This window comes from Pseudomonas sp. 2, from assembly GCF_056627435.1.
This window is the reverse complement of sequence record NZ_JBWXNG010000007.1, coordinates 225,996-341,102: the sequence shown is the minus strand read 5'-3', so window position 1 is coordinate 341,102 and position 115,107 is coordinate 225,996. Positions and strand designations below refer to the sequence as shown.

Here is a 115,107-nt window from a genome sequence, read left to right as displayed (position 1 = left end):
GCAGCGTCTTGAGCGCTTCCTCGGCCGAATGACAGACCCGCGCTTCGAAATCCCGGCGCTCCAGGTAGGTCTGGATATTACTGGCCAGGAGCTCGTCGTCTTCAACCACCAGTATGCTGTGTTCCATCGAGTCCCCCTCCTGCCGCAATTTTGAACGTCAGCTTCACGCGAGTGCCTTCCTGCTCCCGGCTGGTCAGCGAGACCTTGCCGGCGAAGCGCTCCATGATCCGCTTGACCAGTACCAATCCGACGCCAAGCCCACCCTGTTTGGTGGTGAAGAATGGCTTGAACACCATCGCCTCCTGCTGGCGCGACATGCCTTTGCCGTTGTCGGCAACGGTGAGGTAAACCCGCCCGCGAGCAGGCTCGGCCTCGATGTCGATCACCAATTTGCCGTCCTTGGTCATCGCCTCCAGGGCGTTGGCCATCAGGCTGTTGAGAATCTGCGCCAGCAAAATGCGCTGGCTGATCACCATCGGTACCGGCGGCGGCGCAAACTCGACTTCGATGTTGGCGCGACGTATCTGCGGCTCGTAGGACTGCAAGACATCCTGCATGCACGACACCACATCCACCGCCTCGGACTCGCCGCTGATGGGTCGCAACGACAGAAGCAATTCGCGTACCCACTTCGACATACGGTCGACCTGGTTGATGATGTCGTTGATGTTCTTCTGCGCCGCAGGATCGACCACTTCCAGGGCCAGTTCGGCGCTGGAGCGGATGGTCGCCAGGGGGTTGCGCAGGCTGTGGGCGACCGCCGACGACATCTCGCCCAGGGCTGCGAATTTCTCGCTGTTGATCAACTGGCGCTGCTGGAACTCCAGCAGCCTCGAAGCCCTGCGCACGATCCAGAACAGGCCCAGGTAAATGAGCATGCCGCCTATGCCGGTGGACACCCAGATCACCACGTAGCCGCGCTCGATACTGGCGATCAGGTCCTTGGGTTCCTTGTAGATTTCGACGATGGCCAGCACGTCTTTTTCTTCGGCGTCGAACAGCGGGATGTAGTTCTCTATAAAGAGGTAATCGGGCGGGTTGAGAAACTTCTGTTCGTTCTGCCGGCGCTGGGTTTCATGGTGGGCGGTGCCGGTGCGCTGACGCGAGTGGAACGCGGCTTCCAGGTCGTCGTTGCCCAGGATCGCCTTGCCGATCAGCGCCGGATTGGTCGACCAGATGATCACCCGGTCAGGAGCATAGACGTTGACCAGCAAGGCATCCGGCAAGGAAGAAATGTGGTCGAGAAACTCGTCCCGGGACTGACGTCGCACTTCCGGATCAACATCGGCCACGGGCAGATCGCGCCGGGTATCGAGCAACTCGCCCATCGTCCGACTGGTCGGAATTTGCGCATGTCGAATCTCCGCCGAGGCGATGGCGTGGACGAATTGCGAGGTCAACAGAGAATCGCGCTGCACCGCCTCGCTGACCACGAAACGGGTGGAAATCAGGCCCAGCCCGATGGCGACCGAAGCGATGACCAACAGACTGACTATGGAGAACCAACGCAACAGGTTGAAGGGAGGCCGAGGCTTTTTTTCGATTTCTTTGATGCTGGCTTGGGTCAGCATTTCACTGCGTCCTATCGATCCCATGACCACCGTCCCGCACACTCTTTTTTTGTCGGTATAGCGTAAGCGGCGACTTTGCGACAGCAGCAATTTCATTAGCTTGCGCAGCATTTGCCATCATAAAGCCACCACTGCACATGACCGTTCGGCGCTTAGTCCCTGATCGGCAAAGCAGTTTTCAGAAAAACATTGAACTTTGTTGAACGCTAACCGTCCGTCCGACTTTTTCCGCCTGCACCCATCATGGTCTTCCCCAGCCTTTCCCCAACTCTGGGGAGGGCGCCCCACTCAACCCTTGTCTCACCGGCGAAACGCCGCTCTTCACCCGCCTTTCTCGCATCAATAATCGTTACCAATCAACGAGTTAAGCGATGTTTACGGTTTCTGGTACAGAAGTTGCGCCACAGCTCTCAGCCTCCTGGAACCGACGCTCCGTCCGAACCATGCCAGAGGCTCGGTTCATTGCGAGAGGGAAGACAAATGCCCAGCAAACTGACCCACGCCGTAACGTTGCTGTCATTGATCGCAGCGATTCACGGTTCCGCCCAGGCCGCGTTGGTTAAAGTCGATCCAGGCCCTTACAGTCCGCAGATCGGCAATTTCGCGTCCTGGTATCAAGATACCCATGGCCGCACGCTGTCCCTGTGCCTGACCAAAGCCTTGAGTTCGCGTGTTCCTTCGACCCCTGGGGTTCCGTCTTACATGTGCACCCTGGCGGTCGCCGCAGGTGTGTTCGACGACACCCAACCGATGGTCTTCCCCACCAACTTCCCCGACGAGGCCTTCTGGTTCCTCGCCGATGCGGCCATTCCCAATCCGGGGGCAGGCCCCAATAACGGGATCGATCTGAGATACGTCGCCGCACTGGAAGCGGCTTTCAGCGGCGGCGATCCCAAGCAGGGAGACCAGATCAGCTTTGCGCGGATTCGCGTGCGTGTCGATGTGCCGGTAGCCGGTACCTACACCATCACGCACCCCTATGGCGTTGAGGTGTTTCAGGTCGACACCCCCGGCACTAAAGCCATCAATATGACCCGCGACATTGGCATCGGCGTGCCCATGACCTTCACCGATGCGCTCAATGGAGACGTCGGGCCGTTCCTGCGTAGCGTCAATGGACCGTATACCGAAACCGATCCGGCTACAGGTCAGAGTGATCAATATGTCGGTGATCCAAACCTCACCGAAGCGGTCACCGGCAGTCCGTTCAATACCAATTTCGTGCGCATCGAAGGCCCCAACGGTATCGACATCCGCACAAACGTCTTCAACGTTACCGGGAAACTGTCGACCGTCGTGCTGCCGACGCCGCAGATCATCCAGCGTGCGACCTACTCACGCAGCAACGGCGGCACGGGTACGACCGGTGTTCAGGCGCAGCAGGATGTGTTCTCCCTGGCGCCGCCGCCCCCTGGCACGTCGCAATTCGTCGACACCTCCACCGCTACCGTGCCCATGACCGAAGCCAATGGCACGGGCAGCTGGTACGGGCAATCCACGGCGAACCCGACGCTGCCTGCCACGCTGCAGGTCACCGCAGACAACCACGTGGCGATCCCCACCAGCACCCCGACGACCTTGCCACACGGGCTTACCGACCTGATCAGCATCAATACCGCCACCTATAGCCTGACGTCCGGACAGCTTTCGCTTTCGGCAACCTCCAGTGACGCCACCACGGCGATCACCATGACGGCCACCGGCAGCTCCGGCGGCGCCATCGGCACCCTGGGTGGCGACGGCGCAACCAAAGCTCTGACCACCACCATATCGCCCATCCCACCGGCGAAGGTCACGGTGACTTCATCCAATGGCGGCAGCGATACCGAAGAAGTGGTGATCATTCCCTGATCCTGACCACTCCTTGCACTCGAATCTGGAGGCAACATGAAAAGTTGGCCAAGTCTGATTTTCGGCGCCATGAGTCTGATCGCAGCGAGTGAGGCGGCATTTGCCGGGCTCGATGCCGTGGACCCTGGGCCTTATACCGTCGCCACAGGACGTTTCCCGCAGTGGTACAGAGATGCGCCGCTGCCCCCGCCAGGCTCACCGCCGTTGACGGGCGGGATCGAGCTTGAGCTGTGCCAGTCCCGCGCAGTGAGCTCGCGAGTCGCCGCCACTGTGCCACCGGCGTACATGTGTACCCTGGGCGCAGTCCCCGGCCTGTACGACGATGCGTTCCCGATGGTTTATCCAGATAATTTCCCGGATGAAATGTTCTGGTATCTGTTGCAGGCGCAATTGCGCACCAACACCAGCCCCATCGCCGGCTACGGCCTGGAAATCTACACAGCGGGTGTGGAAGCGGCCTTCGCGACAGATCCTCCCACCGACGGCTCGCAACAGAGCTTCGCGCGCATTCGCATGCGTATCGACATCCCTGCCGGCAGGCCCGGGCGCTACACCGTCACTCACCCCTATGGCGTAGACACGTTCGACGTGACCACCACCGGGCGGCGCGCGATCAACATGACCCGTGACATCGGTATCGGTGCGGCGGGTGATTTCAGTGGCGCGCTCACTGGCGACCTGGGTCCATGGGTCAAGGGCATCGGAGCTCCATACACCGAAACCGACCCGGAAACCGGCGTCAGCAACACCTACATTGGCGACCCGAACGTACCGGAGCCGGTAACAGGCAGCCCGTTCGGGACCAACTTCGTGAGAATCGAAGGACCGGCGGGCACCATCACCCAGAACCTTTTCACCGTCAGCGGCAAGGTGCGCGATCCGAGGGTACAAACCCCGGTTGAAGTCAGACGCGGAACGTACAGCCGCAATGGTTCGGGTACTCGCATCGAACTGTTCGCCTCATCCCCCAACAGCTCGGCGCTGTGCTATCGCGATACCCTTGCACTGGTACCGGGCACGCCGCCTTCGCCTTGCCAGTTCAACATGATCAGCGATAACAACGGCAGTTTCTTCGTGGCCCGCACGACCACAACCCTGCCACCGTTCCTGATCCTCACCGCAACCAATCCGACCGGCACCACCAAGCCGACGGCAGTCTCCAGCAAGCTGATCGACGTGGTGAAAATCCGCACCGCTCGCTACACCTGGGACAACCACACGCTGACGCTGGAAGCCGCCTCCAGTGACGAAACATCCATCCCGGATCTCGTCGCACAAGGGTTCGGACGGCTGTCCAAGACCGGCACACTGCAACAGTTGACCGTGCCTAATCTGAACCAGCCACCGGCGTTCGTCACCATCAAGTCCGCCCGTGGTGGCAGTGACACCGAGCCAGTGACCGTATTGGGCACCGCGCCGAACACCGGCCCCAACCAGCCACCGGTTCCCGTCAACGACACCGGCAGCACTGGCTTCGGCGTCCCTGTGACCCTGAGCGTGCTGACCAACGATGGCGACCCGGACGGCGACCTGCCGCTGACCATCAGCGACCTGACCCAACCGGCGACTGGCCAGGGCACCGTTGCGCTGAGCGGCACCACGTCGATCGTCTACACCCCGCCTGCCGTGGTCAACGCGCCGCTCACTGCGACCTTCACCTACAAGGCCGTGGACAGCAAAGGCCTGAAGTCGACAACCGCAGCCACTGTCAGCGTCACCGTGACGCCTAACCGTCCACCGGTTGCCGGTGCCGACACGGGCGCCACCCTGGCCGGCAGTCCACTGGTGGTCAACGTGCTGGCCAACGACACCGACCCTGAAGGCAACGTGCCGCTGAGCGTGACCAACCTGACCCAGCCTGCTGTCGGACGCGGAACCGTGACCACCAACGGCACCACCGTGACCTACACGCCACCGGCCACCATCACCGCGCCGTTCACCGCGACGTTCACCTACCAGGCCGCAGACTCCTTCGGCGCCCTGTCGACACCTGCCACGGTCAACATTTCGGTCACCGCGCCTCCGGCCGGCGCCGAGACGCTGACCATCACCTCGGCGGCAGTACAGGTCCGTGGCGGTGGCGCGCTGTTCAGCTGGGACATCTCGGGTACCAGTTCGGTGACCACGGGTAACACCATCGTGATCACCGTGACCACACCGACTGGCGTGCAGGAACTCGATCGCGTGACCGTACCGGTGACCGGTCGCTGGAGAAGCTCGGTGGTCAACACCATCGCGCCTCGGGCCACCAACCCGACCGCCACCGCCACCTCGTCCAAAGGCACGGTGCGGACACTGCCGATCACCGTTCGTTGATGCAGTACGGCTCGCCTGCGTGAAGACGCAGGCGGGCTGAACGTCGCCAGGCGCCACTGGCGCCCGGGGACAGGAGAACACCATGTCACTGATTCACGGTCGTTCGCTGTTCGGTCATCCCGCCATCCTGTGCTGCGTGCTGGCACTGGCGATGTTCTGTCTGTCGGCGCAGGCCGACGAGTTGACGGGCGGTGACGAACTGGGCGGCGGCTCCGAACTCGGTGCCCCGGTCAGCTTTCCGGGCGGGACATTCGTCGGCGGCCAGATCGCGTCGATCCTGCAACAGGGCAACGCCAACGTCGCCAACCTGTCGCAGAACGGCACCTCGCTGGTCGGCAACATCGTCCAGGTCGGCAGTGCGCAGGAGGCGTTCATCCTGCAACAAGGCAGCGACCTCACTGCGTACATCAATCAACAGGGTTCGGGTAACCAGGCGCGGATCACGCAATCCGGCTCGGACAACCAGGCAGCAATCACGCAACGCGGCGCCAACAACAGCGCCAGTATCGAACAGGCAGGCAGCGGGCTGCAGAGCAGCATCAGTCAGTCTGGAAATGGCCAGAGCGTAGAAGTTCGTCAAGTCCGTTGACGCGCTCGACACCTCGGCAACTTACCATCAGGAGGTCTACATCATGTTCAAACTCACCCCTGTCGCTGCTGCGGTTCTGGTCATGGTCACTGGCCATGCGATGGCTGCCAACAGCCTCTCGAGTCAGTACCAGCAAGGAAGCGGCAACATCGCCGATGTGCAACAGGTCAATGCCAGCTTCGCGTCGGTGCAGCAAGTGCAGATCGGCGACGGCAACGACACGGCCGCCTACCAGGAGCAGACCAACTCGAAGATCGATCAACTGCAGCAAGGCAACCAGAACGGTGCCTACGGCGAGCAGCTGTTCGAGACCGACAGCAAGATCACCCAGCGCCAGTACGACCAGCGCAACACCACCCACGCCAGCCAGTCGCTGGGTGTCGGCAACCAGATCACCACCCGACAGTCGGGTAACGACAACTTTGCCTTTGCCTATCAGGACAGCCAACTGGGCAGCATCATCAACATCGAACAGAGCGGCAGCGGCAACCAGGCGTGGTCAGAGCAATTCAATGGCGGCGCCGGCAACAATGCCCAGGTGTTCCAGGCGGGTGACCGCAACCAGGGAACCACCGAACAGGTCGAGCACTACAACGGGCAGATCCAGCTCAACCAGAACGGCAACGACAACTACGCTTACACCGATCAGCGCTACGGCAACGGCGGCTCGATCAATGTCGAGCAGAATGGCAATTTCAACAGCAGCCAGTCGTTCCAGGACACCCAGAACGACAGTCACTCCAGCCTGATCCAGACCGGTACCTTCAACGAAGGTGTGCTGGACCAGTACCAGGGCGCGCTGAACACCATCGCCATGGTGCAGTGGGGTAACCGCAACGCCGCCAGCGTGGCGCAGTACAACGTCACCAACAGCGTGAGCAACGTCTATCAGAACGGCAACGACAACCTGCACTACAGCTCGCAGAAAGGCACCGGGCATTCCTTCACTTCGTCGGCCACAGGTTCCGGCAACAAGATCCAGGCCAGCGAGTTTGAAGGCGCGCGGCTGGGTGGTCAGTTCGGGGTGGGTCAGACAGCGTTCCTCAATCAGAACGGCAACGGCAACGCCATCAACATGAAGCAGGACGGCGTGGCCAACCTGACCAATCTGAAGCAGGACGGCAACCGCAACGATGCCAAGACCACTCAGAACGATAACTACAACGAGCTGTACTTTGAACAGAACGGCAGCGACAACATCCTGATCGCCGATCAGCGCGGCGACTCCAACTATGCGCAGGGCACAAGCTTCGGTAACGGCAACAGCACCGATCTGACGCAATCGGGCAGTGACAACCAGTCGTATACCTCGCAGAACGGCAATGGCAACGAGATTGTGGTCAAGCAGGCTGACAGCTACAACGTGGCGTATGTGAGCCAGACCGGCAACCTGAACCAGGCCAATGTGAACCAGAGTGCGACCAACCAGGCGGCGAGCATTACCCAAGTGGGTAATTCGAACCAGGCGACGGTGCATCAGCAGTAGGGTTTTCGTTGTGTCTAGAGCCGCCGCAAGGCGGCTTTTTTATGGGCTTGCGGTGGATGTGGATTTGGGTTTGTTAACGTGAAAAGCAGACTTTTGTGGGTTCGCCGGGTTGTGGGCATATCCGTTTCTTCGGTCAAGGCGGCTTATGGTTCCGCCCTTACGGCGGGTCACTTTTGGCAAACGCCCCAAAAGTAACCAAAAAGTCTAGCTCCTGGTTTGGGTCCTCCTTCGTCGGACTACCTTCATTCCGGTCCCGCTCCGTGGGCCCGGCGCGAACGGGCCATCCATGGCCCCGCGCCTCGCGCGGCATCCTGCCGCTTGACCCACTCCGCGAGACCTCCATTCAGCCTGCACCCAAGTCGCGTTTTGTGGTGTCTGAACTTTTTGTGCACAAAGATCAAAAGCAACGGCAACGGCAACGGCAACGGCAACGGCAACGGCAACGGCAACGGCAACGGCAACGGCAACGGCTTGATGTTGTGCGATCTGCTCTAGATTCTGGCCGGAGGCCGTAGGAGCGCAGCTTGCTCGCGATCTGCCGCGCAGCGGCAGCAAACGCTGTGCACGCGGTCTTCCTGACACGGCCAAGGCGCCTGATTTTACTGCCGCTTCGCGCCAGATCGCGAGCAAGCTGCGCTCCTACGCCCTCCGGGCAGAAACCGATCGTGCAAACAACGCAATCCCGTAGCAGCACGGCTTGCCGGCGGTCTGGCGCGTAGCGGCAGTAAAATCGGGCGACCTGGCCGTGTCAGGTACACCGCGTGCACAGGGTTTGCTGCCGCTTCGGTCGGACGCGACCCCGGGCGACCGCCGGCAAGCCGGACTGCTACGGGGGCGGCGTTAGCCGGTCGCTTTTGATTTTGATCTTCGTGCGCGCAGGTTCAGACGACGCAAAACGCGACTTGGGTGCAGGCCGAACGGAGGTCCCGCGTAGTGGGTCAAGCGGCAGGATGCCGCGCGAGGCGCGGGGCCATGGATGGCCCATTCGCGCCGGGCCCAGGGAGCGGGACCGGAGAGAGGGTACCCGACGAAGTCGGGCCAAACCAGGAGCAGGACACCTTGGTTACTTGGGTGTCTTTTCCAAGTAACTCGACGAAGTCGAAACGCTTCTGCCGTTAGGCAGAACCCGCAATAGGCAGGTCATCACAGCAAATGGATGTACACCCCAACCCAGAAACCGACACATCAACCCCGCGGGCTACTGCCCGTCTTCGGCTGGCTTACTTTGGGTCAAATAACGCTCCAGCGTCTCATTCGGCGCGCTGTTGTCCCCCGCTGCCTGCCACATGTGCCGCTCGATCCCCTGCGCCACCAGATGCCCCACCGCCGCCTCGATCGCCGACAGCACACACAGCTGCGCCGGCTCGTTGGTGGTATACCCGGCCTCCAGCTCCAGCAGCTTCTTGAACTCGACGAACTTGAACACCCCGGCGTTGTAGCTGGTCGAGTAAATAGTCTTGCTGGTCATCACATTGGCCAGCACCTGCCCGGTGCGCACGTCCACCGCCCGCAGGTTGATGGTCACCTGATCGACCCGGTACTCCTGCGAGCCACCGATGCCCAGATACCGCGCGCCCTCCCCGCCACTTCTGACGTTGGTGTCATAGGCGACGATGCCGCCTTCGAGCATCAGGTTGGCCGACTGCAGCGGCGGTAGCTCATTGGCCGTCGGCGCACTCACCGGGGCGCCGTCGGGGCCCATCACGGCTGGCGGTTTCTTCTGCCCGGCGCGGATGATCTTGCGTTCGGTCAGCAGGTTCTGCAGCCCTTCACGCTCCAGCACCACGAACCAGCCGCTGGCCTGCATGGCGTCCATCAGCATGCTCGCCGCGCCCTGGGTGACGCTGGTGGAAAAGGAACTGGCCGGGGTGGGTTTGTACTGCCCGGTCTGATCGCGGAACCCGTACACCACCGCCACCAGACGCCCCTTGGGCCGGGGCATGTTCAACAGGTCATAGTAGGTCGACGCCCGCGGCGTCAGGGTGGGAACGTCCCTAGGCTGCTCGGCAGGCATCGGCTGGCGTACGCCACAGCCCTGCAGGGCGGCCATCAGCATCAGAATCGGGATGCACTTGTTCATAATCCTTCGCTCCTCTGGAACTTCAGCGATCGTCAGTTGACGGTGAGGCCGTTGACGTTCACTTCCGATACTTCGCCGGTGGCACGGTCGGTGATCTGAATGCTCAAGGCGCCCGAATCGTCGACGACGTTGATGATGAAGGCGTCGGTGGTCAGGCTGCCGGTGTTGCCGTTACGGATGTTGGTCAGCACTTGGGACAGCAGGCTCGATTGCAGTTGCTGGCTGAAGCGCTCCAGGGCCGTGGTGGCGGTGGTGGTCGAGCGTTTCAGGTCGGGGTCCTTGAAGTCGTTCTGGGCCTGGGCTTCGTTGAGCAGCGTCGGGCCGTTGAGCGGGTTGCCGCCGAAGTTCGGGTTGACCGGTGTGTAGACCAGCTCGGTGGCCTGGCTCGAAAAGCTGAAAATGCTCAGGCACAGGCAGGTCGAAACGGCGATGATTGTTGTTTTCATAATTCGTCCTTCCCCAGATCAGTGTTGTCCTGCAGTTGAACCTGCAGCTTGCGTTGAACGACCGCAGCGCGGACCTGGTCGGCGGCGTCTTCAGCCAGCTCGCGGGTCTCGGTGGCGTTGGGTGCGATGAAACGGCGGTACACGATGCGTTGGTCATACTCGACCCAGATCAGGCTGCCCCAGCGTGGGTCTGGCCGTTCGCGCACCACCAGGTTGAAATCCAGGCGGCTGGTGGCACGCAGGCGGTCGGTGAAGGCGTTGTAGAAGTTGTGGCCGACCAGCGAGATGCAATCGTCGACGATGAAACCCATCATTTCGTCTTCGTCGTCGGCCAGGCACGCGCCAGCGTGGATGCCGGCCAGCAGCATTGCCGCGCCCAGGCACACGGCCTTGAAGTTGGCGTTCAGGCTTTTCATTGGCTGGCGCCTCCCAGCGGTGAACCCAACGAAGTACCCAGCGCTGCACCCGGGCCTGTGGCCGCCGGCGCAGTCAGTGTGGCGGGAGTGCCCGGTGCGCCGGGGCGGTTGTTGGTCGACTCCTGGAACGCGTTCTCGGCGACGAAACGCCAGTCGGCGTAACTGGTCATGTTCTCGAACTCCTGCCATTGCGACGGGAAGTTCGCGACCTTGAGCGGGGCCTGGGTCGAGAGGCTGTAGACCCCGGTGATGCGATTGTCGATGGACCGGGTCAGGCCCCAGCTGGTGCTGCCGGTGATGGGGTCCGGGTACAGGCGCCGCAGGTGGCGCTGGATCGACGGAAAGCGATGATCTTCCAGCAACTCGTCCAGCGACTCGGGGTACTGGGCCACGCCGGTGCCGCTGCGGTAGTAGCTGCGCAGGGCCTGGGCGTACTGGGTGCCGACCCAGATCAGCTGCAGCTCACGCTCGCGCTTGCCCACGGTCGACCAGACCTGCCCCACCGCCGCCAGCGCAGTGCCCATCATCAGAATCAGCAACAGCGCGCTCATGTAAGTGAAGCCCTGCTGCTGGCCGGGCATAGCGCCTGCGCCGCTACCATTGACCGAAAAGACTGCCATCACGCGCCCTCCCGGTCGAACCGCTCTTGATATCCGCCACCGTGCCCTGCACGCCTTCGGGCGGCGGGACGATGACCCACATGTCGTTGCGCCCGGTAACCGGGTCTTCCGGCAGGCTGCGCAGGTAGCGCTGGGTGACCATGTCTTCCAGCGATTCGGGGTAATGGCCGGTGTCGCCGTAGTAGTGATCCAGCGCCTCGCGCATCACCGCCAGGCTCTGGCGCAGTGCGGTCTCGCGGGAGTTTTCCAGGCTGGAAAAGTAGCGCGGCACGGCGATGGTCATCAGGGTGGCGATGATCGCCATGACCACCAGCAATTCGATCAGCGTGAAGCCGTTCTGTCTGCGCATGATTCACCACTCCGAGTAGGCGATGCCGTTGAGGCCGCGACCCTTGGCCCTGGAATACACGTCGAACACGTCTTCGCCGTCCCGCGGGTTCTGCGCCGGGCTGTCGTAGGCGCGCAGGCCCCAGTCGTCAGCGGCGTCGCGCTTGCCCTTGCCGAAGCCGCTGGCAGACGCCGTGCTGACCGGCGCCAGCGGGTCGTGGGGAATGCGCCGCAGGAAAAAGATCTTCGCGCCCTTGGGGCTCTTCAGATCGCGCACGCCGTTGACCAGGACCTTGAGATTGGCCGGGTAGCCGTTGCTGCTCACCGACTTCTCGATGCGCCCCGAGTCGGCGGCACGTTTATAGGCGTCCAGCGCATCGCGGATCTGATACAGCGCGGTGCGCAGCTCCTGCTCCTTGCCCCGGCGGATGATGGTTTCGGTCAGGGGCGCGGCGATGCTCGCCAGCAGACCGACGATGGCCAGGGTCACGACCATCTCGATCAGGGTGAAGCCGCGCGTGGTCCGTTGGGCGTTCATGATCAAGGCTTCTCGACGGCAGGTGCGACGGCCAGTGGCTGCGACTTGCCGCCCACTTCCACGGTCACCGGCATGTCCGGATTGACCGAGTCGATGTGCATGCTGGTCTCGGTGCCGGTGCCGAATTCCATGTCGCTCGGCGCCTGATACGGCAGGTTGCGCACGATGCGTGGGGTGATCGACAGCACCAGCTCCGATTTGCCCACGGTGTCCTTGTTGCTGCCGAACAGCCGGCCCAGAGCAGGTATGTCGCCAAGTCCGGGGATCTTGTTGCCGGTGGACTGCGTGTCATTGCGCACCAGGCCGGCCAGGATCTGGGTTTCGCCGTCGTGCAGACGCAGGGTGGTCTGGGCGTTGCGGGTGTCGACCTGAACCGGGATGGTGCCGTTGCGCGTGGCTTCCAGGGGCGTGGCGTTACTCACTTCCAGGGCAATCTTGATCGCCACTTCATTATCGAGGTGAACGATCGGGGTCACCTCCAGTTTCAGACCGACGTCCAGGTAAGTGATGCTTTCAGTGATCACCGGCCCCTGAGTCGATGGCACCGAGGTGGCGCTGATGATCGGCACCCGCTGGCCGATGTGGATGCGCGCCTGTTCGCGGTTGCTGACGCGAATGGTCGGGCTGGCCAGGGTGTTGACGTCGTTGTCCTGAGCGTTGATTTTCAGCTGTGGCGAGGGCGAGATCGAGATCCGGCTGGAGTTGATGCCGCGCAGCTGGTTGAGCACGTTCACCGCGGTGCCGTCGCTGTTGATGATGCCAAAGGTGCTGGGCCATTGCAGGCCCAGGTCGAGGATGCGCTGGCGGGCCACTTCCATCACTTCCACTTCCAGCACCACTTCAGGGTTGGACTGATCCTGGGAGAAGAACAGCTTCTCGGCCATGCGGATCGCATCCGGGGTGTCGCGCATGGTCAGGGTGTTGAGGCGCTCGTCGATGAACACGTCGCGGGTCTTGAGCATGGTCTTGACCATATTCAGCGCGGTATTGGCATCGGTGTTGGTCAGGTAGAAGGTGCGCATCACCAGCTCCTGGTAATCCTTGAGCTTCTGCGGCGAGTCCGGGTAGATCAGCAGGGTGTTGTCGTTCACCACTTTCTGGTGCAGCTGGTTCTGTTGCAGCAGCAGCTGGATGGCGTCTTCGATGCGCACTTCGCGCACGAAGATGGTGGCCTTCAGGTCAGCGCGCATGTCCTTGTCGAAGATGAAGTTCAGGCCTGCGACTTGCGACAGCACCTCGAAGATCACCTTCAGGTTGGCGTCGCGAAACTCCAGGGTCACCGGTTTGTCCAGGCGGGTCTTGAGCTGCGGATAGGGTACGGCGCTGCGCGAACGCAGCAGGTCGACGTCTTTCTGCAGCTGCAGGGCGCCCTCATGCCGTGGGTCCAGGGCCAGCACGGCGCGGGCCTGTTGCTCGGCACCGGTGACATCGCCCCGGCGCAGGCTGGTCTGGCCCTGCACCAGCATGGCGTTGATGTTGCGCATCTGTTCCAGCAGGTACAGCGCATCGCGAGCCCGGCCGTTGTTCGGCTCGATGGCCACCACCCGCGAGTAATCGATGGCGGCGCTGTTGAAGTCGCGCTGAGAGCGCTCCGAATCGGCCTTGGTCAGCAAGGTCTTGACCGCCCGGGCCTTGGCCGAGGTCAGCTGAATGCGCAGGGTGGCATCGCGCGGCTTGGCATTGACCGCCTCCTGCAGTTTGGCGATGCCCTCCTCGTACTTGCCGTCCTCGATCAGGTCCTGGCCGATGGCCCGGTTGATGTCTGAAGCACAAGAGGACAGCAGGACCCCCAGCGAAAAGATGCAGCCCAGCAACAACGCGTTCGAAGACAACCGCAGCGGACTCATGGCGCACTCCCTACAGACAAGGTCTGAGCAAACTTCAAGGGCAGATAGACGAGGCTCATTTCAGTGGCCGAGATGCGATCGATCTTGTAGGTGTCGTCGATCACATCACCGGCCCTGACCACATAGAGCCGTTCTCCGTTTTGCAGGAACACCTGCAACTGCTGGCTGTCTTCCAGCTTGCCAATGAACTGGAACGGAAGAGGCGGTGCAGTGGGCACCGTGGGGACAACGGCGGCGCTGTCCAGCGCCGCCTGCTGTTCGGCCGTCACCACCGGGGCGACGTACCAGCTCTGGGCGGCGAACAGGTCGACCTGCGGCACCACCAGGCTTGCGGATTTTTCGCCGGCGCGAGCCACGTCGGCACGGGCCTTGGCCATGGCGGCCTGCTGCTTGACGGCGGCCGGCTGCACGTTGCTGGCAGCTTCCTGGGTCGGTTCGCCGAAGAATTGCTCCGGCATCCAGGCGATCAGCCCGCAGACGCCGAAAAACGCGATCCAGCCTGTTACGCGACGATTGTTCATCACGACCTCGACAGGTAAAGGGTCATGCGGATGCGCCCGGACAGCTCGGTATCGGCGATCCGTTTGCGTTGAAAATCCACGTCCTCGACCACCACCGCCGGCAGCTGGGTCAGCAGCGCGTGGAGGAAACGGCGCAGTTGCGGGTAGTTGCCGCGCACCGGCAGCAGGATCTGGTAGCGCGCCAGTTGGGTTTTCGGGTCGATGCCTAAGGCGTATTCGCCGCGGGCCAGGTTGATCTTTTCCTTGCTGGCCATGGCGTAGATGCGGTCGATGACCGTGGTCGCATCCAGCTGGGTCGGCAGGCCCTTGTGGAACTCGTCCAGTTGCTGGGACGGCACCACCAGCAAAGTCGCGGTGCCGTTGGCGACCTGTTCCAGAAAGGCGTTGGCCTTGTGGCTGTTCTGGCGCAGGGTGTCCAGCGACTGCCAGTCGGGCAGCAGGCCGAACACCCCATAGGCCAGCACCAGTGCCAACAGCGCTGCGCCCCCCAGGCCAGGCAGGCCTGCCCGTTGAACGTGTTCGCGCAGAATCAGGCTAGGGACGGACATCGCTCACCTCCCAGGTGGCCAGCAGGTTGAACAGGATCGGTTTCTGCGGCGAGTTGGCGACGATCTCGTGGTTGACCAGCGAGACGTCACGCAGCTCCGGGCTGTCCTGCAGTTGGCGGTGGAAGCTGAGCATCGCTTCCAGATCCCGCGCCTCGGCGGTGATCCGCACCTGGCCCTTACGTGCGTCGGGGGTCAGGCTGAGCAAGGCGATGTCCTGGCCGCGCAGGGTTTCCAGGGCGGCGAACAGCCGCTCCCAGGGCCGGCGCAACTGGGCCGACACCTGCTTCATCTCCATCAGGCGCAGTTCCTGTTCGCGCTGCTGCGCCGGGGTCAGGCTGCTGACGGCGCCACCGGTGTGGACCTGCAACTTGCGTTGCGCGTGGCCCAGCAGGTTCTGCTCGTCCTGGATGTCCTGGCCTACGATGTGCGCGCCGGTGGCGACCGTTGCACCGAGCAAGAGGCCCAGCACCAGCACGCTCCAGCCCAGTTTGCTGCCACTGCGTTGTGGCTGAAATTCCAGATTGAGGTCGCGCATGTCAGTTCACCGCCGCGGCCATGATGTGCAACGGGTCCTGGATGTCGCCCTCGCCTGCCGGCAACTCCAGGGTCTGTACGCCGAGAATCTGCGGGGCGTCGTGGTGGCGGGCCGGGGCATGCACGAACAGGTCGACCGGCTTGTCGCCATTGAGCCCGTGCAGTTCGCTCTCGCGGGCGATCATCGAGCCCAGCGCCGCATCACTGTCGGCGATGCGCAGCGAGCGCACCGCCGTCCAGCGACCGTCCCGGGCCAGCAGCAAGGTGCTGCGACCCGGTTCAGCCACTACAAACAGAAAGTCGCGGTGGCCGAAGCTTTTCTGGAAGCGGTTGAAGGCGCTCATCAGGTAGGGCTGCACCGACACCAGGCGCAGCCCCTGGGCCTTGACCACCGCGCGCAGCTGCTCGAGCAGGGCTTGCGGCAGGGCCACGGCGATGCGCGGCAGGCCGGCGCTTTCCGGCGACAGGCTCAGGGTCCAGGGCTCGGCGCATTTGCCGAAGGTGTCCTCGAACACGGCGCTGGCGTACACCTGCAACTCGTCCGGGGTGCTGATGTGTTCGCTCCAGGGAATCAGGCCGAAGCGGCTGTAGTGGCTGGACAGCAGCACCGTCAGGCGGGCGCGGCCCTTGACGTGTTCGGCCAGCACCCGTTGCAGGGTGTCCAGCGCCAGTGCTGGTGTGGCCTGACGGTCGGCGATGAACCCGGCGCTGCCCAGCCAGGTGCGGCCCAGGGCGTCGCAGCGGGAAAGACCGACGCCGTTGGCGCCGATCACGGCCACGTAGTGATCACGAAATGAAAGTGACACGATTGATCTCCTCCAGCGTGGTCCGGCCATCGCGCACCAGTTCCAGAGCCGAACCGCGCAACAGGCGCAGGCCACGGCTGCAGGCGTAATGCTTGATCTGGGAAATGGGGCTGCGCTCGACGATCATCTGGCGAATCTCGTCGTCCAGGTGCAGCAGTTCGGCGATCGCGGTGCGCCCGCGGTAACCGGTGCCACGGCAGCGGCCGCAACCGGCGCCATGGACGAAGTGGTAATGGGCGCTGTCCTCCGCGGTCAGCCCCGAGGCGCGCAGTTGCTCCTCGCTCGGGGTCACAGCCACAGCGCAGCCGTTGCACACCAGCCGGATCAGGCGCTGGGCGAGTACGGCGTTCAGTGCCGAAACGAAGCTGTAGGGGTCGACTTCCATCTGGGTGAAGCGGCCGATCACGTCGAACACGTTGTTGGCGTGGATGGTGGTGAACACCAGGTGGCCGGTGAGCGCCGACTGCACGGCAATCTGCGCGGTGTCGGGGTCGCGGATCTCGCCGACCATGATCTTGTCCGGGTCATGGCGCAGGATCGAGCGCAGGCCGCGGGCGAAGGTCAGGCCTTTCTTCTCGTTGACCGGGATCTGCAATACGCCGGGCAACTGATATTCCACCGGGTCTTCGATGGTGATGATCTTGTCCACGCCGTGGTTGATCTCGGTGATCATCGCGTACAGCGTGGTGGTCTTGCCGGAGCCTGTGGGGCCGGTGACCAGCACCATGCCGTAGGGTTCGGCGGCCAGGCGACGCAGGCTGAGCAAGGTGGCGTCTTCGAAGCCCAGGGCTTCCAGGCGCACGCCGCTGACCCGGTCGGCCAGGTCCTGTTTGTCCAGCACCCGCAGCACCGCGTCTTCGCCGAAGATGCTGGGCATGATGGAAATCCGGAAGTCGATCTGGCGGCCATTGATGCCGATCTTGAAGCGCCCGTCCTGGGGCACGCGCTTCTCGCCGATGTCCAGCTCGGCCATGACCTTGATCCGCGAGATCACCTGATCGGCGAACTCGGCGCCCTGCACCTTGCTGATGTTGTTGAGCACACCATCGATACGGTACTTGATCACCAGGCCGTTGCCGGTCACCCCCAGATGGATGTCGCTGGCGTGCATCTTCAGGGCATCGTAGAGCGTGGAGTTGACCAGCTTGACCACGGCACTGGCGTCTTCGCTGATGCTGGTCAGGGACAGGGTTTCCAGCGCGTCGTACTCGTGCTGCTCGTCGCCCTGGGTGTCGAGGGCGGCGACGGCGTGGAAGCCTTCTTCCTGGCGGGCCAGGTAGGCGGCCAGATCGGCAGCGTGGCACAGGTACAGCGCCGCGCCCTGCAGGCACTCGTCGATCCAGGCCAGGCGGCCGTCATCGAAAGGGTCGGCGAACACGCCCACCAGCGCGTCCTCATGGCGCAGCATGACGAACTCGCGTTTGAGCGCCTGCGCCAGGCTCACCTGGTCGAATTCGGGGGTGCACTTGAACAGGCTCGCCGCATCGAGCACCGGGTAGTGCAAGGTGGCGCCCAGGGCGCGGGTGAAAGCGGCGGGTTCAAGCTCTGAAAGGCTTTCGAGCGCCTCGATCGGACGTTCGTTGGCGCTGGCGGCGCGTTCCCGGGCGGCGGCCAGGAGGCTGCCGGGAAAACGGCTGGGTGTTACGACTGGCTGAGCCAGCGGCGGTCTCTCGACGACGAGCGTAAGACTTTCCATCGAATGCACTCCCGGACCCCAAAAAAGGAACCACACATTCGACGCGCCTGACCGTCCGTGGCCGGTTTGCCGTTTCCGGAGGGATTACGCCCTCCGGACCCGGCTAGAGTTTGCCCTCCCCGTTTACGCCCGCGTTGTCGCTGTCAGGCGACGGGGTCTGCTTGTTGCCACGACGGTCGGCATGAACCCAGGTACCGTCGTACAACTGCAACGGGAAACTCTCTGCCGGGCTGTGCCGCCGCTCGATGAACCCGGTCGCCTCGGGCGCCCTGTTCGCCGATCGCCGCTCAGTACCCAACAAGTCACAGACAGCTCGGGCGAGTTCCGCCAGCGGAAACGGCTTGAACAGAATGTGGCTGACACCCAGATCGGTGGCTCGACCGCAGACTTCGCTGGTCGGATGTCCCGTGATCAGAATGAAAAAGCAGTCCTTCTGTTTGCGTACCGCATCGAGTACCTGAAACCCTTCCATATCGGGTAAGCGAAAATCGAGGACAACCACGTCCGGCCCGAAACCTTCTGCAAGGTCGATGGCACCAGCGCCATCGTTCGCGACCCGGACATCCAGGCTCTTGGCCTCCAGATACGACTGAAGGTTCTGCGCCAGGATCTGCTCGTCCTCTACCACCATCACTTTGTTTAACAAGGGCGACTCCTGAATTCGGGACAGGTCCTGTGGCCCGGTCTGGGGAATGCCGCCTTGTAGTGGTACAAGAGCACTGTTCATGCCAGACCCTCCTTTCGAAAATGGATTGACCCATGCCATTGATTTTCTTCAATTAAAAATGAAGAGCACAGGTATAACCGCAACCCCACTACCGGGGGCATCAGCCATCGCTTACCGGATTTGCCCCCACTTTCGGGGAAAACCCGGGTCATCGCTCAGCCACCCGTTCTATCTTGCTCACCTGACGCAATCGCTGCAGCGCCGACCGCACCGCCTGGGCCTGTCGTTGCTGCTCCAGGGCATGGCGCGCCATGGCCAGGCCCTGGGTGTCGCTGGTGACGCTATCTGCGACTGTGTGCTCAACCTTGATCAAATGCCAGCCATAAATGGTCCGCACCGGTTCGCTGATCGCGCCCGCCTTGAGTGCGAACGCCGCATCGGCGAATTCCGTCACCATGCTTTCACGAGAAAAATAGCCCAGATCGCCGTCATCGGCTGCCCGGCTGTCCTCCGAATACTGACGGGCCAGCCCGGCGAAGTCTTCACCGGCGACGATCCGCGCGCGCAGCTGCATGGCCCGCAGGTACACGGCCTGGGCCTTTTCTTCATCGGCGTTGGGGTCTACGGTCAGCAAAATGTGCCGGGCGTGGATGCGCGGCGACGCCTGGCGATAGAAAGCCTGGACCTCGGCGTCAGGGGCCGGGGCGATCTGGCTGAGCTCGCCGAGCATGCGCTGGCTGGTCAGCTCGCGGCGCAGGTAATCCTTGAAGGTGACGCTGTTGAACCCGGCGTCTTCCAGACGGCGGTTGAAGATGTCCTCGGAGGTGAATTCGTTGCGCAGTGCCGTGTAGTTGTCCTGCACGCTCTGGTCGTCGACGTGAATGCCGCGTTTGCCGGCCTCTTGCCAGAGCAGTTCCTTGTCGATCAGGTCATCGAGCGCCGCGCTGCGCAGGCGGTTGTAGGCCACCGGGTTGCGGATGGACCCCACCATGCGGCCCTGGGCCTGCAAGTAATCGACGAAGTAATGCTCAAGCTGCATCTGCCCGATCTCCACGCCATTGACCCGCGCCACCGCGCTTTCCCCAAAAGTGGGGTCTGCCACCGCCTCGGTGCGCCCGACGCTGAGCAGCACACTGGGTAACACAAACGCCAACATCATTAACAACAACCTGAGTTTCATGGCGAACACTCACTTCAATTGGCAGCATTGACCCTGACGTAGGGACTGATCAGTTCAAAGCGCTGCTGCTGCAAATCAACGGTCACCACATGGGCACCCGACATGCCCAACCGTTGCCCCGGCCCGAACCCCAACAGTGGGGTCAGCCCGGTCTTCACATCGTGCAAACCTTCCAGGGCCTTGATCAGCGGCTCGCGGGCGGGATTACGACCGATCTGTCGCAATGCCTCGGCCACCAGCAACACCGAACACCAGGCGTCGACCTGCAACACCGCGTACTGACCGTTCAAGCCGCTGCGCTGGCGCACGTCGGCCAGTGCCGCACGGCCTTCGTCGGTCCAGTCGCTGGGCACGAACGGATAGGCCAGAAACAACTTGCGCGAAAACGCCACAGGCAGTTGCCAGACGTCGCCGGGCGCCTGCGCCGAGGCAGCGAACAGATACGGCGCCTGTCTGGCCTGTTGCAGCGCCTCGGCCATGGCCCGCAGGTCACTGGCGCGACCGAGGAAGAACACGCCCTTGGCGTTGTCCGCCGTGACGTCCCCGGCCAGCCCGCCACCGGCCACGTACTCGCGCAGATTGACGTCGCTCCAGCCCTGGGCATTGAGGTGCTGCTTGAGCAATTCGGCCTGGGCGCGTTCGAGTTCGCTGTCCTCATAGACCACCAGCACCTTCTGCTGCGCGAGGTTCAGGTGCGCGGCGGCGTAGTCGGCCAGCGCCTGCAGTTGCCCGCTCATGCCCGGCAGCGGCTCGAAGATCATCGGGCTGTCCTGTTGCAGCCCCAGCAGCGAGACCGAGCCGACCAGCGGCAAATGCGCCTGCTCCAAGAGCCCGGCCAGGCGGCTGTCCAGCGCCGGGGCCAGCGGCGAGATCAGGGCGAACACGCCTTTTTCCCCGGACAGCCGCTTGAGGGCAAGCTCGGCGCTGGCAGCGTCGGGGCCCGGGTCGGCGATTTCCAGCTCCAGACGACGGCCATGGATGCCGCCGGCGTCGTTGATCGCCGTCAGCGCACCGATCAACACCGCCGCCACCGTGTCGCCCAACGGCGCCAGCGCGCCTTCGGACGGCAGCAAGGTGCCCAGGCGCAGGGCCTTGGGTTGCACGCCGGGGTCGGCGTCGTCTTCCAGGCGCTTGAGGTAGGCCAGCAGATTGGCCTGATCCTGGCTGGACATGACGAAGCGCGGCATCGCCGGATCCAGCGCCTGGCCGCCCGAATCGATGCCTTCCACCACCGCGTGGGAGAACCCGCTTTCGCTGTACGGCGGTCGGCTGCGCCCTGCCCGGATCTGTTGCGCATAAGGCGTGCTGAGCCGCCGCCAGGTGATGTCCGGCGGGCGCACGCCGCCTTCCGGTCGCCCGCGCCCGTCGCCGCCATGGCAACCGGCGCACGGCACACTGGCCGCCGACACCGTGGTGCCCGACAGGCCGATGCGCGCAGACACCTGCGCCCCGCTCTCGGAAATGCCCTCGCGGTACAGGCGCTTTCCTGCGGCCTCGGCCGGGCTCAGCTCCAGGGCATGGGCTGTTCCGGTCAGGCAACACAGCAGGCTCAACAGCGCCAGCGAGGACTTCATGGTGGACTCCTCAACGCCCTGCCAGCGGCAGGGTCAGGAATTGCAAGCGTTGGGCGATGGCATCGACCGGCGCATCCGGGCGGATCTTCGCCCAGCGCTTGGTCGCCACATCGCCGACGATCAACTGCGTGGAATGCTGCTCGGGGCTGGGGATGATGTGGCCCAGCCGGCCGAGCACCAGGTCCATCTGCTCCTGGGTGCCGGTCAGGAACCGCCAGTTGGGGCCGTCGACCCCGTGCTTGGCCGCGAACGCCTTGAGCACCTCGGGCGTGTCGCGCTTGGGGTCACTGGTCAGGGTGATGAAATACACCTTGCTGGCCAGCGGCTCGCCCATCGCCTCGCGCACCTCCTTGAGCTTGCGGGTGATCAGCGGACAGGCCTCGTCGCAATGGGTGAACACCACGTTGAGCAGCACCAGCTTGTCCTTGAGCTCGTCGCTGTAGAAACGCACGGTGTTGCCGTCCTGATCGAGCAGCGGCGTGTCGGTGAAATACGTCAGTGCGTCATGGGTACCACTGGACGGCGGCGCCACCTGCACCGGTGCAGCCTTGGCCAGGGTGGGTTGTTCGTGGGCGTCGTGGGCGTGAACCCCGAATGCCATTACAGCGAACGCCAGCAACACAGCGGCGCGTTGAGCAAACACAAATCGGCTTTTGATTCTGGCCGAAGGCCGTAGGAGTCCAGCTTGCTGACGATCTGCCGGGAACCGGCAGTCAGGCCAGGCACCTCGGATGTACCTGAACCAATGAGTCAGCCGGGTTTGCTGCCGGTTCCCGGCAGATCGCGGGCAAGGTGGGACGCCACCCCGGCAGCTCCCACGCCCTCCGGGCAGAAGCAGAGAAAAGCTCTTCATGGCTGATCCCCCATCACATAGGTGCCGTGCTTGACCGGCTTGGCCACGCGATCGGCGCGCAGTTGCTCGACCCGTTCAACGAGCTGCGCCGGGTCGGCGAAACCGTAGTAGCGGGTCCAGTGGCTGCTGCGCCCGTCGCCGACCATGATCAGCGGTGGATGGTTGGCCGGGTCGGCGGTCCAGGTGCCCAGGCCCTTGAGGGTTTCGTTGATCGCCTGGGGCGTGCCAGTCAGCCAGGCCCAGCCCGGGCCGTTCTGGAAGCGGTTGGCATAGCTGAGCAGGCGCGCCGGAGTGTCACGCAGGGGATCGACAGTGATCGAGACGATCTGCACGTCATTGCCGACCTTGGCCCCCAGCTGTTTCTGCACCTTGGCCATGATCGCCGAGACCACCGGGCACACCGTGGTGCAAGTCGTATAGACAAACCCCATGACGACGATGCGGTCTTCGACCAGATCGCGCTTCAGGTTCACCGGCTGGCCGTTCTGGTTGGTCAGCGGCACATCGGCGAAACGCACCACGGCGTTTTCCTGGGTCACCTGTTTGTTGTGCTGCGCATGATCAGCGCCGCCATGGGCGAGCGCCAGCGAAGATCCCTGGGCAATCAGCAAGGCCAACAACGAAAAACCGAGCAGCGTTTTCATGGCGTGATCCTGTCGGAAACGGACGGGCTTTGGTTACTCAGGTGCACCGGCGACTGATCCACCGGCATGACCCTGAGACTGGCGTAGGACTGCTCGCTGGCCTTGATCCCCAGCGACTCGGAACGCACGTGCAGGTAGTAGGCGCCGGTTTCCGAGAGATCGGCCTTGGCCTCGTAGATGCCGTCGCCAATTTCGGTGGCCAGCACTTCGCGAGGCCGCGAGCTGGGCGCCAGGAAGTAGCGCAGATAGACGTCCTTGGCCCCGGTCATCGGCTGATCGCCGCGGCCATGCACCAGGCGGATGCGGATCGGCACCAGTTGCCCCACCGGCTCGAAGCGCCGTTCCAGCAGGAACGCCACCCGCGGCACGGCCAGGCGTTTTTCCAGCGCCGGATTGACCTCGACCTGGGCGGTGAAGCAGTGAATCAGCTGCGGCTGGTTGATCATGAACGCCACGTCGAAACTGCCGGCGCTGGGCAGGCGCACCCGCGAGCTGTAGACCCCCGGTTCCACCTCGCGCAGGCTGCGGTCGATCACCCGCACCGCGCGCGCGGCGCTGCCGCGGTTGAGGTAGCCGGACATCGGCGCGTTCATGCCTTCGGCGTAGAAATAGGTGGTGTTGTCCACCGGGTTGACCACGAACACCGCGTCGTTGTCCCGCGCCTGGGTCAGGCCGGTGGCCAGCGGCAGATCCCCCGCCAGCCGCGGTGCCGAAGGCCCGGCTTCGAAGGATTGCAGGATCGGCTGGCGGTCCTTGCCCAGGCTCGCCAGGTTGATCATGGTCACCCGCGGCGAAGCGAGGCCGCGGATGTAGGCGTACTTCTGGGTCAGGGTCAGCTGGAACGGCTCGGGGGAGACTTCCAGGTTATGAATGACCGAGTCGCTGGACGCATCGATCACCACCGCACGGTTGTTGAAGGTGTTGAGCACAAAGCCGAAGCGCCCGTCTTCACTGAAGTTCATCGGGCCCAGCCCCTGCTGCGCGGCGATCACCTTGCGCACCTCAAGGCTGTTCGCGTCGATCACGGTGATCGAGCCGTCCTGACCGTCGGCCACGTAGACCGCATCGGACAGTGGCGAATAGGCCACGGACAGCGGATGCAAGCCGGTTTTCAGGGTTTTCGCCAGGCTCAGGCTGGCGATGTCGATCACGCTGACCGTACCCGCGTCGCGGCTGCTGACGAAGGCGTAGCGCGAGTCCTTGCTGAAGGCGATTTCGTGGTGGCCCAGCCCGGTCGGCACGAAGCTCACGACTTTCTGGGTCTGGGTGTCGATCACCGTCACGCCGCTGGCCGATTCGTTGGGCGCGTTGTTGCCGACCCACAGATAACGCTCGTCCGGCTGCAGCGCCAGGCGCAGGGGCCGCGTGCCGGCCGGCAGGCTCAGCAGCACGTTGAATTTCTCGGCGTCGATGATCGCCACTTCGTCGGCGCTGGGCATCGACACGAACACGCGCTTGTCGTCCTGGGTCGATGTCCAGTCCCCGCCCGGCTGTTTCAAAGCGATGCGGCTCATGGTGCTGGTGATGCCGCCGACCGACACCGTCGGGTCGATCACCGTGGCGCTGGCGTCCTTGTTCAACACCATCAGGAAATAGCTGTTCAGGTCCAGCAACGGCCGGGCGCCGATGGTGCTTTTCAGGTACAGCCCCACGCGGGATTTGCACTGCTGGTCACGGTTGGTCGACTGATCGCTGGCCACGCTCGGGTCCAGCCAGGCCCCCGGCGCGATGCCGGGCAACGGTTGGCCAGTAGCCGTGTCGGTCACGCTGAAGCGCACGTCGGCAAACATGCCTTCGGTCAGCGGGCCGCTGTTCAACGGGCGCGCTTCGAATTTGACCGTCACGCCATTGCGGCTGACTTGCCGGTCATTGGCAATCACCGGGACAGCGGGTGGTGGCTCTCCGGTGCCCAGCGCCGGGTCGGCATCCCGGGGGGTATCGCCCGAGTGCCCCATCAGCGACAGCGTCACCGCCAACGCGCCGCCTGCAAAAGCGCCTCTGATCCATCCGTTCACGCTGCACCCCCTGGAGGAACCGCGCCGTCGCGCCGGTTCCGCTTGAGTTGTGGCTGGCAGGCCGGATGTTGTTGTAAGGGCCTGCCGCTTCGTCTGGTCATTTCAAACCCCTGCCCGGCCTATTGCGGCGTGGCAGGTTCTGGATCGTTGGTCACGCGCAGGATGCCCCACAGCCCCGAAAGGTTGCCGTAGCCTGCGTAGTCACGGAACAGGTAGTCGCCCGCCACCGCGTTGGCCCCGCCCGCGCTGGGCAGCATGAAGCTGAAGTGCGCGGCGGGCAGCACGCTTTCCTGGGCACCGACGTACATCGACATCGGGTTGTAGGCGAAGCGCACCGAGCCAATGCCCGAAGGGCCCATCGGATAACCGCCGGCATCGGACTTCTCGGCCTGGAACGGATGCGTCGGCCACACATGCCCGTCCAGCTGGAAGGTAGTACCGCGGCTGCCACCACCGGGCATGACCATGTGCATGCGCAGCGGCTGCCCGGGCTTGGCGTACAGCACCGGGGTCTGCGGATCGCCGCCCACCAGCGCGTTGCTGTAGGCCATGTGCGCGTTGGGCACATCGGCCAGGCCGTGGCCGTCGGCGTGGCCGAACGGCGCATCGGGGGCCATCGCGAAGCGGTACCACATAGGCTCGGTGCGGTAGTTGAGCGCCATCCCCGAGTTGTCCTTCGGATCGGATGGAATGCCGTGCCCTTCCGAGGCGATGTTGTGCACCGGCCGGCCGCTGGCCCAGCGCATGTTCAGCGACTTCTGCACCACCAGCATGAAATCCCGGTAGGCGGTCTGCCCGGTCACATTGACCGTGGCGTTGGCGCGCGAGCGGCTGTCTTCGGTCCAGGTCGAACCGAACGGCATGATCGCCATGGCCCCGCCCAGGCCTTTCTGTGGCTGCTTGATCAGGTCCGATGGCGTCAGGTTGAAGCCGCCGAACTCGATCGGGGTGGCGTTGATGTTGTCCACCGCACGGCCCAGTTGCGACACCGGCTTGCCTTCGCGTTCCAGATGGCCGGCGTAGTACTGGTAAGTCTTGCTCGGCCAGGGGCCGGAAGTGCCGGCGCGCGGGGCGACGGTCTGCACCGGGTTGATGCCGACGTTCACGCCGTCGGACTTGCTGATGTCGTAGGCCAGCAACTGGGCGTGGATGCCGACATGGCTGGACGGCCGCATCAGGTTGTTGTTGAAGGTGGTCGAGCCCTGTCCGCTATTGCGGTCGCGCTTGACCGTGCCGGCCATGACCGCCACGTTCGGCAGGTCAGGCATGGCCGCTGGCAGGCGGTTTTCCAGAGTGAGGTTGATGCAGTCCCCTGCCGCCGCGCGCAGCACCAGCGGCTCGATGGGCACGCCCGCCTTGAGCTTGCCGGTGATCGGGTCCAGATCGGCCTTGCGCACATACATGATCGCGGTCGGATCGTGCAGCGGCCCGGACTGCCCGCCGATGGTGAACGACAGGCCGTCTTCCGGATCGGTCACGGTCGCCTGGGGAATGGTCACCGCACGCTTGTTGAACACCAAGGTGCCGCCCGCCGGATTCAACGGCGCGCCGACGTGCTGGCCCTGCCCGGCGGCATCGCCGATGGTCAGACCCAGGGGGTTGGCGAGGATGTCGTTGGCCAGCGCCGCGACCACTTCGAAATTGCGCTGCACGGTCGGCCGGGTGCCGACGCCGCTGGCGTTGGCGGTGTAGCGCGGGCAGACGCCGTCGAAGGCCGTGGTGTTGCGCCCGATTACAGGTTTGGGGTTGTTGGGCAGCGCCATCAGGTCATTACGTTGCGCGCCGTAGTTGCGCATGATGCCCCACATGCCGTTCCAGTAGCCTTCCAGCGCCGCGTCCATGGCGTACAGGTAGTCGCCGGTGTCGCTGGCCGCGCTGGACATGGTGGCGATCGGCGCGTTGAAGCCCATCTGCTCGGAGATGCCCACCATCTGCGAGGATTTCCACCCCGAGTTGGAACTGTTGCCGAACCCGGTGCCGGACTGCAGCCACTTGACGCCGTGCAGGGTCACGTTGTGCTCCTCCTCATGGCCGCCGGCATGCACCCGCAGACGTACGTTATCGCCGGTGTAGGTGCGCAGCATCGGTGTGAATGGATCGCCCGGCAGGTCGCCGCCACGGTTGATGTGCGGTGGGAACTGGGTGACGCCGCCGGTGGGTCCGCTGGCCTGGGTGATCGCGCTGGGCGCCAGATTCAGCGCCGGGATCGCCCGGTCGGTGCGGGTCTGTAGAGCATAGGACAGATCGCCGGCCAGACCATTGGCCTGCATCCCCGGTTTGCCGTCAGGCGCCGTACGGTTGGGGTCATAGATGCGCAGCCCCAATGGCTCGTTGCGGTAGTTGACGACGAACATGCCCGGGTCTTCCACGGAGATCGCCTGCGGACACGGCCGTTGGGCGCAACCGGGCAGCACGCCGCCGGCCACTTCCAGCACCGATTCGAGCAGGTTCTCGGCGTCCTTGCGCCCCGGCGGGTTGATCGCGTAGCGGAAGCTGTTGGCGGTGGCCGGGAACGCCTGGGCGTTGGGCACGCCATTGGGCCCGGCGCCGACGTACACGCCCGCCTCATAGGCATGCACGAAGTCGCTGTATTCCAGGAAGAACTCGCGGTAGCTGTCGTTCTTGCCGTCGCCGTCCAGGTCACCGGTGTTGATCACCGCCTGCCAGGAGGTCGGGCCGCCGTCCTGCCGCGCGCCACTGGCCAGTTGCTCGCCAGTTTCGGAATGGAACCAGGTGGAACCGGCCGGTTCGGCCAGCACGGTGGCGTACAGGCCCAGTTGCTGGTGGGTCGATGGGCCAAGATGGTCGTGGGTAAAGATGGTGCCCAGGCCGCGGTCGATGCCACGGGTATTGATCACCGGATCCGCGAACCAGCGCTGCATGGCGGTACGTGCGCCCATCCAGTCGGCCCGGCCGAACTGGCCGAAATATGGATGAGATTTGGCCTTCGGACAGGCTTGAGTGCCATCCCGCGGATCGGCTTCGCTGCACTGGTTGAACAGGCGGATGGCGTGGATGCGCTCCACCACAGTGGCAGGCGAAAGCAGGCCGTCCTCGTAGTTCCAGCCGTTGGCCGAGCCGTCGGCAGCGGTCAGGTCCCACTTGGGCAGGTGGATGTGCTGGCCGATCACGTCGGTCGGCGTGCGCACTTGGTAGTCGTCCAGCTCGTAGATGTTGGGAATCAGGTTGGTCTGCTGGTACATCACGCAGTCAAAGGTGTTCATGCGCATGACCAGCGGCTCTGGTGGTCGCTGCTTGTTGACCACAGGCCAGACGTCTTCCCACAGCGCCAGGATGCGCGCCTGGGGGAAGTGATAGCCGACCTTGTTGTAGACCGCGTCGAACTGCAGGTTGGCGGCCTTGTAGACCCGCGGCTTGTCGGCGGTGTACTGCGACGAGCCGCTGAACGACATGCTGTTCAAGGTCTCGCCGCTGTTGAACATCCCGGCCCCGGCCAGGGTGGTCAGGCGTTTGCCCTGATCGTCCATGCATGGCTCATAGAACGGCGCACCGGCCACCGGCAAGGCGCCATTGGTGCGGAAGGCCTTGGCCACGAACTGTTTGCCCGGCAGCAGCGCGAAGCTTGGGTGATCGGCCTTGGCGTGGAAGCGCATGGCCGCCTGTTCGACGTCGGTGCCTTCTTCGGGCATGAACACGGCTTTGGCCTTGTGCACGACCTTGGACAGATCGGTCGCCGTGGTCACCACTTCGGCCTCACCGCCCGCCGAGACGCCGTCCAGCGCATGGCGCGGCAGGCCGCCGTCCCAGCCGCCCGATTGCAGCGGGTCGAGGTTGGCCCACAGGGAATTGCCGCTGTTGCGCAGGGCCGTGGCCTTGGCGGCATCGAGCATGTCCAGCGGCGGGGTTGGCGGACGCTGGCCGACAGTGCTTTCCATGCCGCCGATCCAGAACGGATAGCCGGGGTTTTTCAGCGAGCCGTCAGGGTTGCGGTTGGCTTCGCTGCGATCCACCAGCACCACGGAGCCTATGACCTTCTGCCCGCCTTCGCCTGGAGGGTCGTCATCGCCCTCTTCATCCTCGTCATTGGCCGCCACCAGCTCGCCCAGCTTGGGCACCACGGCGACCTTGCCCGGCATCGGCGCCATGGCCTTGCCCGGTAGCGGCACGATGGCCGGAATTGGTGTGCCCGCAACGATTTCACCGTCCGGCAAAGCGCGGGCACCCGCCGCCGGTTTACCGCTGCGCAAGGCGAACGGAGTGGTGTGGAACCCGTCGTTGCTCGCTTGAGACACCTCAAGCCGGGTCCCTTCTTCGAATACGTCGTGCACCCGCCACATGGTCCACATGCCCTGGGCGAAGTGCGGATAGAAGTGGCAGTGATAAATCGCGTCGCCCGACACCCGGTTGCGGTTGCCCGAACCACCGTTGGCGATTTCGTAGGTGTAGCCCACGCCCGGCCCGATGCCCTGGGCATCCATGTAGTCGGAGTTGTCGTCATTGGGGTTGTACAGCCACTGATGCCCATGCAGGTGGAAGATGTGCTGTTCCTTGCCGTTGTGGGTGTTGCGGATCTTGACCAGGTCACCGATGTAGCTGTGGTTGACGTTGGAAGGCTCCGACGGATACAGCGCCATGCTCGCCTTGATCCCGGTGGCCTCTCTGGGCGGCACCTGGCCCGGCAGGATCGACTCCAGGCCGACGTTGGCCGGCACGTCCACCAGCATGCCGATGTCGCCGACGGTGTGGGAGCTCAGGAAGAATTCTTCATAGGCGCACGACAGGCAGTCATGCATCGGCCCCACGCCCAAGCGGTTGGCGATCACTTCGGCACCAATACCGCCTGCGCCGTAGTTGATCATGAAGGTGTCGCGGGTCGGCTGCAGCATGTGGCCGAACACCGGGTCTTCGAAGTAACCGGGGAAGGCTTGCGTCACCGCCGTTTCATCGTTGAACACGGCGGCAAAGTCGCGGAACGGCTCCAGCCGGTTGGGTAAGGCCGGGTTGCGCTTGCCGATGCTTTCCAGCGGATAGGTCGACGGCGGGAAGCTGCCATCGGTGTTCGGCCCCATCACCAGCGCGTCGGTTTCGCTGTTGATGATCTCGTTACCGTTGATCATATTGACGATCGGTTTGCCGGCCTTGCCTTCGGTGATCCACGGCTGGCGCTGCGGGTAGCGTGCTTCGTAGTCGACGATGGGCTGCCCGGTGGGCGCGCGGCCGACACTGGCCAGGCGCATTTCTTCTTCATTGAGGGTATTGCGATAGGCGCGCCCGCCCTTGGGCAGCACCACTACCTGGGCGAACAGCCCGTTGGCCATGTTGCCGGAGGTGCCTTCGCTGCCGAAAGTCGCGGCCTGGCTGTTGGCGTTGAACGCCCCTTCGCGCTCGGCGTACAGGGTGTAGGAGCGGGTGCCGCCCGGCGCGACCAGGAAATTGCCGTTGCGCCCGACGTTGGACGACATGTCGGCAATGCTGTTGACCGCCTGCATGCCGTTGACCGAGAAGCCCACGAAGCGCTCGGCGACCTGATCGTTGACCACGAACTCCGGCGGCATGCCTCCACCGACATGGGGCGCTTCGTTTTCGTCCTCTTCACCCTCTTCGCCTTCCGGCTCTTCCGGGTCGAAGCCGCTGCTGTTCGGGTTGGCCTGGGGCGCCAGCAGGTTCTGCAGGCTGATGGTCAGGCAATCCCCCGCTGCCACGCGCAGCACCATGGGCCGCGGACGCTTGTCCGGGCGCAACGTCACCTTGCCCGGCACTGCGACACCGCCCTGGGTCAGCAGCACATTGTTTTCGTCGACCACGTCGCCACGCAGCGCATAGATCATGCCGTTGGCATTCTGCGCACCCAGGCGGTTGTACATCAGCGGTTGATCCAGGGCCACGATATTGGCCACCAGATTGCGCTCGCAGCGCACGGCGGCTTCGACGACGTCCTCGACGGCGAACAAGGCGCCGGCGGACAGAATGAAATTGAGCAGGCGAGATGACTTGAGCCGGTTCATCGTAACGGGTCCTCCGTAACGGATCGGGTACACAACTGCACATGCAGTGCGTTGAGCAACGTCCGTGCCAGTGGATCAGGTTCAATTAAATCAAGCACTTGACCATGGATTTCGTTCAGTTTCCGGGGAATGCCCAGGGTTTCGCCGCCCCATTCCCCGCAAGTGGGGGTAATCCCCAATCAGCTTTGCAGCCCTTTGCCGGGCTCGCACCGCCTATCGCTTCTATCTAAATAGTCACTTGCATAATGAAAGTCACAAGAATAGATTACGACCATAATTTCAAAGCCACCCAGCGCCGGAGATCATGGTCATGAAGAAGAAAAGCTTCGCCGACATGCCTTGTCCCATCGCCCTGAGCCTGGAGCACGTGGGCGACTGGTGGAACATCCTGATCCTGCGTGACCTGTCCTATGGCCTGAGCCGGTTCGACGAACTGGAGAAAAGCCTGGGCATCGCCACCAGCACCCTGGCCCGCCGGCTCAACGCCCTGATCGAATCCGGCCTGATCGAACGCCGCGCCTACAGCGAACACCCGCCGCGCTTCGACTACCTGCTCACCGAGCGCGGCCGCGATTTCCGCCCGGTGGTGCTGACCATGATGAAGTGGGGCAACAAGCACTTCGCCCCCAACGGCACCCGCGTCGAGCTGTTCGACGATCACAGCGGCCAGCCGGTCGACCTGACCCTGGCCGACGCCAACACCGGCAAGCGCATCAGCTTTCTCGACCACAGCCTGCGGTACCTGGGCCCTGCCAGCAGCCTTTCGGCCTGGCGCGTCGAGACCGGCCGCGCCCGCCGCGAGGCCTATCGCCAGACCCTCAAACCCACTCAACCCCTTTCGATCGACAGGTAATCCGCGATGAACCAGCCACAGACCATCACCGAGCCCGCAGCCGCGGCCACCGTGCAAACACCCGCTCGGGGAAAACGCTTGATCCTGTTGACCCTGGGGGCCGCCGCCGTGGTCGGTGGCGTCTGGTTCGCCAGCCACTGGTGGAGCGTCGGCCGTTTCATGGAGTCCACCGACGATGCCTATGTCGGCGGTGACGTCACTGTCATCGGGCCGAAGGTTGCGGGCTACATCACCGAGCTCAAGGTTGCGGACAACCAGTTCGTCCACGCCGGTGACCTGCTGGTGAAAATCGACGACCGCGACTACCTCGCCGCCCTGAAAAAGGCCGAAGGCGCGGTTGCCGCACAAGAGGCGCTGCTGGCCAATCTGGACGCCACCGAACAGCTGCAACACGCAGTGGTCAGCCAGGCCAAGGCTGGCATTGATGCGGCCAACGCCGAAACCGTGCGCTCCCGTGACGATCAGGTGCGTTACCAGACGTTGTCGGCGCGCTCAGCGGTGTCGGTGGAAAGCTTCCAGCGCGCCGACGCCACCTACAAGACCGCCCAGGCCAACGGCGCCAAGGCCCAGGCCTCGATGCTCGCCTCCCAGCGCCAGCTGGACGTGATCGCGACCCAGAAACTGCAAGCCCGCGCGGCGCTGGAACAGGCCCGAGCCGAACGCGACCTGGCCCGGCTCAACGTCGGCTACACCGAACTGCGCGCTCCGGTGGACGGCGTGATCGGCAATCGCCGCGCCCGCGTCGGCGCCTATGCCGCCGCTGGCACTCAGCTGGTGTCGGTGGTCCCGGCCAAAGGCCTGTGGGTCGACGCCAACTTCAAGGAAGACCAGCTGACTCACATGCACCCCGGCCAGGCCGTGACCATCGAAGCCGACGTGTTGCCCGGCCAGGTCTTCCACGGCCATCTGGACAGCCTGGCCCCGGCCACCGGCTCGCAGTTCAGCGTCCTGCCGCCGGAAAACGCCACCGGCAACTTCACCAAGATCGTCCAGCGGGTGCCGGTGCGGGTCTATCTGGACGGCGAAGACGGCACCCTCGGCAAGCTGCGTCCGGGCCTGTCGGTGATCGCCGAGGTCAATACCAAAGCCGACGCAAAGTCCACTGAAGTCGCCAGCACCGCTGGCGGGAAGACCGGGCAATGAGCACCGCCATCGCCGTATCCGCAGGCAAGCCAAAGGGCCCGGTAGATGCCGCGAGCATGGCGACTGCCGCCAAGGTCTTTGCCTTTGCCAGTATGTGCCTGGGCATGTTCATCGCCCTGCTGGACATCCAGATCGTGTCCGCCTCGCTGCGTGACATCGGCGGTGGCCTGTCCGCCGGTTCCGACGAAACCGCCTGGGTGCAGACCAGCTACCTGATCGCCGAAATCGTGGTGATTCCGTTGTCCGGCTGGCTGGCCCGGGTGTTCTCCACCCGCTGGCTGTTCTGCGCCTCGGCGGTGGGCTTCACCCTCACCAGCCTGCTCTGCGGCCTGGCCTGGAACATCCAGAGCATGATCGCCTTCCGCGCCCTGCAAGGTTTTCTCGGCGGCTCGATGATCCCGATGGTGTTCACCTCGGCGTTCATGTTCTTCAACGGCAAACAGCGGGTCATCGCCGCCTCCACCATCGGCGCCATCGCCTCACTGGCCCCGACCCTGGGCCCGGTGATCGGCGGCTGGATCACTGACGTGTCGTCCTGGCACTGGCTGTTCTACATCAACCTGGTGCCGGGGATTTTCGTCGCCATCGCCGTGCCGATCCTGGTCAACATTGACTCGATGGACCTCAAGCTGCTCAGGGGCGCGGACTACATCAGCATGGTGTTTCTGGCGCTGTTTCTCGGCTGCCTGGAATACACCCTGGAAGAAGGCCCGCGCTGGAACTGGTTCAGCGACCAGACCATCCTCACCACCGCCTGGGTGTCGGGCCTTGCGGGGCTTGCCTTCGTCGGCCGCACACTGATGGTGGGCAACCCGGTGGTCGACCTGCGCGCACTGAAGGACCGCAACTTCGCCCTGGGCTGTTTCTTCTCGTTCGTCACCGGCATCGGCCTGTTCGCCACCATTTACCTGACCCCGCTGTTCCTCGGCCGGGTACGCGGCTACAGCGCGCTGGACATCGGCGAGGCGATCTTCTCCACCGGCGTGTTTCAGCTGGCGGCGATTCCGGTCTACGGCTTTCTCGCCAACCGGGTCGACCTGCGCTGGATCATGATGTTCGGCCTGTCGCTCTTCGCCCTGTCGATGTGGGACTTCTCGCCGATCACCCACGACTGGGGCGGCCATGAACTGCTGCTGCCACAAGCCATTCGCGGCTTCGCCCAACAGATGGCGGTACCGCCCACCGTGACCCTGACCCTGGGCAGCCTGCACCCTTCGCGGCTCAAACAGGCCTCGGGGCTGTTCAACCTGATGCGCAACCTGGGCGGCGCCATCGGCATCGCGGCGTGTGCCACGATCCTCAACGACCGCACCAACCAGCATTTCACCCACTTGGCCGAGCACCTGAACTACAGCAACGAAGCCATGAACAACTGGCTGAGCACCGTTACCGGCAATTTCGCCGCCCTGGGTCAGAACGCCGCCGACGCCAGCAACTCGGCCCTGCACCAGCTGTGGCTGCTGACCTACCGCGAAGCCCAGACGCAAACCTACTCCGATGCGTTTCTGGCGATCATGGTCTGCTTCATCGTTGCCGTGATCATGGTCCCGTTGATGCGCAAGGTCACGCCACCGGCCGCACCTTCTGCGGACGCCCATTGATATGCACACCTCATCAACACCTGGTTTGGAGGACAGCCCCATGCCCCCCCTGGCGACCCGTTTCAAGCGCACCGGCCTGTTCGCCTTCAGCGCCCTGTTCATCGCCCTCGCGGGCTGTACCGTCGGCCCGGATTACCAGCAGCCCGCCAACACCCTGACTGCGAGCTTTCAGAACCAGCCGCTGTTGCAGCAGCGCGTCGGCGAGACACCCGCCCCGGCGCTGGACACCTGGTGGACCGGTTTCAACGACCCGGAGCTGACGCGTATCATCCAGCGCGTGCTGGACCAGAACCTCGATTTGGCCAAATCCTTCGCCCGGGTCGAACAGGCCCGCGCCGTGGCGCAACAGGCCGGGGCGATTCGCCTGCCCCAGGGCGCACTGGACGCCAAGGCCGTGCGCCAACGCCAGTCCACCGAAAGTTCTCAAGGCCAGATCGGCAGCGCCTTTCCCGGCTACGACCGCAACCAGACCCTGGAAACCCTCGGCGTCGGCGCCAGTTGGGAGGCCGACCTTGCGGGCGGCCTGAAGCGTGGCGAAGAAGCGGCCGTCGACGAAGCCCAGGCTGCCGAAGCCAGCCACGTTGGCGTGAGGATTTCCGTGGCCGCCGAAGCCGCCGACGCCTACTTCCGCATTCGCGGCGCGCAGCAGCGGCTGGTCGTGGCCGAGGATCAGGTGAAGACCCAGAACGATCTGCTCAACCTGATCAACGACCGCATGGGCAGCGGCCTCGCGACTAACCGCGAACAGGCCCAGGCCCAGGCGCTGGTGTTGCAGGCCCGGGCGACGATACCGCCGCTGCGCACGGAACTGGCGACCCAGTTGAACCGCCTGGACGTGCTGATGGGCGCGCAACCCGGCACCTACTCGAAAGAGCTGGTGAGCAGCCCGCAGCTGTACAGCGTACCCACCATCAGCGACTCCCAGAGCCCGGCCGACCTGCTGCGCCGCCGCCCCGACGTGATTGCCGCCGAACGCAAACTGGCGGCGTCCAACGCGCGGATCGGTACAGCGATTGCCGAGTACTACCCGAAGGTTTCGCTCTCCGGCCTGCTGGGCTTCGACACCGCCCACAGCGGCCAGCTGTTCAGTGCAGCGGCCTTTCAGCCGCAAGCGATCCTCGGCCTGCACTGGCGCCTGTTCGATTTCGGCCGGGTCGACGCCGAAGTGGCCCAGGCCAAGGGCGCCAACGCCGAAGCGCTGGCTGAATATCGCCAGGTGATGCTCAAGGCCACCGAAGACGTGGAGAACGCGATCGTCACGCTGGTTCAGCTGGAACAGCAGCGCAGCGAGGTGGACCAGGAAGTCACCGCCCACCAGACCGCCCGCGACGCCGCGCAGGATGCTTATAAAGGTGGTGCAGTGAGTTTGGTGGAAGTGCTGGATGAGGATCGGCAGTTGCTGGTTTCGCGGGACCAACTGGCGCAGTTGCATGCCAACGATGCGCGGGCGGCGGTGTCGACCTTTCGGGCGCTGGGAGGTGGGTGGCCGCAGACAACCGCCAAAGTCGCCCGACAATGAATCGTGAGGCCACACAATCCCGTAGCAGTCCGGCTTGCCGGCGGTCTGGCGCGAAGCGGCAGTAAAACCAGGCGACCTGGTTGTGTCAGGCATACCGCGTACGGAGGGAGATCAAGATCAAAAGCGTTCTTCCTAACGTCAGACCTGTTTCGACTTCGTCGAGTTACTTGGAAAAGACACCCAAGTAACCAAGGTGTCTTGCTCCTGGTTTGGCCTCGACTTCGTCGAGGTTCCCTCACTCCGGCGATGTTCCGTGGGCCCGGCGCGAATGGGCCATCCATGGCCCCGCGCCTCGCGCGGCATCCTGCCGCTTGGCCCACTCCACATCGCCTGCGTTCGGCCTGCACCCAAGTCGCGATCTGTGGCGTATGTGAGATTTGCGCATGAAGATCAAAAGCATCGCGAGCTTCGCTCCCTCCCACAATTGAGATAGGCGGCGCTCTCAAGAACTTCCACTGATTCCAGTATGGGAGGAGTGTTCTTAAGGACTTCCACCGATTCCAATGTGGGAGGGAGCGAAGCTCGCGATGCTGTTGCTGTTGCTGTTGCTGTTGCTGTTGCTGTTGCTGTTGCTGTTGCTTTTGATCTTCGAGCGCAAACCTCACAGGCGCCGCAAAACGCGACTTGGGTGCAGGCTGAATGGAGGTTTCGCGGAGTGGGTCGAGCGGCAGGATGCCGCGAGAGGCGTGTGGGCCATGGATGGCCCTTTCACGCCGGGCCCACGGAGCGGGACCGGAGTGAAGGGACCCGACGAAGTCGGGCCAAACCAGGAGCAGGACCCCTTGGTTACTTGGGGGTCTTTTCCAAGTAACTCGGCGAAGCCGAAATGGGTCTGGCGTTAGCCAGAGCGCTTTTGATCTCGGGGGCAGCCAGGTAACTCGACGAATCAGCCCTTGATAAACCCAAGCAGAATCTCATTGATCTCATCGGCCTGCACCGTGCACATGCCATGGGACCCGCCCTTGACCACCTTCAGCGTCGAGCCCTTGACCAGCTCGTGGCTCTTGTACCCGGACGCCACGATCGGCACGATCTGATCGTCATCGCCATGCAGAATCAGCGTCGGCACATCGATCTTCCTCAGGTCCTCGGTAAAGTCAGTCTCCGAAAACGCCTTGATGCAATCGAACTCGCCCTTGATGCTGCCCAGCATACCGATCGACCAGAACGAATCGATGGCGCCCTGAGACACCTTCACGCCCTCTCGGTTGAAGCCGAAAAACGGCACCGCCAGATCCTTGAAGAACTGCGAACGATCCGCCGTGAACCCCGCGCGAATACCATCGAACACCTCCATCGGCAGGCCCTCCGGGTTGGCCGCGGTCTTGAGCATGATCGGCGGCACCGCGCCAATCAGAACCGCCTTGGCCACCCGCGAAGAACCATGACGGCCGATGTAGCGCGCCACTTCGCCGCCACCGGTGGAGTGGCCGATCATGATCGCGTCCTTCAGGTCCAGCGCCTCGAACAATTGCGCCAGATCGTCGGCGTAGGTGTCCATGTCATTGCCATCCCAGGTCTGCCCCGAACGGCCATGACCACGACGGTCATGGGCGATCACCCGGTAGCCGTTCTGGCCCAGAAACAGCATCTGCGCATCCCAGGCATCGCCGTCCAGCGGCCAGCCGTGGGAGAACACGATGGGCTGGCCAGTGCCCCAGTCCTTGTAGAAAAATTCGGTACCGTCTTTGAGGGTCAAGATGGACATGGGACGCAATCCTCGGGAAATGTGCAGGGAAGATTGAGCGTAGTCCGGGGTTTGCCGGGTGCCTTGAAGAAATGTGCTTGTTTCCAACTCAATGCAAATCCCCTGTAGGAGCGAATTCATTCGCGAATGGCCGGGACAGGCAATGCATCTCCATCGCCTGACACATTTTTCGCGAATGAATTCGCTCCTACAGGGAAATCGAGTTCGACAGATCGACCGTGGGCGCTAAACGATCATCCCGTCCCGCGCAACGATCACATTCGCCGGCAACTCCCCCGAACGCTCGATCAACCACCCATCCAGCGTATGCCCGACATGGGTCAGCACCGCCTTCACCGGCTTGAGCCCATCGATGATCTGCAGCGCCAGGTTCAGGTCGTTGTGATTACGCGGCGCCTGAGGTTGTGGCGGCATGGAGCAGTCCAGCACCAGTACGTCCAGGTGTTGCTGCTTGAGCAGCGCGAACGTCGTATCCGGCAAGCCCACGGTGTCAGTGAGGTAGGCGATCCGCCGCCCACCGCCTTCCAGCAGATAACCCAGCGTCGGTTTGGAATGCACCAGTGGCAGCGCGGTGACCTGCAGTTCCCCGAACGCGCGGGTCTCGAATGCGGCGAACGGCTGGCTGAAATCCAGAATGCCGGGGTGCTTGTACAAGTCCGACAAGCCTTCCGGGTCTGCCGGGCCGTGCACGGGAATTACCAGGCCCTGCCCCCAGCGCAAGTGCAGCAGGCCTTGGGCGTGGTCGGCGTGGTAGTGGGTCTGCAGAATGCCGCTGAAACTGCGCGGCGGGAAACGCTCGCACAGGTCGGGCAGGCCGCTGTCGATCAGCCAGCGTTGATCGCCCAATTCGACCAGCGCCGAGCAGGGTCGGCGACGCAGGCGTGCATCGGCGTGGGCCGCCGTGCAGGCCTGACACTGGCAACCGTAGACCGGCACCTGCCGCGCATCCCCTGTACCGAGCAAGGTCAGGCGCATGCGTGCTCCCGATCGATGTGCTGCAACAGCTTTGCGACGGTCTGCTCCAACGCGCCGGAGTTGTCCAGCACCTGTATCGACGGATTGCCTTTGACCAGCTCGTCAGCGAACTGCGCGTTGCGCGCCAGGCGGGCCTCGATCTCGCCGGAGGTTTCGCGGTTGCGCGCCAGCAGGCGCCGACGCAACACCGCCTGATCGACACTCAGCAGCACCACCAACAGGTCCGGATAGCGCGCCCGGGCCTGCGCCAGGTGGCCGCGCGAACCGTTGATCAGCACGTCATGCCCGTCGGCCAGCCACTGATCGATCTCCAGCGGAATCCCGTAGTGCAGGCCATTGGCGAACCAGTTCAAGGCGAAGGCGCCCTGCTCTTTCATCTGCAGAAACTGCTCGACGCTGACGGCCTGGGCCGCTTCACCGCGAGCTTCGGCCGAGCGGGTGATGACCCGGCGCACGATCCGGCAGCCGCGCGCGGCCAGGGTTTCGCGCGCCGCGTCGAGCAGGCTGTCCTTGCCCGAACCGGACGGTCCGATGAGATAGATCAACCTGCCTGCCATCAGAAAACCCTCTTCGCTTGTCGCCAGACGTGCTGGATTACCGGCAGCGTGCCCACTGCGCGAGCGTGAAGCAGATCGGCGCGCAGGCCGACGCGGATTTCGCCGCGATCGTTCAGGCCCGCCGAACGCGCTGGCGCCAGGCTCACGGTGGTCACCGCCTTGGCCAGGCCAGCACCCGGCACTTGCGCATTATCGTCCAGTTGCACGCGCTTTTGTTCAAGCTGGTCGCCCAGGATGAACGCCGCCTGCAACAGGCTCGCCGGATAGTAGTCGCTGGACAGGATGTCCAGCAGCCCTTCCTCGGCCAGCTTCGCCGCCGCGATATTGCCCGAGTGCGAGCCGCCGCGCACGATGTTCGGTGCGCCCATCAGCACGCTCATGTCCAGCCGGCGACAGGCCTGTGCCGCCTCCAGGGTGGTCGGGAACTCGGCGATGGTCATGCCATAGCCCGCCGATTCCTCGACGTGCTCCACGGTCGCGTCATCGTGGCTGGCGACAGAAAGCCCTCGCGCCAGGCAGATATCGACGATGGCTTTGCGGTAGCGGTCACTGTAGATCTTCGAATTGGCCACCTGCTCGACGATGAACTCGTCCATCTGCTCGGTGCTCAGGTGGTACTTACCCATGTAGTACTCGCGGTACTTGGATTCCAGAGCGAACTGGCGCTGGCCCGGCGAGTGGTCCATGGTCGACACCAACTGCACCAGCGGCTGCTCCACCAGATCGCGGAACACGCTCAAGGTGTCCGGGTGGCAGACCTCGCAGCGCAGGTGCAGGCGGTGCTCGGCGCGGGTCATGTCGGCCGCGTTGGCGCGGGCGATGGCCTCGACCATGGCCGGCAGTTGCTGCATGCGCTTGCCCTTGGGGTTGACGTCGCCGATGGACAGCGCGTCGAACACCGTGGTGATGCCTGCGGCGATGATCTGCGCATCGTGGCTCATCACCGCCGAGGCCGAGGGCCAGTCCACGCCGGGGCGCGGGCTGAGGTGTTTTTCCAGGTTGTCGGTGTGCAGCTCGACGAGGCCCGGCAGCAGGTAATCGCCATTGAGATTCTGCGCCTGAGGCAACTGGCTGACGCCCGGCTGCACGTCCTGGATGAGGCCGTCACGCAACACCACGGTGCCGGTGAACACCTGATCGGCAGTGACTACTTTGGCGTTGGTCAGGATCTGTTCATTCAGCATTGCAGCAACTCCTTGGCGGTAAGGGCTTTGTCGTCAAGCGCTTGCGGGGTCATGTCCAGTACGCGGTCGGCGACCGCTTCACGGGCCAGGCGATCATGGAAGATGCCGATCAGCGCGGCACCGGCTTGCTTGGCCTCATTGATCAGTTCCAGCACCACCTGGCGATTGGTGTCATCCAGCGATGCCGTGGGTTCATCGAGCAGCATCACCGGCCAAGGCACCATGAAGCCGCGGGCGATGTTGACCCGCTGCTGCTCGCCGCCAGAGAAGGTGCCCGGCGCCAGTTGCCACAGGCGTTGCGGGATGTTCAGGCGGCTCAGCAAGTGTTCCGCCCTCGCCTGCGCTTCTTCGCGACTCCAGCCACGGGCCAGCGCCGGTTCCATGACCACGTCCAGCGTCGCCACGCGAGGGATCACCCGCAGAAACTGGCTGACATAGCCCAGCGTCTGTTGCCGCACGGCCAGCACATCGCGCGGGACCGCGCCGACCATTTCCAGCCATTGCCCCTCATGCAACACCCGGACACTGCCGCCCGCCGGCAGGTAGTTGCCGTACAGCGTGCGCAGCAAGGTGCTCTTGCCCGCGCCGGAGTGCCCGTGCAACACCAGGCATTCGCCGCCGCGCACCGAGAAGCTCAGGCCGCGCAGCACGTTGAGCACCACCCCGTTCTGCTGGTGCAAGGTGAAGGTTTTCGAGAGGTCCTGGACCTCGATCAGCGTGTTCATCAAGTGCACCTTAAATCAGGGTTGCAGGACGGAAGACACCAGCAACTGCGAATACGGATGTTGCGGATCGTCGAGGATCTGATCGGTCAGGCCGCTTTCCACCACACGGGAGCGGCGCATCACCATCAGGCGGTCAGCCAGCAAGCGCGCCACGGCCAGATCGTGAGTGACAATCACCACCGCCAGGTCCAGCTCGCGCACAAGACCGCGCATCAGGTCCAGCAAGCGCGCCTGCACCGACACGTCCAGGCCGCCGGTGGGCTCGTCCATGAACACCAGGCGCGGGCCCGACACCAGATTGCGGGCGATCTGCAGGCGCTGCTGCATGCCGCCTGAAAAGGTGCGCGGCAGGTCATTGATGCGCGCAGGATCAATCTCGACCTGGCTCAGCCAGTCCAGCCCCGCAGCGCGCAGTTGCGAATAGTTGCGCACGCCCTGGGCCATCAGCCGCTCGCCGATGTTGGCACCCGCCGAGACCGCCATGCGCAGGCCGTCCCGTGGGTTCTGCTCGACGAAGCCCCACTCGGTGCGCAGCAAGGTGCGCCGCTCGGCTTCGCTGGCGCTGTACAGGTCCAGCCACTGGCCGTCCTTGCCGCGATAGTCGATGACGCCGCTGTCTGGCGGGCAGCGGCCGCTGAGCAGCGACAACAGGGTCGACTTGCCCGAGCCGGACTCACCGACGATACCCAGCACTTCACCGGGGTACAGCTCGAAACTGACGTCCTGGCAGCCCTTCTCCGGGCCATACAGTTTGCTCAGGCTGCTGACCTTGAGCAGCGGCTGGCTGTTGTCGGCGATCACCTGCTCCTCTATTTTTCGAACCGCGATCATTTGCCCACCCTCCCTTCGTTGACCCGTTGCGCGCAGTAGTCGGTGTCCGAGCAGACGAAGCTCTGGGTGCCTTGATCATCGAGAATCAGCTCATCGAGGAACGACTCGCGGCTGCCGCAGATGGCACAGCTGTGCTCCCATTTCTGCACTTCGAAGGGGTGATCCTCGAAGTCCAGGCTGGTGACCCGGGTGTACGGCGGCACGGCATACAGGCGCTTCTCGCGACCGGCGCCGAACAGCATCAGCGCCGGGCTCATGTCCAGTTTCGGGTTGTCGAATTTCGGAATTGGAGACGGATCCATCACGTAGCGCTCGTCCACCGTCACCGGGTAGGCATAGGCCGTGGCGATGTGGCCGAAGGTGGCGATGTCTTCGTAGAGCTTGACGTGCATCACCCCGTAATCGTTGAGCGCGTGCATGGTCCGGGTTTCGGTTTCCGACGGCTCGATGAAGCGCAGCGGCTCGGGAATCGGCACCTGATAGACCATGATCTGATCCGCGTGCAGCGGCGTTTCCGGGATCCGGTGGCGGGTCTGGATGATGGTCGCCTCCGGGGTACGCTCGGTGGTCTGCACGCCGGCGGTGCGGGCGAAGAAGCGGCGGATGGAGACGGCGTTGGTGGTGTCGTCGGCGCCCTGGTCGATGACCTTGAGAACATCGTCGGCGCCCAGAATCGCGGCAGTCAGCTGCATGCCGCCGGTGCCCCAGCCGTAGGGCAAAGGCATCTCACGGCCGCCGAACGGCACCTGATAACCGGGAATCGCCACGGCCTTGAGCAGGCCGCGACGGATCATGCGTTTGGTCTGTTCGTCCAGATAGGCGAAGTTGTACGCCTCATCGCGCTCCGGACGCGGTTGCAGTGCGGCATTCATTGGGCCTGCTCCTTGGAAGGCTTGCGCAGTTTGCGGATCAGTTCCAGTTCGGCCTGGAAGTCGACGTAGTGCGGCAGTTTCAGGTGCGAGACGAAGCCCGAGGCCTCGACGTTGTCGCAATGCGCCAGGACGAACTCTTCCTGCTGCGCGGGGGAAATGATTTCTTCGGCGTACTCGCCCGCACGCAGCGAGCGGTCCACCAGCGCCATGCCCATGGCCTTGCGTTCGGCGTGGCCGAAGGTCAGGCCGTAGCCTCGCGTGAACTGAGGCAGCTCGGTGGCGGAGCCGACAAACTGGTTGACCATCTCGCATTCGGTGACTTCGATGGCGCCGATGTTGATCGCAAAGCCCAGCTCTTCCGGCTCGATCCAGACCTCGACTTCACCGACGCGGATTTCCCCGGCGAACGGGTGATTGCGGCCATAGCCGCGCTGGGTCGAATACCCCAGGGCCAGGAGAAACCCTTCATCGCCACGGGCCAGCGCCTGCAGGCGCTCGGCGCGGTTGGCTGGATACTCCAGTGGCTCGCGGGTGATGTCGGCGACTGGCGCACCGCTGTCGGCTTCCTCCTTGATCAAACCTTCCTTGGCCAGCAGGCCCAGCACTCGCGGGCAGGCCTCGACCTGCGCCTCGGCGCGGGTTTGCGGGCCGGGGAACTCGCCTTCGGCCAGCAGGGTGAAATCCAGCAGGCGATGGGTGTAGTCGAAGGTCGGGCCGAGCAACTGGCCGCCCGGAACGTCCTTGAAGGTCGCCGACAAGCGCCGGTTGAGTTGCATGGTCGAGGTGTTGATCGGCAGGCTGGCGTTGAAGCGCGGCAGCGTAGTGCGGTAGGCACGCAGCAGAAAGATCGCTTCGACCAAATCCCCTGCCGCCTGCTTGATCGCCAGCGCTGCGAGTTGCTCGTCATACAGCGAGCCCTCGGTCATGACCCGGGCCACGGCCAGTGGCAGTTGCTGCTGGATCTGCTCGACGGACAGTTCTGCCACCGAGGTATCGCCCCGGCGTTGTTTGGCCAGCAGCTTGTGAGCGTTGTCGATGGCCTGTTCGCCACCCTTGACGGCTACGTACATCACACGGCTCCTTTGAAAAGAACAGTGGTGCTGCGCGGCAGGCCCAGCAGTTCGCTGCCCGCGACGAAGAACACATCGATGCCACGAGGGAAGTCATTGCGCGACTCGCGCTCTGCCCAGAACGCTTCGTTGAGCGGCAGGCTGACGTGGTTCTTGATCTCGATACCGGGGCCCTGCCAGGCCAGCTGACGGCCGCCTTGCAGGCTGGGCAATTGCACCAGCAGCGTGCAGGACTGATCCGGGTAACGGTCGTTGCCCAGGTCGAAGCCGCTCAAGTCATGCAACTGGCTGTCGTCGAGCAAGGCGAAGCGCGCGTTCTGCCGGTCGCTGACAATCGGGCAGCCACAGTGGAACGTGAGGTTGGCGCGAATGGCCTGGGTGTCGAATTTCGGCGCCAGCCACAGCGGTGTGTCGATATCCAGCAAGGCCAGGCACAGCGCGTGGCTGGCCGAGGCCAGGCCTTCGAGGTGCGGCGGGGTCTGCGCGGCCAACAGGCTCTGGGCCACGCCGGGGCCGGCCAGCGCCTTGAGGGCGGCGCGGAAGCTGCGTTGCGAATCCAGTACCGGGTCGGCGAAGGCAGGCTGCAATAGAGTGGCGCTCATCAGTTTTCTCCTCGGACCAGGGTGAAGAAGTCCACTTTGGTCGCTGCGGTTTCGGCTTGTTGGCGGGCGCGGCGCAGGGCTTGTGCCTGGGCCAGTGGTTCGATCAGTTCACGCAGCCAGTGATCCTGCTGCGGGCCTTGCAGGTGGGCGTCGGCCAGGGCGGCGAGTTCGGCGTGGGCCTTGTCGCGCCCGGCCAGGTAGCTGTAGCCGGTGCGACCGTCGGCCAGGCGTACCACGCAACGGGTCACGGTCATTTCGCCGAGGTTGAACGGCGCGCCGCTGCCGCCCATGCGGCCACGGACCAGGGTCATGCCGATTTCCGGGGCGCGAATCATCTGGTACTCGGCGTCGCGCAAAGCGGCTTCATGGGCCGCCAGTTCGGCGCGCGGGGTACGGGCAAGCACGCCGATCCAGTGTTGGCGCAGGGGTTGCCCGGCATCGGGATTGGGAGCGGATGTGGCAGTCATCGAAGGCATCTCCATCAGGTGACGATCTGATACTGGAAGCGGTCGGAACGGCTGGTGGAATGAGCGATCTCCACCGGGTGTCCGTTCGCGTCGCGGGAAAGGGTGAGCACGGTCAGCGCCGGCAGATGACGCGGCATCAGCAGCACGCTGGCCTCTTCGCGGCTGGGCAGGCGCGCGCCGATCAGGCTGAAGGTGCGGGTCAGCGGCAGGTCGCGGGAGGCCAGGAACTGGCGCACCGAGCCGCTCTTGTACTCGGCCACCAGCCCGGCGCGGCTGGCGCAGTAGCGATGACGGATCAAGCTGACCGGCTGGCCGTCGAGACGCCGCAGGGTTTGCAGTTCGATCAGCGGCGCGTGTTCTTCAAGGCCCAGATGCTCGGCCTCTTCGCGGGTAGCGACACACTGGCGGCGCTGCAACAGCACCGCCTCGACGCCATGGCCCAGCGCCGACAGCGACTGGCTGTAGGCACTCTCGGCGGCGACTGGATAGACCAGCGGGCGGGCCAGCACCTGAGTGCCCTTGCCCTGGCGGCGCAACAGGCTGCCTTCGCGCACCAGCTCATCGATGGCGCGGCGCACGGTGTGGCGGTTGACCTCGAAGCGTGCGGCCAGTTGGGTTTCGGCAGGCAGGAATTCGCCGGCGGTGTAGCGGTTCAACTCGTTGCGTAAGGTGTCCGCCAGTTCGCGGTAGACCGGTTCGGATTGTCTAGACAACTGCATGGCTAAAAAAAGGGCTCGCACCCTCTCCTGTCGAATTCGTTAGATGAACTGCTTGCGCAGGCGCTGGGAGAAGATGTCGATGACGCTTACCACCACGATGATCACCATCAGCACCGAGCAGGTCTGGGTGAACTGGAAGGCGCGGATGTTTTCCCAGAGGATCACCCCGATGCCGCCCGCGCCGACCATGCCCACCACCGTCGCCGAGCGCACGTTGGACTCGAAGCGATACAGCGCGTAGGAAATCCACAGCGGCATGACTTGCGGGATGACACCGAAGATCACTTCCTGCAGGGCACTGGCACCGGTGGCGCGCACCCCTTCGACGGGGCCCGGATCGATGGCTTCCACCGCTTCGGCGAACAGCTTGGCGAGTACGCCAGTGGTGCTGATCCACAACGCCAGGACGCCAGCGAACGGGCCCAGGCCCACGGCCACCACGAACAGCATGGCGAAGACCATTTCGTTGATGGAGCGGAAGGCATCCATGACCCGACGCAGCGGCTGGTGAATCCACCACGGCGTGATGTTCTCGGCGCACAGCACGCCCAGCGGCACCGAGCAGACGATGGCCAGCAGCGTGCCCCACAGGGCGATGTGCACGGTGACGATCATTTCCTTGAGGTAGGCGCGCCACTCATGGAAATCCGGCGGGAAGAAGTCGGCGGCGAAGGTGGCCATGTTGCCGGAGTCGCGGTACAGCGCCAGCGGGTTCATCTCGGCGCCCTTCCAGGCCCAGGCCATCATCGCGAGGAAAATCCCCCAGCCCAGGTACTGCGGCCAGGTGCGCTTGCCGACGGCGTCAGCGTATACAGCGTGAGTGCTCATGACAGGGTTCCGGTATCGATTGCGTGAGAAACAGGCGCGGCGCCTTGACGTTGCCTTTCACACCGCGCCGTGTCGGTCAGCCCGCCTTGGCGGTGTTCTGCTGGTCCAGCTCGGTGATGCGCTCCTGCAGCTTGGAGAGGTTCGCGTCGATCTCTTTCAGGCGGCTGGCCTTCTCGTCCGCACTCAGGCTGGTGCTGGCGGTGGTTTCGGTCTTCTGCTTGAACAGCTCCAGTTGGCGGATGGTCAGCAACTGGTCATCGGAAGACTTGAGGAACTTGCCCATCTGCATGTTCTTGAGCACGGCCTTTTCTTCGTCGGTGTCGCCGTAGTTGGCGAAGAACTCACGGATCTTGGTCTTGGTCGCCTCGTCCATGCCCTTGCGCCAGACCATCGGGTCAGCCGGGATGATCGGTGACTTCCAGATCACCTTGAGCTTGGCGGCGCTTTCCGGCTGGGTGACTTCCAGGCGGTCCATGCTTTCGGTGTTGAAGGTGGCGACGTCCAGCTGGCCCTTGGCGACGCTCAAGGCGTTGACTTCATGGCTGGAGTTCAGCGTGCGCTTGAAGGCGGTGGCGGCGTCGACGTTGTTCTTGGCGAACACGTAGAAGCCCGGCACCAGGTAGCCGGACGTGGAATTCGGGTCACCGTTGCCGAAGGTCAGTTCCTTGGCGTGCTTGAACATGTCGTCGATGGAATTGATCGGGCTGTCCTTGCGCGCAATGATCAGGCTCCAGTAACCCGGTGCGCCGTTGGCGGCTGCGGTCTGGGCGAAGATTTCGCCGCCGGAGCGGTCGATGGCTTCCATGGCCGCCTTGTTGCCCAGCCAGGCGACATCGACCTTGTTGAAGCGCATGCCCTGGATCAGGCCGGCGTAGTCGGAGGCGAAGGTGGCGTTGACTTTCAGGCCGGTCTTTTTCGACATGTCGTCGAGGAACGGCTGCCAGACGCTTTTCAGGTTCTGCGAGGACTCGGTGGACATGATGCCGAAGTTGATGGCGCTGTCAGCGGCCTGCGCGGTGCCCATCAGGCAACCGGCGAGCACAGCGGCAGACGCGAACACGCGACCGAAACGGTTCAACATGGAGAGCTCCTGAAACGGATGTGTGGTGTTGGGTGTGTGGTTCGGATAGAGGTCAGGCCAGCGCCAGCTGCGGCGCACGCCCTTGATTGCGCGCCTGATCGGCGAACATCAGGGTGGCGTCGGCATCGGCGCCGTAGAGGTCGTTGAGGAACTGGCCGGAGAGGTCAGCGCCATTGCCATCGAAATGAATGCGCCCGCCTTTCAAGGCCACGGCACGGGGGCAATAACGCACGGCGTAATCCACTTGATGCAGGGTCACCACCACGGTCTTGCCGTCGCGGCGGTTGATGTCGGCTAGGATTTCCATGACCTTGCGCGCTGATTCCGGGTCCAGCGAGGCGATCGGCTCATCGGCGAGAATCACTTCGGCCTGCTGGGTCAATGCACGGGCAATGGCCACGCGTTGCTGCTGGCCGCCCGACAGGGTCGAGGCACGCTGATGGGCGAAATCGGCCAGGCCGACCCGCGCCAGATTGGCCAGCGCGCGTTGTTTTTCTTCGGCATTGAACAGGCCCAGGCTGCCACGCCAGCGGGGCATGCGGCCCAGGCAGCCGAGCAGGACGTTGTCCAGCACGCTCAGGCGGTTGACCAGGTTGAATTGCTGAAAGATATAACCGATGTCGGCGCGCAGACGTCGCACCCGGCCATTGAGGCGGCCTGCAGCCTGCACTTCACGGCCCAGCACCTTGACGCTGCCGCCATTGTTGCGGTCGCAGCAAGCAAGCCCGGCCAGATGACGCAACAGCGTGGATTTGCCCGATCCGGATGCGCCGATCAACGCCACCATCTCCCCGGGTTGTATAGACAAAGCAAGGTCAACCAGAGCGGTTTTGCGAGCGAATGTCTTGTTCAAACGGTCGACATGGATAGCTGCGTTCATGGGGGCATCTCTTGTCTTGAGGTTCCGGCGTCGTGCCTTGGGTGAATGTTCAACCGCACGACCGTCCCGGGTCGTTGGGTGCGAGTGACATTAGTCAGGCTTTGTGGCTTTTCGATGAACCGGACATGAACGGGCTGTAACATAAACTTGGCCATTTGATGGCACATGTTTCGCCGACGTTATCGACATCTTTGCGCAAGACGCCGTTTTAGAGGAGGTGCCGTATAGACAAGTGGGCGGGGTTGTTCAGAGGATCCGCGCGGTGCGGAAATATGAATAAATGAATATTTTCGGGCGAGGGACGAAAGGCACAGGTGATTGGGGTGATCGTTCCCACGCTCCGCGTGGGAATGCGCTACGTGACGCTCCGCGTCACTGGACGCGGAGCGTCCCCGGCGGCGTGCCCACGCAGAGCGTGGGCACGATCAGAGTTGAGAGCTTAAATCCGGAAGGTACCCACCAGATGCTGCAAGCGCGCGGTCTGGTGTTCTAGATGGCTGCAGGCATCGAGGGTGGACTTGAGGTTGTCGACGCCTTCCTGGTTGAGGGTGTTGATCTCGGTGATGTCGACGTTGATCGACTCCACCACCGCCGTCTGCTCCTCGGTCGCCGTGGCCACCGACTGGTTCATGCCGTCGATCTCGCCGATGCGGCGGGTCACGCTGTTCAGGCGCTCGCCGGCCTGGTTGGCGATGGTCACGCTGCTTTCGCTCTGGCGCTGGCTTTCGGTCATGTTGGCCACCGCATCGCGGGCCCCGACCTGCAGCTCTTCGATCATGCCCTGCACTTGCTGGGCCGAATCCTGGGTGCGGTGGGCCAGGTTGCGCACCTCGTCCGCCACCACCGCAAAACCGCGACCGGCTTCACCAGCACGGGCCGCTTCGATGGCCGCGTTGAGCGCCAGCAGGTTGGTCTGCTGGGAGATGCCGCTGATCACTTCCAGAATCTGGCCGATGTTGGCGGTCTTGGCGTTCAGGGTTTCGATGTTGACGCACGACTCACTGATCTTGTCCGACAGCTGGTTCATCGCCTTGATGGTCTGGGTGACCACGCCCTGCCCTTCGCTGGCCAGTTGCGAGGCTTCGCTGGAATGTTGCGAGGCCAGTGCGGCGTTCTGCGCGATCTCCTGGGCGGCGGCGCCCAGCTGGTTGATTGCTGCAGCCACGCTGCTGGTGCGGCTGGACTGCTGGTCGGAGTTGCCCATGGACGAGTTGGAAGCGCCTACCACGCGGGCCGCCACTTCACCCAACTGCCCTGCGGTGGAGGCCACTTCACGGATCGAGCCGTGGATACGCTCGACGAAGCGGTTGAATGACACAGCCAGCGCGCCAAACTCATCCTTGGAGGCCACCGACAGACGCTTGGTCAAATCGCCCTCGCCGTCGGCGATGTCCTGCATGGCACGGCCCATCTGGTGCAGCGGCTGCATCAGCACCCGAATCAGCAGGCCCAGCAACACGATAATGATCGCCACCACGATGACCATCGCAGTGATGGCCGAGGAGCGGAATTCGCTGAGCATCGAGTAGGCCGCGTCGCGGTCGAGCACCAGCGCCACATACCAGTTGGCCGAGGACAGGCCTTCGACCTTGGTAAAGGAAATGAACTGCGCCTTGCCGCCCGATTCGATTTCGTACACGCCCGGGGCGATTTTCGGCGCGCCGTTGGGGTAGGCCTCGCTGACGTTCTTGAGCAGCAGCTTGCTGTCCGGGTGAATCAAGATCTTGCCGTCGGCGCTGACGATGTACGCATAACCATGGCCGCCGAAGTTAAGCGAGTTGATGGTCTTGGTAATGAGATCCAGCGACATGTCGGCACCGGCAACGCCGATCATCTGGCCTTGCTGACGCACGGGCGTAGCCAGGGTGACCACGAGTTTGCCCGAAGACGCTGCGATGTAAGGCTCGGTGACAATGGTGCCCTGCGCGGCATCGGCGGCCTTGTACCAGCCACGGGCGCGCGGATCGTAGTCGGCCGCACGGTTACCGGCCGGCACCGAGAACATCAGGCCGTCCTTGCCACCGAAGTAACTGAGCTGGAAATTGTCGGCATACACCGGCAGACCGACTGCGCGCTGCAGGTTGGCGGTGGCCGGGCCATCGACCGCGATCTGCTGGGCCATGGAATAAAGCAGCTGGGTACGGCTGTCCAGCCAGGTCTGAATGTTTTGCGTGGTCAGACTGCCCAGTTGTTGCAGTTCGGCGTCGACGTTGTTTTTCAAGGTTTCACGCTGGCGGTAATCATTCACCAGAATGAAACAGGTAAAAGCAACAACAACTATCAGTGCAGCGGCCAGCAGGATCTTTCTGCTGAAACCCAGACTTTTGATCATACGATTGTGTCCATAACCAAGAATGACAGCGACGGGATGGCGTGCCGATCAGGCGCGCGCTGCGCTTTTTACGGGGTCGCCCATAGAAAGGGAAGACGCGGCTCGAAATATACTTCGGCGGCGCGAGTGCGGAGTTGAGTGCCGGTCGTCGTTCTTTTTTAGTTGGTCACAGAGTTATTGGACAGTTGTCTAAAAATAATTAAACGGGATCCAATATAAATAGTGTGTTGGACAAAATACCGTAGCAGCACGGCTTGCCGGCGGGGCGATGGATCAATCACCACCGTGTCGCCTGACCTACCCGCCGGCAAGACGTGCTGCTACGAATGTTCAACTCATTGGTTACTTGGCAAACAACTGCCCGATATCCTTGAACGCCTTGAACTCCAGCGCATTGCCGCACGGGTCGAACAGGAACATGGTCGCCTGCTCGCCCACCTGCCCCTTGAAGCGCACATAGGGCTCGATCACGAACTTCACGCCTTGAGTCTGCAAGCGGTCGGCCAACGCTTCCCATTCTTCCCAGCCCAGCACCACCCCGAAATGCGGCACCGGCACGTCATGGCCGTCCACCGCGTTGGTGCCAGCGTGAGCCTGGGAGTCGGTCTTCGGGTGTTCGTGAATCACCAGTTGATGGCCGAAGAAATCGAAATCCACCCAATGATCGCTGGAGCGGCCTTCCGGCAGGTTGAACACATGGGCGTAGAAATGCCGGGCGGCGTCCAGGTCGTAGACGGGAATGGCCAGGTGAAACGGCGAAAGCTTTTGCGTGGTGGCGGTCACGGTGGAGTCCTCTTGATGGGATGCGTCATCTTTACCCATTGAATCTTTGTTGCAAAGATCATAATTTTTTCGGCGAGCCACAATTATTTCGATCAGTGAACCCACATGATTCGCGAACTCAAAACCTTTCTCAGCGTTGAACGGCTGGGCACCTTCGTCGCGGCGGGCAATCAGGTCGGGCTGACCCAGTCGGCGGTCAGCGCGCAGATTCGCGCCTTGGAAAAAGCCCTCGGCACGCCGCTGTTCGACCGCAGCGGGCGCAGCGCCACCCTGAACGCGGCCGGCCAGCGAGCGCTGCCCATGGCCCGGGAAATCGTCGAGCTGTTCGAGCGCATGGCCGCGCCTTCGGCCGACAGCGGCTATTACGGCGAACTGCAGATCGGCGCCATCGCCACCGTGCAGACCGGCCTGCTGCCCGCGGCGCTGGTGGCGCTCAACCAGCAGGCGCCGACGGTCGAAGCCAAGGTGATTCCCGGCGTATCGCAAACCCTGCTCAACAGCGTGGACGCCGGGGAAATCGACCTGGCGATCCTGATTCGCCCGCCCTTCTCGCTGCCCAAGGAGCTGCACCTTGAGGTGATCGAGCGCGAGCCGTTCGTGCTGATCGCCCCTGCTTATATAGAAGGCGATGATCCATTGCGGCTGCTGCGGGAAAACCGCTTCGTGCGCTACGACCGGCATTCGTTCGGCGGGCGCCAGGTGACCCGCTTTCTGCGCGAACAGAAGATCGAGACGTTGCCGGGGCTGGAGCTCGATGAAGTGGATGCCATCGTGCGCATGGTCGAGGCCGGGCTCGGCGTCTCGCTGGTGCCGCGCGCCGGGCTGTGGCTGGAGCGCGCATCGAGCATTCGCATCGTCGAACTGGGCCCCCTGACTTTCTACCGCGAACTGGCGCTGGTGATGCGCCATGCCAATCGGCAACTGCCGTTGCAGCAGTTGTTTCGAAGGTGCCTGGAAACGCTGCCCCCTGTAGGAGCGAATTCATTCGCGAACGATTTATCAGGCGAAATTGATGCATTGCCTGTACCACCGATTCGCGAATAAATTCGCTCCTACAGGTTTATGTACGTCCGCGCGATTGGATGTTGCGTGAGGATCCGCGGTGCACTGCGTCAACGGAAATTAGTCTTGGCCAAATCCAGCACCTGATCGGCCTTGCCGTTCATCACCGCCTTCAACATGAACAGGCTGAAGCCCTTGGCCTGGGCCAGTTTGATCTTCGGCGGCAGGCCCAGCTCCTGTTTCGCGGTGACCACGTCGATCAACACCGGGCCAGGATGTTCGAACGCCTTTTTCAGCGCATTGGGCAGCTCGGAAGAATCCTCGACGCGAATCCCCAGAATCCCCGCGCCAATGGCGATATTGGCGAAATTGGTGCCATGCAGATCGGTGTCGTGGGGCACGTAACCGCTGGCCTGCATTTCCATGGCGACGAAGCCCAGGGAACTGTTGTTGAACACCACCATTTTGATCGGCAGGTTGAGCTGGCGAATGCTCAGCAGATCACCCATCAGCATCGACAGCCCGCCATCACCACACAGCGCCACCACCTGACGCTGAGGGAACGCAGCCTTGGCCCCCAGCGCCTGAGGCATGGCATTGGCCATGGAGCCGTGGTTGAACGAGCCGATCAGCCCGCGCTGGCCGTTCATGGTCAGGTAACGCGCGGCCCACAACGTCGGCGTGCCGACATCCACGGTGAAGATCGCGTCAGGGTCGGCGTAGGCATCGACCATCCGCGTCAGGTACTGCGGGTGAATCGGCTCGCCATGGGGCGAAGGCGTGGCCAGTTCGTCCAGCTCCTCGCGGGACTTGGCGTAGTGTGCCAGCGCCTTGTCGAGGAACTTGCGATCGGTGTGCGCCTTCAGACGCGGCAGCAGCGCGACGATGGTTTCGGCGATGCCGCCGGTCAGGCCTAGCGTCAGCGGCACCCGGCGTCCCAATGCGGCCGGGTCGATGTCGATCTGAATGACCTTGGCCTTCTCGGGGTAAAAATTGCGGTAGGGAAAACTGCTGCCCAGGATCAGCAGCGTGTCGCAGTTGAGCATGGCGTGATAGCCGGAGCTGAAGCCGATCAGCCCGGTCATGCCCACATCGAACGGATTGGCGTACTCGATGTACTGCTTGCCGCGCAGGGCGTGGACCACCGGGGCCGAGAGTTTTTCCGCCAGCGCCACCACCTGATCGTGGGCATCGGCACAGCCAGCGCCGGCGAGGATGGTGATGGATTTTGACTTGTCGAGCATCTCCACCAGTTTGAGCAGATCCGACTCAGCAGGGATCACCCGCGCAGCGGCAGGTTCGACCCAGCCTGGTTTGGCATCCGGGCCGGGGCTGAGCGCAACATCCCCCGGGATCACGATGACCGCTACGCCACGCTGACTGATCGCCGCCCGCATGGCCCGCTCCAGCACCCGCGGGAACTGCTCGGCGCTGCTGACCGCCTCGACGAAATGGCTGCATTCCTTGAACAGCTCGGTGGGGTGGGTTTCCTGAAAGTAATTCAGGCCGATCTCGGTGGATGGAATCTGCGCGGCAATGGCCAGCACAGGTACGCGGCTGCGGTGGCAGTCGTACAGGCCGTTGATCAGATGCAGGTTGCCCGGCCCGCAACTGCCGGCACACACGGCCAGCTTGCCAGTGGTTGCGGCCTCGGCACCGGCGGCGAAGGCAGCGACTTCTTCGTGACGGGTGTGCATCCACTTGATCTTGCCCAGGCGTTCGAGGCTGTCGGTCAGGCCGTTCAGGCTGTCGCCACTCACGCCCCAGATTTTCGAAACGCCAGCGGCGGCGAGGGTCTGGGCGAGGTAATCGGCGAGGGTCGTGCTGGACATGGGAGGGGTTTCCTTGTCGAGTCGAAAGATCGGCGCAAGGCGGGTGGGTGCGTTGCGCTTGGTTTCAAATCGACCCGTCTGATCCTGGACAGTTCAGTGGCGTTTGGCGATCTTCATTTCGCGTCGTGCCTGATGTGGCTTGGTTGTTTGAACTATCGCGGGCTCTTCCTAACGTCAGACGCGTTTCAAGATCAAGAGCGCTCTTCCTAACGTCAGATCTGTTTCGACTTCGTCGAGTTACTTGGAAAAGACCCCCAAGTAACCAAGGGGTCCTGCTCCTGGTTTGGGTCCTCCTTCGTCGGACTTCCCTCCACTCCGGCGATGCTCCGTGGGCCCGGCGCGAAAGGGCCATCCATGGCCCACGCGCCTCTCGCGACATCCTGCCGCTTGGCCCACTACACGAAACCTCCATTCAGCCTGCACCCAAGTCGCGTTTTGCGTCGTCTGCAGGTTTTGCGTACGAAGGTCAAAATCAAAAGCGGGTGTACACAGTCCCGTAGCAGCACGGCTTGCCGGCGGGAGCGATCTTGAGGGCCACCCGCGAGCAAGCTCGGCTGCTACGAAGGGCATCGCCCTCGTGCTCTTGATCTGGCTTTTGATCTTCATGCATCGCCAGCCCAGACGCCACAAAACGCGACTTGGGTGCAGGCCGAACGCAGGTCTCGCGGAGTGGGTCGAGCCGCATGGATGCGGCGAGAGGCGTGTGGGCCATGGATGGCCCTTTCACGCCGGGCCCACGGAGCGGGACCGGAGTGAGGGAACCTCGACGAAGTCGAGGCCAAACCAGGAGCAGGACCCCTTGGTTACTTGGGGGTCTTTTCCAAGTAACTCGACGAAGTCGAAACGCTTCTGCCGTTAGGCAGAATCCGCAATAGAACAAACAATCACGTAGTGTCAGACGGACCGCAGGCTGCCGCTTCGCGCCAGATCGCGAGCAAGCTACGCTCCTACAGGTTTTGCGGCGTACCGGACGCCAGACTTTCAAACCGACGGCTGCACCACCACCTTGGCCGGCGCCGCAATCTGCACCTTGGGATTGACCGGCGCACTCTCAGGCGTCGCATATTGCTGCTTCAAATGCCCATCCTGATCCAAGAGCCAGGCATCGAGAATCTGCCGCACCACCGGCCCCGCCACCCGGCCACCGGCCTCGCCGTTCTCGATCATCACCGCCACCGCGATCTTCGGATTGGCCGCCGGCGCAAAGCCCACGAACAAGGCGTTATCGCGATGCCGCTCCAGCGTCTTGTCGCGGTTGTAGCGCTCGCCCTGCTTGATCGCTACCACCTGCGCCGTACCGCTCTTGCCCGCGATGCGGTATTGCGCGCCTTGCGCGGCGGCCCGGGCGATGCCGCGCGGGTCGTGCATCACCGACTGCATGCCGCTGTTGACCTGATCCCACTCTCGCGGATCGCGCAACACGATATTGGGCATCGGATGCTCGTCCACCGGCGGCTCGCCGCCAATGTCCTTGGCCAGATGCGGGCGATGCCACACGCCCTTGTTGGCGATCAGCGCGGTGGCCTGGGCCAGTTGCAGCGGCGTGACCTGCATGTAGCCCTGGCCGATGCCCAGAATCACCGTTTCGCCCGGGAACCAGGCCTGACGCCGGGTGATGCGCTTCCACTCGCGGGACGGCATGAGCCCTGCGGACTCCTCGAACATGTCCAGCGAGACCTTCTGGCCGATGCCGAACATGGTCAGGTAATCATGCAGCCGGTCGATGCCCAGCTTGTGCGCCAGGTCGTAGAAATAGGTGTCGTTGGAACGCATGATCGCTGCGTTCAGGTCCACCCAGCCATCGCCGCTGTGGTTCCAGTTGCGGTACTTGTGGTCGAAGTCCGGCAATTGGAAATAACCCGGGTCGAACACCCGGGTCTGGGGCGTGATGATGCCGCTGTCGAGACCTGCGATCGCCACTTCCGGCTTGATCGTCGAACCCGGCGCGTACAGGCCGCGCAGCACGCGGTTGAACAGCGGCCGGTCGACCGAGTCGCGCAGCGCCGAGTATTCCTTGAAGCTGATGCCGGTGACGAACAGATTCGGGTCGAAGCTCGGTTTGCTGACCATCGCCAGCACTTCGCCGGTGGCCGGATCGATCGCCACCACCGAGCCACGGCGATCGCCCAGTGCCTCTTCGGCGGCTTCCTGCAGCTTGATGTCCAGGCTCAGGGTAATGCTCTTGCCTGCCACCGGGTCGTGATGGTTGAGCACCCGCAGCACGCGGCCCTGGGCGTTGGTTTCAACTTCTTCGTAACCGACGTGGCCGTGCAGTTCGTTCTCATAGAAGCGCTCGACGCCGGTCTTGCCGATGGACTGGGTGCCGCGGTATTCCACTTGATCCAGCTGGCTGGCTTCTTTCTCGTTGATCCGACCGACATAGCCGATGGAATGGGCGAAATGCTCGGCCAGCGGGTAATGGCGCACGAACTGCGCTTCCACGTCCAGCCCCGGCAGGCGGAACTGGTTCACCGCCAGCAGTGCAATCTGCTCTTCGGTCAGCTCGTACAGCAAGGTCACTGGCACGAAGCGATGGGGCGAGTTCTTCATGGCCTTGTCGAAGATGATGCGGTCTTCGTCCGGCAGGTTGAGGATCTGCATCAGCGTATCGATTACCGCGTGCCAGTCCCCTGCCCGTTCGCGGGTCATGGTCAGGTTAAAGCTGGGTCTATTATCGGCGAGGATCACCCCGTTTCGGTCGTAGATCAGCCCACGTTCCGGGGGAATCGGCAACACATGGACGCGGTTGTTCTCGGAGATGGTGGAGTGATAGGCGTATTCGACGACCTGCAGGATGTACAGACGGCAGACCAGCGCGATGCTCAGGGCAATGACGAACAAGGCACAGGCGATCAGGCGTCGGTTGACCAGTCGCGTCTCTTTTTCGTGGTCTTTTAACGGTATGGGATCAGGCATTTCTACAGCTACTCGGTGACGATATGAACGGTACAGACCGCGCCCCATGAACCCTGCCAGGACGCAAATGGCGTGCACGATACCAAGAAGCGCCCCTGCTCACCGGGCGAACTTCATGAAAATCCTGTCATGTTGACGAAAGGTGCCAAGGCTTTCGGGCCCATGACGCCGCCTCCCACCGCAGCACAACTGTTAAAAATTGAGACAGATTTGTTGCACCAAATCCACAAATCTTGTCGTACGACAGGGATCAGATCCGAGCGAAGATACCGGCTCAGTCAGGCGCCGCAGTTCCATCTGAAGATAGGCATCACAGAAAACCCATCTAAATCGGCGCTCCAAGAAGACCGAAACATCTGATCCGCTGACGCTGACATCCCGTCACAAACAGACAAAAAAGTCAGACTGTTACATTTTTAGCAACAGTCATTTACCGATTTAACAGGATGCAACAGTCGGTAACACATCTATGATTGCGCTTCGCGTGGAAAAGATGGCTACCAGCCTGGCTTCCCCCCGCCTAGCGTGCGCCTTTTGCCCGCAGGTTTGCCAGAGACTCAATGTCACACCCGCCGCTGCAACCTGAGCCCGACACTTCACGCTGTCGGACCCAACCGTGAGAAACACTTACAACGCCACCTGTTCGCGGACCTTGCCCTGGCATGGCCCCTTGGACAGTTGCGTTTGCAGGAGCCCTGAATGACAGAGAAATCCAAAGGCCTCACCCGCCGCCAGTTGCTGAAATCCTCAGCCACGACCCTGGCTGTCGGTGCTGCCGCAACGGCCAAGGCGGCCACCGTGGTCGGTGTCCCGCAGTGGATCCCCTTCGACCACAACGGCCCGATGCACTACGACACGCCCGGCTGGCAATTCTTCACTGCTGCCGAGGCGACAGCGGTCGAGGCCATCGTGGCGCGGCTGATTCCCGCCGACGAGCTGAGCGTCAGCGGCAAGGACGCCGGTTGCGCGGTGTTCATCGACCGCCAACTGGCCGGTGAGTACGGCACCTTCAGCCGTCTGTACATGCAGGGCCCTTTCCAGAAAGGCACGCCGATGCAGGGCGACCAGTCGGAACTGGTGCCGCGCGAACGTTACCGCCTGGGCCTGGCCGGCCTTGAGGCCTACTGCCAGAAAACCTTCCAGAAAAACTTCGAAGCCCTGGCGCCCGAGCAGCAAGACAAAGTGCTGACCGGCCTGGAAAAGGGCGAGATCGCGCTCGATGGCATCGACGCCAAGCTGTTCTTCCAGCAAGTGCTGGGCAACACCATGGAAGGCTTCTTCGCTGACCCGGTGTACGGCGGCAACCGCGACATGGTGTCGTGGAAAATGATCGGTTTCCCCGGTGCGCGCTACGACTATCGCGAGTACGTGGGCCTGCATAACCAGAAGCTGAACCTGATCCCGCTGTCCATTTCTGGAAGCTCCGCCTGGACCAAGAAGGGTTAATTCGACATGGCCAAAAAACTACCTGCCACGGACGTCGTGGTTGTCGGACTCGGCTGGGCCGGATCCATCATCGCCAATGAACTGGCCGACGAAGGCCTGAGCATCATCGGCTTCGAACGTGGCCCATGGCGCGACACCGCTGCCGACTTCAACGTTGCCTCCGCCGCTGACGAACTGCGTTACAACCGCCGCCAGGACCTGATGCTGAGGACGCGGCAAAACACCACGACGATTCGCAACAGCGTCAACGAGACAGCGCTACCCATGCGCAGTTGGGGCTCGTTTCACCCCGGCAACGGCACCGGCGGCGCGGGTAACCACTGGGCGGGCATCACGTTCCGCTTCCAGCCCAATGAATTCCGCCTGCACAGTCACCTGACCGAACGTTACGGCAAAGAGCTGTCGCCAGAACTGACCCTGCAGGACTGGGGCACCGACTGGGAAGAAATGGAGCCGTTCTACACCAAGTTCGACCGCCTGGCGGGCGTCTCGGGCAAGGCCGGCAACATCAAAGGCGTGATTCAGGAAGGCGGCAACACCTTCGAAGGCGCGCGCTCGGAGGAATACCCCAACCCGCCGACGCAGCAGACCTACGCGCCGACGCTGTTCGCAGAAGCTGCAAGAAACCTGGGTTACAAGCCGTTCCCGGTGCCATCGGCGTTGGTCTCCCAGCCTTACGTCAACTCCCTTGGCGTGGCGATGGGGCCGTGCACCTATTGCGGGTTCTGCACCAACTACGGCTGCGCCAACTATTCCAAGGCCAGCGCCATCACCACCGTTCTGCCGGTGCTGATCCGCAAGCCCAACTTCACCGCCATGACCAACTGCGAAGTGCTGCGCGTGACGATGGACAGCAGCGGCAAGAAAGCCACCGGCATCGTCTACATGGACGCCAACGGCCAGGAATGGGAGCAACCGGCGGAACTGGTAGTCGTCAGCGCGTTCATCTTCGAAAACGTACGCCTGATGCTGCTCTCCGGCATCGGCAAGCCGTACGATCCGGTGACCAACACCGGCACCACCGGCCGTAACTACGCCTACCAGACCGCCAACAACGTGCGGATGTACTTCGACGACAAGAACTTCAACCCCTTCATCGGTGGCGGCGCCATCGGCATGGGCATCGACGAGTTCAACAACGACAATTTCGACCACTCGGGACTGGGCTTCGTCGGCGGCGGCAGCACCCGCGTGACGCCGATTGGCGCAGCCCCCATCGACTCGCGTCCGCTGCCGCCTGGCACTCCAACCTGGGGTTCGGAGTGGAAGAAGGCCACAGTCAAGAACTACGCCAGCACCATGTCCATCGGTTGCGAGGCGAGCAGCTATTCGACACGCACCAACTACCTGTCGCTGGACCCGACCTACAAGGATCCGCTGGGTCGTCCGCTTCTGCGCATCACCTTCGACTTCCCGGAAAACGACCGCAAGATGGCGGCCTACGTCACCGGTAAGGTCGGTGAAATCGCAAAGAGCATGAACCCGCGCCAGATGGTCCCAAGCTCGCAACAAGGCCACTGGAACAGCGCGCCGTACCAGTCTTCGCACATCGTCGGCGGCTTCATCATGGGTGCCGATCCGAAGAACAGCTCGGTCAACAAGTACCTGCAAGTCTGGGGCGTGCCGAACCTGTTCGTGGTCGGTTCTTCGGCGTTCCCGCAAAACCCTGGCTACAACCCGACCGGCACCGTGGCGGCGCTGGCCTTCAAAGCGGCGGATGCCATCCGCACCCGCTACCTCAAGCGTCCAGGGGAGATGATCAGCGTATGAAGACTTTTCTGACCCTATGCGCAGGCGTTGTCGGGCTTTCGTTCAACCTGGCTCACGCTGCAACTGGCGCCGACTCCTACAACATCGTGGAAAAAGGCCGCTACCTGACCACCCTGGGTGACTGCACCGCGTGCCACACCATGCCCGGCAAGCCGCTATTTTCCGGTGGCGTGATTCTGGATACGCCGTTCGGCAAGCTGGCCGGCGCCAATATCACCCCGGACCCGGTCAACGGCATCGGCCGCTGGAGTTTCGAAGACTTCCAGAACGCCATGTCCAAGGGCCACGGCCTGGACGGCAAACGCCTGTACGGCGCCATGCCGTTCACCGCGTACACCAAGGTGACCCGTGAGGACAACCAGGCGATCTGGGCGTATCTGCGCACGGTCGACGCCTCGGACAACCACGTCGAAACCAACCAGCTGCCCTTCCCGTTCAACGTGCGTACCAGCCTGATCGGCTGGAACCTGATCAACTTCAAGGAAGGCGAGTTCAAGGCCAATCCGCAGAAGTCCGAGCAGTGGAACCGCGGTGCGTATCTGGTCGAAGGCCTGGGCCACTGTGGCACCTGCCACACGCCGAAAAACCTGATCGGCGGCGACAAGAACGATCATTTCCTCACAGGCGCCAACCTGCAGAACTGGGTGGCACCGAACATCACCTCCACAGGGCACGACGGCATCGGCGCGTGGAGCGAGGCGGACATCGTCAAGTACCTGAAGACCGGCGCCAACCGCTTCGACATCGCGTCAGGCCCGATGGCCGAGGAAGTCGAGCACTCGTCGCAGCACTGGACCGATCAGGACCTGATGGCCGTTGCGGTCTACCTGAAGGACGGCGCCAAGCCGGTGGAAGCTGCCAAACCTGTGGCCGCCACTGACCCGGCGATGGTCGCGGGCAAGGCGATCTACGCCGACCGCTGCTCGGCGTGCCACACGCCCAACGGTGAAGGCGCGGCCAACCTGTTCCCGAAACTGGCCATGGCCCCGCTGATCAACAGCAACGATCCCTCGTCGCTGATTCGCGTGGTACTGGCAGGCAGTCGCGCAGGTGCCACCGATGCCGCGCCAACGGCTCCGGCGATGCCGGCGTTCGGCTGGAACCTGTCGGATGAAAACGTCGCTGACGTACTGACCTACGTGCGCAACACCTGGGGCAACGCCGCGCCGGCGGTGTCCAGCGCGAGCGTGAAGGATGTGCGTGAGGCATTGCTGCCCAAGTAACGCTTGCATCTTTGTTGTCATCCCCCCGTAGCAGCACGGCTTGCCGGCGGGTTGCGGTGTGTCAGTCGACAGATATGTTGCTGACCCACCGCGCCCGCCGGCAAGCCGTGCTGCTACAGGGACCGTATAACGGTTGGACGATACGTTTAACTTGTACGATGTCCTATCACAAGGTATTACTAGCGCGCCCGTAAAAAAACAATTCAACGGAGAACGCTACATGGACTCGACGCTTTCTGACGTGCCTGGCGGCAACACTCGCCGCAGTTTCCTGAAAAACTCCCTCGCCGTTTCGGCCGCTCTGGCCGCCAGCGGCACACTCACCCTCCCTCGCCTGGCCAGTGCCGCTGACCCCTTGAGCCAGCGCTACCCGGATCCGCTCATTCATATCCTGGACGACAGCTTTCTCGACTTGCGCATTTTCAACGCCAGCGTCGAACGGCTCGCCACGGGATTGCGCTGGGCCGAAGGACCGGTGTGGGTCGGCGATGGCCGCTACCTGCTGGTCAGCGACATTCCCAACAATCGCATCATGCGCTGGGATGAAATCACCGACACCTTCAGCGTCTACCGCGAGCACTCCAATTTCTCCAACGGCATGTGCCGCGATCGTCAGGGCCGGCTGATCGTCTGCGAAGGCTCGACCACCACCAACGAAGGCCGGCGTATCACCCGCACCGAACCCAACGGGCGGATCACCGTGCTGGCGGACAATTTCGAAGGCAAGCCTTTCAACTCGCCCAACGACATCGTCTGCAAGAGCGACGGTTCGATCTGGTTCAGCGACCCGCCGTTCCAGACCGGCAACAACTACGAAGGCCACAAGATCACACCCGCCCTGCCCCATGCGGTCTATCGCATCGACGGCCAGAGCGGCAAGGTCACCCGGGTGATCGACGACCTCAACGGGCCCAACGGCCTGTGCTTCTCGCCGGATGAAAAGATCCTCTATGTGGTCGAAGGCCGGGCCAAACCGAACCGGCTGATCTGGGCCATCGAGGTCAAGGAAGACGGCACCCTCGGCACCCGGCGCAAGCACATCGAAGGCCTGGACTACGCGGCCATCGACGGCATGAAATGCGACGAGGCCGGCAACCTGTGGTGCGGATGGGGTGGCAATGGCGACCCGAAAGCCGACCTGGAAAAGCTCGACGGCGTGCGCGTGTTCAACCCGCAAGGCAAGGCCATCGGGCATATCTCGCTGCCGGAGCGCTGCCCGAACCTGTGCTTCGGCGGGCGTGAAGGCAACCGCCTGTTCATGGCGGGCAGCCATTCGATCTACTCGCTGTTCGTCAATACACGCGGCGCGGACTTCTGATCACACGCCTCCATCCGCTCCCGCCGGCAAGCCGTGCTGCTACGTTTCCTCGATCGCCTGCGCCCGCTCTTCGCGAGCGGCCATGATTCGCGGCAGATTTCGCTCGATCCAGGTGGTCAGGCCATCGACCTGCAACGCCACTTCCCTGCCCATCGGCGTGAGCGTGTACTCCACGTGAGGCGGCACCACCGGTAGCGCCTTGCGGTCGACGAAGCCGTCCTGTTCGAGGCTTTGCAGGGTCTGCGAGAGCATTTTCTCGCTGACCCCGCCGATCTTGCGGCGCAGCTCGCTGAAGCGGTGCATACCGTCGAGCAGCACCACCAGCACCAGCACGCCCCAGCGGCTGCACACGTGATTGAGAATTTCCCGGGACGGGCAGTCCCGGGCTAGCACTTCACCCATGCGGATGCGCTCGAGCAATGAAACGTTTTCGCTGGAGGGACTGGAAATATCGATCATGACACTTACCTTTTTGTGCGTACTTACGAAAGGTTAGCATGATGTTTATGCTGGCTGCACATTCAACGTCACCCAAGGAAACCATCATGATCGTCATCACCGGTGCTTCTGGCCAACTGGGCCGCCTGGTCATCGAACAACTGCTGCAGAAGGTTCCCGCCGCGCAGATCGTCGCCGCCGTGCGCAGCCCGGAAAAGGCCAGCGACCTCGCCGCCAAGGGCGTGCAGGTACGCAAGGCCGATTACGCGCAATCCGGCACGCTGGAAAGCGCGTTCGCCGGGGCCGAAAAAGTCCTGCTGATTTCGTCCAGTGAAGTGGGCCAGCGCGTCGCCCAACACCAGACCGTGATCGCTGCCGCGAAAAAGGCCGGGGTCAAGCTGCTGGGCTACACCAGCGTGCTGCGGGCCGACAGCTCGCTGCTGGGACTGGCCGAAGAACATCGCCAGACCGAGCGCGCGCTGGCCGAATCCGGCGTACCCCATGTGGTGCTGCGCAACGGCTGGTATCACGAGAACTACACCGCCGCGATCCCGGGCGACCTGGCCCACGGCGCGCACTTTGGTTGTGCCGCTGACGGCCGGATCAGCTCGGCGTCCCGCGCCGATTACGCGGCGGCCGCCGTGGCGGTGCTGACGGCCTCTGACGACCAGGCGGGCAAGGTCTATGAGCTGGCGGGCGATACGTCCTACACCCTGAGCGAGTTCGCTGCCGAAGTGACGCGCCAGTCGGGTAAGTCCGTGGTCTACACCGACCTGCAACAGGCCGATTTCAAAGCAGCATTGCTCGGTGCCGGGCTGCCTGAGTTCGTGGCAGAGTTGCTGGCTGATTCCGACGCGGCGGCGGCCAAGGGGGCGTTGTTCGAGGATGGCAAGCAGTTGAGCCGCTTGATTGGCCGGGCGACGACGCCATTGTCGGCAAGCGTCACCGAAGCCCTGAAGGGTTGACTCAGTCCCGTAGCAGCACGGCTTGCCGGCGGGTGCGGTGTGTCAGTCGACAGATACGTTGCAGCCCCACCGCACCCGCCGGCAAGCCGTGCTGCTACAGATGGGGTGTCGCATGAAAATCCGGCGATGACGGACAAGAAAGGTTGCACGCTAACGATCTCCAACCGTAACCTTTGCCGTTTGTTTCAAAGCCACTTTCAGCGAGCCAAGGCCCGGATCCGATGTCCTCCGTTTTAAATGTGCTGTTGCCGATTTTCGCCCTGATCCTGGTCGGCTACCTGTGTCGCAGAACCCATCGCCTCGGCGCTACTGCCGCGTCCGAAATCAACCGCATGGTGGTCTGGCTGTGCTTGCCGGCGCTGCTGTTCAACGCCACGGCCACCGCCACCTGGGAGCAGATCTGGCACCCTGGGTTCGTGCTGGTGTTCACCCTCTCGACCATGGCGATGTTCGTCGTCACCCTGCTGCTGCGGCGCAAAAAAGCCGGGCACTTCGCCGACGCCAGCATCGATGCCCTGAGCGCCTCCTACGCCAACACCGGCTACATCGGCATCCCGCTGTGCGTGATGGTGCTCGGTGAAAGCGGCCTGGAACCGGCGCTGATCGCCTCGCTGCTGGTGGTGTGTGTGCTGTTCGGCATCGCGCTGGTCTGCATCGAGGTCGGCCTGCAGAGCGAGGCCTATGTGCATCGCATTGTGTTCAAGGTGTTGCTGGCGCTGGCCAAGAACCCATTGGTGGTGTCGCCGATTCTTGGCGCCTGCTGGGCGGCCACCGGTGCGGCGCTGCCCGGCCCGCTGACCAAATTCCTCAGTCTGCTGGGCGCTGCGACCACGCCGTGCGCGCTGATTTCCCTGGGCCTGTTCCTGGCCCAGAAACAACAAGGCCCGCGCCATGGCACGAGCCTTCTGGTGTTGATCAAGCTGATCGCTCATCCGCTGCTGACCTGGTTCCTGGCCTTTCGCGTGTTCCACCTGCCGCCGCTGTGGGCCAACTCGGCCCTGCTGCTCAGCGCCCTGCCCACCGGCACCGGGCCATTTATGCTGGCCGAATACTACAAGCGCGAGGCGTCGGTGGTGTCGAGCACCATTCTGATTTCGACACTGGGATCGCTGGTGACCTTGTCGCTGTGTATCTACTACATCAACGGCTAAAGCCGTCGCATACATGACCGAGCCGTTGCCCCTTGCGACCCATGTGTAAGCTGGGGTAACGGCGCGACACTCAAACTTCCACCCCGTATCCCTGCGCAACGCCTGCAACGCCTGCGCTTGAGGCTTTTCCCGCTGAATCGCCTCCTGAACGTCGACACAAATTGGCACGGCTGCGCAGTCGTGCCTTCTCCAGTCAGCCGCTAGTGTTCGGACCAGTCTTGGGGCATGCCTTCATGCCCCAGGACTCCATCCGATTATCAAGACTGGAGTACCTCTGATGAACAACCTGAAATTCACCGCTGTCGCTGTCGCTTTAGCCGCCCTGGCCACAGGCGCTCACGCTGCCGAAGGCGACAAGGGCCAGGCCATGGAAAAATGCTACGGCGTCTCGATGGCAGGCAAGAACGATTGCAAGGCAGGTGCTGGCACCACCTGCGCCGGTAGCGCCAAGACAGACTACCAGGGAGATGCGTGGAAGCACGTTCCCGCCGGCACCTGCACCTCCATCCAGACCCCGAAAGGCAACGGCTCGCTGAGCCCCAAATAACAGCAGCCTCTCGCTGACCACCATCATCCACACCGCGTAAAGGCTGACATCGATCATGTACATATCCTCTGGGCTGGACGCCGGTCTTGGCCTGAAAGCCGACCATTACCAGGCAGCACTGGAATGCAACGATCCGGGTCTATGGTTCGAAGTCCATCCGGAGAACTACATGGTCGATGGCGGCCCGCGCGTGGCGTGGCTTGAAGCGATCGGTGAACGCCATCCCCTTTCCCTGCACGGCGTGTCGTTGTCTTTGGCAGCCGACTGTGAACCGGACCTCAACCATCTGCGTCAGCTCAAGTCACTGATCGAGCGGGTTGAACCCGCACTGGTTTCCGAACACCTGGCCTGGTCCTCCTGGAGGGGACATCACCACCCTGACCTGTTGCCCTTCCCCCGAACACTCGAATCGCTGCGGCGAATCACCGACAACATTCAGCGCGCCCAAGACGTTCTGCAGCGCACGATCGCCATCGAAAACCCGAGCCACTACCTGCACCTCGAGGGGCACACCTTGAGCGAAATCGACTTTCTGAAAGAACTGGTCCAGCGCACTGGCTGCAGCCTGCTGCTGGACATCAACAACGTGTTTCTCAGCGCCCGCAATACGGGCTTCTCCGCCTGCGACTACATCGACGCCTTTCCCGGTCAGGCAATCAGCGAAATTCATCTGGCCGGGCATACCACCGACCCAGGCGGCACAGGGCTGTTGATCGACTCCCACGACACCCCGGTCGCCGAGCCCGTCTGGGACCTCTACCAGCGCCTGATCGAACGTGTCGGCCCGCGCCCTACTTTGATTGAGCGCGACGAACAGATTCCCCCGTTCCCCGATTTGCTTCTGGAGCGCCGACGCGCTCAGACACTCCTTTTGCAGGCCGCACAATGAGCCAGGCGCTGGGCGAGTTTCAGGATGTCTTCATCCAGGCGCTGTACGCTCACGATTCCGAGGGTCTGACGGCATTGACTTCGCAGCCCGGCTTCAAGGTTTACCGAAATACGGTGCATAAAGGCGTGGTGGATGCCCTGCTGGCGAACTTCCCGACGGTGGAGCGCCTGGTGGGCAATGAGTGGTTCATGGCGGCCGCTGCACGCCATGCTCGGCAAAGCCCTCCCGTCGATGGTCGGCTCATTTACCACGGTGAAAATTTCCCTGACTTTCTCGATCACTTCGAACATGCGAGGCAGTTGCCTTATCTGGGCAACATCGCGCGGCTGGACCTGCTCTGGACCCAATGCCATACCGCGGCTGATCAATCAGGGCTGGACGTGCGCGCGTTGGGCCGTCTGCCTGCTGATCGCCTGAACTCACTGCAACTCCAGCCCCGCGCGGCCTCTCGCTGGGCATGGTTTGCCGAACAACCGGTGTTCACGATCTGGCAGCACAACCGCGAACGTCGCGATCTGCCCGAGGCCCTTCAGTGGCAAGACGAAGGCGCGCTGCTCGTGCGCAGCGCGGGCGTAGTCGCTTGGCATCGCATCGACGCTGGCGAGTGCACCTTCCTGAACGCCTGTGCAGCCGGCGCAACATTCGAGCAGGCAGCATGCCAGGCCATTGAAGCCCAGCCATCGCTGGACATCATCACTTCACTCATACGACTGGTCAGCGCGGATGTCTTCGCGGCGACCGACCTTTCATGATTCCCTGGAGAATGCCATGCCCTCTTCTGATCACCCGACTTCACCGCACTTTTGCCCTCGCGCCAGCTGGCAACGCCTCACTGAGCACCTCAATCGATGGGTGAGTGACTCACTGCTCTCATTCATCGCTCGGATCGCCATCGCCGGGGTGTTTTTGATGTCAGGCCGGACCAAGGTCGACGGCTGGCTGAGCGTGTCCGACAGTACGATCTCGCTGTTTCGCACCGAATACGACCTGCCCCTGATTTCCCCGGTTATCGCAGCCCATCTGGCAACCTACGCCGAGCATCTGTTTCCGCTGCTGCTGGTGGCGGGCCTGTTCTCCCGGGTGTCGGCACTGGCGTTGCTGGTTATGACCGCAGTGATTCAAGTATTCGTCTACCCGGATGCCTGGGCCATCCACCTCACCTGGGCCGGGCTGCTGCTGATCATCATCGCCAAGGGAGCGGGCAAGCTGTCTCTGGATAATCGGCTTGGTATCAGGTGAGCTCATCACCTTGTTTCACATCCCGGAACACACCTTCGCGAACCGCTGCAGCCGGTTCGCGAAGGTGTTTCTCCTGCGGTCAGATCGCGTTGCTCTTCAACGCATCGGCGATGAAATCTGCCTGCCGGATCGCCAGCGTGACAATGGTCAAGGTCGGGTTTTCCCCTGCGCTGGTGGTGAACTGGCTGCCGTCGGAAATGAACAGGTTAGGGATTTCATGACTCTGCCCATGCTTGTTGCACACCCCGTCCTGGGCCTTTTCGCTCATGCGGCAGGTACCCAGATTGTGCGTCGACGGGTACGGCGGCACGCGGAAGGTCTGCACCGCGCCCACCGATGAATACAACGCCTCGCCCTGTTTGAACGCGTACTCGCGCATCGCCACGTCGTTGGGGTGGTCATCGTAGTGGACGTTGGCCACGGGAATGCCGAACCGGTCCTTGACCCCGTCGTTGAGGGTGATGCGGTTGCTCTCCTGAGGCATATCCTCGCCGACGATCCACATCGCCGCCAACTTGGTGTACTGCTCCATGACGTTGGTGAAATCCCGTCCCCAGGCGCCCGGGTCGAAGAACGCCGCCAGAAACGACGGGCCGAGTGACACGGTTTCCATCTCATAGCCTCCGACGAACCCGCGCTCGGGCTTGTGAATGATCTCGTCGCTGATGATCCCGGCCATGATGGTGCCGCGATAGAAATGCACGTCTTCCTTGAACGAGGCGAACACGCTGCCGGTGGTATGGCGCATGTAGTGCTTGCCGACCATCCCCGCGCCATTGCCCAGGCCATGGGGAAACTGGCTGCTGGACGAGTTGAGCAGCAGGCGCGGGGTTTCGATGGAGTTACCGGCCACCGCGACCACCCGCGCTTTTTGCCGCTGCTCTTTGCCCTGGGCGTCGAAATACACCACGGCGTTGACCCGGCCCTTGTCGTCGTGCTCGATCTTCGCCACGTGGCATTGGGGGCGCAGCTCCAGCTTGCCGGTGGCTTCGGCAGCGGGGATTTCGGTGTACAGCGTCGACCACTTCGCGCCCATCTTGCAGCCCTGGAAGCAGAAACCCAGTTGCTGGCAACCGGCGCGGTCCTTGCGCGGCTGGCTGTTGATCGCCATGTGCCCGGTCGAGCACTCCTTGTAGCCCATCTTCTGCGCGCCGTTGTACAGCACCTTGAAGTTGTTGTTGCCCGGCAGGCCCGGAATATTGTTGGTGCGGGTCACACCCATCTTGTCTTCGGCACGGGCGTAATAGGGTTCGAGCTCAGCCAGAGTCACCGGCCAGTCCAGCAGGTTGGCGCCTTGTACCGGCCCATAGGTCTGCAACGCCTTGAACTCGTGCTCCTGGAACCTGAGGCTGGCGCCGGCCCAGTGGGTGGTGGTGCCGCCCACCGTCTTGCAGATCCAGGCCGGCAGGTTGGGAAAGTCCTTGGCCACTCGCCAGGACCCGGAAGTGGTGCGAATGTCGCCCCAGGACAGCTGCGAAAACGACGGCCATTCATCATTGATGAAGGTGCCCGGGGACTGCCGCGCGCCCGCTTCAAGCAACACCACCGGCACGCCCTTCTGGCACAGCTCGTTGGCCAGCGTCCCGCCGCCCGCGCCGGAGCCGATGATCACCACCACTGAATCGTCGTCGAAATTGTAAGTCGTCATGATGACTCTCCTTAGGCAGGTACGATCGGGCTGGCATCGGCAGGCGGGTTCGGCAACCATTTCAGGTCGTTGAAGCCGCGATGGATGTAACCGCCTTTGGGGAATGACGCGCCTTCATAACCGAAGTGCTTGTAGGCCAGTTCGTTGCTGTACAGGCTGTTGACCGCCGTGCCGCGCACCAGCGCGAAGAATGGCTCGCCCTGCACCGCCTTGAGCATGCCGGTCTGCTTGTCTTCGTCGAGCTTGCTCCAGTCGCCACCGGAGCGCTGGTCGAGATCGGCCAGCCCTTTTTTCAGCAAATCGGCGACGCCCGGATCCTGGGCGGCCTTTTCATCCAGGGCCTTGACGGAAAATGCATAAACCGCATCTTCCATGGTGTCGTGAGGGAATATTCGGCGGATCACCAGCAACAGCTTGCTACCGGTGGCACTGTCCAGCGAGGCCATCTCCAGCGCCCAGGTCCTGCTCGGCGCCAGCATGGCAATGGGTCCGGAGGTGAACAACAGGGTTCCCAACAGCAATCCGCCACTGCCTTGAAGGAAGCGGCGACGATCAAGCATCAGGTCTCTCATGGCTTTTGTCCTTGTTATTTTTGTTGTCGGTGCGATAGAGCTGATTTGATAGTAGTAGCGCGACATGGGGGGAGGTAATAACGAGCTACTACGTCACGATGTGCCTTGTTGGGTCGAAGAACACGGAACGTAGCAGCACGGCTTGCCGGCGGGAGCGGTGTGTCAGCACCACACTCGTTAACTGACACATCGCTTCCGCCGGCAAGCCGTGCTGCTACGGGGCGGCGGCGCTCGTAGTAGTCCGGTATTACCCCTGCAACCGCTGGGATTTCTAAACTGAGGCCTTTCCCATTTTCGAGCATCCCTGCCATGTCCTTCCTCAGCGAAACCCAACCCGGCGTGTGCACCTCGCCCGATGCCGTCACCCAGGATTACGTGTTCAACCACACCATGTTGCGGGTGAAGGACCCCGAGCGTTCGCTGGATTTCTACACCCGCGTGCTGGGCATGCGTCTGCTGCGCAAGGTGGATTTTCCGGAGGCGAAGTTTTCGCTGTTTTTCCTGGCGATGACCAAGGGCAGTGATGTGCCGGAGGATGTCGCGGGGCGCATGAGTTACACCTTCAGCCGCGAGTCGGTGCTGGAGCTGACCCACAACTGGGGCAGCGAGAGCGACGATTCGCAGTACCACAACGGCAACAAGGACCCGCGCGGTTTCGGCCACATCTGTTTCTCGGTGCCGGACATCGAGGCGGCCTGCACGCGCTTCGAGTCGCTGGGCGTGCCGTTCGTCAAACGTCTGGATAAAGGCATGAAACACGTGGCTTTCATCAGCGATCCGGACGAGTACTGGGTAGAGATCGTCCAGGCCGATCTGTTGGGCAAGCTGGGGCAGTGAGGCTGCACCACAGCCGCCCTGCCCCGGGCGGCTATGGTTTGTACATCAATCGAGCGCCGCAACCACCGCATCGAAAAACGCCACCGGCGACACCAGCGTCCGTCGCAGTGGTTTGGGCTGGGCGCCGAAGGTGACGATCACCACTTTCTGCGCCGGATTGACGTAGATGTTCTGGCCCTGCATGCCGATGGCCGAATAGGCACCATCCTTGATCGACTGCTCGGTCTGCGCCGGCCACCACATATAGCCGTAGGCGAGCGGCTTGCCATTCTTGAGGGTGGTTGGCGAGGTGGCCTGTTTGACCCAGCCGTCGGGCAGAATCGACTGGCCGCCGATCTTCCCTTCGTTCATGAAAAACATGCCAAAACGCCCGAAATCCCGCAGCGTGGCGCTGATACCACTGCCGCCGATTTCGATGCCACCGGGGGAATCCAGCCACCATTTGGCGTCGTGCTCCATGCCCAGCGGCTGCCAGATTTTCTGCGTGAAGTAATCGGCCAGCGGCATTTTCACTGCATTGCGTACCACCTCGGCCAGTACCTGCGCCTCGCCGGTGTTGTAGTTGTTGACTGTCCCCGGTTCCGCGGCCCGTGGTCGACTGGCCATGAGCGCCAGCGCAGCCCCCGGTGTCTGTGCCATCTGCGCCTTGAGCAGGGCCCGACGGTCCGAGTCAGGGTCGGTGAAGGCTTCATTCCACTTCACCCCGGACGCCATCATCAGCACGTTGCGGATGGTCACGCCGTCGTAAGCGGTGCCCTTCAGGCGTGGCACGTAGTCCGTCACCTGTTCATCGACGCTCTTGATCAAGCCGTCGCGAATCGCCGCCCCCGTCAGGGTCGAGGTAATGGATTTCGCCTCCGACATCGACATCCAGCGGGTTTTTTCGGTGTTACCGAACTGATAGATCTCGTAGGCGATCTTGCCGTCCTTGAGCACCAGCATCGCGGTCACGCTGTCCAGGGCCACATAGTCGAACAGGTCGTACTTCTTGCCCTGCCAGGTGAACTGCACGTTTTCCAGTTGCTTGTGGTACTGCGGCAATGCGTAGGGATGACCGCCTGCCGCAATAGTACGAGTGGGAAACAGCCGGTCGATGTTGCGGTAGGTGCTGACCGCCAGATCCGGCAGCATCGTGCCTTCGTAGATTTGTTCGACGGTGCCGATTGGCTCGTGGGCATGCGGGTATTCGTAGGCATCGGCCCCTGCATTGAGCGTGATGCTCGAAGCGAGGAGGCTCAGGGAAAGGGTCAGCGGGCGGACGCACTGCAACGGACGGCAAACAACGCGTGCAATCATGAGACTTCCTTGTGCGGTTTTCTCGTGGGAACGAAGTAGCACGATACAGTTACAGAATTTCTGAACTTTGGTTTTGTAATTCTGGATGTGACAAAACTTTGCAAGCCATCACACTGAATGTTCGTTTTTTCGCACAGAACAATTCAAATGATCGAACACCCGTCTCTCCTCGCACCCAAGCCCTCAACCCGCCTGTTCAGCCTGTTTTGCCTGGCCAGCTACCTGCTGTCGATGGCCTATGGCTCGACGTTCCTGCTGTCGTTGTTGATGAGCGCACACGGCGGCAACGAAAAGAACGCAGGCACGGTGATCTCGGCGGCAATGGTCAGTACCTTCATTTCGGTGATTTTTTCAGGCCACTTGAGCGACCGCCTGGGTGCTGCCCGCTCGGTGGCGTTGTGCGGGATGGCCCTGGTGGTCGCCAACCTGGGCTTCGCGTCGAGTGCCAGCCAGTTGCCGCTGATGATGCTGTTCGGTTTCGTGCTGGGGATCGGCTGGGGCGTGTTCTACACCCTGGGGCCGATCATGGTGGCGATGATGGTCGAACCGGCCTTGCGCGCCCGCTATTTCGCGCTGCTCTCGGGCAGCATGATGAGCGGAATCGGCTCGGCGCCGTTGCTCGGCCGGCTGGCGAGCCAGGCCGGGTTGCCGGTGACCTGGGCGTTCATCGCGGCGGCACTGGCCAGCGTGATCGGGGTTGTGCTGTTCTGGCGCCTGGCCGGGGCGCTACAACGTCTGCCCGACCGCTCCGGCGCGGTGGCCTCGAAACTGTCACTGTCAGGCGCGGTGCGTGTGCTGCGCTCCAAAGCGGTATTTGCGATCCTCATGGTTGGCCTGGGCGGTGCCATCTTCGGCGGGCTGTCCAGTTTCCAGACCAGCTACGCTCAGGCGCGTTCGCTGGATTATTCGCTGTTCTTCGCAGGCTTCATGAGCGCGGCCATCGCCGGACGGATGCTGGTGGCGGGGTTTGTGGTCAGGCGCGATCCATATGTCATGTCGTGCCTGTTGTCGGGGTTGATCGTGGTGTCGGTGCTGATGTTTCTCTTTCAGGTGAACACTGGCGCGGGTTATCTGCTGGCCGCCATCGTGCTGGGCATCGGTTATGGCCTGACCTATTCGGTGATCAATGGCCTGGCCGCCAACGAAGCGCCGGCAGGCACCACAACCCAATCGCTGCTGTTGTTCAGCCTGGCGTATTTCATCGGGGTGTTCGGGTTTCCGTGGTTGGCGGGCAAGGTGATCGTCGAGCATGGACTGGCGACGATGCTGGGGATTTTGCTGGGGGTGGCGGTGTTGAACTGGTCGATCACGGTGGCGCGGTTGGCATGGCGAATGCGGACAGACTTTTCCCCCGCTTGAAACAAAACCACCGCCCTTGAGGCGGTGGTTTTTTATTATGTCTACCTGGCGTCAGGCTCAGACCTTGACGACCCAACCTGCCGGGCCTTCGATCTCGCCGAACTGGATGCCGGTCAGTTCCTTGTACAGGCGCTGGGTCACCGAGCCGACTTCGGTCTCGCTGTGGAACACGTGGAGCTTGTCCTGGTAGCTGATGCCGCCGATCGGTGTGATCACTGCAGCGGTACCGCAGGCGCCGGCTTCCTTGAACTGGTCCAGCTTGTCGATGAAGACTTCGCCTTCGGTGACTTTCAGGCCCAGACGGGTTTCGGCCAGCTCGATCAGGGACAGGCGGGTGATGCCTGGCAGGACCGAGGGCGAACGCGGGGTGATGAACTGGTCATCGTGGGTGATGCCGAAGAAGTTGGCCGAACCGACTTCCTCGATCTTCGAGTGGGTCAGCGGGTCCAGGTAGATCGCGTCGGCAAAGCCGTTCTTCTTGGCTTCGCTGCCCGGCATCATGCTGGCCGCGTAGTTGCCACCGACCTTGGCCGCGCCAGTGCCCTGAGGCGCGGCGCGGTCGAAGCTGGAGATCACGAAGTTGTGCGGCTTCATGCCGCCCTTGAAGTACGGGCCGACCGGGATGCAGAACACCGAGAAGATGAACTCCGGTGCGGTGCGCACGCCGATGTTGTCACCGACGCCGATCACGAATGGACGCAGGTACAGCGCGCCGCCGCTGCCGTAAGGCGGAATGAAACGCTCGTTGGCGCGGACGACTTCCTTGCACGCTTCGATGAACATGTCGGTCGGCACGTGCGGCATCAGCAGGCGCGAGCAGCTGCGCTGCATGCGCGCGGCGTTCTGATCCGGGCGGAACAGGTTGATCGAGCCATCTTTGGCGCGGTAGGCCTTCAGGCCCTCGAAGCACTGCTGGCCGTAGTGCAGCGCGGTGGAGCCTTCGCTGATGTGCAGCACGTTGTCTTCGGTCAGGGTGCCCTTGTCCCACTGGCCATCACGCCACACGGAGAGGAAACGCTTGTCGGTCTTGATGTAGTCGAAACCCAGCTTGTCCCAGTTAATGCTTTCGTTACCCATGACACCCTCTATTTCCTGGCCAGCGCGCCTCTCGTGCGAAGGGGGCTGGCGTTTGTTCAATTGGGTCGCGCAGGCCGCGGTACAAGACGCGGCCGCTGCGATGTTGCGCCATATTACTGATTTTTTGTCCGGCAAACCGCCCTCTTGCCACTTAATCTGATGAATCCTGCGCGATCGGTCGAAATCATCTGCGGTGACGGGCTTTGCTGTTGTCAACGCGGGTGGGCAGAATGGCCCTTTATCACGTCAGGGAGCGTCATGATGTCAGCCGATTTGCCGAAACATGGCGCTGTCTTGTTTGCCAAGGATTTGCCGAGGGTGGCCGGTTTTTATCGTGAGTTGCTGGGGATGGTGCAGACGGTGACCGAGCCTCGGTTGATTGTGCTGGAATCGGATGTGTATCAGTTGGTGATTCACGGGATTCCCAAGGCGGTGGCTAATCGTATCGAGATTACTTCGCCGCCCGAGCGTCGGGAGAATACGGCGATCAAGCTGGTGTTTCCGGTACGCAGCCTGGCCTGGGCGCGGGCTGAGGCGATCGCGTTGGGTGGGCAGGTGGATGATGCTTCCGGGGAGTTTCGGGCGCGGGGGTTTGTGGCGTGTGACGGGTTTGATCCGGAGGGGAATGTGGTGCAATTCCGGGAATTGGCGGTTTAGGTTTTTCGTGTACATCTGTTGGGTTTCGGGTGTGTTTGCGTTTTTTGTTCTGGCTAACGCCAGACCAGGATCAAGAGCGCTCTTCCTAACGTCAGACCTGTTTCGACTTCGTCGAGTTACTTGGAAAAGACACCCAAGTAACCAAGGTGTCCTGCTCCTGGTTTGGCCCGACTTCGTCGGGTTCCCTCCCTCCGGCGATGCTCCGTGGGCCCGGCGCGAATGGGCCATCCATGGCCCCGCGCCTCGCGCGGCATCCTGCCGCTTGGCCCACTCCACATCACCTGCGCTCGGCCTGCACCCAAGTCGCGATTTGTGTCGTCTGGACTGTTGCGCACTAAGAACAAAAGCCAAATCAAAAGCGTGCGGTGGACTCAGTCCCGTAGCAGCCGAGCTTGCTCGCGGGTCGTTCTCAAGATCGCCCCGCCGGCAAGCCGTGCTGCTACGGGACGGTGTACATCCGCTTTTGATTTTGATCTTGGTGCGCGATCGTCCAAACACCACAAAACGCGACTTGGGTGCAGGCTGAATGGAGGTCTCGCGGAGTGGGTCGAGCCGCATGGATGCGGCAAGAGGCGTGTGGGCCATGGATGGCCCTTTCACGCCGGGCCCACGGAGCGAGACCGGAGTGAAGGGACCCGACGAAGTCGGGCCAAACCAGGAGCAAGACCCCTTGGTTACTTGGGGGTCTTTTCCAAGTAACTCGGCGAAGCCGAAACAGGTCTGGCGTTAGCCAGACCCCATCAGCGTCAACAGAGCAATCAGACCCCACCACGACACCTGCACCACCCCGAAACCCGCACAACCAGTGACTTTGTAGTCACGAAAAGCCTTTCCGGTATCAAAACTACAAAAAATGTAGTTAATGAAATATTTCACTACAAAACTGTTGACGAAGGTTTTCCGCACCTGCATAGTGAAGCCGTCTCCCCGATCGGGAGAGCTGGCAAAAGTATTCCGGGACCTTTCGACGTAGCCGTCGAACAACCTCTGGATGTGTGCTGCCCACAAGGCAGATTGATGAAGCTGAACCGGCAGGATCGACTCGACTGGGCCGAGCGCTGGCGAAACATCCTCATGACACTTGTGGTCGACCACGCATCGTCGCCAGTGTCTCTGGACGTCCGCTGTTTCTCCCCCGCCTTGCTCCGCTCCTGCTGTAGCAGCCCCTCATCGACACTACATCCACGCCGCCCGGCACCGGCTCTGTGTATCGACGGACCTTATATGTCAGCAACGAAGGACTGCGAACCGATGGATGATTCGCCATAACGCATGAACTAACCAGATAGATTAATCGTGAGCAAACAGGGGTATCCAATCATGAACTTGAACAATCAACCTACCATCGACCAATTGGCTCGACTGTTCGCTGCACAGAAGGACTCCCTCGACAGCCACATTCTCTGGGTCTGCAAGGAAGGCAACGTGCACATGGAAGGCCTGGGCGCCTGTACCGAGGAACAGGAGTTCGACGATCAGCACCCGCACATGCGTGCGCGCCTGAAGATGTACCGCAAGGGCCAGGGCTACGTCGGCAAGAAGGCCGCGGCCGACAAGCAGTTCCTCGGCCGGGTGCTCGATACCCTGAGCAGTGAGTGGGGTCAGGCACGCCACGAAGCGGGCGTGCGGGTCATCGACAAACTCTGCTGATTGACGTAACCGCCGTACGAAAACGCCGCTGATCCCTCCACGACGGGGATCAGCGGCGTTTTGTCATTTGGCGTGGATCAGAACGCCAGTTTATAACCGATAGCAATCAGCATGATTGCCAGAAACGGGCGCAGAACGCCGTCGGGAATCCGCCCGGTCAGGTGGCTGCCCATATAGATGCCTGGCAGCGAGCCCATCAGCAGAAAACCCAGCATCGGCCAGTTCATGTTGCCCATGGTCGCGTGACCCAGCCCCGCCACCAATGTCAGCGGGACCGCGTGGGCGATCTCGGTGCCGACCAGCCGGCGGGTGTCGAGGAACGGATAGAGAATGAACAACGCCACCGTGCCCAACGCGCCTGCGCCGATGGAGGTCAGCGCCACCATCACCCCGAGCAGCACGCCGGTCAGCACAGTGAGGATGCTCAGGCTGCGGTCGCTCAGGCGATAGTGGTCACCGGCATGGCGATGGGCGAAGGCCAAAAGGCGTTTTTTGAAGAAGATCGCCAGCGCGGTCAGCAGCAGGACGAAGCCCAGCGCCTGTTTGATCACCGCGTTCATCGACTCGGGCGCGGTGTGCAGGCTGTGCAGGAACAACAAGGTGGCCCCGGCGGCCGGCACGCTGCCCAGGGTCAGCCAGCCGGTGATGCGCCAGTCGATGTTGTCGTTCTTCTTGTGTACCAGCACCCCGCCGCTCTTGGTGATGGCGGCGTACAACAGGTCGGTGCCCACGGCGGTCGCCGGGTTGATGCCGAACCACAGCAGGATCGGGGTCATGAGCGAGCCACCGCCCACGCCGGTCATGCCTACGATAAAGCCGACCACGAGGCCCGCGACGACGAAACCTATATTCCCGAAATCCATGATTGCCTGACCAAAATGCATAAGCTGAAAATCCGGCGGGCAGGATAACGGGTTTCTTATAAACAACGTAGATCGAAAGGATCTATCGTTATAACCGTTTGTAATCCTCTAACGGACATCACGCCCCGTAGCAGCACGGCTTGCCAGCGGGGCGATCTTGAGGACGACCCGCGGGCAAGCCCGGCTGCTAAGGACGATGTTGATGCTGGGGCTGCGGCTCAACCGCACCACGTCGACGCATCCATGCCCCCACCACCAGCACGATCACCGCGCCGATGGCGCTGGCCAGGTAGTGCACCCAGCCTGCGTCAATGAGCCACACTTCCAGCGCACGGTCGCCGGGCACCATGCCGCCGGCGATCCAGCCGATCAGCGCGCCGCCCAGTTGCACGACGATCGGAAACCGCTCCATCGCCGCCAGCACCAGGCGGCTGCCCAGCACGATCACCGGGATGCTGATCAGCACGCCCGCCGCCACCAGGTAGATGTTGCCGTCCCCCGCTGCGGCCACGGCCAGCACGTTGTCCAGCGACATCACCACGTCGGCAACGATGATGGTCTTGATCGCCGTCCACAGCCGCGTGCCGCCGTCGATCTCTTCGTCGCCGTCGTCCTGATGCGCCACCAGCTTGATCCCGACCCACAACAGCAGCATCGCGCCCACCAGCTTCAGGTACGGCAGCGCCAGCAATTGCATGGCGAAGAACAGCATGACGATACGCAACAAGATCGCCCCGGCCATGCCACCATAGATGGCCTTGCCCTGCAGATCGCGGGGCAGCTTGCGGCACGCCATGGCGATGACCACGGCGTTGTCCCCGCCCAGCAGCAGGTCGATGGCGATGATCTGGGCCAGGGCGGTCCAGATGGCGGGGTCGGTGAACCAGGACATGTACAAACCTTATCGAACGAACAGTGGAAAGATGCCGGTCGCAAGCGACACCAGCAGCAGGATCAGGCTGTTGATGACCGACCACTTGAGGGTGAAGCGCTGGTTCTCGGCGTAGTCGAGTTTCAGCATGCTCACCACCAGGTAGGTCGAGGCCACCAGCGGGCTGAGAATGTGTACCGGCTGCCCGACCAACGAAGCACGGGCCATTTCGATGGCGCTGATCCCGTGATGCTGGGCAGTTTCGGCAAGGATCGGAAGGATACCGAAATAGAACACATCATTGGAGACCAGCCAGGTGACCGGAATGCTCAATAAAGCGGTAATCAATGCCATGAACGGTCCGAAACTCTCAGGAATCACCTTGAGCAACCCGCTCGCCAGGGCGTTGGCCATGCCAGTGCCGCTGAGCACACCGGTGAAAACGCCCGCCGCGAAGATCAGGCTCGACACCGCAAGAATCGGCGGCGCGTGCAGGGCCAGTTGCTCCTGTTGCTCCTTGAGACCAGGGAAGTTCACCACCAGCGCCAGGCACGCGGCGATCATGAACAGGTAGCTGAGCGGGAACAGCTCCAGGCACAGGCCGAGCATCAGCGCAGCGGTCAGCGCCCAGTTGAAATAGAAGCGCCAGCCACCGCCGCGATGCTCGCCCAGTTCGGAGAAGTCGCCATTGACGTCGATCGAACCACCCAGCCGCGCCCGCTCGCGGCGGCCGAACAGCCAGGCCAGCACGAAGGTCCAGACCATGCACGCGGCCATCGCCGGCAGCATCGGCACGAACATCTCGCCCACATCCACATGCATCGCGGTCGCTGCCCGCGCCGTCGGCCCGCCCCACGGCACCATGTTGCCCAGCCCGGAGACCTGCAACAGCAGGCAGCAGACCATCGGCAACGACAACCCCAGGCGCTTGTAGATCGGCAGGAATGCCGAAAGCACGATCATGTAGATGGTTGCACCGTCGCCATCCAGCGCAACGACGAAGGCCAGCAGCACGGTGCCGATGAAGATCTTCACCGGGTCGCCCTTCACCGCGCCGACGATGCGCGCCACCAGCGGGTCGAACATTCCGGCTTCGGTCATGGTCAGGAAGTACAGCATTGCGAAGATCATCAGCACGCCGTTGGGCGCGACCATCTTCAGGCCGTCGATCACGTACTTGCCCAGCTCGGCGTGAAAGCCGCCGATCACTGCAAATACCGTGGGAATCAGGATCAGAGCGGTCAACGCCGACAGGCGCTTGCTCATCAGAAAGTAAATAAAGGACAGCAACATCAGGGAGCTGAGCGTCATCAGCAGCATGGTCGTTTCCTGTTTCTTATAGTTGTACAGGTCGATGGCGCCTGACTTCTGCGGTCAGGCGCGCTTGGCGAGGCGCCGGGTCAGACGGGCAAGCCTTTGCCGCGCAACAGCGAGTCGAATCGCTCAGGGTCGGCGGTGCCCAGGCGATTGGTCTCGCGAATCGCCGCTTCACGGTCCAGGTGCGCCAGGGTCTTTGGCAACAGTGCGGCGGCGTCCTGGGCGGGAATCGAGATCACCCCGTCGGCATCGCCCAGCACCAGGTCGCCCGGCAGCACGCACAGGCCAGCGCAGGCGATCGGCACGTTGATTTCCCCCGGACCGTCCTTGCTCGGGCCGCGATGGGTGTGGCCAGCAGCGAACACCGGAATCACGCCTTCGGCCAGTTCTTCAAGATCGCGCACCGCGCCGTCGATGACGATGCCGCCGAGCTTGACTCGCAGCGCCGTGGTCCGCACCAGCCCGCCGATCACCGCCTGGCTGACATCACCGCCGCCGTCGATCACCAGCACGTCGCCGGGCTGCACCATCATCAGCGCCTTGTGCACCATCAGGTTGTCGCCGGGGCGCACCCGCAGGGTGAAAGCCGGGCCGCAGAGTTTCAGCGACAGATCGCCGTGGTAGATCGACAGGCCACGGGCGCCGATGCAGCGGCCCATGCAGTCCCCGGCGACCGCTACGGGAATTTTGCGAAAGGCTTCGATCAGCTCGGCGCTCAGGCTCTCGACCCGAGGGTTGATGCGATAACCGGCAGGCCATTGTTGTTCGGTAGTGGAAGACATGAGGCGCTCCGGATCAGTGGTTTGAGGGGGCAGTGTTGAACACGCCGGGATTGACGCAGGCCGACGGTGCCACCGGCGTGCCATTGAGGTAACCGAGCACGTTCTGCGCAGCGCCCGTGGCCATGGCCGCCAGCGCCGCCGGGGTCGAGCCGCCGACATGGGGCGTGAGCACGACGTTGTCGAGGGTCAGCAAGGGGCTGTCGGCTGGCAGCGGCTCGACGGCCATGGTGTCCAGACCCGCCGCGTACAGGCGCCCTGCTTTCAAGGCCTCGATCAGCGCGGGCTCGTCGACCACTTCGCCACGGGCGGTGTTGATCAGCAGCGCGTCCCTGGGCAGCAACGCCAACTGCTCGGCGCCGATGAAGCCGCGAGTCTGCGCGGTCAGCGGCACATGCAGGCTCAAGACGTGACTCAACGGCAGCAGGTCGTGTAGCGTTGCCACGCGCTCGGCGCCGTCGAGGTCTGCGCTGTCGGCCAGCAACGGGTCATACACCACCACCGACATGCCGATGGCCTGGCAGGCGCGGGCGACCCGGCGCGCCACCTGGCCAAAACCCACCAACCCCAGGGTGCGACCACTCAACTGCAAGCCGTCCTGGGCCCGCGACCAGCGCCCATCGCGCAGTTCGCGGTCCATCCAGTTGACCCGGCGCGCAGCGGCGAACATCAGGGCCAAGGTCATTTCGGTGACCGACTGCGCGTTGGCGCCCGGCGTCACGTACACCGGAATACCTCGGGCCGTGGCGGCCTCCACCGCGATGTTGCTGACACCGACGCCATGCTTGGAAATCACCTTGAGGGTCGGGCAGCCGGCGATGGCGCGCTCGGTCAGATCCAGGGTGCGGGAGATTACCGCATCCACGGGCTCGTTCAGGAGAATGTGTTCGATGTCGGCAGCGCCCTGCCCTTGCGCCACGAACAACACGCGGCAGCCTTGGGCGTTGAGCAGGTCCAGGCCTGCCTGCGCCAGCTTCGGCGCAGTGACCAGAATGGTATGAGGCATAAGCGTGATATCTCCGGCTTATTGTTTTTTTCGCCCGTGCGTCGGGCATGCCGTGAGTATCCCTGCCACAAACCTTGCTATCTATTGGTGAAAATTCAAGAACTCATTCCTAACAGGAAACAATTAAAGCTCGATGTTTTCCTCGCGCAGGATCTCGATAAAGCGCCGCGTTGCCGGGGACAGATAGGCGTCGGCTCGATGCAGTACGCCAAAACGACGGGACATGGTGGTGACGGGATTGCTTAGCTCGAGCAGACCATTGCCCAACCTGCCAGCCTTCAAACTTTGCCGCGAAATAAAAGTCAGCAGGCCGGTTTCGACGATCAGGTTGGGCACGGCGGCAATCGAGCTGGTGGCGATCGCGACATGCGGCGCCGGCAGGTTGTGTGCGGCGAACACTGCATCGAGCCACTGCCGGGTCGCCACCGAACGCGCCGATAGCACCCAGCGGTACTCGCACAACTGCTCGATGGCCATGGGCTGACCGGCCAGCGGATGCCGGGTACTGGCGGCCACCACCACCTCATCGTTGCCGATGGGCAGCTCCAGCAGTTCGTCATCCTGGGTGCCCATCGGGCCGATAACGATGTCCAGCAGGCCCTTGCGCAGCGCATCGTGGAGCACGTCGTTCATGCCGATCTGCAACTCCATGACCACCGCCGGTGCCTGCTCCTGCAACAGGCGGCAGGCGCGGGGCAGCGTCGAGTCGGCCATGGTTGCTGCCGCGCCGACGCGGATGGTGCCTGCCAGGCCCTTGCCCAGCGACATCGTCTGGCGCTGGGTTTCGTCGAGCATGCGTTCGATCTGCACCGCGCGCTCGTGCAACAGCTGCCCGGCATCGGTCAGGCGAATGCCGCGTCCTTCGCGCTCGAACAGTTCGGCGCCGTAGGCCGCTTCCAGCCGGTCGACGCACTTGGACAGCGCCGACTGCGAGATATGCAGCGCCTCGGAAGCGCGGCCCAGATGCCCCAACTCGGCGACCCTGGCGAAGTACGCCAAATCGCGGATCTGCAAATTGACGCTCAAGGCTCACCGTCCCAGTAATCCAGCGACTCTTCCTTGCGCTGCACCACCCGAAACACCCGCTGATCGTTCACCGAAGCCGCCGCCAGGTACTTGCCCGAATCCGGGTATTCGCACACTTCCGGCGCCTCGCGGGTGCTGATCGACAGGTATTTGAGCGGCGCGTCCGAGGTGTTGATGATCTGGTGCGGATAGTCCGGCCCCGGCGGAATGAACATCACATCGCCGGTCTTGATCGGCAGCATTTTCCCGGCGACGCGCAAGGTGCCCTGCCCCTCGATGACGATGAACATTTCTTCCTGGGCGTAGTGAAAATGATATGGGCAGGTGCGCTTGCCGGGGGCGACGATGTCAATCGACGCGCCGAGTTTTTGCGCAGCGGTGCCAATGCCCAGCACGGCGCCCATGCTTTCGTACAAGGGGTCGCGGCGCAGGGCTTCGAGCGGCGCGTCATTGAAATTGCGAATCAGCCGAGCGGCCAGATCCTCTTCGGTGTCAGCCATGTCTATCTCCCGAAAACTCAGCGCGTAGCGACGACGAACAGACGCGGAAACGGCAGCAACACCGTGCCGTCGGCCAGCGCCGGATAGGCCTGGCTGATCGCGTGCAGGTAGGTTTCAAGAAACGCGGCCTGCTCGTCTGCATCAAGCTTTTGCAGGTAAGGCCGCAGCGCCGAGCCCTTGAACCACTCGACCACCGCCTGATGGCCGCCCGCCAAGGGGTGATGGTAGGTGGTGCGCCACACGTCCACCTCATTGCAATGCGGCGCCAGCAGCTCGAAATAATAGGCGGCGGGATGCCGATCAGGATGCTTTACAGCGCCAGCCTTGCTCGCCCAGCGAGCATCGGCCGCCACTTCCCGGGCCAGGCGATGGACCGGTTCTTCGAGGTTATCCGGGGTCTGCACCGCCAGCGTGCCACCGGGGTTCAGGCGCTTGACCAGGCGCGGGTACAGCTCGGCGTGATCGGGCAGCCATTGCAGCGATGCATTGGCCAGGATCACGTCGTAGGTCTGCGCAGGGTTCCAGGTGCCGATGTCGGCCAGTTCGAAGGCAAGATTGGGCAGACGCTGGCGGGCATCGCTGAGCATGTCGTCGGAGCTGTCCAGGCCGGTGACCTGTGCTTCGGGGAAACGCTTGGCCAGCACCTCAGTGGAATTGCCCGGCCCGCAGCCCAGGTCGATGGCGGTACTGACGGTTTGCGTCGGGATGGCAGCGACCAGATCCCGCACCGGGCGGGTGCGTTGCTGCTCGAACATCGAATACTGCTTGGCAGACCAGCTCATCGGGCATTTCCTTTTTATCGAGGAGGATGGCCGATGAGGGTAAGGCGTGAATGGCGCAAGCACAAATCAAGAGCGTAAGGTCCGACTGGCTTCTGCCCGGAGGGCGTGGGAGCCCAGCTTGCTGGCGATCTGGCGCTCAGCGGCAGTAAACCCATTCACTCTGGCCGTGCCAGACACACCGCATGGACTGGATTTGCTGCCGGTTCCCGGCAGATCGCCGACAAGTCGGGCTCCCACACCCTCCGGGCAGAATCAACGGCGATCGCCCCCATGCCCCCGTCCGCCAGGCGTGTTACGCGGCGTGGGTCGAGGCCTGGGTGGCAGCCGCAGGCACCGCCAGCGCATCCTCCAGAATCAGGTCCGCGCCCTTCTCCGCCACCATCAGCACCGCCGCGTGGGTGTTGCCCGAGGTCACGTTGGGGAAGATCGACGCGTCGACAATGCGCAGCCCGTCGATGCCGTGCACTTTCAGGCGCTTGTCCACCACCGAGGTCTGCTCGTCGGCGCCCATGGCGCAGGAACCACACAGGTGGTAGATCGAGCCCGAGTTGTGGCGGAAGTATTCGAGCATCTGCTCGTCGCTCTCGACCACCGGCCCCGGCAGCACTTCGTCCACCGTGATGCCCTTGAGCGCCGGCGCCGACATGATCTTGCGCATCAGGCGGCTGCCCTGGATCACCTCGTCGATGTCCTTCTGCGTGCTCAGGTAGTTCGGGTCGATCAGCGCCGCATCGCGCGGGTTGCTTGAGGCGATTTCGATAGAGCCGCGGCTGGTCGGCCTGCACGGGTTGAAGCACAGCAGAAAACCGGAATACGGCTCGGGCTTGAGGCTGGCCTTGTTGTTTTTCGGGATCTGGTACGACAGCGGGTTGAAATACAGCTGCAAGTTCGGATGGCTCTGCTCGTCGTTGCCACGGAAGAAACCGCCGGCCTGGTTGACGCTCATCGCCAGCGCGCCCTTGCGGGTGAACAGGTACTTGAGGCCCAGCAGCGCCTGGCCGAACAGCGAACTGAGCTGGTCGTTCAGGGTCGGGATATTGGCCTTGTAGTAGTAGCTGACACACAGGTGATCCTGCAGGTTCTGCCCCACCGCTGGCAGTTGCTTGACCTGTTTGATGCCATGTTTGGCCAGCAGGGCTTTGTCGCCGACACCCGACAGTTGCAGGATCTTCGGCGTGTCCACCGCACCGGCACAAAGGATCACTTCCTTGCGCGCGATGAAGTGGCGTTGCTCGCCGTTCTGGCTGACCTCCACACCGACGGCGCGCTTGCCCTCGGCGTCGAACAGCAGGCGGTCCACCAGCGCATGGTGTTCCACGGTGAGGTTCTTGCGGCCCAGTGCCGGGTGCAGATGAGCGAAACTGCTGGAGCAACGCTCGCCATTGCGGGTGTTGACGTCGTACAGCCCTGCACCTTCGAATTTAGGCCCGTTGAAATCGTCGCTGCGCGAATACCCCAGCTGCTCGCAGCCTTCGAGGAACACGTCGCAGATCGGGTGGGTCTGGCCCTGCATCGGGGTGATGCTGATCGGGCCGCTGCCGCCGTGGTACTCGGTGTCGCCCAGCGGGTGGTTTTCCAGCTTGCGGAAGTACGGCAGCACGTCCTTGAAGCCCCAGCCATCGTTGCCATTGGCCGCCCAGTCATCGAAGTCGTGGGCCTGGCCGCGCACGTAGATCATCGCGTTGATCGAGCCGGAACCGCCCTGCACCTTGCCACGTGGTGCGTAGATGGCGCGGTTGGCCAATTGCTTCTGCGGCTGGCTGTAGTACATCCAGTTGAAGGTCGGGTTGTAATACATTTTGGCGAAGCCGACCGGGATCTTGAACCACAGCGAGCTGTCCTTGCCGCCCGCTTCGAGCAGCAGCACGCTGTATTGCCCGGAGGCCGAGAGCCGGTTGGCCAGCACGCAACCTGCTGCGCCGGCGCCTGCGATGATGTAGTCGTATGTCATGCACGGTTATCCAAAAAAAGCGTGAGCTTGCGAGCTTCCTTCAAGTGGGAGCCGGCTTGCTGGCGAAAGCTTCCGACTGTAGGAGCCGGCTTGCTGGCGAATGCGCCGTGTCAGGCACCAAAGCGTTGAATGACACACCGCATCGCCAGCAAGCCGGCTCCTACAGGTCGGGATTAGCCTCTGGCCGGAGAAAAGTCTTTTACATCCGCAGGCGTCGGCGCCATCTGCAGGTGCAGGCGCGAGCCGGTGTACGGCGTGTGGGCACGCACCACGTCCATGTTCAGCTCCACCCCAAGGCCCGGTTCGGACGAGGGAATGATGTAGCCGTCTTCCCACTGCAGCGGCTTGGTCAGGACCTCGGCGTGGAAGCCGCCCCAGGTCTCGATGCTTTCCTGGATCAGGAAGTTGGGCGTGCAGGCCGCCAGCTGGAAACTGGCCGCCGCGCCGATCGGGCCGTTGTACAGATGCGGGGCGATCTGCGCGTAGTGGGCCTCGGCCATGCTGGCGATCTTCTTGCCTTCCAGCAGGCCACCGCAGCGGGCCACGTTCATCTGCAGAATCGACGCGCCGCCGGCTTGCAGCAGCTTGTGGAATTCGTACTTGGTGGTCAGGCGCTCACCGGTAGCGATCGGGATGCTGGTCTTGCCTGCCACCTGCGCCATGGCCTCTTCCTGGCCTGGCGGCACGGGTTCTTCGAACCACAGCGGATCGTATTTCTCCAGCCTTTTGGCCAGGCGAATGGCCGACGACGGCACCATCTGGCCGTGAGTGCCAAACAGCAGGTCGCACTTGTTGCCCACCGCTTCGCGGATCTTGCGGCAGAAGGTTTCGCAGCGTTCCAGCACCTTGAGCGAAATCTGGTGCCCGGAGTACGCGGTGTACGGCCCTGCCGGGTCGAACTTCACGGCGGTGAAGCCCTTGTTCATGTTGTCGATGGCGCATTCGGCGGCCAGGTCCGGGTCGTCGTAGTCGTACTCGCCCTGGCTGTTGAGCGGGTACAGGTAGGTGTAGGAACGCAGACGCTCATGCACCTTGCCGCCCAGCAACTCGTAGACCGGCTTGTTCGCCGCCTTGCCGATGATGTCCCAGCAGGCCATTTCCAGGCCGCTGACCACGCCCATCATGGTCAGGTCCGGGCGCTGGGTGAAGCCGCTCGAATAGGCCTGGCGGAAGAAGCGCTCGATGTGGTGCGGGTCTTGGTTGAGCAGGTGGCGCTCGAACACGTCTTCGATGATCGGCACCATGGCCTTGGGGCCGAAGCTGGCGGCGTAGATCTCGCCGACGCCCTCGATGCCGCAGTCGGTCTTGAGCTTGACGAACAGCCAGTACATGCCGCCGATGTGCGGCGGTGGAACGGCGACGATATGGGTTTCCAGAGCGATGACTTTCATTTAAGGCACCTTAGATGCGAGAGGATTTGCGACGGATCCGCGCCCGCAGCGTCAGCGCTGCCAGGGTGCCGATCAGCCCGACGAAGGCGATGTAGCTGAAATACAGCTTGTAACCGGCGGCTCCCGGGTACTGCTCGGTGAGGTAGCCGTTGATCAGCGGAATGAAGGTGTCAGGCAGGTAACCGACCACCGAGACGATGCCGATGGCCAGGCCCGTGATGCGCAGCGGGATGTTGCAGGTGTCCAGGATCGCCCAGTACAGCCCGCGAATCGCGTAAGTCATCAGGCCGATGAAAATCACTGTCACCACCAGCAGCCCCAGGTTGTTGAAGGCCGGGAACACCACCAGGCCCGCCATCGCCAGCGTGGCCAATGCCAGCGCGACGATCAGCACCGAGATATTCGAGTACTTGTCGCCCAGCCAGCCGCCGCCGATGCCGCCCACCGGGCGCATCCACAGTTTGATGGTGGTGATGGTGCCGGCCATGACCGCGGTCATGCCGCTGCCTTGCAGGTAGTCGGAGAAACTGTAGGTGGCCCAGAAGATGTGATAACCGCAGAACACGATGGCGGTCACCAGCCACAGTTCGGGAATCTTCACCAGGGTGGCGAGGTCGCTGAACAGGTGGTGTTTTTCCTCGACGCCCGCGCCTTCGGCGGCCACCGATTTCGGGTCCTTGACCAGCACCAGCAGGCAACCCAGGCCGATGCAGATGAACGAGTACAGGTACACCACGTGACGGAAACCGTCGGCGGCGGTCTGCCCGCCAGTGCCGATGGCGTAGGCGAAAATGCCCAGTGCGATGGTCGCGAGCAAGGCTTCCACCAGGCCGCGACCGCCATCGAGAATGCCGAAAAAACGGCCCTGCTCACTGTGGTGGGCGATCATCTTCACCCGTTTGAGCACCGAGGCCCAGAAGGTCAGGCCAGTGGTCAGACCCCAGCAACCGAAAATGATCATCAGGCCGGTCATCGATGGCACCGTCGAGTACCACAGGCCCAGTGCACCGGTGGCCACCAGCGAGAAGAAAATCAGGAAGCGCGGCGCGATGCGATCCGCCAGCCAGCCGCTGGGCAGGTAGCTGAGCAGGAAGATCGTGCCCAGCATCGAATACAGATAGCCCAGCTCGCTGTGGCTGATCTGGAACACTTCGAGCATGGTGGTCTGGTAGACCTGGCGCAGATAGAGGATCGGGTAGATCGCACCGGCCGCGAGGACCAGCAACATCAACTGGATGTAGCGGCTGGCCTTGTCGCTTTTCGCGACTTCGGTGGCAGAGGAATTCTGAACAGCGGCCGCAACGGAAGCAGGCTTGGACATTTGGAAGGACCTCGGGCGCCCGTCGTTCGGGCGCCGCTGATATTTGTTTTTATGGGTGTTGCTTGACACGCAATAGCGGTGAATCAGTACTTCATGACCACCAGACGGGTCTGGGTGAATTCGAGCATTCCGTGCTTGCCGTCATCGCCGCCCAGCCCCGAGCGTTTCCAGCCGGCATGGAAACCCTGATAGGGGTCGGCCGGGGTGCGGTTGACGTACAGCTCGCCCGCCTCGATGGCGTTGGCGACTTTCATCGATGTCCGGTAGTTCTCGGTATAGAGCACCGACGACAGACCGAACTGATGATCGTTGGCAAATTCCAAGGCCTGATCGATGTCGCGGTACTTGAGCACCGGCAGCACCGGGCCGAAGATTTCTTCCTGAACGATTTCCATGTCCTGGCGGCAATTGCTCAGCAGCGTTGGCGGGTAGAAATGGCCCTTGCCGACCGGTAATACGCCGCCCGCCTCCAGTACCGCGCCTTCACCGATGGCACGTTCGACCATGGCGTGGATGTTCTGCTGCGCGCTGGCGCTGACCAGCGGGCCCATGCGCGAGGCATCTTCGGCCCGATCACCGAAGGCGACGGCGCTGATCTTTTCCTTGAGCAGCGCCAGGAAGCGGTCGTGCACGCTCTCATGCACATACACCCGCTCCACCGCCGTGCACAGCTGGCCGCAGTGCGTGGTCTTGGAGGCGACGATAGCGCTGGCGGCCTTTTCCAGATCGGCGTCCGGCTCGATGATCGCCGGGGTCTTGCCACCCAGCTCCAGCGACGGCTTGGCGATGTTTTCCTTGCAGTAGTCCAGCACGATGCGCCCGGCCTTGACGCTGCCGGTCAGGGTGATCATGCCCACCGCCTTGTGGGTGCACAGGCTCGCGGCGGTGGCGTGGTCCATGGTCAGGATGTTGATCACTCCGGCCGGGATGCCCGACTGCTGCACGGCCTTGGCAATTTCGAACGCCGAAATCGGCGTGTTGTTGCTGGGGCGCACCACCACGGTATTGCCGGCGATCAGCGCCGGGGCGATCTTGCGCAGCAGGGTATAGACCGGGTAGTTGAAAGGGATCAGCGCGGCGACGACACCGATCGGCTGGCGCTGCAGCAGCAGGTTTTCGTCGGGGGTGTCGCTGGGGATGATTTCGCCTTCGATACGGCGCGCCCACTCGGCGTGGTAACGGGTGATCTGCGCGGCGTAGCGCGCTTCGTTGCTGGCGTCGGCCACACTCTTGCCAGACTCGGCGGCCAGCGCCGCGCCGATGTTTTCAGCGCAGGCTTCCAGGGCATCGGCCAAAGCACGCAGGTGCTCGCCACGCTCGATGCTGGTCAGGCCCGCCCAGGTTTTCTGCGCGATGGCGGCAGCGTCCACGGCGGCCAGCGCTTCGGCAGAGGTGGCGGCCGACACATGCCCCACCAGCGCTTCGGTGGCCGGGTTGTGCACGGCGATCAGCGCGCTGTCGACAGGCTCGACAAACTGGCCGTTGAGAAAATTTCGTTCGAGTCGCATGTGGGACGTCCACCGTTGTTTTTATCCGAATGACGATCAGTCTTGTCATCCGCAACGGCGGCCACAAACGATTTATTACACCGGCAAACATTCCTAAAACGCACGTTACTGCTCGACCCTCCATGCACTGGGTCTGTAATCACCTCATGGGATCGACGTCAGCGCCGCCGTAGAGGGCTCGAGCTGGCGCTGGGTGAGCCAGATTTCTTCCTGCAACCACTGGGCGAACAGCTGCAACTGCGGCAGTTCCTGCTCGGGCCGGGTGACCAGCCAGTACGACTGATGGCCTTCGACGTGCACATTGAGGACCTGGGTCAACTCCCCCGCTGCCAGTTCCGGCGCCACCATGTGCCAGTCGGCGATGGTGATGCCCAGGCCGTCAGTGGCAGCGCGAATGGCCAGGTCCAGCAGGTCGAACTCGTAGCCGCCCTGGGTATCGACGCCATGGATGCGCGCAGCGTCGAGCCAGTGTTTCCAGGTCAGGTAACGCTGATCCTCGCTGGCCAGCACGTGCAGCAAGGTCATGCGGTTGAAGTCGATGCCTTCGTCGCTGGATTCGCGGGCATACAGCGACGGCGCGCAGACCGCCACATGCCGCTCCTGAAACAGCAGCGAACTGTCCAGCCCGTCCCACTCGCCGTTGCCGAAACGGATCGCGCAATCCAGGGTGCTGGTCTCGGCCAGGCTGTCCTGCAGGCGCGTGCTGATGCTCAGTTCAAGCTCCGGCAACTGCTCGCGCAAGCGCCCCAGCCGCGGCATCAGCCAGCGGCTGGTGAAGGTCGGCGGCGCATTGATCCGCAGGCGGTTGGAGTGGGATTTCTGCTGCAGGCTGCGCACGGTCATCTCGATCTTGTCGAACGACTGATGCAGCGCCCGCAGCAACACGCGCCCGGCGCTGGTCAGGTCCAGATGGTGATGACGGCGCTCCAGCAAGGTCTCGCCCAGTTGCTCTTCAAGCTGGCGCACCTGGCGGCTGACCGCGCTCTGGGTGACGTTCAACAGCTCGGCCGCGCGGGTGAAACTGCCGGTGCTGCCAGCCACTTCAAAGGCCTTCAGGGCGTTGAGGCCGGGCATTTTGCGCTTCATGGATCGCTCTCGGTGATGGCTCGAAACGCGGCGAATCTTCCACCCATTCAGCGCCCTTTGCCAGAGCGGCACGCGACTTTCCGCTCAGTAACATGCGTTTGACGAAGGTTTATCTGGACAATTTATCGTTTGTCGATTGCACGCCAGATCACAAGACTGCCGCCCCACTAATAAAAACAACCGAGCATCGTTCATGTCTTACTGTGCTTCTCTGCGTTTGTCCGCTTCCTGCCTCACCCTCTTCTGCGTTTGCACGGCCCCGGCGATGGCCGTACAGGTCACCGACCATCTGGACCTGGGCGGCGCCATTCGCGCGCGCTGGGATTACGACCCGGACCGCGACATCCAGAAATTCAACTTCGACACGGTGTTCCTCACCGCCAAATACACCTCCGACAGCTGGATCGGCGCGGCCAAGTACCGTTTCTACGGCCACTCCTATCCGTACAAATACACCCAGCATGTGGGTGATGTGTCGTTCCCGGAATATGCGTGGTTGGGCTACAAGTTCAATCCCGAGCAGCAGATCCAGGTGGGGCTCAATCAGGTACCGTTCGGCCTGCAGCCGTACTTCGGCAGCACCTTCTTCGAAACCCTGGGCAACGTCGTGGGCCTGGAAGACGTCGAGCAAGTCGGCGCCAAGTACATCCAGCAGCATGGCGACTGGAACATCCAGGCCGGTTACTACCTGCGCCCGGCGTGGCAAGGCAAGGGCACCAGCCATGGCCGTACCTATTCCAGCGTGGTGTCTCAAGCCGACAGTTACGTGGCCGATGGCAGCGACAATCAGGAGCGCAACACCGTCGTACTGCGGGTGGCCAAGGCGCTGGACCTGGGGCCGTGGACGTCGGAAGTGGGCGTCTCGGGCCTGACGTCGACGCTTGAGAACAACGACACTGATCACGACGGCCGACGCAACGCCGTGGCGGTGCACTACATCGGCAAGAACGGCCCGTGGGGCGTGCAACTGCAGGCTGCCCGGCAGCAGATGTCGCCACGCAACCCCGGCACTGACGAGGTGGTGACCTTCGGCGGCTACGACGGCACCTACAACGTCGCCAGCCGCGCCAACCTGTATGTGGCGGACCTGAGTTATGACGTGAGCGGCAAGTACCTGTTCGACCAGATCAGTGGGGTGAAGCTATACGCCAACTACAGTGCGTATCAGAAATCGGCTTCGGGGTATGAGGATTCGCAGCGGGTGATCCTGGGCAGCTCGTTCTCGGTGAGCAAATTGTGGGTGGCGACCGAGTGGCTGTTTGGCAAGAACGACCCCTACATCGGCGGCAGTGATTACGCGCAGAGCCTGGGGGCTGGGGGGAGTGATCAGTGGGAGAATCAGGTGTATGTGAATGTGGGGTATTACTTCTAACACTTGCGAACGAGTTCGAGATCAGGATCAAGATCAAGAGCGTTCTTCCTAACGTCAGACCTGTTTCGACTTCGTCGAGTTACTTGGAAAAGCCCCAAGTAACCAAGGGCTTTTGCTCCTGGTTTGGCCCGACTTCGTCGGGTCCCTTCACTCCGGTCTCGCTCCGTGGGCCCGGCGCGAATGGGCCATCCATGGCCCCGCGCCTCGCGCGGCATCCATGCCGCTTGGCCCACTCCGCGAGACCTGCGTTCAGCCTGCACCCAAGTCGCGATTTGTGGTGTCTGGACTTGCGCGCACGAAGATCAAAAGCGACCGGCTGACGCCGCCCTCGTAGCAGTCCGGCTTGCCGGCGGTCTGGCGCGCAGCGGCAGCAAATCCTGTACACGCGGTCTGCCTGACATGGCCAAGGCGCCTGATTTTACTGCCGCTTCGGTCGGACGCGACCCCAGGCAACCGCCGGCAAGCCGGACTGCTACGGGAATGCGCTGGAGTGCGGGATTCAGCGCGTAACGCGGCGGGTCAGGTGCCCGCCGGAAATCGGGTACGACACGTACAGCCCTTCGTCCACCTGGGCACGCGAGGCTTGGGCCAGATCGCGCACCTTTTGCGCGGCGCGCAGCACGGTATCAGCCGTCAGGCGACCCTGTTCAACGGCCTGGACGATGGCGCCGGCCAACGCGTCCAGCCCTGCATCGCTGGAAACGAGCAGCAAGTGAGCACCGGCGCGCAACGACGCCACTGCAGTCTCGGCCAGGCTGTTGCCGCGCAGGATCGACACCGCGTCCAGGTCGTCGGAAATGATCAGGCCGTCGAACGCCAGTTCATCGCGCAACAGGCCAATGACCTTCTGTGACGTGGACGCCGACTGCTGCGCGTCCAGCGCCGGGAACACCGCAGGCCCGGGCATGATCGCCTGCACGCCGGTGGCGATCACTTCGCGGAATACCTGCAGGCCGTCGTGCAGATCGGCCAATGATCCGGGCACCGTCGCCTCATTGACTGCTGGATCGTGCTCGGTCTGATGATGCCCGGGAAAATGCTTGGCCGTGGCGATCACCCCCGCCCGCTGCACCCCACGAATGAACGCGCAGGCGATGCGCGACACTTCTGCCGGGTCCGAACCAAGGTTGCGATTGTGCAACCAGGGATTGACGCCCGTGACCACGTCGACGATAGGCGCCAGGAACAGATTCACCCCCATCACCCGGGCGGCGCTGGCCATCTCGTAGCTGCGTGCTTCGATCTCCTCGCTGCTCAGCTCCTTCAGCGCAGCCGCCGATGGCATGCCCGGCACCAACCGGTGCAGACGCTGAATGCCGCCCAGTTCCTGATCCACCGCCACCAGCACGGGTGCGCTGGCAAGGCTCGCCGCCTGCTCGGCAATGTGGCTGAAATGGGCGTGGGTTTCCCGGCGGCGGCGTTCGAAGCTCATGTTGCGCGCCAGGTATTCATCGCGGGTTTCACCCAGCAGCACCGACACGCCGCCACGCTGCAGATAACGCCGCACGTCCTCGTCCAGCTCCAGCCCGGAAAAGGCCGGCAGCAGCACGGCGTAGGCAGCTCGTTGCAGGTCGGTTGGCATGGCGTCACCTCGTTTGATCCGGAGAGCGATAATGCTCGATATAGCTCACTTTAAATATTAAACGAGCATTGTCAATCACAAACCTAAAACAACGAGCACAACTCATCAACCAGAAATGAAAACCCCACGTAGCAGCACGGCTTGCCGGCGGGAGCGATCTTGAGACCGTTCCCGCCGGCAAGCCGTGCTGCTACGTGGGGTAATTGAGTGACTGGACTCGTTTCATTCAAGCTACGGATCTACTGCATCATGTGCCCTTCATGCCCCTCATGCATGTTGTGCCCGGCATGGGGATCGTCCCCCGCCATGTGCATGTGCGCCTGGGGTTGCTGGCGATCGGTTTCCTCTTGCAGGTAGGCGATCACCTGGCCGATGTCGTTGTCTTCCATGCGCAGGTTGGGCATCGCGACCTTGTTGTAGGCCTCGTACAACTGCAGCGCCAGCGGGTCTTTCTGGGCCAGCATCACATCCGGTTCCTTGAGCCAGCGCCCCAGCCATTCACCATCGCGCTTGCGGGTCACGCCAAGCAGATCCGGCCCTACCCCGCGAATGCCGGTGGTCTGTTCACCCTCGTTGCCCAGGGTGTGGCAGGCACTGCAGCGGGTGCGGAAGATCTGCTCGCCCAGGCTCGGCGGGCGAATTTCCGGTGCATCGGCGTAGCTGTTCTGGTTGGGGTCGGCGACCTTCCAGTTCTGCAGGCTGTTGCTCAGGTGATCGGCGAGAATATAGGGGTTCTCGAACGGCGAGGCCTTCATCCAGCGCCCGGTGGCCTGGTTGCCGACGATCAGGCTCAGGTTGTGATCGGTGGTGCGACCGTTGTCGACACCCTCGATGAACAGCCCGAGCTTGCGCCGCAGCTCGACGATGTCGTCCTTGTTGCCGGTCAAAAACTGCCAGCCCGGCGCGACCTTGAACCTGGCCGCGTACTGCTTGAGCACGGCCGGGGTGTCGGTTTCCGGGTCGATGCTGATCGAGTAGAAGAACACGTCACGCCCGACATGATCACCCAACAGCTTCTGCACCTGACGCAGGCGCGCGGTCTCCAGCGGGCAGGAGTCCGAGCAGGAGGTGAAGATGAAGTTGATCACCACCACCTTGCCCTTGATCAGGTCATCAAAGAAATGCATGGGCTGCTCGTCCTGATTGATCAGCACCGTGTTGGGGAAGAAATCCTTGCCCCAGGGCGTGTCCGGCTGAGCATCGCCAGCCACGCCCGGGACACTGCCCCAGACCATGGCGATCATCGATACGGTCACTGCAATGGCCGCCTTGCGAAGCATCTGGAACATGACGTCATCCTCCCCGATTCTGCGGATCGCTATTTGCCCTTGCCGGAGCCTTTGCCGGAACCAGAGCCCGAATCCGAGCCGCCGCCCGAGCCCGAACTGCCGGAGCCCGAACCCGACCCACCGCTGGAACCGCCACCGGATGAAGAGCCACCACCCGAGGAAGAACCGCCACCGGAGGTGCCACCGGAAGTTGCCACTTTCACCGAAGGGCCAGCGCCGTCACCGGTCAGGTAGGTAGGCAGTGCAGCGGAGCTGACATAGCCCACACCATCCCAGGTCGGCATTGGCGTCGGCATCAGCTGGAATTGCCCCGGATGCTCGATGTCCCAACGCAGCAGCATGGAGTTGTCTTCGTGCTGGGTGTTGTGGCAGTGCTCCATGTAGGTCCCGGCGAATTCGCGGAAACGAATCGCCATCTCGACGTTGTCGCCACTGTCGGTACCGATGCGATAGACGTCCTTGCGTGCCCATTTTTCCCACTCAGGTGGAGCCTTGCCGCCGCGGCTGAGGATGATCCCTTCCTCGAAGTGCACGTGAACCGGGTGGGTCCAGCCATTGCCGCCGTTCTGGATCTTCCAGATCTCCAGGGTGCCGGTGCCCTGATAGCCCGCCGAGGTCGGGCCGGTACTCAAGTGCGTCGAAGCAGACAACCGCCGCGGATCCATGTTGAAGCCCAGACCGCCGTCGGTCTTGATGGTCCATGGAACGGTGTCGGTCCCATCCGACCGGCCGAAGATGAAAGTCCGGTGCCGCGCATTGGCCAACAGCGCCTGATCCGCCGGGTTGTCGCGATGAATCGTCAGCGGGATCATCACCTTGCCTTCTGCCTTGCCGGGTTTGGCCGGTTCATAGGCCACAGGGTCCATGCTCAGGTCCTGGCCGGTATACGGCTTGACGTTGATCTGCATGAACATGCCGACCACCGGATCCCCCTTGTCCCACTGCGGCCCTTTGCTGCCCTGTTTGATCACCGCCTGATACTTGCCGGACAACACGTCGGCCAGCGGGATTTCGCCTTTGGGCCCCTTGCCGGTTTCATGCTCCAGGACGTTGACCATGTAGATCTTGTCGCCGGCCTTGATGCCGTTCTTGGCGAAGTTGACGATGATGTCGTAGCGCTCGGCGATACCCTGATTGGGCAGGATGCCAAAGTTGTTTTTCAGGTCGCCGTCACCGTCCAGGTCCATGGTGCCGTCGAACGGCACGGCGTGTTCCATGATGTTGCCGTCGTTGGCGATCATGTGGAACGGCACGCGAGCGTAAGAAACGCCGGAGCCCGAAGGCCCTGGGAACTCACCGCCGTTGCCCTTGATTTCCCGCACCAGGGCGATCTTCACGTAGCGCGACACCGAACCGTTGAGGATGCGGAAGCGATAACTGCGAGCGCGTACATCGAGGAACGGTTTGTAGCCCCAGTTGACCACCATCTGGTCGCCCAGGAAGCCGTCGGTGTTGAACGGGTTGAACCACAGCTGGCCGTTCTGATCCCAGGCCTTGTCGGCGACGGTCAGGTTGACGTCGTAGTCGCGGTTGCCCCAGGCCAGGGTCGAGCCGCTGGGGAAGCGCAGGTTGACGCCATCGTCGATGGCCTCGTTGCCGCGGTCCAGAGCGCTGTAGTAGTTCATCATCGCCGCGTTGCCCTTGTAGACGTTCTGGGCGGTGAAATCCATCATGTGGTCGTGGAACCAGTGAGTGCTCATGGTTTCACGCCAGTCGCCACGAATCTTGATGGTGCCGTGGTCGCAGGTTTTCAGGCCCGGCGAGTCATCGTTGACCCACAAGGTTTCGCCCGGTGCACAGGGGAATGCCGCACGCGGATCCTTGGCGCTGGTGTTGATGGTGTCGTAGCCGGCCAGTTGCATCGGCCAGCGATAGTCGTAGTACTGCCCCGGGAAGAAGAACGCGTTGGCATAGCCATCGCTCTCGGCCGGATTGTGGCCGTTGTGCTCGTGGGTCGAGATGGTGTGCAGACCGAAACCCTTGTTCGCCGAAGGGTCGATCGGCAGGCCGTTGTAGTGCCGCATCAGCACCGGCTGGCCGTAACGCACCATCAGCAGCTTGGGCGGCAGCGTGCCGTCGAAGGTCCAGATCGAGTTGTGCTCCTGCACCGGCATCAGCGGGTGGATGCGCACGCCGATCCCGCCGGTGGTACCGCCATGGGTGGTGCTGCCATCAGGGTAATAGTTCAGCCCGCCCGGCCCCCACTCGCCGCCCTTGTAATCGTGCAATTGCAGATGATCGCGGAACCCGCTGTTGCTGTGGGCACCGGTCTGCACGGTCTTGTAGGCGATCTGCGGGTAGAACTCGTTCCAGCGCTGGTGCGACCAGCCCTTTCCTGGTGGACGCCCTTCGGCCGGCGCATCGACGCGGCGGTTGAGGAAGTCCTGAATCTGCGCCTGCCAGGGGTTGCGATCCAGCGAGTTGGCGAACTGCGACGGAAATGGCGTCAGGCCAGGCGCTGCGAGAAATGCTGCCAGCGCTTCAGGCGACGGGCCGCTGCGGGCGACGCTGGTTGGGTCCTGCGCAGGCCCCGGGCCCAGGGTGGGCGGCGGGAACGGAATTTGCGAGGTCTCGGTAGGGTCGAGCCGGGTGGGCCCGAATTCCTCGAACAACAGCACCGGCTGAGTGAAAGGCTGAGCGCCGAACAACGGGCTGGGCTTGCCGTTGGTGGGGAAGTTGAAGCTGGTCTGCGCCGCTGGGGGCAGCACGTTCTCGATCCGCGTGGTGGCGCGGGTCCCTTCCACGCCGTTGGGCAGATCCAGCGCGCCCTCGTTGGCTTCCGGCAGGGTCAGCAGGTTGTTCAGGGCCGCCGCCGGATCCGCAGGCGGGTCGGTGTAGGCCGAGGGGTCAGTGACAGGAGGTTGATCTTCGTTGTCGATCGGTCCGGCATGGACCGAAGCGAACCCCATGCTCAGGGCGATCAATACCGCGGAAGATCCGCGCAAAAGCTGAAGCCCGTTGATGGGGGGAAACTTTAGACGCGCAGGTTGTTTCATGGTGGCTCACCTTCAACTCATGCACAGGGGCATTTGCGTTTCATCCAACTGCTCCGGCCGGACGCCGAAGCGCCCGCAGGTATTGGGTGAGGGGCAAAAGCCTTGCCAGAGTCGGTGAGCCCAGGCTATGACATTAAAACGATGGCCAGCGGAGACTGATATCTCGCGGGTTTCGACGTAAAATGTCGTAACAATTTCACTGAACGAGTTGGCACGGTAAATGTCGGGACCGGGGATTGGTCCCCGTTGCCGGTGGGGAAATTTACGAGGTATTGGGGGTTGATTCGGGTGTGGCGGCCCGGTGCGAAGCCGCGTCCTGCGGCTTCATCCGGTCGTTGAGTGCTACTTACGCGCGGCTGTCATCGCCTGCCTCGGCATGTACGCCACGACGGCCGCCGTGGTCGTCGCCACGGTCATGATTGCCGCGATCCCGGCCATGGTCATCGCCTGCGCGAGCCTGGTCGTTACCGCGATCATCGCCTATCTGCGTGTGATCGGCGGCGTGATTGCCATTGTCGTCGCCAACGTTGTGGTTGGCTTCATGATTCGCCTCGTGGTTGGCCTCGTGGTTCGCTTCATGATTGGCTTCGTGATTGGCCTCATGATTGGCCTCGTGGTTAGCCTCGTGGTTAGCCTCGTGATTGGCATCATGATTGGCCGCGTGGTTGCCGTGGTCATCGCCGCGATCATGGTTGGCGCCGTCGTGATTGCCATGGTCGTTGCCGGCATGTCCACCAGCGTTGCCGCCACCCGAGCCGCTGCCTGAACCGCCACCGCCCGAACCACCGCTGCCACCACCGCCGCTGCCGCCAGAGCCACCGCCACCGCCGGATCCATTGCCACCGCCACCACCGCCGTGACCGCCGCCGTTGCCGCCGCCTCCGTTGCCACCACCGCCGCCTCCATTACCGCCACCGCCGCCTCCGTTGCCACCGCCACCGCCTCCTCCACCATTTCCGCCGCCGCCGCCACCGCCGCCACCATCTTTGGCGTACGCGATGCCGGAATGAGAGATCGAGTCAGGAATCAGCACAGTGGATGCTGAGAGCACCCCACCAATGGCAAGAGCAAGGATCGCTTGTTTGAATTGCATAACTACCTCCACCTTCTTGTTCTGGTTATCGAACCGCAAACAGAGCCGGTGCAAAACGAAGACCATCACCCCCCAGGGGCAATCGAAACCTCAGCACATCTCGCTTGAGCACAGAAAACAGCGGGTGGGCACAGACCACATCGCACATGTACATGAGACCCCGGCCTTTGGATCATCCATTGCCGGACGGTGTTCGTGAGGTGAACACGCGGGGGTTGAGAAATATTCGGTTTACCGTACGAACGGTCATCGGCAATATTTTCAAACACACTCTTTTCATTTGTAAAATGGATCGTCAACATAGGCGCCCGGTAATAGTGGGTACGCCCATCATTAATGCAAATGATTTTGTTTCTTAACTTCGAACAATATTAAATCGAGACAAATCAAGCACTTTGCCCTACCGATCAAATTGCTACGCGATAGCATATTGATAGTACGGCGCCCATAACCATAAAGTGTTTTCACTTCTGTTTTCAGGATGAAATAGATGCGTCTCTTACTGCTGACAAGTGCGCTGGCCCTTTCCCTGGCTGGCTGTGGCTCCACCCCGAACAACCCTTCCGTGAATATGGAAACCCCCAAGCCCGCTGCCGACTATGCGCAATGCGTGTTTGAAAAATGGCAACAGATCAAGCCGGGCGCAACGCTGACCGAGACCAAAGGCCATTACAAGTTGCTGGTGTCCGGCAAAGTGGCGCAGGACGATATCCTCGAAGTGTTCAAGGGCAACCCCAATACCCGCGCCTTCCTCTATGAACGTGCACCCCTGGCATCGGCCTTTGGCAAAAGTTCGCTGGAAAAAGCCGCCCGCGACTGCCTCTGACCCCACTCTCGGGATGCTGAGCCAACCGCCCACAGCATCCCGTCCCCCCGCACGCAAATACTTGCAACCAATTTTTTCGAGCCCCGTCGACATCACAAAGGCCAACGCGATTGTCGCAAGCGCCAGTCCGAGGCTTGCCCATGATCGCGATCATCGTCCCCGCCCATAACGAAGAAGACTTTCTGGATGACTGCATCCGCGCCTTGATCGCAGCTGCGGATCACGAAGCGTTGGCGGGCGAGACGGTGGAAATCCTGATCATGCTCGACGACTGCTCCGACGACTCGGCACAGATCGCCCAGGCCCATGGCGTACTGACCGTCAGCTGCGATCACCGCAACGTCGGCATGACCCGCGCCGCCGGCGCTCGCCTGATGCTCGAACGCGGCGCGCGCTGGCTGGCGTTCACCGACGCCGACACGCTGGTCCCGCCCAGCTGGCTGGCGCAACAGATGGCGCTCAGCGCCGATGCGGTGTGCGGCATCGTCCAGGTGGCCGACTGGTCGGAACATCCGCCCCATGTACGCATTCATTACGAAGCCCACTACCGCCCGGTCGAAGACCACCGGCACATCCACGGCGCCAACCTGGGCGTGTCATCCAGCGCCTATTTGCGCGCCGGTGGCTTTCGCGCCCTGGCCGCCCACGAGGACGTGCATCTGGTGCAGGACCTCGAACGCTGCGGCGCGCAGATCGTCTGGACCGCGCGCAACAGCGTCATCACCAGCGCGCGCAAGGCCTGTCGCTGCCGGGAAGGATTCGGCGATTACCTAAATTCACTGGCGACTTCTTCGTTATTAAGCTAACCCTGAGTACGCGCAGGAATCGCAGCCCTTTTCAGGGCTTGCGACCGGGCGCGCAGGCGATCCTCATTCGAGCGGGAAAGCGAGCGATGCAACCTTTGAAGAACCGGGCCAATCCCGGCGACGACACCCTGGGAGGCGGCATGCCCAGCGCCAGTGTCGCCCTGCCCAAGACCACGCACTGGTTCAAGCGCCTGCTGGCCTTTACCGGCCCCGGTTACATGGTCGCCGTGGGCTACATGGACCCGGGCAACTGGGCCACCGACATCGCCGGTGGCTCGCAATTCGGCTACCTGCTGCTGTCGGTGATTCTGCTCTCCAACCTGATGGCGATCGTCCTGCAGGCGCTGTCCGCGCGGCTGGGCATCGTCACCGGCTGGGACCTGGCGCGGGCCTGTCGCGAGCGCTACAGCCGGCCGGTGTGCCTGTTCCTGTGGCTGGCCTGCGAAATCGCGATCATCGCCTGTGATCTGGCCGAAGTGATCGGCACCGCCATCGCGCTCAATCTCTTGTTCGGCATACCGCTGGTGTGGGGCGCGGTGATCAGCGCCATCGACGTGTTTCTGATCCTGCTGCTGATGGGCAAGGGTTTTCGGGCACTGGAAGCCTTCGTGATTGCCTTGCTGTTGATTATCTTCGGCTGCTTCGCGATCCAGATGGTCCTCGCCCGCCCGGACATGGCCGAGCTGTTCGCAGGCTTCATCCCCAAAGCCGAGATCGTCACCAACCCGGCGGCGCTGTACCTGGCCATCGGCATCATCGGCGCCACGGTGATGCCGCATAACCTGTACCTGCACTCGTCCATCGTCCAGACCCGCGCCTACCCGCGCACCGATGAAGGCCGGCGCATCGGCCTGCGCTGGGCGGTGACCGACAGCACCATCGCGCTGACCCTGGCGCTGTTCGTCAACGCGGCGATTCTGATCACCGCCGCGACGGTGTTTCACAAGGCGGGCAAGACCGACGTGGTGGAGATCGAACAGGCCTATCACCTGCTATCGCCCATGCTGGGGGTGGGGATTGCGTCGATGCTGTTCGCGGTGGCGTTGCTGGCCTCGGGTATCAATTCGACGGTGACGGCAACCCTGGCCGGGCAGATTGTGATGGAGGGCTTTCTGCGCCTGAAACTGCCGGGCTGGGTGCGGCGCCTGTTGACGCGGGGGCTGGCGATCATTCCGGTGATTGTGGTGACCAGCCTGTACGGGGCCGAGGGCACGGCGAAGTTGCTGGTGTTGAGTCAGGTGATCCTGTCGATGCAACTGCCGTTCGCGATCGTGCCGCTGGTGCGGTTTGTGTCGGATCGCAAGTTGATGGGCGGGTTTGTGACCGGGCCGGTGTTGACTTGGCTGGCGTGGGGGATTGCGTTGTTGATCATTGGGTTGAATGTTGTGTTGCTGGTTGGTTTTTTTGTGGGGTGATCGGGGGCGGGATCAAGATCAGGATCAAGAGCGTTCTTCCTAACGTCAGACCTGTTTCGACTTCGTCAAGATCAAAAGCGCTCTTCCTAACGTCAGATCTGTTTCGACTTCGTCGAGTTACTTGGAAAAGCCCCAAGTAACCAAGGGCTTTTGCTCCTGATTTGGGTCTGACTTCGTCAGACTTCCTTCATTCCGGTCCCGCTCCGTGGGCCCGGCGCGAATGGGCCATCCATGGCCCCGCGCCTCGCGCGGCATCCTGCCGCTTGGCCCACTCCACGAGACCTCCATTCAGCCTGCACCCAAGTCGCGATTTGTGGTGTCTGGGCTATCGCGTATAACGATCAAAAGCACGATTTTGAGGTGTTCGCGATCTGCTTCTGGCCGGAGGCCGTAGGAGCTCGGCTTGCCAGCGATCTGCCGGGAACCGGCAGCAAATCCTGTGCATGCGGTATGTCTGATACGGCCAGGGTGGATGGTTTTGCTGCCGCTTCGCGCCAGATCGCGAGCAAGCTCCTACGCCCTCCGGGCAGAATCAAAAGCAGATCGCACATCATCACGCCGTTGCCGTTGCCGTTGCCGTTGCTTTTGATCTTCATGCGCAAATCTCCCAGACGACACAAAACGCGACTTGGGTGCAGGCCGAACGCAGGTCTCGTGGAGTGGGCCAAGCGGCAGGATGCCGCGCGAGGCGCGGGGCCATGGATGGCCCATTCGCGCCGGGCCCACGGAGCGAGACCGGAGTGAGGGGACCTCGACGAAGTCGAGGCCAAACCAGGAGCATAGGGACTTGGTTACTTGGTCCCTTCAAGTAACTCGACGAAGTCGAAACAGGTCTGACGTTAGGAAGAACGCTCTTGATCTTGATCTTGACCTTGATCCTGATCCATCAAACCGCCCCCAGCAGCTGACTCACCACCGCCCGCAACTTCCCAGGCTTGACCGGCTTGTTCAACAGCGGCGCATTGAGCCGCTGCAGCGACCGCCGACACAGGTCACTGCGCTCGGCGGTAATCATCACGCAAGGAATCTCGCTGCCGAAATGCTTGCGCATGTGCGCCACCACATCACAGCCCAACACCCCATGGTCCAGATGAAAATCGAACAGAATCAACTCCGGCGCACGGCCCTGTAGAACGCTGTAGCACGACGCCTTGTCAGTGGCCGTCAGCACCTCGCAGCCCCACTGCCCCAACAACGCCGCCATGCTCTCCAGAATGCTGACCTCATTGTCCAGGACCAGCAAACGCCGCCCCGGCAGCGGGTTGCCGGTGCCGGGCTGTTGCTGCACTGCCACGCTGACCGGCACCGGCATCTGGGCCGACAGCGGCACATCGATCGCGAACACCGAGCCGATGCCAGGCTGTGAGCGCACCAGAATCGGGCTGCCGAGAATCCGCCCGATCCGCTCGACAATCGCCAGGCCCAGCCCCACGCCCTTGCGGTCGGCGGCGCGGCCGACGTCGAGCTGGTTGAACTCCAGGAATATCGAATCCAGCCGCTCGGCAGCGATGCCTCGGCCGGTGTCCCAGACCTCGATGCGCAACCGCTCTCCCCGCTTGCGCGCCGCCAGCAGGATGCTGCCGTGGTCGGTATAGCGGCAGGCGTTGCTGAGGAAGTTGCGCAGGATGCGCGTCAGCAGGCGCAGGTCGGTGCGGATCGCGTACTGGCCGATGCGTGAGCGCAGGGTCAGGCCCGCCGCCGAGGCCACCGATTCGAACTCCGACACCAGCGGCGCGAGCACTTCGTCCAGGCGATACAGATCGATGTCAGGCTGTACCGCGGCGCGGTCGAGTTTGGAGATGTCCAACAGATCCGTGAGCAGGTCTTCCGCCCCTTCCAGCGCCTGGTGGGTGCGCTCCACCAGCGTGTGTTCGGCAGCGGGCAGTGTGCGTTCGCGCAGGGTGGCGATCAGCAGCCGCGCGGCGTTGAGCGGTTGCAGCAGGTCGTGGCTGGCGGCGGCGAGGTATTTGTCCTTGCTGCGGTTGGCCGCCTCCGCGGCGTCGCGCGCCTCACGCAGGTCGCGTTCGATGCGTTCGCGGCGAGCGATCTGCTTTTGCAGTTTGCGGTTGGCCTCCAGCAATTCATCGGTGCGCGCGGCGACGCGCAGTTCGAGCTGGTCGTTGAGTTCCTGCAAACGCAGCTGGGCCTGCTTGCGCTCGGTGATGTCGGCGACGAAGCCTTCGAACAGGCCGTCTTCGCCGGGTTTGAGCAGCAGGTTCATCAGCACTTCGACGTAGCTGCCGTCCTTGCGCCGCAGGCGGGTTTCGTAGCCCTGCAGGCTGCGTTCGCGGTGCAGCACGTGGGCGATGGCGTTGAGTTCGACCTGGGCGCCGATGAACAAGGTGCCGGCCAGGTCATGCAGAAGCAGCAGCATTTCCTGCTCGTCGCGATAGCCGAGCATCCGCGCCAACGCCGGATTCGCCGCGCGCAAACCCTCGTGCAGGCTGGCCTGGAAGATGCCGTGCACGGCGTGTTCGAACAGCCATTTGTAGCGGTTGCGCTCGGTTTCAAGCTCACGCAGACGCAGGGTCAGCTCCGGGTAATGGCTCTTGCGCGTCGAATGGTTGCCCAGCCCGAGCAACGCATTGAGCGCGCCCTGGCCGTCAGAGGGCTTCGCCATAGACCACTTCGACATCCCGCTGGCTGGACACGCGGGGGTTGGTGAGGATGCAGGGATCGTCCATGGCATGCCGGGACAGGAAGGGGATGTCGCTGCTGCTCACGCCATGCAAGCGCAGGGTCTCGTGGAAACCGACCTGATGTTTGAGGGAAATCAGGTGCTCCACCAGCCGCTTGCTGATCGCCGCGTGAGTCAGCCCCCGGCAGTCGATCCCCAACGTTTCCGCGATCACCTTGAAACGCTCCGGCGCCGAGTTGTAGTTGAACGCCACCACATGCTCGACCAGCACCGCATTGCACAGACCATGGGGCAAATCCAGGAAGCCGCCCAGGCTGTGGGACATCGCGTGCACCGCACCGAGGATCGCGTTGGAGAATGCGAGACCGGCCTGCATGCTGCCCAGCATGATCTTCTCGCGCAACGCGATGTCAGCAGGAGTGGCGATCATCTGCACCAGGTTGCCGTTGATCAGGCGCATGGCTTCCAGCGCATGGGGGTCGGTCAGCGGGCCGTGGCCGGTGGAGACGAAAGCCTCGATGGCGTGCACCAGCGCGTCAATACCGGTACAGGCCGACAGGAACGGGTCCATGCTCAGGGTGGTTTCCGGGTCGATCAGCGACACGTCGGGCACCACCGCCTTGCTGACGATGGAAAACTTCATGCGCTCCTGCTGATCGGAAATGATCACGAACTGCGAGACATCCGCCGAGGTGCCCGCAGTGGTCGGGATCAGGATCAGCGGCGGGCTGGGCACGCGTATGGTGTCGACGCCCTCGAATTCCAGGATGTTGCGCCCGTGGGCCACGGCGATGCCGATGCCCTTGCCGCAATCCATGGGGCTGCCACCGCCCACCGCCACGATCACGTCGCACTGCTGCTCGCGGTACAACGCAGCGCCCGCCATGACTTCCTCGACCCGAGGGTTGGGCGACACACCGCTGTAGACGACATGCTCGATGCCCTGGGCCTGCAGGCTGGCTTCGACATCGGCGACCCAGCCGGCCTTGATCACGCCGGGGTCGCTGACCAGCAGGACCTTGCGCGCACCGAAGGTCTTGGCGTAGTTGCCGACACTGTGGCGGCTGCCCGCGCCGAAGATGATTTCCGGGGAGACGAATTTGCGTAGCTGGTTGAGGCTCTGGCTCATATCGCGCGCGTTCTTGTTGTTATAGGAGACTGAACGCCAGCCTAGAGCATCCGGGGGGCTTTGCAACACGACCAATGGCTGACGATGGCGGCTCATGGCATTGGTCACCCGGCGCGAGGAAAACCCGGCCAACACGACGATTGACCGGGCAGGCCGTTCAGCGGCTGGCGAAGTACATGGTCACTTCAAAGCCGATGCGCAGGTCGGTGAACGCAGGTTTTTTCCACATGGGCGTTTCCTCTTGTCGGGCCGGGTCAATCCGGCGGATTCATTAGCGCATGCCGGCGCCGGCCGGCGAATACTACTTTGGCACTGTTTGCGCCGGGGCTTCGTAGCAGTCCGGCTTGCCTTTGATGCGCCCGCGAGAACGCTGTCGCCGGCAAGCCGGACTGCTACGGGAGGACACCGGGCAACCTCGGATTCGATGTTTGGTTCGCGAAACGGATTTACAGCCGATCACTCGGTCACGTGCACGCTGTCCAGATACGTACGCACCGCCCACAACGCTTCCTGGCTCAGGTAGTCGGCCATTTTCGGCATGTACACCCGGCCGTCGCGCACGGCGCCGTGGCGTACCCGCTCGACGAACCATTCATCGCCGCTGGCGCCTTCATCGAGCATGCGCAGGTCGGGGGCGATGCCGCCGGACTTGGCCTCCAGGCCATGGCACGCGGCGCAGTTCTGGTTGTAGGCCGAGGCGCCGATTTCCAGCGCCTTGTCGTGATCCCTGGAGTTGCGATAAGGGTTCTCGGCACGCCATTCGGGGCCCAGTTGTTCCAGGCCCTCGGTGTTGACCGCCTGGGGCACCACGTTGCCGTGGGCTTGCACCAGATTGCTCGCCAGCAGCGCGCCGATCAGCACAGCACCGGTGAGCAGGGCCCGCTTGCCGGCAGGAGAAGTTGCAGGGTCTTTTGTCATTGTTATGTCCTCAGAAAATCACGCAAGAAGCCGCCGCAACAGCTTGCCGCCCGCGCCAGCCGCGCCGAATGCTGCTTTGGAGGCCGGCAACCGAGACCTTGGTCGTAACCCTTGGGAGGCAGGTCCAATTCATGGGGCGTTCGGGAAGTTTTCCCGGTCTTTGCGGGGCTTTTTCCCTAGTCCCGCGGGCGTCGCGGTTTCAACCTGTGCCGGTCACCCCCTTCACCACACCGGGATTGAAACAACCATGACAACAAGATCGCTCCCTGCCCTGGCTCCACTTTCGCTTGCCTTGCTGCTGGCCGGCCTGTCCCAAAATGGCGTCGCTGCCGAAACGTCCGGCGAGGCCAAAGGCGCTGCGCCTGCCGCCCACAATGTCACCTGGGAAGACATCGCCAACGATCACCTGACCACCAATAACGTGCTGCAGTACGGCATGGGCATCAACGCCCAGCGCTGGAGCCCGCTGGCCAAGGTCAACGACAAGAACGTGTTCAAGCTCACCCCGGCCTGGTCGTATTCCTTCGGCGACGAGAAGCAGCGCGGGCAGGAATCCCAGGCCATCGTCAGCGACGGCGTGGTCTACGTCACCGGCTCCTACTCGCGGGTCTTCGCGCTCGACGCCAAGACCGGCAAGCGCTTGTGGACCTACAACCACCGCCTGCCCGACGACATCCGCCCCTGCTGCGACGTGGTCAACCGCGGCGCGGCGATCTACGGCGACAAAATCTTCTTCGGCACCCTCGACGCGCGGGTCATCGCCCTGGACAAGAACACCGGCAAGGTAGTGTGGAACAAGAAGTTCGGCGACCACAGCGGCGGCTACACCATGACCGGTGCGCCAGTGCTGATCAAGGACAAGGTCACCGGCAAGGTGCTGCTGATCCACGGCAGCTCCGGCGATGAGTTCGGCGTGGTCGGGCGCCTGTTCGCCCGCGACCCGGACACCGGCGAAGAAGTGTGGATGCGCCCCTTCGTCGAGGGCCACATGGGCCGCCTCAACGGCAAGGACAGCACGGTCACCGGCGACATCAAGGCGCCGTCCTGGCCGGATGACCCCAGCAGCGAAACCGGCAAGGTCGAGGCCTGGAACCATGGCGGCGGCGCGCCGTGGCAGAGCGCAAGCTTCGACCCGGAAACCAACACCATCATCGTCGGCGCGGGCAACCCCGGCCCGTGGAATACCTGGGCGCGCACCGCCAAGGACGGCAACCCCCACGACTACGACAGCCTGTACACCTCGGGCCAGGTCGGGGTCGACCCCAGCACCGGCGAGGTCAAGTGGTTCTACCAGCACACGCCCAACGATGCCTGGGACTTCTCCGGCAACAACGAGTTGGTGCTGTTCGACTACAAGGGCAAGGACGGCAAGACCATCAAGGCCACCGGCCACGCCGACCGCAACGGTTTTTTCTATGTGGTGGACCGCAACAACGGCAAGCTGCAGAACGCCTTCCCCTTCGTCGACGGCATCACCTGGGCCAGCCATATCGACCTGAAAACCGGGCGTCCGGTGGAGAACGAAGGCTCGCGTCCGGCCAAGCCGTTGCCGGGAGAAACCAAGGGCAAGCCGGTGGAAGTCTCGCCGCCGTTTCTGGGGGGCAAGAACTGGAACCCCATGGCCTACAGCCAGGACACCGGGCTGTTCTACATCCCCGCCAACCAATGGAAAGAGGACTACTGGACCGAGGAAGTGAACTACAAGAAGGGCTCGGCGTACCTGGGCATGGGCTTTCGCATCAAGCGCATGTATGAGGACCACGTCGGCAGCCTGCGGGCAGTCAACCCCACCACCGGCAAGGTGGTCTGGGAACACAAGGAACGCCTGCCGCTGTGGGCCGGCGTGCTGGCGACCAAGGGCAACCTGGTGTTCACCGGCACCGGAGACGGCTTCTTCAAGGCCTTCAACGCCAAGACCGGCGAGGAGCTGTGGCACTTCCAGACCGGCAGCGGCATCGTCTCCCCGCCCATCACCTGGGATCAGGACGGCGAGCAGTACATTGGCGTGACCGTCGGCTACGGCGGCGCGGTGCCGCTGTGGGGCGGCGACATGGCCGAACTGACCAAGCCGGTGGCCCAGGGCGGGTCGTTCTGGGTGTTCAAGATTCCGAGTTGGGACAGCAAGGGCAAGGTGGCCGCGCAGTAACGCGCCTGCCGGTTTTCTCGGTCCGGCTTCTGCCCAAGGGGCGTGGGAGCCGGCTTGCTGGCGAATGCGGTGGGTCATTCAACTCGATGGCGCCTGATCTATTGCATTCGCCAGCAAGCCGGCTCCCACAAGTGTGAAGCTCGCAAGCTCGCGCCTTCCAGTGCAGCAAGCCGGCTCCCACGGCCTGCGGCCAGAAGCGATCTTTGGCGTCCATGAGTACTCACCATGAAATATCTCGTGCTTCCACTTTTGCTGATCACCACCCTCGCCGTCGCCGACAACAGCGATGACGCCCCGCCCATCGTCAACGGCTGCACGCTGAGCGAAGGCAGCCAGTGCCCTGGCGTCGACCTGCATGGGGCGAACCTGGCCAACCTCAACCTGCGCAAGATCAACCTGGCCGGTGCCAATCTACAAGGCGCCAACCTGCGCCACACGGTGCTGGACCTGGCCAATCTGGAGAAGGCCGACCTTGCTGGCGCCAACCTGACCCGCGCCAGCCTGCAACAGACCAATCTGCGTCTGGCCAACCTGAAAGACGCCAGCCTGCAAGCGGTTCAGGCCTGGGGCATGTTCGCCCAGGGCGCGCAGATGGAAAACGCCAACCTCAGTGCCGCCTATCTGCAGTTCGCCCGCCTGGCCGGGGCGAAACTGGCGCACGTCAACTTCCAGGCCGCCGACCTTGAGATGACCTTTCTCAATAAGGCCGACCTCACCGCGGCGAATCTCAAGGACGCCAACCTGCAGGAAACCAAGTTCGGTGAGGCCAATCTGGCCAACGCGGATCTGACCGGCGCGCGGCATCCCTACGCCAACTTCCAGGACAGCAACATGGAGGGTTGCCAGGCCTGCCCCGGCGGTTGGGATAACTAGTGCCGATCACAGCGCAACGCGCATCACGCCGGTGTCGATCGCCAGGTGCACCAGCTCGGCATCGGAGCTGACCTCGAGCTTGTTCTTGAGCAGCGTCAGGTAGTTCGACACCGTCTTGGCGCTGATGCACAGCTGCTCGGCGATCAACCGCGCCGGCGTGCCCTTGCTGAACATCAGGAACACTTCCAGCTCGCGCTGGGTCATGCCTTGCAGCCGCGCATCGCAGCGCCGGGCCTGGCCTGCGTGGCAAGCCAGTTGCGTGGCCAGCGCCTGTTCGATGTAGGCGTGCCCGGCCAGAATCCGCCGCACGGCCGCAAGTAACACCTCGGGCGTTGCGCCCTTGCTCAGGTAACCCGCCGCGCCTACGTCCAGTGCCTGACGCACCAGCGGCAATTCCCCATGCATGCTCAGGAACAACACCCGCATTTGGGGAAAACGCTGGCGCAGGCGGCGGGTCATTTCCACCCCGCTGATGCCGGGCAGCCCGAATTCGGTGATCACCAGTTGCGGGATCTGTTGCTGAACGCAGTCCAGCGCCTGCTCGCCGCTGGCCGCCTCGCGCACCTGCAGCTGCGGCAGATCGCTGCGCAGCAGACTGGCGCAGCCATGGCGCACCACCGGGTGCTCGTCGACCAGCAAGATGTGCATGGCGCCCTCCCTGAACCTGCTTTTTGTCGTTATGCCAGCAAGCTTCAGGGAAAATACGCGCCCTTGAGCTACTACTTTGGTACTGGTTTTGTTCTCTATGGTCGCATTCACAAAGCAGTGCGCCTGGCATGTAATGAAGGCCGACAGGCAGCCGCCGCCCGCCCGGAGGCGGCACGCCCATGACAACAAAAGGTGAAAAGCCATGTACAAGATCCTGATCGCCGACGACCACCCGCTGTTTCGCGAGGCCATTGCCAACGTCATTGCCGACGGTTTTCCCGGCAGCGAAGTGATGGAAACCCAGGACCTGGACAGCGCCCTGGCGAAAACCGTCGAGCATGAGGATCTGGACCTGATTCTGCTGGACTTGAACATGCCGGGCATGCACGGGCTCAACGGCCTGATGACCCTGCGCAACGAGGCGCCGACCATTCCCGTGGTGATCGTCTCCGCCGAGCAGGACAAGCAGATCGTGCTGCAGGCCATTACCTACGGCGCGGTCGGCTTCATCACCAAATCCTCGCCGCGCAAACAGATGACCGAAGCGATCGAGCAGATCCTCAACGGCAACGTCTACCTGCCGCCGGACATCATTCGCAGCCAGAAAAGCGCCTCGCGCCGCAGCATCAGCGACGCGCCGCACCTGGCCCCGGAACTGCTCCAGGCCCTGACCCGCAAACAGCTGCTGGTGCTGGAGCGCATGACCAAGGGCGATTCCAACAAACAGATCGCCTTCAGCCTCGCCATCGCCGAAACCACGGTCAAGGCGCACGTGTCGGCGATCCTGCGCAAGCTCAACGTGCACAACCGGGTACAGGCGATTCTCAGCGCCGGCGAGATCGACTTCGCCGCCTACCTGCGGCGCTAGAGAGAGTTACCCAAGGCGCAGGCCTCAGTTGGCCAGTGCGGTGCCTGCATCCCCTAATAGCCGGTGATAGTCGCGCAAGACGCTGGGCACATAGCGCTGGGTCTCGGCGAACGGCGGGATCACGTTGCCGCGCTTGCTCACGGCACTGGGCCCGGCGTTGTAGGCGGCCACGGCCAGCGAGACGTCGTTGCCGAACATCACCATCAGCTGTTTGAGGTATTTGGCCCCGCCCTGAATATTCGCCTTGGGGTCCCAGACATTGCTGACGCCCATGTCCCGCGCGGTGTCCGGCATCAGTTGCATCAGCCCGGCAGCGCCCTTGACCGACACCGCCGAGGGGTTGTAGCCCGACTCCATGCGAATCACCGCGTGCAGCAGCGCCTCGGGCAAGTCGTTGCTCGCCGCCGCCTGGGAAACCTCCAGCGCGTAGGGCCGCTCGCTGGCGCTGGCGGTCATGCTCTTCTCGGCGCTGCTGCCGGCGTCGGCCAGGGCGGTGTTGACCGGCGCCTGGCTGACGGGCTCCTGATAGACCCGCAGCACATTGCGCTCGGGGCGTTTGACGTTGGAAATGATGACCCCACCATTGGGGCCTCTGGAGATATACACGTCGGCCTGGGCAGGTGCCACAACCAACAACGGCGCTATCAACGACGGCATGCACAGCGCAAGCATCACGCCTTTGAACGTACGCTCAAGATCCATTCGTGCCTCCCGGGGCACGTTCGCTAAAACTGGGGGTTATTCCCCACTCGCGGTGCCACGGATGGGGTGAACGCAAAGGCTGTGCCGAACGGCTATCACCGCGCAAAGCCCCGCCCCGCAAGGCCCGCGAACAAAGCCCAAGGCCGGGGCTGGCAGCGCGCACGGCAATTGCATGGGCCCTGTGTACAACCCAAGTCTGCGGAGGTTTCCATGGGGCATTTCACCCGTTGTGCGCAGTACACGAACCCACGCTGCAACGCTCACCGACAAACCGGCTTCACCCTCCTCGAATTGCTCGTGGTGCTGGTGGTGCTGGGCCTGTTGGCCGGCATCGTGGCCCCCAAATACTTCAGCCAACTGGGCCGCTCGCAGACCAAGGTCGCCCGCGCGCAAATAGAAGGCCTGTCCAAGGCGCTGGATCTGTATCGCCTGGAAGTCGGCCACTACCCCTCCTCCGAACAAGGCCTGCAGGCGCTGGTGACCGCGCCGCCTGAAGAAACCCGCTGGACCGGCCCATACCTGCAAAAAGCCGTGCCGCAGGATCCGTGGGGCCGCAACTACATCTACCGCTACCCTGGCGAGAACAGCGAGTACGACCTGCTGTCGATGGGCAAGGACGGCCAGCCCGGTGGCGAGGGCGAAGACGCTGAAGTCACCAACTGGCAGTGATGACCATGAAATTTCTGATCAAGGCCGTGGGCAAGCGCGGCGAAGTCTTGTCTCTGGCGATGGATGCCGACAGCTCCATCGATGCGCAAGGCCTGGTGGAAGCCCAGGGCATGCGCGTACTCAACGTGCGGGCGCAATCGCGCTGGGTGATCCGTGGCATTCGTAAACCGGAAACCTTCAACCTGGTGCTGTTCAGCCAGGAACTGACCACCCTGCTCAACGCCGGGCTGCCGCTGATCGACGCCCTGGAAAGCCTGGCGGAAAAGGAAACCGCCCCCGGCGCGCGCAAGACCCTCGGCGGGCTGGTTCGGCTGCTGTACGAGGGCAAATCGTTTTCCCAGGCGCTGACCCAGTTCCCGGCGGTGTTCCCCACCTTGTATGTGGCGCTGGTGCAGTCCAGCGAGAAGACCGGCGCGGTCGGCGAGGCGCTGGGGCGCTATGTGTCCTACCGCAAGCGCATGGATGAAGTGCGCCAGCGCATCGTCAGCGCATCGGTGTACCCGATGCTGCTGCTGATCGTCGGCGGCGCGGTGGTGCTGTTCCTGATGGGTTACGTGGTGCCGCGTTTCAGCCTGGTGTTCGAGGGGCTGGGCTCGAACCTGCCGTGGCTGTCACGGATTCTCATGGAGACCGGGCTGTTCCTGCACGCCCACCAGATGGATTTTGCCATCGGCTTTGCCGCGTTCGTCCTCGGCAGCGTGGTGCTGGTGCGTCAGCGCAGGTTTCGCCTGGCGTTCAACCGCACCATCGAGAAGGTCCCCACCGTGCATCAGCGGGTGTTCATGTACGAGCTGGCGCGCTTCTATCGTTCGCTGGGGATTCTGCTGCAGGGCGGGATTCCGATCCTCACGGCCATGAGCATGGTGCGCAACCTGCTGGGCAGCGCCTCGCAGGTCCGGCTCGACCAGGCCAGCGAACGCATTCGCGAGGGCCAGGCGCTGTCGGTGGCACTGGAGCAGAACAACCTGTCCACGCCAGTCTCGCTGCGCATGCTGCGCGCCGGTGAGCAATCGGGGAATCTGGGGCAGATGATGGAACGCACCGCCGACTTCTACGACGAGGAAATCAGCCGCTGGATCGAAT

The 115,107-nt window shown here is 62.9% G+C and carries 101 protein-coding genes and 1 pseudogene (2 of these 102 running past the window's edge); 33 read left to right on the top strand and 69 right to left on the bottom strand.

Annotated features, from left to right (window positions below; genetic code table 11):
* Nucleotides 1-127: the 5' end (the start) of a sigma-54-dependent transcriptional regulator gene (locus AC1MEK_RS14700; RefSeq protein ID WP_480397003.1), read on the bottom strand. The gene continues 1,340 nt to the left of window position 1, outside the view; only the first 127 of its 1,467 coding nucleotides appear in the window; its start codon is at nt 125-127; its stop codon lies beyond the left edge, outside the window.
* The gene (locus AC1MEK_RS14695) at nt 102-1,571 is read right to left on the bottom strand and encodes a sensor histidine kinase (protein WP_480397002.1); all 1,470 of its coding nucleotides are present in this window, start codon (nt 1,569-1,571) and stop codon (nt 102-104) included. Before AC1MEK_RS14695 ends, AC1MEK_RS14700 begins: the two co-directional genes overlap by 26 nt.
* 480 nt (nt 1,572-2,051) lie before the next feature.
* Here AC1MEK_RS14695 and AC1MEK_RS14690 point away from each other — a divergent pair, with 480 nt between their 5' ends.
* The 4 genes from AC1MEK_RS14690 to AC1MEK_RS14675 all read left to right on the top strand — a co-directional run bounded on the left by AC1MEK_RS14690 (nt 2,052) and on the right by AC1MEK_RS14675 (nt 7,813).
* Nucleotides 2,052-3,422, top strand: a complete 1,371-nt coding sequence (locus AC1MEK_RS14690) for a hypothetical protein (RefSeq protein ID WP_480397001.1) — start codon at nt 2,052-2,054, stop codon at nt 3,420-3,422.
* 36 nt (nt 3,423-3,458) lie between these two features.
* Nucleotides 3,459-5,738: an Ig-like domain-containing protein gene (locus tag AC1MEK_RS14685; protein WP_480397000.1), complete on the top strand. Its 2,280-nt coding sequence runs from the start codon at nt 3,459-3,461 to the stop codon at nt 5,736-5,738.
* A gap of 82 nt (nt 5,739-5,820) precedes the next feature.
* Nucleotides 5,821-6,327 carry a curlin gene (locus tag AC1MEK_RS14680; RefSeq protein WP_480396999.1) on the top strand — a complete coding sequence of 169 codons (507 nt, stop codon included), beginning with the start codon at nt 5,821-5,823 and terminating at the stop codon, nt 6,325-6,327.
* A 43-nt stretch (nt 6,328-6,370) separates the two neighbouring features.
* A complete protein-coding gene (locus tag AC1MEK_RS14675) occupies nt 6,371-7,813 on the top strand; it encodes a curlin (RefSeq protein WP_480396998.1) in 1,443 nt (480 codons plus the stop codon).
* Between the two features lie 1,198 nt (nt 7,814-9,011).
* Here AC1MEK_RS14675 and AC1MEK_RS14670 read toward each other — a convergent pair.
* The 19 genes from AC1MEK_RS14670 to mnxG all read right to left on the bottom strand — a co-directional run bounded on the left by AC1MEK_RS14670 (nt 9,012) and on the right by mnxG (nt 31,091).
* A complete protein-coding gene (locus AC1MEK_RS14670; protein WP_480396997.1) occupies nt 9,012-9,893 on the bottom strand; it encodes a CsgG/HfaB family protein in 882 nt (293 codons plus the stop codon).
* A 32-nt stretch (nt 9,894-9,925) separates the two neighbouring features.
* On the bottom strand, nt 9,926-10,339 hold the full coding sequence (locus AC1MEK_RS14665) for a curli assembly protein CsgF (RefSeq protein WP_480396996.1): 414 nt from the start codon (nt 10,337-10,339) through the stop codon (nt 9,926-9,928).
* A complete protein-coding gene (gene csgE, locus AC1MEK_RS14660) occupies nt 10,336-10,707 on the bottom strand; it encodes a curli production assembly/transport protein CsgE (protein ID WP_480397037.1) in 372 nt (123 codons plus the stop codon). Before csgE ends, AC1MEK_RS14665 begins: the two co-directional genes overlap by 4 nt.
* Nucleotides 10,708-10,751: 44 nt before the next feature.
* Entirely contained in the window at nt 10,752-11,375 is a 624-nt protein-coding gene (locus AC1MEK_RS14655; RefSeq protein WP_480396995.1) for a type II secretion system protein, read from the bottom strand.
* The gene (locus AC1MEK_RS14650; protein WP_480396994.1) at nt 11,350-11,724 is read right to left on the bottom strand and encodes a type II secretion system protein; all 375 of its coding nucleotides are present in this window, start codon (nt 11,722-11,724) and stop codon (nt 11,350-11,352) included. The genes AC1MEK_RS14655 and AC1MEK_RS14650 overlap by 26 nt, the downstream gene beginning before the upstream one ends.
* 3 nt (nt 11,725-11,727) lie before the next feature.
* Nucleotides 11,728-12,240: a type II secretion system protein gene (locus tag AC1MEK_RS14645; protein WP_480396993.1), complete on the bottom strand. Its 513-nt coding sequence runs from the start codon at nt 12,238-12,240 to the stop codon at nt 11,728-11,730.
* 2 nt (nt 12,241-12,242) lie between these two features.
* Entirely contained in the window at nt 12,243-14,072 is a 1,830-nt protein-coding gene (locus AC1MEK_RS14640) for a secretin N-terminal domain-containing protein (protein WP_480397036.1), read from the bottom strand.
* A gap of 11 nt (nt 14,073-14,083) precedes the next feature.
* Nucleotides 14,084-14,608: a hypothetical protein gene (locus AC1MEK_RS14635; RefSeq protein ID WP_480396992.1), complete on the bottom strand. Its 525-nt coding sequence runs from the start codon at nt 14,606-14,608 to the stop codon at nt 14,084-14,086.
* A complete protein-coding gene (locus AC1MEK_RS14630) occupies nt 14,608-15,156 on the bottom strand; it encodes a GspMb/PilO family protein (RefSeq protein ID WP_480396991.1) in 549 nt (182 codons plus the stop codon). The genes AC1MEK_RS14635 and AC1MEK_RS14630 overlap by 1 nt, the downstream gene beginning before the upstream one ends.
* Nucleotides 15,143-15,691, bottom strand: a complete 549-nt coding sequence (locus AC1MEK_RS14625) for a pilus assembly protein (RefSeq protein ID WP_480396990.1) — start codon at nt 15,689-15,691, stop codon at nt 15,143-15,145. Before AC1MEK_RS14625 ends, AC1MEK_RS14630 begins: the two co-directional genes overlap by 14 nt.
* 1 nt (nt 15,692) lies before the next feature.
* Nucleotides 15,693-16,496, bottom strand: coding sequence for a hypothetical protein (locus AC1MEK_RS14620; protein ID WP_480396989.1), 804 nt, complete (start codon nt 16,494-16,496; stop codon nt 15,693-15,695).
* On the bottom strand, nt 16,477-18,192 hold the full coding sequence (locus AC1MEK_RS14615) for a GspE/PulE family protein (protein ID WP_480396988.1): 1,716 nt from the start codon (nt 18,190-18,192) through the stop codon (nt 16,477-16,479). Before AC1MEK_RS14615 ends, AC1MEK_RS14620 begins: the two co-directional genes overlap by 20 nt.
* Before the next feature lie 103 nt (nt 18,193-18,295).
* The gene (locus AC1MEK_RS14610) at nt 18,296-18,838 is read right to left on the bottom strand and encodes a response regulator (protein WP_480397035.1); all 543 of its coding nucleotides are present in this window, start codon (nt 18,836-18,838) and stop codon (nt 18,296-18,298) included.
* Nucleotides 18,839-19,067: 229 nt separating this feature from the next.
* Complete coding sequence (locus tag AC1MEK_RS14605; protein WP_480396987.1) at nt 19,068-20,039, bottom strand: peptidylprolyl isomerase; 972 nt, start codon at nt 20,037-20,039, stop codon at nt 19,068-19,070.
* A gap of 14 nt (nt 20,040-20,053) precedes the next feature.
* Entirely contained in the window at nt 20,054-21,613 is a 1,560-nt protein-coding gene (locus AC1MEK_RS14600) for an ABC transporter substrate-binding protein (protein ID WP_480396986.1), read from the bottom strand.
* Nucleotides 21,614-21,623: 10 nt separating this feature from the next.
* Nucleotides 21,624-22,214: an SCO family protein gene (locus tag AC1MEK_RS14595; RefSeq protein ID WP_480396985.1), complete on the bottom strand. Its 591-nt coding sequence runs from the start codon at nt 22,212-22,214 to the stop codon at nt 21,624-21,626.
* Between the two features lie 248 nt (nt 22,215-22,462).
* A complete protein-coding gene (locus AC1MEK_RS14590; protein ID WP_480396984.1) occupies nt 22,463-23,110 on the bottom strand; it encodes an SCO family protein in 648 nt (215 codons plus the stop codon).
* Nucleotides 23,107-25,065 (bottom strand): cytochrome D1 domain-containing protein, encoded by a 1,959-nt coding sequence (locus AC1MEK_RS14585; RefSeq protein ID WP_480397034.1) that lies wholly within the window; start codon nt 25,063-25,065, stop codon nt 23,107-23,109. The genes AC1MEK_RS14590 and AC1MEK_RS14585 overlap by 4 nt, the downstream gene beginning before the upstream one ends.
* A gap of 179 nt (nt 25,066-25,244) precedes the next feature.
* Nucleotides 25,245-31,091 carry a manganese-oxidizing multicopper oxidase MnxG gene (gene mnxG / locus AC1MEK_RS14580; RefSeq protein WP_480396983.1) on the bottom strand — a complete coding sequence of 1,949 codons (5,847 nt, stop codon included), beginning with the start codon at nt 31,089-31,091 and terminating at the stop codon, nt 25,245-25,247.
* A 310-nt stretch (nt 31,092-31,401) separates the two neighbouring features.
* Here mnxG and AC1MEK_RS14575 point away from each other — a divergent pair, with 310 nt between their 5' ends.
* The 4 genes from AC1MEK_RS14575 to AC1MEK_RS14560 are packed head-to-tail and all read left to right on the top strand — an operon-like array spanning nt 31,402 to nt 36,207.
* Nucleotides 31,402-31,944, top strand: a complete 543-nt coding sequence (locus AC1MEK_RS14575; protein WP_480396982.1) for a winged helix-turn-helix transcriptional regulator — start codon at nt 31,402-31,404, stop codon at nt 31,942-31,944.
* A gap of 6 nt (nt 31,945-31,950) precedes the next feature.
* Complete coding sequence (locus AC1MEK_RS14570) at nt 31,951-33,087, top strand: HlyD family secretion protein (protein ID WP_480396981.1); 1,137 nt, start codon at nt 31,951-31,953, stop codon at nt 33,085-33,087.
* Nucleotides 33,084-34,688, top strand: coding sequence for a DHA2 family efflux MFS transporter permease subunit (locus tag AC1MEK_RS14565; RefSeq protein WP_480396980.1), 1,605 nt, complete (start codon nt 33,084-33,086; stop codon nt 34,686-34,688). The genes AC1MEK_RS14570 and AC1MEK_RS14565 overlap by 4 nt, the downstream gene beginning before the upstream one ends.
* Before the next feature lie 40 nt (nt 34,689-34,728).
* On the top strand, nt 34,729-36,207 hold the full coding sequence (locus tag AC1MEK_RS14560; protein WP_480396979.1) for an efflux transporter outer membrane subunit: 1,479 nt from the start codon (nt 34,729-34,731) through the stop codon (nt 36,205-36,207).
* 886 nt (nt 36,208-37,093) lie between these two features.
* Here AC1MEK_RS14560 and AC1MEK_RS14555 read toward each other — a convergent pair.
* From AC1MEK_RS14555 to AC1MEK_RS14475, 17 genes and pseudogenes are all read right to left on the bottom strand, one after another.
* Nucleotides 37,094-37,915: an alpha/beta fold hydrolase gene (locus AC1MEK_RS14555; RefSeq protein WP_480396978.1), complete on the bottom strand. Its 822-nt coding sequence runs from the start codon at nt 37,913-37,915 to the stop codon at nt 37,094-37,096.
* A gap of 225 nt (nt 37,916-38,140) precedes the next feature.
* Entirely contained in the window at nt 38,141-38,890 is a 750-nt protein-coding gene (phnP, locus tag AC1MEK_RS14550; RefSeq protein ID WP_480396977.1) for a phosphonate metabolism protein PhnP, read from the bottom strand.
* Nucleotides 38,881-39,447: a phosphonate metabolism protein/1,5-bisphosphokinase (PRPP-forming) PhnN gene (gene phnN / locus AC1MEK_RS14545; protein ID WP_480396976.1), complete on the bottom strand. Its 567-nt coding sequence runs from the start codon at nt 39,445-39,447 to the stop codon at nt 38,881-38,883. Before phnN ends, phnP begins: the two co-directional genes overlap by 10 nt.
* On the bottom strand, nt 39,447-40,631 hold the full coding sequence (locus AC1MEK_RS14540) for an alpha-D-ribose 1-methylphosphonate 5-triphosphate diphosphatase (protein ID WP_480396975.1): 1,185 nt from the start codon (nt 40,629-40,631) through the stop codon (nt 39,447-39,449). Before AC1MEK_RS14540 ends, phnN begins: the two co-directional genes overlap by 1 nt.
* A complete protein-coding gene (gene phnL / locus AC1MEK_RS14535) occupies nt 40,625-41,356 on the bottom strand; it encodes a phosphonate C-P lyase system protein PhnL (protein ID WP_480396974.1) in 732 nt (243 codons plus the stop codon). The genes AC1MEK_RS14540 and phnL overlap by 7 nt, the downstream gene beginning before the upstream one ends.
* Nucleotides 41,357-41,371: 15 nt before the next feature.
* Nucleotides 41,372-42,187 carry a phosphonate C-P lyase system protein PhnK gene (gene phnK / locus AC1MEK_RS14530; RefSeq protein ID WP_480396973.1) on the bottom strand — a complete coding sequence of 272 codons (816 nt, stop codon included), beginning with the start codon at nt 42,185-42,187 and terminating at the stop codon, nt 41,372-41,374.
* A complete protein-coding gene (locus AC1MEK_RS14525) occupies nt 42,184-43,059 on the bottom strand; it encodes an alpha-D-ribose 1-methylphosphonate 5-phosphate C-P-lyase PhnJ (RefSeq protein WP_480396972.1) in 876 nt (291 codons plus the stop codon). Before AC1MEK_RS14525 ends, phnK begins: the two co-directional genes overlap by 4 nt.
* Nucleotides 43,056-44,129, bottom strand: a complete 1,074-nt coding sequence (locus AC1MEK_RS14520) for a carbon-phosphorus lyase complex subunit (RefSeq protein ID WP_480396971.1) — start codon at nt 44,127-44,129, stop codon at nt 43,056-43,058. Before AC1MEK_RS14520 ends, AC1MEK_RS14525 begins: the two co-directional genes overlap by 4 nt.
* The gene (gene phnH, locus AC1MEK_RS14515; protein ID WP_480396970.1) at nt 44,129-44,731 is read right to left on the bottom strand and encodes a phosphonate C-P lyase system protein PhnH; all 603 of its coding nucleotides are present in this window, start codon (nt 44,729-44,731) and stop codon (nt 44,129-44,131) included. The genes AC1MEK_RS14520 and phnH overlap by 1 nt, the downstream gene beginning before the upstream one ends.
* Entirely contained in the window at nt 44,731-45,198 is a 468-nt protein-coding gene (gene phnG / locus AC1MEK_RS14510) for a phosphonate C-P lyase system protein PhnG (RefSeq protein WP_480396969.1), read from the bottom strand. Before phnG ends, phnH begins: the two co-directional genes overlap by 1 nt.
* A gap of 14 nt (nt 45,199-45,212) precedes the next feature.
* Complete coding sequence (gene phnF, locus AC1MEK_RS14505) at nt 45,213-45,917, bottom strand: phosphonate metabolism transcriptional regulator PhnF (protein ID WP_480396968.1); 705 nt, start codon at nt 45,915-45,917, stop codon at nt 45,213-45,215.
* A gap of 39 nt (nt 45,918-45,956) precedes the next feature.
* Nucleotides 45,957-46,745 carry a phosphonate ABC transporter, permease protein PhnE gene (gene phnE, locus AC1MEK_RS14500; RefSeq protein WP_480396967.1) on the bottom strand — a complete coding sequence of 263 codons (789 nt, stop codon included), beginning with the start codon at nt 46,743-46,745 and terminating at the stop codon, nt 45,957-45,959.
* Nucleotides 46,746-46,821: 76 nt separating this feature from the next.
* A complete protein-coding gene (gene phnD / locus AC1MEK_RS14495) occupies nt 46,822-47,826 on the bottom strand; it encodes a phosphonate ABC transporter substrate-binding protein (protein ID WP_480396966.1) in 1,005 nt (334 codons plus the stop codon).
* A 52-nt stretch (nt 47,827-47,878) separates the two neighbouring features.
* Complete coding sequence (gene phnC, locus AC1MEK_RS14490) at nt 47,879-48,706, bottom strand: phosphonate ABC transporter ATP-binding protein (RefSeq protein WP_480396965.1); 828 nt, start codon at nt 48,704-48,706, stop codon at nt 47,879-47,881.
* Between the two features lie 439 nt (nt 48,707-49,145).
* Nucleotides 49,146-49,910 (bottom strand): methyl-accepting chemotaxis protein, encoded by a 765-nt coding sequence (locus tag AC1MEK_RS14485; RefSeq protein WP_400607691.1) that lies wholly within the window; start codon nt 49,908-49,910, stop codon nt 49,146-49,148.
* Between the two features lie 93 nt (nt 49,911-50,003).
* Nucleotides 50,004-51,038: pseudogene (locus tag AC1MEK_RS14480) on the bottom strand (HAMP domain-containing protein); the annotation flags it as partial.
* A 342-nt stretch (nt 51,039-51,380) separates the two neighbouring features.
* Nucleotides 51,381-51,821 carry a VOC family protein gene (locus tag AC1MEK_RS14475; protein WP_480396964.1) on the bottom strand — a complete coding sequence of 147 codons (441 nt, stop codon included), beginning with the start codon at nt 51,819-51,821 and terminating at the stop codon, nt 51,381-51,383.
* 105 nt (nt 51,822-51,926) lie between these two features.
* On the opposite strand from AC1MEK_RS14475, the gene AC1MEK_RS14470 reads away from it, so the two are divergent.
* Nucleotides 51,927-52,865 carry a LysR family transcriptional regulator gene (locus AC1MEK_RS14470; RefSeq protein WP_480396963.1) on the top strand — a complete coding sequence of 313 codons (939 nt, stop codon included), beginning with the start codon at nt 51,927-51,929 and terminating at the stop codon, nt 52,863-52,865.
* A 68-nt stretch (nt 52,866-52,933) separates the two neighbouring features.
* Here the strand turns inward: AC1MEK_RS14470 and poxB are convergent, their stop codons facing one another.
* Complete coding sequence (gene poxB / locus AC1MEK_RS14465) at nt 52,934-54,655, bottom strand: ubiquinone-dependent pyruvate dehydrogenase (RefSeq protein ID WP_480396962.1); 1,722 nt, start codon at nt 54,653-54,655, stop codon at nt 52,934-52,936.
* A 981-nt stretch (nt 54,656-55,636) separates the two neighbouring features.
* Nucleotides 55,637-57,571: a penicillin-binding protein 2 gene (gene mrdA / locus AC1MEK_RS14460; protein WP_480396961.1), complete on the bottom strand. Its 1,935-nt coding sequence runs from the start codon at nt 57,569-57,571 to the stop codon at nt 55,637-55,639.
* 699 nt (nt 57,572-58,270) lie between these two features.
* On the opposite strand from mrdA, the gene AC1MEK_RS14455 reads away from it, so the two are divergent.
* From AC1MEK_RS14455 to AC1MEK_RS14440, 4 genes are all read left to right on the top strand, one after another.
* Nucleotides 58,271-59,017, top strand: coding sequence for a gluconate 2-dehydrogenase subunit 3 family protein (locus tag AC1MEK_RS14455; RefSeq protein ID WP_480396960.1), 747 nt, complete (start codon nt 58,271-58,273; stop codon nt 59,015-59,017).
* A 6-nt stretch (nt 59,018-59,023) separates the two neighbouring features.
* Entirely contained in the window at nt 59,024-60,787 is a 1,764-nt protein-coding gene (locus AC1MEK_RS14450; RefSeq protein ID WP_480396959.1) for a GMC family oxidoreductase, read from the top strand.
* On the top strand, nt 60,784-62,010 hold the full coding sequence (locus AC1MEK_RS14445; RefSeq protein ID WP_480396958.1) for a c-type cytochrome: 1,227 nt from the start codon (nt 60,784-60,786) through the stop codon (nt 62,008-62,010). Before AC1MEK_RS14450 ends, AC1MEK_RS14445 begins: the two co-directional genes overlap by 4 nt.
* Before the next feature lie 220 nt (nt 62,011-62,230).
* Nucleotides 62,231-63,328 (top strand): SMP-30/gluconolactonase/LRE family protein, encoded by a 1,098-nt coding sequence (locus AC1MEK_RS14440; protein WP_480396957.1) that lies wholly within the window; start codon nt 62,231-62,233, stop codon nt 63,326-63,328.
* A 39-nt stretch (nt 63,329-63,367) separates the two neighbouring features.
* On the opposite strand, the gene AC1MEK_RS14435 is transcribed toward AC1MEK_RS14440, so the two are convergent.
* Nucleotides 63,368-63,787 carry a winged helix-turn-helix transcriptional regulator gene (locus AC1MEK_RS14435; RefSeq protein WP_480396956.1) on the bottom strand — a complete coding sequence of 140 codons (420 nt, stop codon included), beginning with the start codon at nt 63,785-63,787 and terminating at the stop codon, nt 63,368-63,370.
* Nucleotides 63,788-63,873: 86 nt separating this feature from the next.
* Here AC1MEK_RS14435 and AC1MEK_RS14430 point away from each other — a divergent pair, with 86 nt between their 5' ends.
* The 6 genes from AC1MEK_RS14430 (at nt 63,874) to AC1MEK_RS14405 (ending at nt 68,557) form a co-directional block, all read left to right on the top strand.
* A complete protein-coding gene (locus AC1MEK_RS14430) occupies nt 63,874-64,731 on the top strand; it encodes an SDR family oxidoreductase (RefSeq protein WP_480396955.1) in 858 nt (285 codons plus the stop codon).
* 221 nt (nt 64,732-64,952) lie between these two features.
* On the top strand, nt 64,953-65,882 hold the full coding sequence (locus AC1MEK_RS14425; RefSeq protein ID WP_480396954.1) for an AEC family transporter: 930 nt from the start codon (nt 64,953-64,955) through the stop codon (nt 65,880-65,882).
* A 277-nt stretch (nt 65,883-66,159) separates the two neighbouring features.
* Entirely contained in the window at nt 66,160-66,429 is a 270-nt protein-coding gene (locus AC1MEK_RS14420; RefSeq protein ID WP_480396953.1) for a BufA1 family periplasmic bufferin-type metallophore, read from the top strand.
* A gap of 55 nt (nt 66,430-66,484) precedes the next feature.
* On the top strand, nt 66,485-67,318 hold the full coding sequence (gene bufB, locus AC1MEK_RS14415) for an MNIO family bufferin maturase (protein ID WP_480396952.1): 834 nt from the start codon (nt 66,485-66,487) through the stop codon (nt 67,316-67,318).
* Entirely contained in the window at nt 67,315-68,070 is a 756-nt protein-coding gene (locus AC1MEK_RS14410; RefSeq protein WP_480396951.1) for an HvfC/BufC family peptide modification chaperone, read from the top strand. The genes bufB and AC1MEK_RS14410 overlap by 4 nt, the downstream gene beginning before the upstream one ends.
* A gap of 16 nt (nt 68,071-68,086) precedes the next feature.
* Entirely contained in the window at nt 68,087-68,557 is a 471-nt protein-coding gene (locus tag AC1MEK_RS14405) for a DoxX family protein (protein ID WP_480396950.1), read from the top strand.
* Between the two features lie 79 nt (nt 68,558-68,636).
* Here AC1MEK_RS14405 and AC1MEK_RS14400 read toward each other — a convergent pair whose 3' ends face one another.
* Nucleotides 68,637-70,205: a GMC family oxidoreductase gene (locus AC1MEK_RS14400; RefSeq protein ID WP_480396949.1), complete on the bottom strand. Its 1,569-nt coding sequence runs from the start codon at nt 70,203-70,205 to the stop codon at nt 68,637-68,639.
* An 11-nt stretch (nt 70,206-70,216) separates the two neighbouring features.
* Nucleotides 70,217-70,777 (bottom strand): tat (twin-arginine translocation) pathway signal sequence, encoded by a 561-nt coding sequence (locus tag AC1MEK_RS14395; protein WP_480396948.1) that lies wholly within the window; start codon nt 70,775-70,777, stop codon nt 70,217-70,219.
* Nucleotides 70,778-71,086: 309 nt separating this feature from the next.
* On the opposite strand from AC1MEK_RS14395, the gene gloA reads away from it, so the two are divergent.
* Nucleotides 71,087-71,614, top strand: a complete 528-nt coding sequence (gene gloA, locus AC1MEK_RS14390; protein ID WP_480396947.1) for a lactoylglutathione lyase — start codon at nt 71,087-71,089, stop codon at nt 71,612-71,614.
* A 45-nt stretch (nt 71,615-71,659) separates the two neighbouring features.
* Here gloA and AC1MEK_RS14385 read toward each other — a convergent pair whose 3' ends face one another.
* A complete protein-coding gene (locus tag AC1MEK_RS14385; RefSeq protein WP_480396946.1) occupies nt 71,660-72,910 on the bottom strand; it encodes a serine hydrolase domain-containing protein in 1,251 nt (416 codons plus the stop codon).
* A gap of 147 nt (nt 72,911-73,057) precedes the next feature.
* On the opposite strand from AC1MEK_RS14385, the gene AC1MEK_RS14380 reads away from it, so the two are divergent.
* The gene (locus AC1MEK_RS14380) at nt 73,058-74,269 is read left to right on the top strand and encodes an MFS transporter (RefSeq protein ID WP_480396945.1); all 1,212 of its coding nucleotides are present in this window, start codon (nt 73,058-73,060) and stop codon (nt 74,267-74,269) included.
* A gap of 57 nt (nt 74,270-74,326) precedes the next feature.
* Here the strand turns inward: AC1MEK_RS14380 and AC1MEK_RS14375 are convergent, their stop codons facing one another.
* The gene (locus tag AC1MEK_RS14375; protein WP_480396944.1) at nt 74,327-75,346 is read right to left on the bottom strand and encodes a branched-chain amino acid aminotransferase; all 1,020 of its coding nucleotides are present in this window, start codon (nt 75,344-75,346) and stop codon (nt 74,327-74,329) included.
* Nucleotides 75,347-75,607: 261 nt separating this feature from the next.
* Here AC1MEK_RS14375 and AC1MEK_RS14370 point away from each other — a divergent pair, with 261 nt between their 5' ends.
* A complete protein-coding gene (locus AC1MEK_RS14370) occupies nt 75,608-76,003 on the top strand; it encodes a VOC family protein (protein ID WP_480396943.1) in 396 nt (131 codons plus the stop codon).
* Nucleotides 76,004-76,729: 726 nt separating this feature from the next.
* Here AC1MEK_RS14370 and AC1MEK_RS14365 read toward each other — a convergent pair.
* The gene (locus AC1MEK_RS14365) at nt 76,730-77,098 is read right to left on the bottom strand and encodes a hypothetical protein (protein WP_480396942.1); all 369 of its coding nucleotides are present in this window, start codon (nt 77,096-77,098) and stop codon (nt 76,730-76,732) included.
* Between the two features lie 225 nt (nt 77,099-77,323).
* Here AC1MEK_RS14365 and AC1MEK_RS14360 point away from each other — a divergent pair, with 225 nt between their 5' ends.
* A complete protein-coding gene (locus AC1MEK_RS14360) occupies nt 77,324-77,653 on the top strand; it encodes a hypothetical protein (RefSeq protein WP_480396941.1) in 330 nt (109 codons plus the stop codon).
* 77 nt (nt 77,654-77,730) lie between these two features.
* On the opposite strand, the gene AC1MEK_RS14355 is transcribed toward AC1MEK_RS14360, so the two are convergent.
* From AC1MEK_RS14355 to AC1MEK_RS14295, 13 genes are all read right to left on the bottom strand, one after another.
* A complete protein-coding gene (locus AC1MEK_RS14355) occupies nt 77,731-78,516 on the bottom strand; it encodes a sulfite exporter TauE/SafE family protein (protein WP_480396940.1) in 786 nt (261 codons plus the stop codon).
* Nucleotides 78,517-78,703: 187 nt separating this feature from the next.
* Nucleotides 78,704-79,408 (bottom strand): TerC family protein, encoded by a 705-nt coding sequence (locus tag AC1MEK_RS14350; protein WP_480396939.1) that lies wholly within the window; start codon nt 79,406-79,408, stop codon nt 78,704-78,706.
* A 9-nt stretch (nt 79,409-79,417) separates the two neighbouring features.
* On the bottom strand, nt 79,418-80,704 hold the full coding sequence (locus AC1MEK_RS14345) for a CitMHS family transporter (protein WP_480397033.1): 1,287 nt from the start codon (nt 80,702-80,704) through the stop codon (nt 79,418-79,420).
* 83 nt (nt 80,705-80,787) lie between these two features.
* Nucleotides 80,788-81,486 carry an RraA family protein gene (locus tag AC1MEK_RS14340; RefSeq protein WP_480396938.1) on the bottom strand — a complete coding sequence of 233 codons (699 nt, stop codon included), beginning with the start codon at nt 81,484-81,486 and terminating at the stop codon, nt 80,788-80,790.
* A 13-nt stretch (nt 81,487-81,499) separates the two neighbouring features.
* On the bottom strand, nt 81,500-82,489 hold the full coding sequence (locus AC1MEK_RS14335; RefSeq protein ID WP_480396937.1) for a hydroxyacid dehydrogenase: 990 nt from the start codon (nt 82,487-82,489) through the stop codon (nt 81,500-81,502).
* 123 nt (nt 82,490-82,612) lie between these two features.
* Nucleotides 82,613-83,515, bottom strand: a complete 903-nt coding sequence (locus AC1MEK_RS14330) for a LysR family transcriptional regulator (RefSeq protein WP_480396936.1) — start codon at nt 83,513-83,515, stop codon at nt 82,613-82,615.
* Entirely contained in the window at nt 83,512-84,015 is a 504-nt protein-coding gene (locus tag AC1MEK_RS14325; RefSeq protein ID WP_480396935.1) for a cupin domain-containing protein, read from the bottom strand. Before AC1MEK_RS14325 ends, AC1MEK_RS14330 begins: the two co-directional genes overlap by 4 nt.
* A 17-nt stretch (nt 84,016-84,032) precedes the next feature.
* Nucleotides 84,033-84,797, bottom strand: coding sequence for a trans-aconitate 2-methyltransferase (tam, locus tag AC1MEK_RS14320; protein WP_480396934.1), 765 nt, complete (start codon nt 84,795-84,797; stop codon nt 84,033-84,035).
* Between the two features lie 292 nt (nt 84,798-85,089).
* Complete coding sequence (locus AC1MEK_RS14315) at nt 85,090-86,748, bottom strand: GMC family oxidoreductase (RefSeq protein ID WP_480396933.1); 1,659 nt, start codon at nt 86,746-86,748, stop codon at nt 85,090-85,092.
* Nucleotides 86,749-86,921: 173 nt separating this feature from the next.
* A complete protein-coding gene (locus AC1MEK_RS14310) occupies nt 86,922-88,139 on the bottom strand; it encodes a mandelate racemase/muconate lactonizing enzyme family protein (protein WP_480396932.1) in 1,218 nt (405 codons plus the stop codon).
* A gap of 10 nt (nt 88,140-88,149) precedes the next feature.
* Nucleotides 88,150-89,460 (bottom strand): MFS transporter, encoded by a 1,311-nt coding sequence (locus AC1MEK_RS14305; protein ID WP_480396931.1) that lies wholly within the window; start codon nt 89,458-89,460, stop codon nt 88,150-88,152.
* A gap of 83 nt (nt 89,461-89,543) precedes the next feature.
* Nucleotides 89,544-90,968 (bottom strand): aldehyde dehydrogenase, encoded by a 1,425-nt coding sequence (gene aldA / locus AC1MEK_RS14300; RefSeq protein ID WP_480396930.1) that lies wholly within the window; start codon nt 90,966-90,968, stop codon nt 89,544-89,546.
* Between the two features lie 144 nt (nt 90,969-91,112).
* The gene (locus AC1MEK_RS14295) at nt 91,113-92,054 is read right to left on the bottom strand and encodes a LysR substrate-binding domain-containing protein (protein WP_480396929.1); all 942 of its coding nucleotides are present in this window, start codon (nt 92,052-92,054) and stop codon (nt 91,113-91,115) included.
* Nucleotides 92,055-92,247: 193 nt separating this feature from the next.
* On the opposite strand from AC1MEK_RS14295, the gene AC1MEK_RS14290 reads away from it, so the two are divergent.
* Entirely contained in the window at nt 92,248-93,426 is a 1,179-nt protein-coding gene (locus tag AC1MEK_RS14290) for a hypothetical protein (protein ID WP_480396928.1), read from the top strand.
* Between the two features lie 499 nt (nt 93,427-93,925).
* Here AC1MEK_RS14290 and AC1MEK_RS14285 read toward each other — a convergent pair whose 3' ends face one another.
* The 3 genes from AC1MEK_RS14285 to AC1MEK_RS14275 form a co-directional block, all read right to left on the bottom strand.
* Nucleotides 93,926-95,008 (bottom strand): glycoside hydrolase family 3 N-terminal domain-containing protein, encoded by a 1,083-nt coding sequence (locus AC1MEK_RS14285; protein WP_480396927.1) that lies wholly within the window; start codon nt 95,006-95,008, stop codon nt 93,926-93,928.
* Nucleotides 95,009-95,247: 239 nt separating this feature from the next.
* On the bottom strand, nt 95,248-96,288 hold the full coding sequence (locus AC1MEK_RS14280; RefSeq protein WP_480397032.1) for an SCO family protein: 1,041 nt from the start codon (nt 96,286-96,288) through the stop codon (nt 95,248-95,250).
* 38 nt (nt 96,289-96,326) lie between these two features.
* Entirely contained in the window at nt 96,327-99,206 is a 2,880-nt protein-coding gene (locus tag AC1MEK_RS14275) for a multicopper oxidase domain-containing protein (RefSeq protein ID WP_480397031.1), read from the bottom strand.
* A gap of 463 nt (nt 99,207-99,669) precedes the next feature.
* Between AC1MEK_RS14275 and AC1MEK_RS14270 the strand changes: the two genes are divergently transcribed.
* The 4 genes from AC1MEK_RS14270 (at nt 99,670) to AC1MEK_RS14255 (ending at nt 103,433) form a co-directional block, all read left to right on the top strand.
* Nucleotides 99,670-100,059: a hypothetical protein gene (locus tag AC1MEK_RS14270; protein ID WP_480396926.1), complete on the top strand. Its 390-nt coding sequence runs from the start codon at nt 99,670-99,672 to the stop codon at nt 100,057-100,059.
* 817 nt (nt 100,060-100,876) lie between these two features.
* Nucleotides 100,877-101,212, top strand: a complete 336-nt coding sequence (locus tag AC1MEK_RS14265; RefSeq protein WP_480396925.1) for a hypothetical protein — start codon at nt 100,877-100,879, stop codon at nt 101,210-101,212.
* Between the two features lie 140 nt (nt 101,213-101,352).
* Nucleotides 101,353-102,018 carry a glycosyltransferase family 2 protein gene (locus AC1MEK_RS14260; RefSeq protein ID WP_480396924.1) on the top strand — a complete coding sequence of 222 codons (666 nt, stop codon included), beginning with the start codon at nt 101,353-101,355 and terminating at the stop codon, nt 102,016-102,018.
* Nucleotides 102,019-102,158: 140 nt separating this feature from the next.
* Entirely contained in the window at nt 102,159-103,433 is a 1,275-nt protein-coding gene (locus AC1MEK_RS14255) for an Nramp family divalent metal transporter (protein WP_480397030.1), read from the top strand.
* A 341-nt stretch (nt 103,434-103,774) separates the two neighbouring features.
* Here the strand turns inward: AC1MEK_RS14255 and AC1MEK_RS14250 are convergent, their stop codons facing one another.
* From AC1MEK_RS14250 to pedF, 5 genes are all read right to left on the bottom strand, one after another.
* Nucleotides 103,775-104,029, bottom strand: a complete 255-nt coding sequence (locus tag AC1MEK_RS14250; RefSeq protein ID WP_480396923.1) for a hypothetical protein — start codon at nt 104,027-104,029, stop codon at nt 103,775-103,777.
* 290 nt (nt 104,030-104,319) lie between these two features.
* Entirely contained in the window at nt 104,320-106,053 is a 1,734-nt protein-coding gene (locus AC1MEK_RS14245; RefSeq protein WP_480396922.1) for a PAS domain-containing hybrid sensor histidine kinase/response regulator, read from the bottom strand.
* Nucleotides 106,037-107,200, bottom strand: coding sequence for an alcohol dehydrogenase-like regulatory protein ErcA (ercA, locus tag AC1MEK_RS14240; RefSeq protein ID WP_480396921.1), 1,164 nt, complete (start codon nt 107,198-107,200; stop codon nt 106,037-106,039). Before ercA ends, AC1MEK_RS14245 begins: the two co-directional genes overlap by 17 nt.
* A 157-nt stretch (nt 107,201-107,357) precedes the next feature.
* A complete protein-coding gene (pqqA, locus tag AC1MEK_RS14235) occupies nt 107,358-107,429 on the bottom strand; it encodes a pyrroloquinoline quinone precursor peptide PqqA (protein ID WP_020289857.1) in 72 nt (23 codons plus the stop codon).
* Between the two features lie 227 nt (nt 107,430-107,656).
* Nucleotides 107,657-108,118, bottom strand: coding sequence for a cytochrome c-550 PedF (gene pedF / locus AC1MEK_RS14230; protein WP_480396920.1), 462 nt, complete (start codon nt 108,116-108,118; stop codon nt 107,657-107,659).
* 247 nt (nt 108,119-108,365) lie between these two features.
* Here pedF and exaA point away from each other — a divergent pair, with 247 nt between their 5' ends.
* Together exaA and AC1MEK_RS14220 are read left to right on the top strand one after the other, a co-directional pair.
* Nucleotides 108,366-110,264: a quinoprotein ethanol dehydrogenase gene (gene exaA / locus AC1MEK_RS14225; protein ID WP_480396919.1), complete on the top strand. Its 1,899-nt coding sequence runs from the start codon at nt 108,366-108,368 to the stop codon at nt 110,262-110,264.
* Between the two features lie 225 nt (nt 110,265-110,489).
* Complete coding sequence (locus AC1MEK_RS14220) at nt 110,490-111,137, top strand: pentapeptide repeat-containing protein (RefSeq protein ID WP_480396918.1); 648 nt, start codon at nt 110,490-110,492, stop codon at nt 111,135-111,137.
* Between the two features lie 6 nt (nt 111,138-111,143).
* On the opposite strand, the gene AC1MEK_RS14215 is transcribed toward AC1MEK_RS14220, so the two are convergent.
* Entirely contained in the window at nt 111,144-111,785 is a 642-nt protein-coding gene (locus AC1MEK_RS14215) for a response regulator (protein WP_480396917.1), read from the bottom strand.
* A 202-nt stretch (nt 111,786-111,987) separates the two neighbouring features.
* On the opposite strand from AC1MEK_RS14215, the gene AC1MEK_RS14210 reads away from it, so the two are divergent.
* The gene (locus tag AC1MEK_RS14210) at nt 111,988-112,653 is read left to right on the top strand and encodes a response regulator (protein WP_480396916.1); all 666 of its coding nucleotides are present in this window, start codon (nt 111,988-111,990) and stop codon (nt 112,651-112,653) included.
* A 24-nt stretch (nt 112,654-112,677) separates the two neighbouring features.
* On the opposite strand, the gene AC1MEK_RS14205 is transcribed toward AC1MEK_RS14210, so the two are convergent.
* The gene (locus AC1MEK_RS14205) at nt 112,678-113,325 is read right to left on the bottom strand and encodes a lytic transglycosylase domain-containing protein (protein ID WP_480397029.1); all 648 of its coding nucleotides are present in this window, start codon (nt 113,323-113,325) and stop codon (nt 112,678-112,680) included.
* A gap of 240 nt (nt 113,326-113,565) precedes the next feature.
* Between AC1MEK_RS14205 and gspG the strand changes: the two genes are divergently transcribed.
* Complete coding sequence (gspG, locus tag AC1MEK_RS14200; protein ID WP_480396915.1) at nt 113,566-114,024, top strand: type II secretion system major pseudopilin GspG; 459 nt, start codon at nt 113,566-113,568, stop codon at nt 114,022-114,024.
* Nucleotides 114,025-114,029: 5 nt separating this feature from the next.
* A protein-coding gene (locus AC1MEK_RS14195) for a type II secretion system F family protein (protein WP_480396914.1) crosses the window boundary here: on the top strand, nt 114,030-115,107 show its 5' portion. The gene runs 113 nt beyond the window's last position; the window shows 1,078 of its 1,191 coding nt (coding positions 1-1,078); its start codon is at nt 114,030-114,032; the stop codon falls past the right edge of the window.

Bases quoted from the DNA above. Each gene is read 5' to 3' on its own strand.
- exaA (WP_480396919.1), top strand. From the start codon at position 108,366: ATGACAACAAGATCGCTCCCTGCCCTGGCTCCACTTTCGCTTGCCTTG.
- AC1MEK_RS14690 (WP_480397001.1), top strand. From the start codon at position 2,052: ATGCCCAGCAAACTGACCCACGCCGTAACGTTGCTGTCATTGATCGCA.
- phnL (WP_480396974.1), bottom strand. From the start codon at position 41,356: ATGAACACGCTGATCGAGGTCCAGGACCTCTCGAAAACCTTCACCTTG.
- AC1MEK_RS14275 (WP_480397031.1), bottom strand. From the start codon at position 99,206: ATGGGGTTCGCTTCGGTCCATGCCGGACCGATCGACAACGAAGATCAA.
- AC1MEK_RS14655 (WP_480396995.1), bottom strand. From the start codon at position 11,375: ATGGCAGTCTTTTCGGTCAATGGTAGCGGCGCAGGCGCTATGCCCGGC.
- AC1MEK_RS14205 (WP_480397029.1), bottom strand. From the start codon at position 113,325: ATGCTTGCGCTGTGCATGCCGTCGTTGATAGCGCCGTTGTTGGTTGTG.
- AC1MEK_RS14250 (WP_480396923.1), bottom strand. From the start codon at position 104,029: ATGAAGATCAAAAGCAACGGCAACGGCAACGGCAACGGCGTGATGATG.
- AC1MEK_RS14450 (WP_480396959.1), top strand. From the start codon at position 59,024: ATGGCCAAAAAACTACCTGCCACGGACGTCGTGGTTGTCGGACTCGGC.
- ercA (WP_480396921.1), bottom strand. From the start codon at position 107,200: ATGAGCCAGAGCCTCAACCAGCTACGCAAATTCGTCTCCCCGGAAATC.
- phnK (WP_480396973.1), bottom strand. From the start codon at position 42,187: ATGATCGCGGTTCGAAAAATAGAGGAGCAGGTGATCGCCGACAACAGC.
- AC1MEK_RS14385 (WP_480396946.1), bottom strand. From the start codon at position 72,910: ATGATTGCACGCGTTGTTTGCCGTCCGTTGCAGTGCGTCCGCCCGCTG.
- AC1MEK_RS14680 (WP_480396999.1), top strand. From the start codon at position 5,821: ATGTCACTGATTCACGGTCGTTCGCTGTTCGGTCATCCCGCCATCCTG.
- AC1MEK_RS14280 (WP_480397032.1), bottom strand. From the start codon at position 96,288: ATGCTTCGCAAGGCGGCCATTGCAGTGACCGTATCGATGATCGCCATG.
- AC1MEK_RS14595 (WP_480396985.1), bottom strand. From the start codon at position 22,214: ATGGCATTCGGGGTTCACGCCCACGACGCCCACGAACAACCCACCCTG.
- AC1MEK_RS14470 (WP_480396963.1), top strand. From the start codon at position 51,927: ATGATTCGCGAACTCAAAACCTTTCTCAGCGTTGAACGGCTGGGCACC.
- AC1MEK_RS14350 (WP_480396939.1), bottom strand. From the start codon at position 79,408: ATGTCCTGGTTCACCGACCCCGCCATCTGGACCGCCCTGGCCCAGATC.
- AC1MEK_RS14585 (WP_480397034.1), bottom strand. From the start codon at position 25,065: ATGGGGCACTCGGGCGATACCCCCCGGGATGCCGACCCGGCGCTGGGC.
- AC1MEK_RS14670 (WP_480396997.1), bottom strand. From the start codon at position 9,893: ATGAACAAGTGCATCCCGATTCTGATGCTGATGGCCGCCCTGCAGGGC.
- AC1MEK_RS14410 (WP_480396951.1), top strand. From the start codon at position 67,315: ATGAGCCAGGCGCTGGGCGAGTTTCAGGATGTCTTCATCCAGGCGCTG.
- AC1MEK_RS14425 (WP_480396954.1), top strand. From the start codon at position 64,953: ATGTCCTCCGTTTTAAATGTGCTGTTGCCGATTTTCGCCCTGATCCTG.
- AC1MEK_RS14540 (WP_480396975.1), bottom strand. From the start codon at position 40,631: ATGCTGAATGAACAGATCCTGACCAACGCCAAAGTAGTCACTGCCGAT.
- AC1MEK_RS14305 (WP_480396931.1), bottom strand. From the start codon at position 89,460: ATGTCCAAGCCTGCTTCCGTTGCGGCCGCTGTTCAGAATTCCTCTGCC.
- phnF (WP_480396968.1), bottom strand. From the start codon at position 45,917: ATGCAGTTGTCTAGACAATCCGAACCGGTCTACCGCGAACTGGCGGAC.
- AC1MEK_RS14380 (WP_480396945.1), top strand. From the start codon at position 73,058: ATGATCGAACACCCGTCTCTCCTCGCACCCAAGCCCTCAACCCGCCTG.
- AC1MEK_RS14400 (WP_480396949.1), bottom strand. From the start codon at position 70,205: ATGACGACTTACAATTTCGACGACGATTCAGTGGTGGTGATCATCGGC.
- AC1MEK_RS14210 (WP_480396916.1), top strand. From the start codon at position 111,988: ATGTACAAGATCCTGATCGCCGACGACCACCCGCTGTTTCGCGAGGCC.
- AC1MEK_RS14335 (WP_480396937.1), bottom strand. From the start codon at position 82,489: ATGCCTCATACCATTCTGGTCACTGCGCCGAAGCTGGCGCAGGCAGGC.
- aldA (WP_480396930.1), bottom strand. From the start codon at position 90,968: ATGCGACTCGAACGAAATTTTCTCAACGGCCAGTTTGTCGAGCCTGTC.
- phnN (WP_480396976.1), bottom strand. From the start codon at position 39,447: ATGGCAGGCAGGTTGATCTATCTCATCGGACCGTCCGGTTCGGGCAAG.
- AC1MEK_RS14645 (WP_480396993.1), bottom strand. From the start codon at position 12,240: ATGAACGCCCAACGGACCACGCGCGGCTTCACCCTGATCGAGATGGTC.
- AC1MEK_RS14685 (WP_480397000.1), top strand. From the start codon at position 3,459: ATGAAAAGTTGGCCAAGTCTGATTTTCGGCGCCATGAGTCTGATCGCA.
- phnH (WP_480396970.1), bottom strand. From the start codon at position 44,731: ATGAGCGCCACTCTATTGCAGCCTGCCTTCGCCGACCCGGTACTGGAT.
- AC1MEK_RS14630 (WP_480396991.1), bottom strand. From the start codon at position 15,156: ATGTCCGTCCCTAGCCTGATTCTGCGCGAACACGTTCAACGGGCAGGC.
- pedF (WP_480396920.1), bottom strand. From the start codon at position 108,118: ATGACAAAAGACCCTGCAACTTCTCCTGCCGGCAAGCGGGCCCTGCTC.
- AC1MEK_RS14325 (WP_480396935.1), bottom strand. From the start codon at position 84,015: ATGGCTGACACCGAAGAGGATCTGGCCGCTCGGCTGATTCGCAATTTC.
- AC1MEK_RS14560 (WP_480396979.1), top strand. From the start codon at position 34,729: ATGCCCCCCCTGGCGACCCGTTTCAAGCGCACCGGCCTGTTCGCCTTC.
- AC1MEK_RS14255 (WP_480397030.1), top strand. From the start codon at position 102,159: ATGCCCAGCGCCAGTGTCGCCCTGCCCAAGACCACGCACTGGTTCAAG.
- AC1MEK_RS14635 (WP_480396992.1), bottom strand. From the start codon at position 14,608: ATGAACAATCGTCGCGTAACAGGCTGGATCGCGTTTTTCGGCGTCTGC.
- AC1MEK_RS14570 (WP_480396981.1), top strand. From the start codon at position 31,951: ATGAACCAGCCACAGACCATCACCGAGCCCGCAGCCGCGGCCACCGTG.
- AC1MEK_RS14315 (WP_480396933.1), bottom strand. From the start codon at position 86,748: ATGACATACGACTACATCATCGCAGGCGCCGGCGCAGCAGGTTGCGTG.
- AC1MEK_RS14295 (WP_480396929.1), bottom strand. From the start codon at position 92,054: ATGAAGCGCAAAATGCCCGGCCTCAACGCCCTGAAGGCCTTTGAAGTG.
- AC1MEK_RS14260 (WP_480396924.1), top strand. From the start codon at position 101,353: ATGATCGCGATCATCGTCCCCGCCCATAACGAAGAAGACTTTCTGGAT.
- tam (WP_480396934.1), bottom strand. From the start codon at position 84,797: ATGAGCTGGTCTGCCAAGCAGTATTCGATGTTCGAGCAGCAACGCACC.
- AC1MEK_RS14355 (WP_480396940.1), bottom strand. From the start codon at position 78,516: ATGGATTTCGGGAATATAGGTTTCGTCGTCGCGGGCCTCGTGGTCGGC.
- AC1MEK_RS14435 (WP_480396956.1), bottom strand. From the start codon at position 63,787: ATGATCGATATTTCCAGTCCCTCCAGCGAAAACGTTTCATTGCTCGAG.
- AC1MEK_RS14605 (WP_480396987.1), bottom strand. From the start codon at position 20,039: ATGAAACTCAGGTTGTTGTTAATGATGTTGGCGTTTGTGTTACCCAGT.
- AC1MEK_RS14675 (WP_480396998.1), top strand. From the start codon at position 6,371: ATGTTCAAACTCACCCCTGTCGCTGCTGCGGTTCTGGTCATGGTCACT.
- AC1MEK_RS14360 (WP_480396941.1), top strand. From the start codon at position 77,324: ATGAACTTGAACAATCAACCTACCATCGACCAATTGGCTCGACTGTTC.
- AC1MEK_RS14290 (WP_480396928.1), top strand. From the start codon at position 92,248: ATGTCTTACTGTGCTTCTCTGCGTTTGTCCGCTTCCTGCCTCACCCTC.
- AC1MEK_RS14270 (WP_480396926.1), top strand. From the start codon at position 99,670: ATGTACGCCACGACGGCCGCCGTGGTCGTCGCCACGGTCATGATTGCC.
- AC1MEK_RS14600 (WP_480396986.1), bottom strand. From the start codon at position 21,613: ATGAAGTCCTCGCTGGCGCTGTTGAGCCTGCTGTGTTGCCTGACCGGA.
- AC1MEK_RS14590 (WP_480396984.1), bottom strand. From the start codon at position 23,110: ATGAAAACGCTGCTCGGTTTTTCGTTGTTGGCCTTGCTGATTGCCCAG.
- gspG (WP_480396915.1), top strand. From the start codon at position 113,566: ATGGGGCATTTCACCCGTTGTGCGCAGTACACGAACCCACGCTGCAAC.
- AC1MEK_RS14340 (WP_480396938.1), bottom strand. From the start codon at position 81,486: ATGTCTTCCACTACCGAACAACAATGGCCTGCCGGTTATCGCATCAAC.
- AC1MEK_RS14695 (WP_480397002.1), bottom strand. From the start codon at position 1,571: ATGCTGACCCAAGCCAGCATCAAAGAAATCGAAAAAAAGCCTCGGCCT.
- gloA (WP_480396947.1), top strand. From the start codon at position 71,087: ATGTCCTTCCTCAGCGAAACCCAACCCGGCGTGTGCACCTCGCCCGAT.
- mrdA (WP_480396961.1), bottom strand. From the start codon at position 57,571: ATGCCTGATCCCATACCGTTAAAAGACCACGAAAAAGAGACGCGACTG.
- phnD (WP_480396966.1), bottom strand. From the start codon at position 47,826: ATGTTGAACCGTTTCGGTCGCGTGTTCGCGTCTGCCGCTGTGCTCGCC.
- phnE (WP_480396967.1), bottom strand. From the start codon at position 46,745: ATGAGCACTCACGCTGTATACGCTGACGCCGTCGGCAAGCGCACCTGG.
- AC1MEK_RS14665 (WP_480396996.1), bottom strand. From the start codon at position 10,339: ATGAAAACAACAATCATCGCCGTTTCGACCTGCCTGTGCCTGAGCATT.
- AC1MEK_RS14520 (WP_480396971.1), bottom strand. From the start codon at position 44,129: ATGTACGTAGCCGTCAAGGGTGGCGAACAGGCCATCGACAACGCTCAC.
- AC1MEK_RS14220 (WP_480396918.1), top strand. From the start codon at position 110,490: ATGAAATATCTCGTGCTTCCACTTTTGCTGATCACCACCCTCGCCGTC.
- AC1MEK_RS14405 (WP_480396950.1), top strand. From the start codon at position 68,087: ATGCCCTCTTCTGATCACCCGACTTCACCGCACTTTTGCCCTCGCGCC.
- AC1MEK_RS14615 (WP_480396988.1), bottom strand. From the start codon at position 18,192: ATGGAAAGTCTTACGCTCGTCGTCGAGAGACCGCCGCTGGCTCAGCCA.
- bufB (WP_480396952.1), top strand. From the start codon at position 66,485: ATGTACATATCCTCTGGGCTGGACGCCGGTCTTGGCCTGAAAGCCGAC.
- phnP (WP_480396977.1), bottom strand. From the start codon at position 38,890: ATGCGCCTGACCTTGCTCGGTACAGGGGATGCGCGGCAGGTGCCGGTC.
- csgE (WP_480397037.1), bottom strand. From the start codon at position 10,707: ATGCTGCTGGCCGGCATCCACGCTGGCGCGTGCCTGGCCGACGACGAA.
- AC1MEK_RS14285 (WP_480396927.1), bottom strand. From the start codon at position 95,008: ATGCCAACCGACCTGCAACGAGCTGCCTACGCCGTGCTGCTGCCGGCC.
- AC1MEK_RS14370 (WP_480396943.1), top strand. From the start codon at position 75,608: ATGTCAGCCGATTTGCCGAAACATGGCGCTGTCTTGTTTGCCAAGGAT.
- AC1MEK_RS14215 (WP_480396917.1), bottom strand. From the start codon at position 111,785: ATGCACATCTTGCTGGTCGACGAGCACCCGGTGGTGCGCCATGGCTGC.
- AC1MEK_RS14455 (WP_480396960.1), top strand. From the start codon at position 58,271: ATGACAGAGAAATCCAAAGGCCTCACCCGCCGCCAGTTGCTGAAATCC.
- AC1MEK_RS14420 (WP_480396953.1), top strand. From the start codon at position 66,160: ATGAACAACCTGAAATTCACCGCTGTCGCTGTCGCTTTAGCCGCCCTG.
- phnC (WP_480396965.1), bottom strand. From the start codon at position 48,706: ATGAACGCAGCTATCCATGTCGACCGTTTGAACAAGACATTCGCTCGC.
- AC1MEK_RS14265 (WP_480396925.1), top strand. From the start codon at position 100,877: ATGCGTCTCTTACTGCTGACAAGTGCGCTGGCCCTTTCCCTGGCTGGC.
- AC1MEK_RS14565 (WP_480396980.1), top strand. From the start codon at position 33,084: ATGAGCACCGCCATCGCCGTATCCGCAGGCAAGCCAAAGGGCCCGGTA.
- AC1MEK_RS14445 (WP_480396958.1), top strand. From the start codon at position 60,784: ATGAAGACTTTTCTGACCCTATGCGCAGGCGTTGTCGGGCTTTCGTTC.
- AC1MEK_RS14430 (WP_480396955.1), top strand. From the start codon at position 63,874: ATGATCGTCATCACCGGTGCTTCTGGCCAACTGGGCCGCCTGGTCATC.
- AC1MEK_RS14310 (WP_480396932.1), bottom strand. From the start codon at position 88,139: ATGAAAGTCATCGCTCTGGAAACCCATATCGTCGCCGTTCCACCGCCG.
- AC1MEK_RS14625 (WP_480396990.1), bottom strand. From the start codon at position 15,691: ATGCGCGACCTCAATCTGGAATTTCAGCCACAACGCAGTGGCAGCAAA.
- AC1MEK_RS14650 (WP_480396994.1), bottom strand. From the start codon at position 11,724: ATGCGCAGACAGAACGGCTTCACGCTGATCGAATTGCTGGTGGTCATG.
- AC1MEK_RS14440 (WP_480396957.1), top strand. From the start codon at position 62,231: ATGGACTCGACGCTTTCTGACGTGCCTGGCGGCAACACTCGCCGCAGT.
- AC1MEK_RS14555 (WP_480396978.1), bottom strand. From the start codon at position 37,915: ATGTCCATCTTGACCCTCAAAGACGGTACCGAATTTTTCTACAAGGAC.
- phnG (WP_480396969.1), bottom strand. From the start codon at position 45,198: ATGACTGCCACATCCGCTCCCAATCCCGATGCCGGGCAACCCCTGCGC.
- AC1MEK_RS14395 (WP_480396948.1), bottom strand. From the start codon at position 70,777: ATGAGAGACCTGATGCTTGATCGTCGCCGCTTCCTTCAAGGCAGTGGC.
- AC1MEK_RS14375 (WP_480396944.1), bottom strand. From the start codon at position 75,346: ATGGGTAACGAAAGCATTAACTGGGACAAGCTGGGTTTCGACTACATC.
- AC1MEK_RS14245 (WP_480396922.1), bottom strand. From the start codon at position 106,053: ATGGCGAAGCCCTCTGACGGCCAGGGCGCGCTCAATGCGTTGCTCGGG.
- poxB (WP_480396962.1), bottom strand. From the start codon at position 54,655: ATGTCCAGCACGACCCTCGCCGATTACCTCGCCCAGACCCTCGCCGCC.
- mnxG (WP_480396983.1), bottom strand. From the start codon at position 31,091: ATGAACCGGCTCAAGTCATCTCGCCTGCTCAATTTCATTCTGTCCGCC.
- AC1MEK_RS14575 (WP_480396982.1), top strand. From the start codon at position 31,402: ATGAAGAAGAAAAGCTTCGCCGACATGCCTTGTCCCATCGCCCTGAGC.
- AC1MEK_RS14485 (WP_400607691.1), bottom strand. From the start codon at position 49,910: ATGGGCAACTCCGACCAGCAGTCCAGCCGCACCAGCAGCGTGGCTGCA.
- AC1MEK_RS14525 (WP_480396972.1), bottom strand. From the start codon at position 43,059: ATGAATGCCGCACTGCAACCGCGTCCGGAGCGCGATGAGGCGTACAAC.